109 protein-coding genes (2 of these 109 running past the window's edge) are annotated in these 114754 nt (G+C 58.5%); 69 read left to right on the top strand and 40 right to left on the bottom strand.

All coding sequences use genetic code 11. From position 1 onward, the window contains the following. The 4 genes from cysP to RMR21_RS12655 all read left to right on the top strand — a co-directional run. Positions 1–220 carry the 3' portion of a thiosulfate ABC transporter substrate-binding protein CysP gene (cysP, locus tag RMR21_RS12670; RefSeq protein ID WP_498668347.1) on the top strand. The gene continues 767 nt to the left of window position 1, outside the view, so only the last 220 of its 987 coding nucleotides appear in the window; its start codon lies off the left edge, out of view; its stop codon occupies positions 218–220. Positions 221–291: 71 nt separating this feature from the next. Continuing rightward, the gene (gene cysT, locus RMR21_RS12665; protein WP_498668346.1) at positions 292–1113 is read left to right on the top strand and encodes a sulfate ABC transporter permease subunit CysT; all 822 of its coding nucleotides are present in this window, start codon (positions 292–294) and stop codon (positions 1111–1113) included. A 2-nt stretch (positions 1114–1115) separates the two neighbouring features. After that, positions 1116–1997, top strand: coding sequence for a sulfate ABC transporter permease subunit CysW (gene cysW / locus RMR21_RS12660; protein WP_498668345.1), 882 nt, complete (start codon positions 1116–1118; stop codon positions 1995–1997). Beyond that, on the top strand, positions 1994–3025 hold the full coding sequence (locus RMR21_RS12655) for a sulfate/molybdate ABC transporter ATP-binding protein (protein WP_498668344.1): 1032 nt from the start codon (positions 1994–1996) through the stop codon (positions 3023–3025). Before cysW ends, RMR21_RS12655 begins: the two co-directional genes overlap by 4 nt. Positions 3026–3073: 48 nt before the next feature. On the opposite strand, the gene RMR21_RS12650 is transcribed toward RMR21_RS12655, so the two are convergent. Continuing rightward, a complete protein-coding gene (locus tag RMR21_RS12650) occupies positions 3074–4510 on the bottom strand; it encodes an NAD-dependent succinate-semialdehyde dehydrogenase (RefSeq protein WP_498668343.1) in 1437 nt (478 codons plus the stop codon). A 285-nt stretch (positions 4511–4795) separates the two neighbouring features. After that, complete coding sequence (locus RMR21_RS12645; RefSeq protein ID WP_498668342.1) at positions 4796–5983, bottom strand: acyl-CoA dehydrogenase; 1188 nt, start codon at positions 5981–5983, stop codon at positions 4796–4798. Positions 5984–6079: 96 nt separating this feature from the next. Between RMR21_RS12645 and RMR21_RS12640 the strand changes: the two genes are divergently transcribed. From RMR21_RS12640 to RMR21_RS12605, 8 genes are all read left to right on the top strand, one after another. Then, entirely contained in the window at positions 6080–6991 is a 912-nt protein-coding gene (locus RMR21_RS12640) for a LysR family transcriptional regulator (protein WP_498668341.1), read from the top strand. 118 nt (positions 6992–7109) lie between these two features. Further along, a complete protein-coding gene (locus tag RMR21_RS12635; RefSeq protein ID WP_498668340.1) occupies positions 7110–8168 on the top strand; it encodes a LacI family DNA-binding transcriptional regulator in 1059 nt (352 codons plus the stop codon). Continuing rightward, a complete protein-coding gene (locus RMR21_RS12630; RefSeq protein WP_498668339.1) occupies positions 8165–9187 on the top strand; it encodes an ABC transporter substrate-binding protein in 1023 nt (340 codons plus the stop codon). The genes RMR21_RS12635 and RMR21_RS12630 overlap by 4 nt, the downstream gene beginning before the upstream one ends. Positions 9188–9423: 236 nt before the next feature. Then, a complete protein-coding gene (locus tag RMR21_RS12625) occupies positions 9424–10251 on the top strand; it encodes an ABC transporter permease (RefSeq protein ID WP_498668338.1) in 828 nt (275 codons plus the stop codon). Further along, a complete protein-coding gene (locus RMR21_RS12620) occupies positions 10248–11027 on the top strand; it encodes an ABC transporter permease (protein WP_103657028.1) in 780 nt (259 codons plus the stop codon). Before RMR21_RS12625 ends, RMR21_RS12620 begins: the two co-directional genes overlap by 4 nt. Further along, a complete protein-coding gene (locus RMR21_RS12615) occupies positions 11020–12045 on the top strand; it encodes an ABC transporter ATP-binding protein (RefSeq protein ID WP_498668337.1) in 1026 nt (341 codons plus the stop codon). The genes RMR21_RS12620 and RMR21_RS12615 overlap by 8 nt, the downstream gene beginning before the upstream one ends. A 2-nt stretch (positions 12046–12047) precedes the next feature. Next, positions 12048–12974 (top strand): nucleoside hydrolase, encoded by a 927-nt coding sequence (locus RMR21_RS12610; protein WP_498668336.1) that lies wholly within the window; start codon positions 12048–12050, stop codon positions 12972–12974. Beyond that, positions 12971–14764, top strand: a complete 1794-nt coding sequence (locus tag RMR21_RS12605; RefSeq protein ID WP_498668335.1) for an adenine deaminase — start codon at positions 12971–12973, stop codon at positions 14762–14764. The genes RMR21_RS12610 and RMR21_RS12605 overlap by 4 nt, the downstream gene beginning before the upstream one ends. 6 nt (positions 14765–14770) lie before the next feature. Here RMR21_RS12605 and RMR21_RS12600 read toward each other — a convergent pair whose 3' ends face one another. Then, the gene (locus RMR21_RS12600) at positions 14771–15943 is read right to left on the bottom strand and encodes a M20 aminoacylase family protein (protein ID WP_498668334.1); all 1173 of its coding nucleotides are present in this window, start codon (positions 15941–15943) and stop codon (positions 14771–14773) included. A 115-nt stretch (positions 15944–16058) separates the two neighbouring features. Here RMR21_RS12600 and RMR21_RS12595 point away from each other — a divergent pair, with 115 nt between their 5' ends. From RMR21_RS12595 to RMR21_RS12500, 20 genes are all read left to right on the top strand, one after another. Then, a complete protein-coding gene (locus tag RMR21_RS12595) occupies positions 16059–16730 on the top strand; it encodes a phosphoribosyltransferase (protein ID WP_498668333.1) in 672 nt (223 codons plus the stop codon). A 180-nt stretch (positions 16731–16910) separates the two neighbouring features. Further along, positions 16911–17966, top strand: coding sequence for a dipeptidase (locus tag RMR21_RS12590; protein ID WP_498668332.1), 1056 nt, complete (start codon positions 16911–16913; stop codon positions 17964–17966). A 37-nt stretch (positions 17967–18003) separates the two neighbouring features. Next, positions 18004–19644 carry an ABC transporter substrate-binding protein gene (locus RMR21_RS12585; RefSeq protein ID WP_498668331.1) on the top strand — a complete coding sequence of 547 codons (1641 nt, stop codon included), beginning with the start codon at positions 18004–18006 and terminating at the stop codon, positions 19642–19644. A gap of 18 nt (positions 19645–19662) precedes the next feature. Beyond that, entirely contained in the window at positions 19663–20730 is a 1068-nt protein-coding gene (locus tag RMR21_RS12580; RefSeq protein ID WP_498668330.1) for an ABC transporter permease, read from the top strand. Further along, positions 20727–21659 carry an ABC transporter permease gene (locus tag RMR21_RS12575; protein WP_498668329.1) on the top strand — a complete coding sequence of 311 codons (933 nt, stop codon included), beginning with the start codon at positions 20727–20729 and terminating at the stop codon, positions 21657–21659. The genes RMR21_RS12580 and RMR21_RS12575 overlap by 4 nt, the downstream gene beginning before the upstream one ends. After that, positions 21656–22492 (top strand): ABC transporter ATP-binding protein, encoded by an 837-nt coding sequence (locus RMR21_RS12570; protein ID WP_498668328.1) that lies wholly within the window; start codon positions 21656–21658, stop codon positions 22490–22492. Before RMR21_RS12575 ends, RMR21_RS12570 begins: the two co-directional genes overlap by 4 nt. Next, on the top strand, positions 22489–23238 hold the full coding sequence (locus RMR21_RS12565) for an ABC transporter ATP-binding protein (RefSeq protein ID WP_498668327.1): 750 nt from the start codon (positions 22489–22491) through the stop codon (positions 23236–23238). The genes RMR21_RS12570 and RMR21_RS12565 overlap by 4 nt, the downstream gene beginning before the upstream one ends. Before the next feature lie 73 nt (positions 23239–23311). Then, the gene (locus RMR21_RS12560; RefSeq protein WP_498668326.1) at positions 23312–24211 is read left to right on the top strand and encodes a LysR family transcriptional regulator; all 900 of its coding nucleotides are present in this window, start codon (positions 23312–23314) and stop codon (positions 24209–24211) included. 84 nt (positions 24212–24295) lie between these two features. Beyond that, positions 24296–25834 carry an ABC transporter substrate-binding protein gene (locus RMR21_RS12555; RefSeq protein WP_498668325.1) on the top strand — a complete coding sequence of 513 codons (1539 nt, stop codon included), beginning with the start codon at positions 24296–24298 and terminating at the stop codon, positions 25832–25834. Between the two features lie 52 nt (positions 25835–25886). Further along, the gene (locus RMR21_RS12550) at positions 25887–26837 is read left to right on the top strand and encodes an ABC transporter permease (protein ID WP_498668324.1); all 951 of its coding nucleotides are present in this window, start codon (positions 25887–25889) and stop codon (positions 26835–26837) included. Continuing rightward, the gene (locus RMR21_RS12545) at positions 26834–27655 is read left to right on the top strand and encodes an ABC transporter permease (RefSeq protein ID WP_498668323.1); all 822 of its coding nucleotides are present in this window, start codon (positions 26834–26836) and stop codon (positions 27653–27655) included. The genes RMR21_RS12550 and RMR21_RS12545 overlap by 4 nt, the downstream gene beginning before the upstream one ends. Before the next feature lie 190 nt (positions 27656–27845). Beyond that, positions 27846–28427, top strand: a complete 582-nt coding sequence (locus tag RMR21_RS12540; protein ID WP_498670161.1) for an exopolysaccharide biosynthesis protein — start codon at positions 27846–27848, stop codon at positions 28425–28427. Between the two features lie 74 nt (positions 28428–28501). Next, complete coding sequence (locus tag RMR21_RS12535; RefSeq protein WP_498668322.1) at positions 28502–29455, top strand: sugar-binding transcriptional regulator; 954 nt, start codon at positions 28502–28504, stop codon at positions 29453–29455. Between the two features lie 143 nt (positions 29456–29598). Further along, positions 29599–30912 carry an ABC transporter substrate-binding protein gene (locus RMR21_RS12530; protein WP_174154017.1) on the top strand — a complete coding sequence of 438 codons (1314 nt, stop codon included), beginning with the start codon at positions 29599–29601 and terminating at the stop codon, positions 30910–30912. A 155-nt stretch (positions 30913–31067) separates the two neighbouring features. Then, positions 31068–31940, top strand: a complete 873-nt coding sequence (locus RMR21_RS12525; RefSeq protein ID WP_498668321.1) for a carbohydrate ABC transporter permease — start codon at positions 31068–31070, stop codon at positions 31938–31940. A gap of 11 nt (positions 31941–31951) precedes the next feature. Next, positions 31952–32776: a carbohydrate ABC transporter permease gene (locus RMR21_RS12520; RefSeq protein WP_174154015.1), complete on the top strand. Its 825-nt coding sequence runs from the start codon at positions 31952–31954 to the stop codon at positions 32774–32776. A 10-nt stretch (positions 32777–32786) separates the two neighbouring features. Beyond that, a complete protein-coding gene (locus RMR21_RS12515) occupies positions 32787–33785 on the top strand; it encodes an ABC transporter ATP-binding protein (RefSeq protein ID WP_498668320.1) in 999 nt (332 codons plus the stop codon). Positions 33786–33870: 85 nt separating this feature from the next. Next, positions 33871–35352 carry a mannitol dehydrogenase family protein gene (locus tag RMR21_RS12510; protein ID WP_498668319.1) on the top strand — a complete coding sequence of 494 codons (1482 nt, stop codon included), beginning with the start codon at positions 33871–33873 and terminating at the stop codon, positions 35350–35352. A gap of 16 nt (positions 35353–35368) precedes the next feature. Further along, entirely contained in the window at positions 35369–36052 is a 684-nt protein-coding gene (locus RMR21_RS12505) for an HAD family hydrolase (protein WP_498668318.1), read from the top strand. A 63-nt stretch (positions 36053–36115) separates the two neighbouring features. Beyond that, on the top strand, positions 36116–37690 hold the full coding sequence (locus tag RMR21_RS12500; protein WP_498668317.1) for an FGGY-family carbohydrate kinase: 1575 nt from the start codon (positions 36116–36118) through the stop codon (positions 37688–37690). Between the two features lie 61 nt (positions 37691–37751). On the opposite strand, the gene RMR21_RS12495 is transcribed toward RMR21_RS12500, so the two are convergent. Then, positions 37752–38573 (bottom strand): MurR/RpiR family transcriptional regulator, encoded by an 822-nt coding sequence (locus RMR21_RS12495; protein WP_498668316.1) that lies wholly within the window; start codon positions 38571–38573, stop codon positions 37752–37754. Positions 38574–38892: 319 nt separating this feature from the next. On the opposite strand from RMR21_RS12495, the gene RMR21_RS12490 reads away from it, so the two are divergent. Then, on the top strand, positions 38893–39618 hold the full coding sequence (locus RMR21_RS12490; protein ID WP_498668315.1) for a sulfate transporter family protein: 726 nt from the start codon (positions 38893–38895) through the stop codon (positions 39616–39618). Here RMR21_RS12490 and nth read toward each other — a convergent pair. After that, on the bottom strand, positions 39592–40362 hold the full coding sequence (nth, locus tag RMR21_RS12485) for an endonuclease III (protein ID WP_498668314.1): 771 nt from the start codon (positions 40360–40362) through the stop codon (positions 39592–39594). The two genes, RMR21_RS12490 and nth, sit on opposite strands and share 27 nt — an antisense overlap. A gap of 55 nt (positions 40363–40417) precedes the next feature. Between nth and RMR21_RS12480 the strand changes: the two genes are divergently transcribed. The 4 genes from RMR21_RS12480 to RMR21_RS12465 all read left to right on the top strand — a co-directional run bounded on the left by RMR21_RS12480 (position 40418) and on the right by RMR21_RS12465 (position 42448). Further along, the gene (locus RMR21_RS12480) at positions 40418–40900 is read left to right on the top strand and encodes a DUF2244 domain-containing protein (RefSeq protein WP_498668313.1); all 483 of its coding nucleotides are present in this window, start codon (positions 40418–40420) and stop codon (positions 40898–40900) included. A 71-nt stretch (positions 40901–40971) separates the two neighbouring features. Beyond that, positions 40972–41844, top strand: a complete 873-nt coding sequence (locus RMR21_RS12475) for a methylated-DNA--[protein]-cysteine S-methyltransferase (RefSeq protein ID WP_498668312.1) — start codon at positions 40972–40974, stop codon at positions 41842–41844. 67 nt (positions 41845–41911) lie between these two features. Beyond that, positions 41912–42148 carry a CopG family ribbon-helix-helix protein gene (locus RMR21_RS12470; protein WP_498668311.1) on the top strand — a complete coding sequence of 79 codons (237 nt, stop codon included), beginning with the start codon at positions 41912–41914 and terminating at the stop codon, positions 42146–42148. A 12-nt stretch (positions 42149–42160) separates the two neighbouring features. Continuing rightward, entirely contained in the window at positions 42161–42448 is a 288-nt protein-coding gene (locus RMR21_RS12465) for a type II toxin-antitoxin system RelE/ParE family toxin (RefSeq protein ID WP_498670160.1), read from the top strand. Positions 42449–42454: 6 nt separating this feature from the next. Here the strand turns inward: RMR21_RS12465 and RMR21_RS12460 are convergent, their stop codons facing one another. Beyond that, positions 42455–43450, bottom strand: a complete 996-nt coding sequence (locus RMR21_RS12460; RefSeq protein ID WP_498668310.1) for a sugar-binding transcriptional regulator — start codon at positions 43448–43450, stop codon at positions 42455–42457. A gap of 198 nt (positions 43451–43648) precedes the next feature. On the opposite strand from RMR21_RS12460, the gene tal reads away from it, so the two are divergent. After that, positions 43649–44605, top strand: coding sequence for a transaldolase (gene tal, locus RMR21_RS12455; RefSeq protein WP_498668309.1), 957 nt, complete (start codon positions 43649–43651; stop codon positions 44603–44605). Positions 44606–44706: 101 nt separating this feature from the next. Here the strand turns inward: tal and RMR21_RS12450 are convergent, their stop codons facing one another. Continuing rightward, a complete protein-coding gene (locus RMR21_RS12450) occupies positions 44707–45474 on the bottom strand; it encodes an IclR family transcriptional regulator (protein WP_498668308.1) in 768 nt (255 codons plus the stop codon). A 145-nt stretch (positions 45475–45619) separates the two neighbouring features. Here RMR21_RS12450 and RMR21_RS12445 point away from each other — a divergent pair, with 145 nt between their 5' ends. Further along, positions 45620–46351 carry an SDR family oxidoreductase gene (locus RMR21_RS12445; RefSeq protein ID WP_498670159.1) on the top strand — a complete coding sequence of 244 codons (732 nt, stop codon included), beginning with the start codon at positions 45620–45622 and terminating at the stop codon, positions 46349–46351. Between the two features lie 99 nt (positions 46352–46450). Here the strand turns inward: RMR21_RS12445 and RMR21_RS12440 are convergent, their stop codons facing one another. The 5 genes from RMR21_RS12440 to RMR21_RS12420 form a co-directional block, all read right to left on the bottom strand. After that, positions 46451–46624, bottom strand: a complete 174-nt coding sequence (locus RMR21_RS12440) for a DUF1328 domain-containing protein (protein ID WP_174154000.1) — start codon at positions 46622–46624, stop codon at positions 46451–46453. 128 nt (positions 46625–46752) lie between these two features. Beyond that, complete coding sequence (locus RMR21_RS12435; protein ID WP_498668307.1) at positions 46753–47604, bottom strand: metal ABC transporter permease; 852 nt, start codon at positions 47602–47604, stop codon at positions 46753–46755. Then, on the bottom strand, positions 47601–48461 hold the full coding sequence (locus RMR21_RS12430; RefSeq protein ID WP_498668306.1) for a metal ABC transporter permease: 861 nt from the start codon (positions 48459–48461) through the stop codon (positions 47601–47603). Before RMR21_RS12430 ends, RMR21_RS12435 begins: the two co-directional genes overlap by 4 nt. Beyond that, entirely contained in the window at positions 48454–49320 is an 867-nt protein-coding gene (locus tag RMR21_RS12425; RefSeq protein ID WP_498668305.1) for a manganese/iron ABC transporter ATP-binding protein, read from the bottom strand. The genes RMR21_RS12430 and RMR21_RS12425 overlap by 8 nt, the downstream gene beginning before the upstream one ends. 20 nt (positions 49321–49340) lie before the next feature. Next, complete coding sequence (locus tag RMR21_RS12420) at positions 49341–50231, bottom strand: metal ABC transporter substrate-binding protein (RefSeq protein ID WP_498668304.1); 891 nt, start codon at positions 50229–50231, stop codon at positions 49341–49343. A 343-nt stretch (positions 50232–50574) separates the two neighbouring features. Here RMR21_RS12420 and RMR21_RS12415 point away from each other — a divergent pair, with 343 nt between their 5' ends. After that, complete coding sequence (locus RMR21_RS12415; protein ID WP_498670158.1) at positions 50575–51480, top strand: hypothetical protein; 906 nt, start codon at positions 50575–50577, stop codon at positions 51478–51480. 199 nt (positions 51481–51679) lie between these two features. On the opposite strand, the gene lysS is transcribed toward RMR21_RS12415, so the two are convergent. The 4 genes from lysS to RMR21_RS12395 all read right to left on the bottom strand — a co-directional run bounded on the left by lysS (position 51680) and on the right by RMR21_RS12395 (position 56708). Continuing rightward, positions 51680–53179: a lysine--tRNA ligase gene (lysS, locus tag RMR21_RS12410; protein ID WP_498670157.1), complete on the bottom strand. Its 1500-nt coding sequence runs from the start codon at positions 53177–53179 to the stop codon at positions 51680–51682. 253 nt (positions 53180–53432) lie between these two features. Further along, positions 53433–54890 (bottom strand): glutamate--tRNA ligase, encoded by a 1458-nt coding sequence (gltX, locus tag RMR21_RS12405; RefSeq protein ID WP_498668303.1) that lies wholly within the window; start codon positions 54888–54890, stop codon positions 53433–53435. Between the two features lie 263 nt (positions 54891–55153). Next, positions 55154–55900 carry a TerC family protein gene (locus RMR21_RS12400; protein WP_498668302.1) on the bottom strand — a complete coding sequence of 249 codons (747 nt, stop codon included), beginning with the start codon at positions 55898–55900 and terminating at the stop codon, positions 55154–55156. 154 nt (positions 55901–56054) lie between these two features. Further along, positions 56055–56708, bottom strand: a complete 654-nt coding sequence (locus tag RMR21_RS12395; RefSeq protein WP_498670156.1) for a TetR/AcrR family transcriptional regulator — start codon at positions 56706–56708, stop codon at positions 56055–56057. A gap of 171 nt (positions 56709–56879) precedes the next feature. Here RMR21_RS12395 and RMR21_RS12390 point away from each other — a divergent pair, with 171 nt between their 5' ends. The 10 genes from RMR21_RS12390 (at position 56880) to RMR21_RS12345 (ending at position 70390) form a co-directional block, all read left to right on the top strand. Next, the gene (locus RMR21_RS12390) at positions 56880–58079 is read left to right on the top strand and encodes an HlyD family secretion protein (RefSeq protein WP_498668301.1); all 1200 of its coding nucleotides are present in this window, start codon (positions 56880–56882) and stop codon (positions 58077–58079) included. A gap of 21 nt (positions 58080–58100) precedes the next feature. Next, entirely contained in the window at positions 58101–59684 is a 1584-nt protein-coding gene (locus RMR21_RS12385; protein WP_498668300.1) for a DHA2 family efflux MFS transporter permease subunit, read from the top strand. Between the two features lie 360 nt (positions 59685–60044). After that, on the top strand, positions 60045–61070 hold the full coding sequence (locus tag RMR21_RS12380) for a LacI family DNA-binding transcriptional regulator (RefSeq protein ID WP_498668299.1): 1026 nt from the start codon (positions 60045–60047) through the stop codon (positions 61068–61070). Positions 61071–61095: 25 nt separating this feature from the next. Continuing rightward, complete coding sequence (gene xylB / locus RMR21_RS12375) at positions 61096–62550, top strand: xylulokinase (RefSeq protein ID WP_498668298.1); 1455 nt, start codon at positions 61096–61098, stop codon at positions 62548–62550. 65 nt (positions 62551–62615) lie between these two features. Beyond that, complete coding sequence (gene xylA, locus RMR21_RS12370) at positions 62616–63926, top strand: xylose isomerase (protein WP_498668297.1); 1311 nt, start codon at positions 62616–62618, stop codon at positions 63924–63926. Between the two features lie 627 nt (positions 63927–64553). After that, positions 64554–65186 (top strand): NAD(P)H-dependent oxidoreductase, encoded by a 633-nt coding sequence (locus RMR21_RS12365; RefSeq protein ID WP_498668296.1) that lies wholly within the window; start codon positions 64554–64556, stop codon positions 65184–65186. A 306-nt stretch (positions 65187–65492) separates the two neighbouring features. Beyond that, on the top strand, positions 65493–66533 hold the full coding sequence (locus RMR21_RS12360) for a methionine ABC transporter ATP-binding protein (protein WP_498670155.1): 1041 nt from the start codon (positions 65493–65495) through the stop codon (positions 66531–66533). After that, on the top strand, positions 66523–67191 hold the full coding sequence (locus RMR21_RS12355) for a methionine ABC transporter permease (RefSeq protein ID WP_498668295.1): 669 nt from the start codon (positions 66523–66525) through the stop codon (positions 67189–67191). Before RMR21_RS12360 ends, RMR21_RS12355 begins: the two co-directional genes overlap by 11 nt. A 28-nt stretch (positions 67192–67219) precedes the next feature. After that, positions 67220–67996 (top strand): MetQ/NlpA family ABC transporter substrate-binding protein, encoded by a 777-nt coding sequence (locus RMR21_RS12350; protein ID WP_498668294.1) that lies wholly within the window; start codon positions 67220–67222, stop codon positions 67994–67996. 201 nt (positions 67997–68197) lie between these two features. Further along, positions 68198–70390, top strand: a complete 2193-nt coding sequence (locus RMR21_RS12345) for a putative bifunctional diguanylate cyclase/phosphodiesterase (RefSeq protein ID WP_498668293.1) — start codon at positions 68198–68200, stop codon at positions 70388–70390. A gap of 216 nt (positions 70391–70606) precedes the next feature. Here the strand turns inward: RMR21_RS12345 and trhO are convergent, their stop codons facing one another. The 3 genes from trhO to RMR21_RS12330 all read right to left on the bottom strand — a co-directional run bounded on the left by trhO (position 70607) and on the right by RMR21_RS12330 (position 73033). Next, positions 70607–71551 (bottom strand): oxygen-dependent tRNA uridine(34) hydroxylase TrhO, encoded by a 945-nt coding sequence (gene trhO / locus RMR21_RS12340; RefSeq protein WP_498668292.1) that lies wholly within the window; start codon positions 71549–71551, stop codon positions 70607–70609. A 101-nt stretch (positions 71552–71652) separates the two neighbouring features. Continuing rightward, positions 71653–72561 (bottom strand): CHAD domain-containing protein, encoded by a 909-nt coding sequence (locus RMR21_RS12335; RefSeq protein WP_498668291.1) that lies wholly within the window; start codon positions 72559–72561, stop codon positions 71653–71655. Then, complete coding sequence (locus tag RMR21_RS12330) at positions 72545–73033, bottom strand: CYTH domain-containing protein (RefSeq protein WP_498668290.1); 489 nt, start codon at positions 73031–73033, stop codon at positions 72545–72547. The genes RMR21_RS12335 and RMR21_RS12330 overlap by 17 nt, the downstream gene beginning before the upstream one ends. Positions 73034–73184: 151 nt before the next feature. Here RMR21_RS12330 and RMR21_RS12325 point away from each other — a divergent pair, with 151 nt between their 5' ends. Together RMR21_RS12325 and RMR21_RS12320 are read left to right on the top strand one after the other, a co-directional pair. Next, positions 73185–73823 carry a 2-dehydro-3-deoxy-phosphogluconate aldolase gene (locus RMR21_RS12325; RefSeq protein WP_498668289.1) on the top strand — a complete coding sequence of 213 codons (639 nt, stop codon included), beginning with the start codon at positions 73185–73187 and terminating at the stop codon, positions 73821–73823. 99 nt (positions 73824–73922) lie between these two features. Then, a complete protein-coding gene (locus RMR21_RS12320) occupies positions 73923–74624 on the top strand; it encodes a tellurite resistance TerB family protein (RefSeq protein WP_498668288.1) in 702 nt (233 codons plus the stop codon). Positions 74625–74692: 68 nt separating this feature from the next. Here RMR21_RS12320 and RMR21_RS12315 read toward each other — a convergent pair whose 3' ends face one another. Both RMR21_RS12315 and odc2 read right to left on the bottom strand, forming a co-directional pair. Then, entirely contained in the window at positions 74693–75259 is a 567-nt protein-coding gene (locus RMR21_RS12315) for a GNAT family N-acetyltransferase (RefSeq protein ID WP_498668287.1), read from the bottom strand. A gap of 221 nt (positions 75260–75480) precedes the next feature. Next, on the bottom strand, positions 75481–76614 hold the full coding sequence (odc2, locus tag RMR21_RS12310) for an ornithine/lysine decarboxylase (RefSeq protein ID WP_174153977.1): 1134 nt from the start codon (positions 76612–76614) through the stop codon (positions 75481–75483). A gap of 542 nt (positions 76615–77156) precedes the next feature. On the opposite strand from odc2, the gene RMR21_RS12305 reads away from it, so the two are divergent. The 4 genes from RMR21_RS12305 (at position 77157) to RMR21_RS12290 (ending at position 80493) form a co-directional block, all read left to right on the top strand. Continuing rightward, positions 77157–78050 (top strand): LysR family transcriptional regulator, encoded by an 894-nt coding sequence (locus tag RMR21_RS12305; protein ID WP_498668286.1) that lies wholly within the window; start codon positions 77157–77159, stop codon positions 78048–78050. Positions 78051–78143: 93 nt separating this feature from the next. Beyond that, positions 78144–78791 (top strand): DUF1007 family protein, encoded by a 648-nt coding sequence (locus RMR21_RS12300; RefSeq protein WP_498668285.1) that lies wholly within the window; start codon positions 78144–78146, stop codon positions 78789–78791. Continuing rightward, entirely contained in the window at positions 78785–79888 is a 1104-nt protein-coding gene (locus RMR21_RS12295) for a nickel/cobalt transporter (RefSeq protein ID WP_498668284.1), read from the top strand. Before RMR21_RS12300 ends, RMR21_RS12295 begins: the two co-directional genes overlap by 7 nt. 89 nt (positions 79889–79977) lie before the next feature. Continuing rightward, positions 79978–80493 (top strand): hypothetical protein, encoded by a 516-nt coding sequence (locus RMR21_RS12290; RefSeq protein WP_498668283.1) that lies wholly within the window; start codon positions 79978–79980, stop codon positions 80491–80493. Positions 80494–81048: 555 nt separating this feature from the next. Here RMR21_RS12290 and RMR21_RS12285 read toward each other — a convergent pair. The 4 genes from RMR21_RS12285 to RMR21_RS12270 all read right to left on the bottom strand — a co-directional run bounded on the left by RMR21_RS12285 (position 81049) and on the right by RMR21_RS12270 (position 85342). After that, complete coding sequence (locus tag RMR21_RS12285; RefSeq protein WP_498668282.1) at positions 81049–81255, bottom strand: hypothetical protein; 207 nt, start codon at positions 81253–81255, stop codon at positions 81049–81051. Further along, positions 81252–81935, bottom strand: a complete 684-nt coding sequence (locus tag RMR21_RS12280; RefSeq protein WP_498668281.1) for a GNAT family N-acetyltransferase — start codon at positions 81933–81935, stop codon at positions 81252–81254. Before RMR21_RS12280 ends, RMR21_RS12285 begins: the two co-directional genes overlap by 4 nt. A 101-nt stretch (positions 81936–82036) precedes the next feature. Next, positions 82037–83845 (bottom strand): methyl-accepting chemotaxis protein, encoded by a 1809-nt coding sequence (locus RMR21_RS12275; RefSeq protein ID WP_498668280.1) that lies wholly within the window; start codon positions 83843–83845, stop codon positions 82037–82039. Between the two features lie 333 nt (positions 83846–84178). Further along, positions 84179–85342, bottom strand: coding sequence for a hypothetical protein (locus RMR21_RS12270; RefSeq protein WP_498668279.1), 1164 nt, complete (start codon positions 85340–85342; stop codon positions 84179–84181). Between the two features lie 250 nt (positions 85343–85592). On the opposite strand from RMR21_RS12270, the gene RMR21_RS12265 reads away from it, so the two are divergent. Beyond that, positions 85593–85886, top strand: a complete 294-nt coding sequence (locus RMR21_RS12265; RefSeq protein ID WP_498668278.1) for a hypothetical protein — start codon at positions 85593–85595, stop codon at positions 85884–85886. 125 nt (positions 85887–86011) lie between these two features. On the opposite strand, the gene RMR21_RS12260 is transcribed toward RMR21_RS12265, so the two are convergent. The 3 genes from RMR21_RS12260 to RMR21_RS12250 all read right to left on the bottom strand — a co-directional run bounded on the left by RMR21_RS12260 (position 86012) and on the right by RMR21_RS12250 (position 89207). Continuing rightward, positions 86012–87004 carry a WD40 repeat domain-containing protein gene (locus RMR21_RS12260; protein ID WP_498668277.1) on the bottom strand — a complete coding sequence of 331 codons (993 nt, stop codon included), beginning with the start codon at positions 87002–87004 and terminating at the stop codon, positions 86012–86014. 169 nt (positions 87005–87173) lie between these two features. After that, positions 87174–88304, bottom strand: a complete 1131-nt coding sequence (locus RMR21_RS12255) for a CobW family GTP-binding protein (protein ID WP_498668276.1) — start codon at positions 88302–88304, stop codon at positions 87174–87176. A 78-nt stretch (positions 88305–88382) separates the two neighbouring features. Beyond that, entirely contained in the window at positions 88383–89207 is an 825-nt protein-coding gene (locus tag RMR21_RS12250; RefSeq protein ID WP_498668275.1) for a creatininase family protein, read from the bottom strand. A 78-nt stretch (positions 89208–89285) separates the two neighbouring features. Here RMR21_RS12250 and RMR21_RS12245 point away from each other — a divergent pair, with 78 nt between their 5' ends. From RMR21_RS12245 to RMR21_RS12235, 3 genes are all read left to right on the top strand, one after another. Continuing rightward, positions 89286–89795, top strand: coding sequence for a MarR family winged helix-turn-helix transcriptional regulator (locus RMR21_RS12245; RefSeq protein ID WP_498668274.1), 510 nt, complete (start codon positions 89286–89288; stop codon positions 89793–89795). A 121-nt stretch (positions 89796–89916) separates the two neighbouring features. Next, positions 89917–90939 (top strand): LacI family DNA-binding transcriptional regulator, encoded by a 1023-nt coding sequence (locus tag RMR21_RS12240; protein WP_498668273.1) that lies wholly within the window; start codon positions 89917–89919, stop codon positions 90937–90939. Between the two features lie 69 nt (positions 90940–91008). Then, positions 91009–91971, top strand: coding sequence for a 2-hydroxyacid dehydrogenase (locus RMR21_RS12235; RefSeq protein ID WP_498668272.1), 963 nt, complete (start codon positions 91009–91011; stop codon positions 91969–91971). Positions 91972–92109: 138 nt separating this feature from the next. On the opposite strand, the gene RMR21_RS12230 is transcribed toward RMR21_RS12235, so the two are convergent. After that, entirely contained in the window at positions 92110–92925 is an 816-nt protein-coding gene (locus tag RMR21_RS12230; protein WP_498668271.1) for a gamma-glutamyl-gamma-aminobutyrate hydrolase family protein, read from the bottom strand. Between the two features lie 224 nt (positions 92926–93149). Between RMR21_RS12230 and RMR21_RS12225 the strand changes: the two genes are divergently transcribed. After that, positions 93150–94256, top strand: coding sequence for a TRAP transporter substrate-binding protein (locus RMR21_RS12225; protein WP_498668270.1), 1107 nt, complete (start codon positions 93150–93152; stop codon positions 94254–94256). 390 nt (positions 94257–94646) lie between these two features. Here RMR21_RS12225 and RMR21_RS12220 read toward each other — a convergent pair whose 3' ends face one another. Both RMR21_RS12220 and RMR21_RS12215 read right to left on the bottom strand, forming a co-directional pair. After that, entirely contained in the window at positions 94647–96428 is a 1782-nt protein-coding gene (locus RMR21_RS12220) for a TRAP transporter large permease (RefSeq protein WP_498668269.1), read from the bottom strand. Position 96429: 1 nt separating this feature from the next. After that, the gene (locus RMR21_RS12215; protein ID WP_498668268.1) at positions 96430–96990 is read right to left on the bottom strand and encodes a TRAP transporter small permease subunit; all 561 of its coding nucleotides are present in this window, start codon (positions 96988–96990) and stop codon (positions 96430–96432) included. Between the two features lie 465 nt (positions 96991–97455). Between RMR21_RS12215 and RMR21_RS12210 the strand changes: the two genes are divergently transcribed. From RMR21_RS12210 to RMR21_RS12200, 3 genes are all read left to right on the top strand, one after another. Continuing rightward, positions 97456–97680: an aa3-type cytochrome c oxidase subunit IV gene (locus RMR21_RS12210; RefSeq protein WP_498668267.1), complete on the top strand. Its 225-nt coding sequence runs from the start codon at positions 97456–97458 to the stop codon at positions 97678–97680. 196 nt (positions 97681–97876) lie between these two features. Further along, positions 97877–99730 carry an ABC transporter ATP-binding protein gene (locus RMR21_RS12205; protein WP_498668266.1) on the top strand — a complete coding sequence of 618 codons (1854 nt, stop codon included), beginning with the start codon at positions 97877–97879 and terminating at the stop codon, positions 99728–99730. Between the two features lie 13 nt (positions 99731–99743). Further along, positions 99744–100274 carry a hypothetical protein gene (locus tag RMR21_RS12200; RefSeq protein ID WP_498668265.1) on the top strand — a complete coding sequence of 177 codons (531 nt, stop codon included), beginning with the start codon at positions 99744–99746 and terminating at the stop codon, positions 100272–100274. 9 nt (positions 100275–100283) lie between these two features. Here the strand turns inward: RMR21_RS12200 and RMR21_RS12195 are convergent, their stop codons facing one another. The 5 genes from RMR21_RS12195 to rpsU form a co-directional block, all read right to left on the bottom strand. Beyond that, entirely contained in the window at positions 100284–100811 is a 528-nt protein-coding gene (locus RMR21_RS12195) for a GNAT family N-acetyltransferase (RefSeq protein ID WP_498668264.1), read from the bottom strand. Between the two features lie 18 nt (positions 100812–100829). Continuing rightward, complete coding sequence (locus RMR21_RS12190) at positions 100830–101885, bottom strand: D-alanyl-D-alanine carboxypeptidase family protein (RefSeq protein ID WP_498668263.1); 1056 nt, start codon at positions 101883–101885, stop codon at positions 100830–100832. Positions 101886–102071: 186 nt separating this feature from the next. Further along, positions 102072–102497 (bottom strand): plastocyanin/azurin family copper-binding protein, encoded by a 426-nt coding sequence (locus RMR21_RS12185; RefSeq protein WP_498668262.1) that lies wholly within the window; start codon positions 102495–102497, stop codon positions 102072–102074. A gap of 162 nt (positions 102498–102659) precedes the next feature. Continuing rightward, on the bottom strand, positions 102660–103484 hold the full coding sequence (locus RMR21_RS12180) for a tetratricopeptide repeat protein (protein ID WP_498668261.1): 825 nt from the start codon (positions 103482–103484) through the stop codon (positions 102660–102662). 179 nt (positions 103485–103663) lie between these two features. Next, on the bottom strand, positions 103664–103894 hold the full coding sequence (rpsU, locus tag RMR21_RS12175; protein ID WP_174153952.1) for a 30S ribosomal protein S21: 231 nt from the start codon (positions 103892–103894) through the stop codon (positions 103664–103666). A 494-nt stretch (positions 103895–104388) separates the two neighbouring features. Here rpsU and RMR21_RS12170 point away from each other — a divergent pair, with 494 nt between their 5' ends. From RMR21_RS12170 to RMR21_RS12150, 5 genes are read left to right on the top strand one after another with little or no spacing between them, the layout of a single operon-like run. Then, positions 104389–105642: a sarcosine oxidase subunit beta family protein gene (locus RMR21_RS12170; protein WP_498668260.1), complete on the top strand. Its 1254-nt coding sequence runs from the start codon at positions 104389–104391 to the stop codon at positions 105640–105642. Then, on the top strand, positions 105639–106046 hold the full coding sequence (locus RMR21_RS12165; RefSeq protein ID WP_498668259.1) for a hypothetical protein: 408 nt from the start codon (positions 105639–105641) through the stop codon (positions 106044–106046). The genes RMR21_RS12170 and RMR21_RS12165 overlap by 4 nt, the downstream gene beginning before the upstream one ends. 8 nt (positions 106047–106054) lie before the next feature. After that, on the top strand, positions 106055–106369 hold the full coding sequence (locus tag RMR21_RS12160) for a sarcosine oxidase subunit delta (protein WP_498668258.1): 315 nt from the start codon (positions 106055–106057) through the stop codon (positions 106367–106369). Next, positions 106366–109323, top strand: coding sequence for a sarcosine oxidase subunit alpha (locus RMR21_RS12155; RefSeq protein WP_498668257.1), 2958 nt, complete (start codon positions 106366–106368; stop codon positions 109321–109323). The genes RMR21_RS12160 and RMR21_RS12155 overlap by 4 nt, the downstream gene beginning before the upstream one ends. Then, the gene (locus tag RMR21_RS12150) at positions 109316–109864 is read left to right on the top strand and encodes a sarcosine oxidase subunit gamma (RefSeq protein ID WP_498668256.1); all 549 of its coding nucleotides are present in this window, start codon (positions 109316–109318) and stop codon (positions 109862–109864) included. Before RMR21_RS12155 ends, RMR21_RS12150 begins: the two co-directional genes overlap by 8 nt. Positions 109865–109921: 57 nt before the next feature. On the opposite strand, the gene RMR21_RS12145 is transcribed toward RMR21_RS12150, so the two are convergent. From RMR21_RS12145 to glgX, 4 genes are all read right to left on the bottom strand, one after another. Further along, positions 109922–110554, bottom strand: coding sequence for a LysE family translocator (locus RMR21_RS12145; protein WP_498668255.1), 633 nt, complete (start codon positions 110552–110554; stop codon positions 109922–109924). A gap of 275 nt (positions 110555–110829) precedes the next feature. After that, positions 110830–112200 carry an APC family permease gene (locus RMR21_RS12140; protein ID WP_498668254.1) on the bottom strand — a complete coding sequence of 457 codons (1371 nt, stop codon included), beginning with the start codon at positions 112198–112200 and terminating at the stop codon, positions 110830–110832. Between the two features lie 138 nt (positions 112201–112338). Then, positions 112339–112827, bottom strand: a complete 489-nt coding sequence (locus RMR21_RS12135) for a MaoC family dehydratase (RefSeq protein ID WP_498668253.1) — start codon at positions 112825–112827, stop codon at positions 112339–112341. A gap of 93 nt (positions 112828–112920) precedes the next feature. After that, on the bottom strand, positions 112921–114754 hold the 3' portion of the coding sequence (gene glgX / locus RMR21_RS12130) for a glycogen debranching protein GlgX (protein ID WP_498668252.1). It continues 122 nt past the right edge of the window; the window shows 1834 of its 1956 coding nt (coding positions 123–1956); its start codon lies beyond the right edge, outside the window; its stop codon occupies positions 112921–112923.

Here is a 114754-nt window from a genome sequence, read left to right as displayed (position 1 = left end):
AAAGACCTATCTCGATTTCCTCTACACAGAGGAAGGCCAGCGGATCGCTGCGCAGTTCGGTCACCGCGTGCACAACGAAAAGGTCGCGGGCGAATTCAAGGACCAGTTTCCACAGATACGGCTCGTCAATGTCAACGACGTCTTCGGCGGCTGGGACAAGATCCAGAAAGACCACTTCGCATCCGGTGCCGTGCTTGATACGCTTTACGGCAGCCGTTGATCGCTGATCTTGGGTTTCGTTCGACCCGGCGGGCCTCCTGCCGGGTCGCTTTGGCATGATAGGGGACGGGTTTGAGACGCAATGTTTTGCCGGGGCTGCGATTGTCGCTCGGCGTGACCCTGCTGTATGTCGGCATCATCGTCGTCCTGCCGCTGGCCGCACTGGTTTTCAAGGCGGCAAGTCTGGGGCCTGCCGAATATTGGGCCATCATCTCTTCACCGCGCGCCGTCGCAAGCTACCGTGTCACCGTGCTGTGCGCTCTTGCGGCCACGCTGTTCAATGTCGTCTTCGGCCTCGCGCTGGCATGGGTTTTAACGCGCTACCGCTTTCCAGGCTACCGTATCGTCGATGCGATCGTTGATCTGCCGTTTGCGCTGCCCACGGCTGTCGCGGGCATCGCGCTGACGGCACTGTTTGCTGGCAATGGCTGGTTCGGATCGATCCTTAGCCATGCCGGTATCAAGGTGGCCTACACGCCGCTCGGCATCATCATCGCCATGGCCTTTACCAGCCTTCCTTTCATCGTGCGCACGGTGCAGCCGGTGCTCGAAGATCTGGACCCGGCGCTGGAAGAGGCGGCGCAGTCTCTAGGTGGCTCGGATTTCGAGATTTTCCGAAAGGTCATTCTACCTCTGCTGACCCCCGCCATTCTGGCCGGTCTGTCACTATCGTTTGCGCGTAGCCTTGGCGAGTTCGGGGCGATCATCTTCATCGCTGGCAATCAGCCGTTTTCGACCGAGATCACGTCGCTGCTCGTCTTCATCCGGCTGGAGGAATATGATTATCAGGCCGCAGCCGCCATTGCCTCGGTGTTGCTGATCACAGCCTTCGTCATGCTCGCCGTCACCAATTATCTCCAGACCCGCGCCCTGCGCTATACGGTGAGGAGCTAGCAATGAATGCTCATTCCTCCGCTCGCAAGCCGCCACGCGTGGGCGATGCGCCGTGGGTGCGCCGCTCACTGATCGCTTTCGTTCTCGTGATCGGTGCCTTCCTCGTCGTCGCACCTCTGCTCATCATCGGCGTCGAAGCCTTTTCTCAGGGGTGGAAGACCTATACCGCGACGATCAATCACCCGGATACACGCCACGCCATCATGCTGACGGTGATCACGGCGTTGATTGCGGTGCCGGTCAATACCGCCTTCGGCATCGCCGCCGCATGGGCGATGACAAAATTCGATTTTAGGGGCCGTCGCTTTCTGCTGGTCCTCATCGAGATACCCTTCTCCATCTCGCCCATCGTGGCGGGCGTGGCCTATCTCTTCGTTTACGGCCTCCAAGGTCTGCTCGGTCCGTTCCTCGCCGCTTATGACATCAAGGTGCTGTTTGCCCTGCCGGGCATCGTCATCGCCTCCATGTTTGTCACCGCACCCTTCGTGGCGAGGGAGCTGATCCCGCTGATGCAGGCGCAGGGGAGGGATCTCGAGGAGGCAGCGACCTCGCTCGGCGCATCCGGCTGGCGCACCTTCTGGTCTGTTACCCTGCCCAACATCAAATGGGCGCTGCTCTACGGCGTCGTGCTGTGCAATGCGCGTGTCATGGGGGAATTCGGCGCGGTGTCGATCGTCTCAGGCAATATTCGCGGCCAGACCAACACGCTGCCTCTGCATATCGAACTTCTCTATCACGATTATCAGGCCGCTGGCGCCTTCGCCTCGGCATCAATCCTCGCGGCTCTCGCCGTCGTTACGATCATTGCCAAGGTCGCGCTGGAGAAGCGCGGGGCAGGGCGTGGCACCAAGAAAACCGCCGCTATGCCGGAGACAAGCGCATGAAAATCCGCCTCGAAAACGTGGTGAAGACCTTCGATAATTTTCGTGCGGTGCGCGATGTCTCGCTGGATATCGAAAGCGGGGAACTGCTGGCGCTCCTCGGCCCGTCGGGTTCGGGCAAGACGACGATCCTGCGCATGGTCGCCGGGCTCGAATATACAGATGGCGGCCAGATTTATTTCGGGGACGAGGACGCCACCAACATTCCGGTGCGCGACCGCGGCGTCGGTTTCGTGTTCCAGCATTACGCACTCTTCCCGCATATGACATTGCATGAAAACATCGCCTTCGGCATGAAGGTCTCCAGAGTCAAGCGCGACAAGGCCGCTATCGATGCGCGGGTAGACGACCTGCTGCGGCTGGTAAAGCTGGATGGTCTGGGCGAGCGGTTCCCGGCGCAAATCTCAGGAGGCCAGCGCCAGCGTGTGGCACTCGCCCGTGCGCTATCAGTCGATCCCAAGGTTTTGCTGCTAGACGAGCCCTTTGGCGCGTTGGACGCCAATGTGAGGCGCGATCTTCGCCGCTGGCTGCGCGAAATCCATAGGGAACTCGGTATCACGACCATCTTCGTGACGCATGATCAGGAAGAGGCGCTGGATCTGGCCGATCGCGTGGTCATCCTCAATCAGGGCGAGATCGTGCAGCAAGGCACGCCAAAAGACGTCTGCCGCCAGCCGAACTCGTCCTTCGTCATGCAGTTTTTGGGAGATGCCAACCGCATCTCCGGCACGGCCCGCGCGGGCAAGGTTTTCGTCGGTTCAGCCGAAGTACCCTTCGCCTATGGCAAGGCCGATGGCCCTGTTGATATCTATGCCCGCCCCAACGATCTGGAGTGGGAAGATCTGCATGACGGCATTCCGGCCCAGGTGACCCGCGTGCTGGACCGCGCAGGCGACCGCCGCGTCATCGCCTCGACCACGGAGGGCGATCTGCTGGAATTCGACGTCCCCCCTGAAACTGCCGTCGAAGCCGGTGACCACGGCCACATCGTCATTCGCCGCGCCAAGATTTTTCCGGCGGATTCGGCATAGAAAAACCCGGCGCTTTGGGCGCCGGGTTCAATGTGCAAACTATCAATATCAGTTCATCTGGCTGACGAAGCGTGTTTCCAGATAGGCGCCAACGGCCTCTGAGCCACCTTCCGTGCCGTAACCCGAATCCTTGATGCCGCCGAAAGGCACTTCCGGCAGGGCCAGACCATTGTGATTGATGGTCAGCATTCCAGCTTCGACCTGACGGCCAAGTTCGTGGGCCGTCTTGACCGAACCGGTGAAGGCAAAGGATGCGAGGCCGAAGGGCAGACGGTTGGCTTCCGAGATCGCGTCGTCGAAGGACTTGAACGTGTTGACGATGGCGACAGGGCCGAACGGCTCGTCGTTCATGATCTTGGCAGATGTCGGCACGTTGGCCAGCACTGTCGGCTCGAAGAAGTTGCCCTTGTTGCCGATGCGCTTGCCGCCGGTCTTCAGTTCTGCGCCGTGTGTGACGGCATCCTGAATGAGCGCTTCCATCGCCGGGATGCGGCGCTCGTTGGCAAGCGGTCCCATGGTGATGCCGTCTTCCAGGCCGTTGCCGACCTTGACGGCTTCAGCGGCTTTGACGAAGCCATCGAGGAACTGGCTGGCGACGCCTTCCTGCACGAGGAAGCGTGTCGGGGCGACGCAGACCTGACCGGCATTGCGGAACTTCGACATGGCCATGATTTCGACGGCCTTTTCGATGTTGGCATCATCAAAAATCATCACGGGTGCGTGGCCGCCCAGTTCCATCGTGGCGCGCTTCATGTGCTTGCCAGCGAGTGCTGCGAGATGCTTGCCGATGGGCGTGGAGCCCGTGAAGGAAATCTTGCGGATGACCGGATGCGGAATGAGGTACTCGGAGATTTCCGATGGTACGCCATAGACCAGGTTGACGACGCCAGCGGGAACGCCCGCATCCACGAAGGCGCGGATGAGTTCGGCAGGCGATGCCGGTGTTTCCTCAGGAGCCTTGACGATGATCGAACAACCGGCGGCCAGCGCTGCGGACAGCTTGCGCACGATCTGGTTGATCGGGAAGTTCCACGGCGTGAAGGCTGCAACGGGACCGACCGGAACCTTGATGGCGAGCTGCGAAACGCCGGTTGCGCGGGCAGGGATGACCTGACCGTAGGTGCGGCGGGCTTCTTCGGCAAACCAGTCGATGGTATCGGCAGCACCCATGACTTCCATGGCGGACTGAGCCAGCGGCTTGCCCTGTTCGCGGGTCATCAGCCAGGCAATCGTGTCCTTGCGCTCGCGCAGCAGGTCGGCGGCCTTGCGCATGATCTTGGAGCGTTCGTAGGCAGAGGTTTCGCGCCAGACCTTGAAGCCCTTGTCGGCAGCGTCGAGCGCCAGATCGAGATCGGCCTTTTCGGCGTGAGCGATGTTGCCGAGGATTTCATCTGTCGCAGGGTCGGAAACGGCAATGGTCTTGCCGGAAAGCGCATCGCGCCATTCGCCGTTGATGAGAAGCTTGATGTCGGGATAGCTGTGCATGTGAAATACCTTCGTAACTTGACCCACCGGCAACGTGCCGATGCTTGGCGTTGAACTGCGGTCTCGGAATTTACCGGCGCTGCATGACATGTCTTCCGTGGCGGGACAATCGAGGGCAGCGATACCGGATATGGCAGATGGATTTGCCAGAGACGATGAATGACATCTCTATATTAATTCGCCCGGCGGCGGTTTCAACCGGTCAGGGCGTTAAAAAGTATTATTTATTTCGCATCGCAACAAAACCGGCGGCATGTTGCCGCCGGATGCTCTGGTTGGTCCGTCTCAGAAAAACGCCTGTATGCCGGTCTGGGCGCGGCCCAATATCAGGGCATGCACATCATGCGTCCCCTCATAGGTGTTGACCGTTTCAAGGTTCTGGGCGTGGCGCATGACGTGGTATTCGATCTGAATGCCATTGCCGCCGTGCATATCACGAGCCTGGCGGGCTATATCCAGCGCCTTGCCGCAATTGTTGCGCTTGACGATGGAGATCATTTCCGGGGCCATCTTATGGTCGTCGAACAGACGGCCGACGCGGAGCGAGGCCTGAAGGCCGAGCGTGATTTCGGTCTGCATGTCGGCCAGCTTCTTCTGGTAAAGCTGCATGCCGGCCAGCGGCTTGCCGAACTGCTTGCGGTCCATGCCGTACTGGTGGGCGCGGAACCAGCAATCTTCGGCGGCACCCAGCACACCCCAGGAAATGCCGTAACGCGCACGGTTGAGGCAGCCGAACGGACCTTTGAGGCCGGAAACATTCGGAAGCAGCGCGTCTTCACCGACTTCGACGCCATCCATGACGATTTCGCCGGTGATCGATGCACGCAGAGACAGCTTGCCGCCGATCTTTGGTGCAGACAGTCCCTTCATGCCCTTTTCCAGCACGAAGCCACGGATCTGGTTGTCATGCGCTTCGGACTTTGCCCAGACGACGAAGACGTCGGCAATCGGCGAATTGGAAATCCACATCTTGGAGCCGCGCAGGCGATATCCGCCTGCAATCTTCTCGGCACGGGTCTTCATGCCGTTGGGGTCGGAACCCGCATCCGGCTCTGTCAGGCCAAAGCAGCCGATCAATTCGCCGGACACGAGGCCGGGCAAATATTTGTCCTTTTGCTCTTCCGAGCCATAGGCGAAGATCGGGTAGATGACGAGCGAAGACTGCACGCTCATCATGGAGCGATAGCCGCTGTCGATGCGCTCGACCTCGCGGGCAACAAGGCCGTAAGCGACATAGCTGGCTTCGGCGGCGCCATATTTCTCTGGGAGCGTGACGCCGAGAAGTCCTGTCTGACCCATCAGGCGGAACAGCTCAGGCTCTGAACTTTCAGAGAGGTAGGCTTCGTTGATGCGGGGCAGAAGCTCCGATTGGGCAAAGGCCGCTGCCGTATCACGGATCATCCGCTCGTCTTCGGTCAGTTGGTCCTCGAGAAGAAACGGGTCCTGCCAATTGAATGCTGTGCGTTCGCTCACGGTAAATCTCCAAAATTGCTGATGCGATTATTGGCCTTTGGCACCATCGCGGCAAGCCATGTTTACTCATTTTGCTATTACCGATAGGAATGCGCCATGACCTCGCTCAGCCGTAAACTTCTGCCTTCCACCAGCGCTCTCGCCGCCTTCGATTCCGTGGCGCGACTGGGCAGTTTTTCGCTGGCCGCAGATGAGTTGTCGCTGACGCAAGGGGCCATCAGCAGGCAGGTTCTGTCGTTGGAAGACCAGCTCGGTGTGCGGTTGTTCGAGCGTGGCGCGCGCGGCGTTTCGTTGACGGCTGAAGGCCAGACCTATGCCAAAGCGATCGGCACGGCACTGGGTGATATCCGCTCCGCATCCCTGCAGATTATGACCAAAACGCATGGCAACACGCTGAACCTTGCCATGCTGCCCACCTTCGGCACGCGGTGGCTTTTGCCGCGTATTCCCAAATTCGTGGCGGCACACCCGGAAATCACGCTCAATTTCGCCACCCGCATCGGCCAGTTCGATTTCGAGAAGGAAGGTCTGGATATGGCAATCCATATCGGTCAGCCGGATTGGCCAGCGGCGGAAAGCACGTTTTTGATGGACGAGATGGTGGCGCCCGTGTGCAGCCCGTCCTTTCTATCCGCACATCCGATTGCCAAGGCGCAGGATATCTCCACCCTGCCACTGCTGCATATGGCATCGCGCCCCGGCGCATGGGATCACTGGTTCCAGAGCCTTGGGCTCGGCGCGCAAAATGCGCCCGCCATGCGGTTTGAGCAGTTCTCCAGCGTGGCACAGGGCTGTATCGCCGGGTTGGGCGTCGCATTGATGCCGCTGTTTCTGATCGATATCGAACTCAAGGGCGGGCAACTCGTGACCGCCTTCGATCATCAGGTCAAAAGCCCCAGCTCCTATTACGCCGTTGCGCCGCTTTCACGCATCAATCACGCGCCCGTCGTGTTGTTCAAGCAGTGGCTGCTAGCGGAAGTCGAAGCGTTTCGTGCCTTGGTCTCCTAAGTAATCCCTTCTGTCTTCATGCTACTTAGGGCTTCCCTCTCAAAAAGCACGCGTTTGCGACTCGACAAATAGGTATTTTCGACTTACGTTGATTAAACGTTTAATCATGGGGATAATCATGACCTCGGGTCGTGCAGGCGCAAATCTGACGGCAATCGCGTCGGCACTGGGTGTGTCGACGGCGACCGTGTCCAATGCGCTCTCCGGCAAGGGGCGTGTCTCCACAGAGCTTTCCGAGAAAATCCGCCTCAAGGCCGACGAGTTGGGTTATGTGCCCAGCATCGCTGGTCGCGCGCTTCGCACCGGAAGAAGCGGTGTCGTCGGTCTCGTCCTGCCCGATATCGCCAACCCGCTTTTTCCGCAAATCGCTCAGGCTATCGAGAAGGCTGCCGACGACGCCGGTTACGGCGTGCTGATTGCCGACTCCCACGGGGATGTCGCCAAGCAGACGGAGGCGATCAATCGTCTTATCGAGCGCGGCGTCGAAGGCATGGTCGTCGTGCCACGACGCGGCACCCGCATCGGCAACGTCGATTGCCCCGTTGCTGTCATCGATTCGCCCTCCACACCCGGGAATACTGTCTCCGCTGATCATTGGGATGGTGGTTTTCAGATCGGTCGTCATCTGGCGGAACTCGGCCACCGCAACGTGGTCATCATCGGCAACAATCCAGATTCCAACGTTCAGAACGACCGCATCGGCGGTATCAAGTCCGGCCTCGGCAGCAGTGCGCAGACGGAAACCCTGTGGATCGCGTCTCTGGAAACGCGGAACGGTGCAGGGTGCCCGCTAGGCGTCGCCCAAAAGGTGATGCACGGCTTTACCGCCTTCGCGGCGGTGTCGGATCTTCATGCGTTGCGCGTTCTCACCGAATTGCAGCGTGATGGTATCAATGTGCCGGAACAGGCCAGCGTCACGGGCTTTGACGACCTCATATGGGCACCCGTCGTTACACCAGCTTTGACCACCATCCGCATGGATATGGCGAAAATTGCCGATTTGGCGATTACGGCGCTGGTGCGCAGCATCGATGCGGAAAACCGCCCGCTCTCGGGAGGCGTCGTCGCAGATATCTCGAAAGTCGCAATGGAGCTCATCGTCAGACGCTCTTGCGGTCCAAACAACAAGAAGCAGGCCGCCAACACAACCTCGACAGCAGGAGAACTCGCATCATGAAAAAGATCATTCTGGCATCCGGCACCGCCCTGATGCTGTCCATGGGTGCCGCGCAGGCGCAGGACAAGACTTTGACGATTTCGGTCTATGCCTTCGCGCAGGACGAATTCAAGGAACTGGTCTATACGCCGTTCGAAGCCAAGTGCGGCTGCAAGCTGGTGGTCGAAACCGGCAATAGCGTCGAGCGTCTGGCCAAGATGGAAGCCAACAAGACCAATCCGGTCATTGACCTCGCCATCGTTTCCATGGCCGATGCACTGTCCGCCACCCGCAAGGATTTGATCCAGAAGATCGACACGTCCAAGGTGCCGAATGTCGAGAAGCTCTATGATATCGCCAAGGACCCGAATGGCGATGGCATGAGCGTGGGCGTCAATTTCTACGCCACCTCCATCGTCTACCGCACCGACAAGATGAAGATCGACTCATGGGCCGATCTTTTGAAGGACGGCGTGGTCGACCACGTCGCCTTCCCGAATGTCACCACCAATCAAGGCCCGCCTGCGCTTTATATGCTGGGCAAGGCCATCGGCAAGGATACACCGGATCTGTCTGGAGCCATTGCGGCTGTCGGCGAGAAGAAGGACGAGATCGTCACCTTCTACGTCAAGTCGTCTCAGCTCGTGCAGCTGATGCAGCAGGAAGAAATCTGGGCGGCACCCATCGGCCGTTTCTCCTGGGCACCGTTCACCAAGCTGGACCTGCCGCTGGCATGGGCCACGCCAAAGGAAGGCCAGACGGGCGGCATGAACGTTTTGATCGTTCCCAAGAACGGCAAGAACGAAGACCTGGCGCTCCAGTTCATGGATTTCTGGCTCTCGACGGATGTACAGAAGGCGCTGGCCGAAAAGCTGGTCGATAGCCCGACCAACAAGGAGGTCAAGGTCTCTGACGAGGTCGCCAACAACATCACCTATGGCGAGGAAACGGCGAAGAGCCTGCAGCTCATTCCGTCCGCAACGACGCTGGATAACCGCGACAAGTGGCTGTCGGAGTGGAACGCGAAGGTTGGGCAGTAAGGAAGGTTGTTGGGTGTGGGGGCTACATGCTGACGCACGTCACCCCCCCTCTGTCCGCGGCAAGCCTTCCTCTTCCAGTGAGCGTCGTAGTTGGACTGTAACGTCTCGCCTAACCAATCTGCCCACCTGTGGGGGAGATGCCCGGCAGGGCAGAGGGGGGCTGGCACCCACCGACGCTCAATAACAAATCCTCCGCCAAGCAAAGGCGGAGACATTTCAACACCGGAGAAGACTCCATGTTTCAAAACCGGGCTGAAGCCTTGGCGCTTGCCTTGCCCGCCGCGATCTTTGCGGCGGCGGTGTTTCTTGTGCCGGTGTTTATTCTTCTGTCGGAAGGGTTTCGCACCTCAGGTGGCTGGACATTTCAGGCCTATGTGGATTTCTTTTTCGATCCTCTGAACCGGGCCGTTTTTCTGCGCACCCTGAAGCTTGGGGCCATCGTGACCCTTGTGTCCGCGATCATTGGGTACGCGGCAGCCTTTGCCATCGTCAGCCTGCCTTCCAACTCCAAGGGCCACATGATCAACCTCGTCATTCTGCCTCTGATGATCTCGCCCGTGGCCCGCACCTATGCGTGGATCGTCATTCTCGGGCGCACCGGCATGGTCAACGAGATGCTGAAACTTGTGGGGCTGACCGATGCGCCGATCCGCATCCTGTTTTCCGAAACGGCTGTCTTCATCGGCCTGCTGCAACTGTTCCTGCCGCTGATGATCATTTCCCTCATCAGCGCGCTGGAAAACATGCCGAAAGACGTGATTGCCGCCGCGCGCGTTCTCGGCGCCAACTGGTTTCAGGTTTTCTGGAAGGTCATTCTGCCGCTGACCAAGGAAGGTCTCGTCGTGGGTGGCACATTGGTCTTCACCGGCTCGCTGACGGCCTATATCACGCCCGCCATTCTGGGCGGTTCCAAGGTTCTGATGCTGGAAACGCTGCTCTATCAGCAGGTGACGGTGTCCAACAATTTCGTCGCAGCCAGCGTCATCGCCTTCATCCTGATCGTCATGAGCTTTGCCGCCAACATCCTGCTCAAGCGCATCGCCACGGCAAGGAACAAGACATGACCCGGCACCTCTTCATTCCCCTGACGTTGGCTCTCGTCATCGGCTTTCTGATCGGCCCGTTCCTCATCATCGTCGCGGCCTCGTTTTCGGCAGGCGATACGCTGGCCTTCCCGCCGCAGGGCTTTTCCCTGAAATGGATCGCCAAGGTCTTCACCGTCGAAAGTTTCCGCGAAAGCTTCGCCATGTCGATGTTTCTGGCCATCGGTGGCACATTCGCAGCGCTGATCCTCGGCGTTCCCGCTTCCTATGCCATGTCGCGCTACAAGCTGCCTTTTTCGGAAACCATCCGCACCATCGTCTCAGCTCCCATCATCGTTCCCGGCATCATCGTCGGCCTGGCGTTGCTGCGCTACTTCGTCGTGCCGTTCGGCATCGGCATCACGCTGGCGCTGTTTCTGGCGCATACAGCGCTGATCCTGCCCTATGCGGTGCGTGTGGTCTCAGCCAGCCTCACCAATCTGCGCTCCGATATCGAGGAGGCGGCCGTGCTGCTCGGCTCGTCCCGCATCGGCGCCTTCTTCCGCGTCGTGCTGCCGAATATTCGTGGCGGCATTCTCTCGGCCTTCATTCTCGGTTTCGTAACCAGCTTCAATCAGGTGCCCGTCTCGCTGTTCCTGTCGGGTCCCGGCGTGCGCACTTTGCCCATTGATATGCTGGGCTACATGGAAATCGTCTTCGACCCATCCGTTGCAGCGCTGTCGTCGCTGCTCGCCTTCCTGTCCATCGGCATCGTTTTCATGGCCGAACGTTTTCTGGGGTTCTCCCGCTATGTCTGACGCAAATTATCTGTCGCTCCAGAACCTGTCGCTGGCCTATGGCAATTCCGTTGCCGTGAAGGACCTCAATCTCGATATCCGCAAGGGCGAGTTGCTGGCGCTGCTCGGCCCCTCCGGCTGCGGCAAGACCACGACAATGCGCGCCATTGCCGGGCTGATGCCGGTGGCCGGTGGCCGGATCGATCTTGACGGTGTCGATATCACCCGCGTGTCCGCCAACAAGCGGGCGGTGGGCTTGGTGTTCCAGTCCTACGCGCTGTTTCCGCACCTGACGGTCTACGAGAATGTCGCCTTCGGTTTGAAGCTGAAGGGCATGAGGGGCTCGACCCTTGATGACAAGGTCGCGTCCGGCCTCAAATCCGTCGGTCTTTCGAGCTTTTCTTCGCGCAAACCGGCGGAACTCTCCGGCGGCCAGCAGCAGCGGGTGGCGCTTGCCCGTTCCATGGTGATGAACCCAAAGGTCCTGCTTCTGGACGAGCCGCTGTCCAACCTCGATGCGCGGCTGCGGCTTGAAATGCGCACAGAGCTTCAGCGCGTGCAGAAGGAAACCGGCGTCACCATGATTTTCGTCACCCATGACCAGATCGAGGCCTTGGCGCTGGCCGATCGTATCGTTGTGATGAAAAACGGCGCCATCGAGCAGATCGGCACGCCGGAGGACATTTATAACGCACCGGCATCGTCTTTCGTGGCTGATTTCGTCGGTTTTGAAAACATTTTCCGTCTGGAGGGTGGTTTGCTCAAGACTGATAACGGAAGCATCCCCCTTTCTGGCCCTGTTCCGAGTACGGCGGGACTGGCCTGGAGGCCGCGCATGATCACCCTCGGTTCAGGACCTTTCGAGGGAACCGTGCGCGGCACGTCTTTTGCGGGCAACACGCGCGAGTATCTGCTGGATACGCCGCTCGGGGCCATCAAGGCAGAGGTCGATGCCGCGCTGCCGGTGCAGGATATCGGCACGGCGCTCGCATTCGATCTGCCTGTCCAGAAAGCAGCAAGCCTGAAGGTGTTCCGTTGAGCATGGGTATCTGGATCGATTGCGATATGGGGTTCGATGACATCGCCGCCATCATGGTGGTCACGTCTCATGGGCTGCAGATCGACGGTGTGTCGCTGGTGTTCGGCAATGCCCCGCTTGCGCAGGTCAGCAAAAATGCCGCCGGTGCCGCCGCTGCCTTCGGTTGGCGCTTTCCCATTCACTCAGGTCGGGAACGACCTGTGCTCGGAAAGCTCGAAACCGCGCAAACCATCCTTGGGGACACCGGAATTCCCACCATTGGCGCAGGCTTGCCCGACGTGGCCGATCTGCCCCACAGCGATGCTTTCACGGCCCTGTGCAACTGGCTGGCCGACGGTCACGTCGACAAACGCGTTCTCTCGCTTGGTCCGCTCACCAACATCGCCGCCCTCTGTCTCGCAAGACCCGATCTTGCCGCCCGCATCACGCAACTCGTATGGATGGGTGGCGGCGTCACGGCTGGCAATCATACCGCCTCTGCCGAGTTCAACGCTTTTGCCGATCCCGAAGCGCTTTCCATCGTCATCGCCCACGGTCTTCCCTTGCAAATGGTCGATCTCGATCTCTGCCGCAAAGTGACGGCCGGGATGTCCGATATCGCGCCCATTCGCGCAGCGGGTGGCCGCAATGTCGATTTGATCGCCGATATGCTGGAAGGCTTCATCACCATCGCAACAAGCCGTGGGCGCGATGCGATGGCGCTGTACGATCCCTGTGCGGCGGTGGCTCTTGTCGCGCCGGATTGCATCGGCTGGAAAAATGCGCGTATCGATGTCGAGCTTCACGGCGCATTGACGCGTGGCCGAACCGTGGTCGAAGCGCGGGCTGCCCATGCGTCACGATTCAACGCGCAATACGCAGAGACGGTCGATGCTCCCAGTGCGAAATCCATCATTCTCGATGCCCTGCTTCAGGAGGCCAGCCGATGAGAGAGCAAGCCATTATCGTAGATCGTGACGGGATGATCGAGGATACGTTGCGCGCCCGTGCCGTGGCGGCAGCACGTGGCGATCAGCCTTTCGATCTATTGATCAGCGGCGGCATGCTTGTCGATATCGTGACGGGCGAGCTTCGCCCCGCCGATATCGGCATTGTCGGGCCGCTGATCGCCAGCGTTCATGAGGCGGGCACCCGAACCGATGCCGCAAAGGTTCTGGATGCGACGGGTGCCTATGTTTCGCCAGGGTTGATCGACACCCATATGCATGTGGAAAGCTCCATGGTGACACCGGCGGCCTATGCCGGTGCCGTCGTGCCGCGCGGCGTCACCACCATCGTCTGGGACCCGCATGAGTTCGGCAATGTTCACGGCATCGATGGCGTACGCTGGGCGGCGGAGGCTGCCAAGGGTCTGCCGCTGAGGGCTGTTCTCCTCGCCCCTTCGTCCGTGCCATCCGCACCGGGGCTGGAGCAGGCGGGTGCGGATTTCGATGCCTCTGCCATGGCAGAAATGCTGTTCTGGCCGGAAGTTTGCGGCGTTGCCGAGGTCATGAACATGCGTGGCGTTATCGATCGCGATCCGCGCATGAGCGCCATTCTTCAGGAAGGCCTGTTTTCCGACAAACTGATCTGCGGCCATGCGCGTGGGCTTTCGGGGGCCGATCTCAACGCCTTCATGGCGGCGGGCATCACCTCGGATCACGAGCTGACATCGGCTGCAGATCTGATCGTGAAGCTGCGGGCAGGGCTGACGATAGAGCTGCGCGGATCGCACGACCATCTCCTGCCGGAATTCGTTGAAGCCCTGAACGCGCTTGGCCATTTGCCGCAAACCGTCACATTGTGCACCGACGATGTTTTCCCGGATGACCTTCTTAAAAACGGCGGTCTCGATGATGTGGTTCGGCGGCTGGTGCGCTACGGCCTGAAACCGGAATGGGCCCTGCGCGCCGCCACGCTGAACGCGGCCATGCGTCTGCAACGCAACGATCTCGGTCTCATCGCCGCCGGTCGCCGTGCCGATATCGCCGTCTTCGAAGACTTGTCGCACTTCTCCGCACGCCATGTGCTGGCCAGCGGCACGCCCGTTGCAGAAGCTGGCAAGATGCTGGTCGAGTTGACGGAGATGGACGCCGCACCGCTCCAGAATTCGGTGAAGCTGTCGCCTCGTTCGCCGTCTGATTTCAAGGTCAAATCCGAGGGCAAAAGGGTCAAGCTCGCCATCATCGACAAGCCGCGTTTCACGCAGTGGGGCGAGGCGGAAGCTGCGGTGGAAAACGGTTTCGTCGTTCCGCCGGCGGGAACGACGATGATCTCGGTCACTCACCGCCATGGCAAGGCCGATCCCGTCACCAGAACCGGTTTTCTGACCGGTTGGGGCAAATGGGACGGGGCTTTCGCCACCACGGTTTCCCATGACGGCCACAATCTCACGGTCTTCGGTGGCAACGTGGATGATATGACGGTGGCCGCCAACGCCGTCATCAAGGCAGGCGGCGGCATGGCCGTTGCATCCGGCGGCAAGGTTATGGCGCTGTTGCCGCTACCACTCTCCGGCCTTGTCTCGTCCGCCCCCCTCAACGACATCGCCGCCGGTTTCGAAACCGTACGCGACGCGGTTGGCAAGGTCGTGGAATGGCAGCCACCCTATCTCGTCTTCAAAGCCTGCTTCGGCGCCACACTGGCCTGCAACACCGGCCCGCACCAGACGGATATGGGCATTGCCGACGTGCTGACGGGGAGGGTGATGGAAACGCCGGTGATCAAGGTTTTGGACTAAAGGCCGTCATTCAGCCGCCAGTTCCTGCTCCACCAGCGTCGTCCAGAACGCGACGCCAGACGCAATCGCATCGTCGTTGAAATCATAGGACGTGTTGTGGTGCAGCGCGCCATCCACGGCGGGGCCGTTGCCGAGCCAGACGTAGCAGCCCGGCACTTCGCCCGCAAAGAACGAGAAATCATCGCCAGCCGTCGAAGGCGGAAAGGCTGTCCGTGCTTTTTTACCAAAAATGCTCTGTGCGGCCTTCAACGCACGGCTGGTGGTTTCAGCATCATTGATCACGGGCGGAATGCGGCGGATGAAGTCGTACTTCGCCTCTATGCCGAACATGGCTGCGGTACCGTTGGCGAGCCTGCCGATTTCTTCTTCGAGCTGATCGCGAACATGCGCCGAATAGGCCCTCGCTGTGCCACCGATCTCGACGAGATCGGGAATGACGTTCAGCGCTTTCGGATCGCCCGCCTGTACCGAGCAGGCGCTGACGACGGCTGGTTGCAGCGGATCGACCACCCGTCCGACAATGCTTTGCAGCGCTGCCAGAAAGCTTCCCGCCGCCGTAATCGGGTCGCGGCCCAGATGCGGCTTTGCGCCGTGGGTGCCGATACCCTTGAACGTCACACGCCAGCTGTCGGAGGACGCCAGTTGCGGTCCTTCGACCACGGCCATCTCGTCTACATCCAGCCCCGGCATATTGTGCAATCCGTAGACCGCGTCGCAGGGAAAAAGATCGAACAGCCCGTCCTCCACCATCCGTTTTGCGCCTCCGCGTCCCTCTTCTGCGGGCTGAAAGATGAAGTGCACGGTGCCGGAGAAATCGCGGGTTTCGGCCAGATGGCGGGCGGCACCCAGAAGCATCACCGTGTGACCATCATGGCCACAGGCATGCATTTTTCCGGGCACGGTCGATTTATAGGGGCGGTCAGCGATCTCAGGCATGGCCAGCGCGTCCATATCGGCGCGCAGGCCAATGTGGCGCGTGCCATTGCCGACTTGCAGCGTGCCGACGACGCCGGTTTTGCCCAAACCGCGATGAACCGTTATACCCGCCTCTTCCAGGTGCTTGGCGACCAGCGCGCTCGTGCGCTCTTCCTCAAAGCCGAGCTCCGGGTGGGCGTGCAGGTCTCGCCGCAGAGCGGTCAGAAAGGGCAGGTCGTTTCCGAACCGGGCAAGCGGGGTCATGGGCGGCATATCCTTGCAACATCGAAACACTTATCTTTTCTAGTGCAGAAGCCCCTGAAAATTAATAGAAACCTGCTTGGAAAAACGAAATATTATTGCCGTGAAAGGAATGGTCATGAAGCCGCACGAATTCTGGCAGGAGATCCATGCGCCCGGCAGCTTCGACGTCACCGGTTCCCATTCCGGTTTTTTCCCGGTCACGCTCGATGATGGCAGGCAGTTGCGCCTGCCGATCCGTCCGCTGGCGGATGGGGAACATGCGCTTGCATCGCTCATCATCAATCAGGCGTCGTTTCCGGTTGTCGAAGCCTTGGCCGACGCTTTGGCGCAAAAGCTTGAAAACGTCGACATAGATGTCGTCGTTGGCCTTCCCACACTCGGCCTGACGCTTGCGGCTGAGGTGGCAAAACGCCTTGGCCACAGCCGTTACGTCCCGCTCGGAACGTCTCGCAAATTCTGGTATCTGGACGCGCTTTCCGTGCCCATGTCATCCATCACCACACAGCAACAGAAGCGGCTCTATATCGATCCACGCATGCTGCCGCTTCTGGACGGCAAGCGGGTTGCTTTGGTGGATGACGTGATTTCCAGTGGCACCTCTATTGTCGCGGGTCTTTCGCTTCTGGCCGCTTCCAGCATCGAGCCCGTCGTCATCGGCGCGGCCATGCTGCAATCCGACAGGTGGGTGGAAAAACTGGCGAATTTCGACAGCCGCTGGCCTGATAGGGTGCGGGGCGTTTTCCGAACGCAGATGCTGAAAAAGGCGGGTGACGGGTGGCATTTCTGACTGTTACCAATCGCCGGTAGGCGACGACTGTTCATTTTTTCATCCTGCATATTTTTTGACTTGCGAAGCCGTGAAGGATGGGCCTAGGATCATCACCAGCCGATTGACACGATATCAAGCTTCCCGCTAAGCCCATGGCTTTAAATATAAAAATACGAACCTACTTTTTGGAATTCCTGCATGCAACTTGTGTTCGACGGTCATAACGATGTGCTTTTGCGGTTATGGCGCAACGCCAAATCGGGGAGCGATCCCGTCGCGGAATTCGTGCAGGGCACCGTTGAGGGTCATATCGATGCGCCGCGCGCCAAGGCAGGCGGATTGGCCGGTGGTATCTGCGCCATCTATATCCCCTCCGGTGATCTGATCCTTCAGGAGCCGGATGCGTCAGGCCATTACATTACCCCGCTTGCAGGCCCGCTGGAACGCCAGCCATCGCTCGATATCGCGCTCGAGAAGGCTGCGATTGCGCTGCGGCTGGATCAGGCCGGTGGCTGGAAGCTCTGCCGCTCGACCGGCGAAATCCGCCAGGCCATGGATGACGGCGTCTTCGCCGCTGTGCTGCACATGGAAGGCTGCGAGGCCATTGCCGCCGATCTCGATGCGCTGGATGTGTTCTATGCCGCAGGTCTGCGGTCGCTCGGTCCGGTCTGGAGCCGCCACAATATTTTCGGCCACGGCGTGCCCTTTGCCTATCCCATGTCGCCCGATACCGCGCCGGGATTGACCGATGCCGGTTTCGAACTGGTGAAACGCTGCAATCAGCTCGGCATTCTCATCGATCTTGCGCATATCACAGAAAAGGGTTTCTGGGACGTGGCAAAGACCACCGACCAGCCTCTGATCGCCAGCCACTCCAATGCGCACGCGCTGACGCCGGTGGCGCGCAATCTCACCGACAAGCAGATGGACGCGATCAGGGAGAGTAACGGACTTGTTGGTCTCAACTACGCCGTGACCATGCTGCGCCCGGATGCGCGTGATGACGCCAACACCCCGCTTTCCGCCATGGTGCAGCATATCGATTATATGGTGAAGCGCATGGGCATCGATTGCGTGGCGCTCGGTTCCGACTTCGATGGTGCCACCATTCCAGCGGAAATCGGCGATGCCAAGGGCAACAATAATCTTGTTGCGGCGCTGAAATCTGCGGGCTACGCTGATCAAGACCTTGCTAAAATTTGCCGGGAAAACTGGCTGCGCGTTTTGGCTCAGGCATGGCACGCGCCAGCCTGAGACCGAGTATAAACCGAGATACAAACAGGGGAAGACGATGAACAAATCGCTCAACAAAGCCGCCCGCATCCTTGCCACAAGCGTGGCCCTGTCGATGCTTTCACTCGCTGCACCGCAAGCCTTTGCAGCAACGCCGGCCGACACGCTGGTCGAAGGTTTCGCTATCGATGACATCATCTCGCTCGATCCGGGCGAAGCCTTTGAAATCACGACTGCGGAAGTTACCGGCAACACCTATAGCAAGCTCGTCTCCATCGACATCGCCGACACCTCCAAAGTGAAGGGCGATCTGGCCGACAGCTGGACGACCTCCGAAGACGGCCTGACCTACACATTCAAGCTCAAGCAGGGCCTCAAATTCGCGTCCGGCAATCCGCTGACGGCAGACGATGTTGCCTTCTCTTTCGAGCGTGCCGTCAAGCTGGACAAATCTCCGGCGTTTCTTCTGACCCAGTTCGGTCTCAAGGGCGATAACGTCACGGAAAAGGCGAAGGCTACGGATGCTAACACCTTCGTTTTGACTGTCGACAAGGCCTATGCACCGAGCTTCGTTCTCAACGTTCTGACGGCAACCGTTGCTTCCGTCGTGGACAAGAAGCTGGTGATGGAAAAGGCAAAAGCGGTTACGCCAAGCGCCGATTACAAATATGACAGCGATTTCGGCAATGAGTTCCTGAAGACCGGTTATGCCGGTTCCGGCCCTTACAAAATCCTTGGCTGGAAGGCCAATGAAGCGGTCATTCTGGAAGCCAACCCGAATTATTATGCCGATAAGCCAAAGCTGAAGCGCGTCGTTTATCGCCATATGAAGGAAAGTTCGGGCCAGCGTCTGGCGCTGGAAAATGGCGATATCGATGTTGCCCGTAACCTTGAGCCCGGCGATATGGAAGCGGTGTCCAAGAAAGAAGGCTTCACCGTTATCTCGGCACCGAAGGGCACGGTCTATTATCTCGGCCTGAACCAGAAGAACGAAAACCTGAAGAAGCCCGAGGTCGTGGAAGCCTTCAAGTATCTGGTCGATTACGAGGGCATCGGTGCGACCATCATCAAGGGCATTGGTGAGGTGCACCAGACCTTCCTGCCCAAGGGTCAACTTGGTGCCTTGGATGAAAATCCCTACAAGCTCGATGTTGCCAAGGCCAAGGAATTGCTGGCAAAGGCAGGCCTGAAGGACGGGTTTACGGTAACCATGGATGTGCGCAATACGCAGCCAGTGACCGGCATTGCCGAGAATATCCAGCAGACCTTGGCGCAAGCCGGTATCAAGCTCAGCATCATTCCGGGTGATGGCAAGCAGACTCTGACGAAATATCGTGCCCGTCAGCACGACATCTATATCGGCGACTGGGGTTCTGACTATTTCGACCCGAACTCGAATGCCGAAACCTTCACCATCAATTACGACAATTCTGATGCAGGCAAGACCAAGACGCTGGCATGGCGCAATGCCTGGGACGTCCCTGAACTGACGAAGCAGACACAGGCAGCGCTTCTGGAAAAGGACAATGCCAAGCGCGCGGCCATGTATCAGGACCTTCAGAAAAAGGTTCTGGAAAGCGGCCCGTTCGTCGTGATTGAACAGAAGACGGAAATTGCCGGTTTCTCTAACAAGGTCAAAGGTCTGAAGCTCGGACCGAGCTTCGACACCAACTACGTCTTCCCGGTCTCCAAGGAATAGTCCGGCAGGATTGATACAGTGACCATCATTGAAACAGTACCAAGGCCAAGGCGCGGCAAAAGCCGCGCCAACAAGCGCCTGACCGCCATCATTGGCTTCCTCGTCACCGTCATCACCACATTTTTGGGGTTGCTGGCGGTTACTTTTTTTATTGGTCGCGTCATCCCCATCGATCCCGCTTTGGCGATCGTGGGTGACCGTGCGCCTGCCCATGTGGTGGAGCGTGTGCGCGAAGAGCTCGGCCTGAACCTGCCGCTTTGGCAGCAGTTTTTCCTTTACATCAAGCAGGCGCTATCGGGGGATTTCGGCACCTCGGTACTGACCACAAACCCGGTGATGACCGATATCATCCGCGTTTTCCCTGCTACCATCGAGCTTGCCACCATCGGTACGCTGATTGGCGCTGTCTTCGGCATTCCGCTGGGCGTTCTCGCCGCCGTCAAGCGCGGCAGCATCATCGACCAGATCGTCCGCATCATCGGTCTTGTCGGTTATTCCGTGCCAATCTTCTGGCTCGGCCTGCTGGCGCTTCTGGTGTTTTACGCCAGGCTGAACTGGGTTGCCTATCCCGGCCGCATGGATATCGTCTACGAATTCACCTTCACGCCAGTAACAGGCTTTTACCTGCTGGATGCCTTCTGGCAGGGACAGTGGGATGTGTTGTGGGACCTCTTCCGGCACATCATTTTGCCCGCCGGATTGCTGGGCTATTTCTCGCTCGCCTATATCAGCCGCATGACGCGTTCTTTCATGCTCAATGAGCTCGCCCAAGAGTATATCGTCGCGGCTCGCGCGAAGGGGCTGTCGGAAACCCGCATCATCTGGTTCCACGCCCTGCGCAACGCCGCCGTACCGCTGTTGACGGTCATCGTGCTGTCCTATGCCGGTTTGCTGGAAGGCTCCGTTTTGACGGAAACCATCTTCTCCTGGCCGGGGCTCGGCCTCTACATCACCAATTCCTTGCAGAATGCGGATATGAACGCCGTTCTCGGCGGCACCATCGTGATTGGCGCTGTGTTCATCAGCATCAATCTTCTGTCCGATCTGCTCTACCGGACGCTCGATCCAAGGACGCGCAGCCGATGACCACAGCCGTAGCACCGTTGAAACCCTACAGCCGCGAATGGCTGCTGTCCGACCGTCCCGCATCGCGCAGACAAGCCCGGCTCGGCCGCGCCTATGTCATCTGGCGGCGGTTTTCGGAAAACCGGTTGGCGCTGGCAGGGCTCGGCATCATTCTCGCACTGGTGCTGGTCGCGATCTTTGCCAATATGCTTGCCCCGCATTCCGCCGTGCAGGGAGATCTGCGCAATGCCCGCCTGCTGCCGCCCGGGAGTGCCGGGTATTGGCTCGGCACGGACGATCAGGGCCGCGACATTCTTTCCAGGCTCATCCACGGTTCGCGGCTGACGCTGTTCGTGGTCATGCTGGTGGCCATCATCGCTGCCCCTGTTGGTCTCATCGTCGGCACCGTCGCCGGTTATGCCGGTGGCTGGGTCGATGCTGTCCTGATGCGCATCACCGATATCTTTCTGGCGTTCCCGAAGCTTGTTCTGGCGCTGGCTCTGGTGGCAGCCTTGGGGCCGGGCATCGAGAATGCGGTGCTGGCCATTGCCGTCACCTCATGGCCGCCCTATGCCCGCATTGCCCGCGCCGAAACCATGACATTTCGCAACTCCGATTTCATCGCGGCTATCAAGCTCATGGGCGCGTCGCCGTGGCGCATCGTGCTCAAGCATGTCATGCCGCTCTGCATGTCCTCGCTCATCGTGCGTGTGACGCTGGATATGGCGGGTATTATTCTCACCGCCGCCGGTCTCGGCTTCCTCGGCCTCGGCGCTCAGCCGCCCTTGCCGGAATGGGGTGCCATGATCGCATCGGGTCGCCGCTTCATTCTCGATCAATGGTGGGTGGCGGCCATGCCTGGCATCGCCATTCTCATCGTCAGTCTGGGCTTCAACCTGCTGGGCGATGGTCTGCGCGATGCGCTGGACCCGAAGGAGGCAGGCCAATGACCGCTCCGCTTCTCACCGTCGAAAACCTGCGTGTCAGCTTCCCCACCCGCACCGGGCTGGTGGAAGCGGTGCGCGGCGTATCTTTCACGCTCGGCAAGGAGCGTCTCGGCATCGTCGGCGAATCCGGTTCCGGCAAATCCCAGACCGGTCGCGCCATCATGGGGCTGACGCCATCTGCCGCGAAAATCGAGGCGGATGCCTTGCGTTTCGGCGATATCGATCTGCTGAAAGCCTCGGCCAAGCAGCGCCGCAGCATTCGCGGCAAGCGCATCGGCATGATCCTGCAGGACCCGAAATATTCGCTGAACCCGGTCATGCCCATCGGCCGCCAGATTGTCGAGACGTTGCGGACGCATGAGCGCATCAGTTCATCGCAAGCCAAGCAGCGCACGCTCGACATGCTGGAGGCGGTGCAGATCCGCGAACCTGAACGTGTTTTCGGCCTTTATCCGCATGAAGTTTCCGGCGGTATGGGCCAGCGCGTGATGATCGCCATGATGCTGGTCTGCGGCCCCGAACTGCTGATTGCCGACGAACCGACCTCGGCGCTCGATGTTACGGTGCAGCTGGAAGTCCTCGACATTCTCGACAAGCTGGTGCGCGATCGCGGCATGGGCCTCATCTTCATCTCGCATGATCTGCGGCTGGTTTCCTCCTTCTGCGACCGCGTTCTTGTCATGTATGCGGGTCGCGTGGTGGAGGAGCTTCAGGCGGCCAATCTCGACAACGCGCAGCACCCTTACACGCGCGGGCTGCTCAACTGCCTGCCCAAGATCGGCGATAACAGGCATCCGCTGCCGGTTCTGGACCGTCAGGTGGAGTGGCGCCTATGACCTCAGTTCTTTCCGTTTCCGATCTGCTGGTCGATTTCGATGGTCACATCGCGCTTGATGGTGTCAGCATCGATGTTATCAAGGGCGAATCCTTCGGTCTCGTTGGCGAGTCCGGTTCGGGCAAATCCACGCTGCTGCGCGCCATTGCCGGTCTCAACCACTTCGATGAGGGCAGCCTCATGGTGGAAGGCCGGACCTACAAGAGCAAGTTCCGCGAAAAGAGTTTCTACCGTGATGTGCAGATGGTGTTTCAGGACCCTTATGGTTCGCTGCATCCGCGCCAGACGGTAGATGCGCTGCTGCTGGAGCCTCTGACCATTCACGGCATGGACGACAAGGAAGGCCGCATCACCCGAGCGCTGGATGAGGTGGGCTTGGGAACCGGTTTCCGTTTCCGCTATTCGCACCAGCTTTCCGGCGGTCAGCGCCAGCGTATCGCCATTGCGCGTGCGCTCATTCTGGAGCCGAAAATCCTGCTGCTGGATGAGCCGACATCGGCGCTCGATGCGTCGATTCAGGCCGAAATCCTCAACCTGCTGGAACAGGCTCGGCATGACCGAAACCTCACCTTCCTCATGGTCAGCCACGACCTCGGCGTCATCAGCCACATGTGCGACCGTCTGGCCGTCATGAAAAGCGGCAAGGTGGTGGAGATGCTGGATGTGGAGGCGCTGGAAAGCCGGAAGTTCCAGGCCGATTATACCCGGCAGTTGCTGGTGGCGAGTGAAGGGTTTGTCCGCGATTGAGATAGGGCGAGGACACTGTTACATACTCCCCTCATTCCTGTGACAGGCACAGGAATGAGGGGGCACCGTCACCATGAATCTACGCGCATTGATGTATTTCGATGAGCTTGTCCGCACCAGTTCCATGCGGGCTGCGGCGGAAAATCTCAATGTCGCGCCGACGGCCGTCAGTCGCCAGATCGACAATCTCGAGGAATATTTCGGTGCGCCGCTGGTGGAGAGATCCAGCCGTGGCGTGACCTTGACGGCAGCGGGGCAGCTTCTGGCAGAACGGGCCGGAAAGACCTTACGCGAGCTTGGGCATGTCCACCAGCTGATCGACGATCTCAAGGGATTGGAGCGCGGGCGTGCGACGATCTATTCCAATGGCGCCACCGTCGCCAGCCTGCTGGCACCGGCACTGTCGCAGTTCGCCCAAGCCTATCCGAAACTGCGTTTCGAGGTGCACATCACCTCGGCACGTCAGGCCATCGATGCGCTGGTTTCTTCACAGGCCGACATCGCCATCACGCTGTTTGCACCAAAAACAACGGAGGTGAAAATCCTTGCAAAGCGCGAGATCTGTTATGACGTCATTCTGCCCGCAGACCACCCATTGGCAGCCAGAACGTCGATTTCACTGAAAGAACTCGCCAACATGCCCTTGGCCCTGCCGGAAAAAACCTTTGCGGCAAGGCAGGCCTTTGATGCGCTGTTTACGCAAGCCGGCGTCGCGCTCGATCCGGTCTTCACCGCAAGCTCACTTGAACTGCTGAGAGAGCTGGTGCTGGACCACGCGGCCGTCACGCTTCTTCCGGCCCTTGCCGTTGCCCGCGACATCAAGTCCGGGCAGATGGTTGCCATACCCTTGAGCGGTTCGAAGGGTGTGCGCACACAGATCGAACTTTGCGTGGCACCGGAGCGTGATCTGTCCTTTGCCGCCGCTACGCTTTCCCGTTTCATCGAAACTTTCATGGGTAACCTGCCAAAATAGGCAGTTGATTTGCGCGCCTGATATCGTGTAGCGATTTCAGCAACGCGCTGGACACACAATGTTGGCGCCACTCGACTGGAGACGATGATGATGCGCAGCATGCTTTTGCAATCGGTAACCCTCACACGCCGTTTGGCGTTAGGCCTTGCCGTCGCGACTGCTCTTTCAGCCATGCTGCCCGCCACGGCGGCTTTTGCAGCAGCAAAAAACTCCATCACCATCGGAATGGGCACAGAGCCTGCAGGGCTAGACCCGACAGCCGGCGCTAACGTCTTCATTGGGCAGGTGACGTGGCAGAACATCTTCGAAGGTCTGGTCACGATCGACAAGGACGGCAAGATCCAGCCGCAGCTGGCGGACAGCTGGGAGATATCCGAAGACGGCAAGACCTATACGTTCAAACTGCGTGAGGGCGTGAAATTCCACGATGGCGAGGCTTTCGATGCCTCCGTCGCCAAGGCCTCGCTGGACCGTGCGCGGGGCGAAGCCTCCATCAATCCACAAAAGCGCTTCTTCTCGGCCATCGACAGCATCGAAACGCCAGACGCGACAACGCTCGTTCTCAAGCTGAAGCAGCCCTCCGGCAGCCTGCTCTATTGGCTCGGCTGGCCCGCCTCGGTCATGGTCGGCACCAAATCTGCCGACAGCAACAAGACCACGCCGATCGGCACCGGCCCGTTCAAGTTCGTCAACTGGTCCAAGGGTGAGAAGGTCGAGATGGCCCGCAACACGGATTACTGGAACACGTCCGTGAATGTTGGGCTCGACAAGGCAACCTTTCGCTTCATTCCCGATCCGCAGGCCCAGGCCGCCGCGCTGAAATCCGGCGACATCGATGCCTTCCCGGAATTCGGCGCACCGGAACTGATGGCCTCCTTCGAAGGGCATGCCCGGCTCGGCACCTTCATCGGCAACACCGAACTGAAGGTCGTGGCTGGCATGAACAATGCCGTCAAGCCCTTCAACGACAAGCGCGTGCGCCAAGCCCTGATGATGGCGGTGGATCGCGCGACGGTTATCGAAGGCGCATGGTCCGGCTTTGGCACGCCCATCGGCAGCCATTACACCCCCAATGATCGCGGTTACGTCGATACAACCGGCGTCCATCCCTACGATGCTGAAAAAGCCAAGGCGTTGCTGGCTGAGGCTGGTTATCCCAACGGTCTTTCCTTCACCATCAAGGCGCCGCAGATGCCCTATGCGCAACGGACCTCGCAGATCCTGCAAGCCATGTTTGCCGAAGTCGGTGTGACGATGACCATCGAGACCACGGAATTCCCGGCCAAATGGGTGTCGGATGTGCTCAAAGGCGCCAATTACGACATGACCATTGTCGCTCATGCGGAGCCGATGGATATCGATATATTCTCGCGTGACCCCTATTATTTCAATTACAAGAACCCGACCTTCAACGAGATCATCAAGAACGTCGAGCTGACAGCCGATCCGGTCGAGCAGGAGGATCTGTATCAGGACGCGCAGAAGATCTTGGCGCAGGATGTGCCAGCGCTATTCCTCTTCGTGATGCCGAAGCTCGGCGTTTGGGACAAGAAGATTCAGGGGCTATGGGAGAACGAGCCCATCCCGTCCAACGTGCTGACGGATGTGCATTGGGAAGAGTGATGGTGAGTTTGCAGCATAGCCACACCCACCGCCCTACAGACCGGGCCTCACCATGATCGCCCTCATCCTGAGACGCATCCTCGGCCTCCTGATCACCTTGCTCGCGGTCTCCTTCCTCATCTACACCGTCATGGGTCTGCTGCCAGGTGATCCCGCCGCGATCATGCTCGGCACATCGGCCAGCCCCGATACGCTGGTGGCGCTGCAAAAGCAGATGGGGCTCGATCAGCCGCTGGTGTTGCGCTACCTCTCCTGGTTGGCAGCCATGGCGCGTGGCGATCTGGGGCAATCCTATACGTACGGCGTACCGGTAGCGGGGTTGATCCTTGACAGGCTTGCGGTGACGTTGCCACTGGCGTGCATCGCCATCACCCTTTCCGTTCTCATTGCATTGCCACTCGGTGTCATGGCCGCGAGGCACAGGGGAGGGGTGATCGACCGTTTCTGCGGCCTGTTTTCCCATGCGGGCATTGCCGTTCCCGGCTTCTGGGTCGGGCTTTTGCTGATCCTGGTTTTTTCCACCACTCTTGGGTGGATGCCAGCGGGCGGCTTTCCCGGCTGGCAGGCAGGGTTCGCAACTGCATTGAAGGCGCTGGTGCTTCCAGCGGTCGCGCTGGCCTTTTCTCAGGCCGGCGTGCTGACGCGGGTCTGCCGCTCGGCCATGCTGGAGGTGATGAGCGAGGATTTCGTGCGCACCGTCAGGGCCAAGGGCATCGGTGAGACGGCTACGCTGTGGAAGCACGTCTTACCCAATGCGCTCATCCCCGTCATTACCATGGTCGGCCTGCAATTCACGTTCCTGATCGCTGGCACCGTTCTGGTGGAAAATGTCTTCAACCTGCCGGGTCTCGGGCGCCTCGCCTTTCAGGCGCTGACGCAGCGCGATATCGTCGTCATGCAATCGGTCGTGTTGTTCTTCTGCGCGCTGGTCATCACCATGAATTTCCTTGTCGATATGGCCTACCTGCTGATTGATCCCCGTTTGCGGGCGCGTGCCGCATGAGACGCTTCAAAGCCCGTAGTGGCACCCTTTTGTCTGGCGCCACAATCACCGGTGCTCTAGTCGCCATCGCGCTGCTATCCCTCGTCTGGACGCCGCAGGTGCCGACGAAAATGCAGATCGTCGCCAAGCTTCAGCCGCCGCTGGCCCATGGTCTGCTGGGAACGGATCAGTTCGGCCGCGATCTTCTCTCCATGCTGATGGTTGGGGCATGGAACTCGCTGTCCACCGCCGTCCTTGCTGTTGCCATCGGCGCCACTATCGGTACGCTGGTCGGTATTTTTGCGGCTGCCCAACGCGGTGTCGTTAAAGCCTTGCTGATGCGCCTCTGTGATATCATCTTTGCGCTGCCACCCATTCTCTCGGCCATGATGCTCGGTGCCTTCATCGGTTCCGGTCGCTTCACCGCCATCGTCGCCATCGCCACTTTCATGGTGCCGGTCTTTGCGCGCCTGACCTGTGCGGCGGCCCTGCAACTATGGGCGCGAGATTTCGTGCTGGCAGCGGAAAGCCTGGGGCGGGGCAGGGGCGGCATTACGATTACCCATATTCTGCCGAACCTGACCAACCTCATCATCGTGCAGGTCAGCATCCAGCTGGGGCTTGCGATCCTGACCGAGGCGGGACTGAGCTTCCTCGGTCTCGGCATGCCACCTCCCGCACCCACCTGGGGGCGGATGTTGTGGGACGCGCAGACCTATCTGTCGCTTGCGCCCTGGCTTGCCATCCTGCCTGGCCTTGCCATCGCGCTGGCGGTTCTCGGCTTCAATCTGTTGGGCGATGGCCTTCGCGATCTGCTCGACCCAAGGCTACGGCGCTAGTGGAAACAACGACAATCTCCGGTTCTTGTCGTATTGCTGCCGCCATTGTTCTGTTACAGCGGGACCACACTTCTGGAGTTGAAAACCTATGCTGCGCCTGTCGGATAATTCTGCTTTTTCCGGTTCGGTCGATGATGCCGATCCGGCATTGACGGAACCCGATGCGCCAAAAGTCGGCCTTGTCGATATTCTGCACGCGCTTGCCGGCGACGAAAGCAGGACCCGCATCGCTGTCGGCGATCTCCTGTCTGCCATGGGCGACCGTGCCTTCGGCGCGTTGATGCTGGTCTTTGCTCTCCCCAACATCGTGCCGACACCACCAGGCACATCTGCCATCACAGGCACACCTCTTGTGTTTCTGGCAGCGCAATTGTTTGCCGGTAAGAGCCCGTGGCTCCCGCGTGTCATCTCCGAACGGTCATTGGCACGGGAAGATTTTGCCCGCGTCGTCCAAAAGATCGTTCCGGTTTTGCTGCGGGTTCAAAAACTGCTCAAGCCACGCTTGGAGGGTCTGCTGTCACCGGTGTTCGAACGTGTCATCGGCCTCGTCTGCTTGCTCCTTGCCGTCATTTTGGCCTTGCCAATCCCGCTTGGCAACATTCTGCCAGCCATCGCGATCGGCTGTTTTTCCTTTGCTCTTCTGGAACGGGATGGTCTCTTCGCGCTCATCGGCGGTGTTCTCGGGGTGATCTCGGTGGCTGTCGTCAGTGGCGTGATTTACGGCATCGTCAAAGCCGCGCTTTATTTCGTGGTCGGACCATTGCTGGGGTGAGTGTGCCTTGCCGCGTTTGACATCGGCTCTAGAAAAATGTCAGCACAGTGGAAATGCGACGTGAGGGCAGGCATATGGCCAGACGATCCGAAACCGGTGGACGGCTAGACGACGCGGCGAGAGCCGGGTGGCTCTATTACGTTGCGGGCCGCACGCAAGACGAGATTGCCAGTGCCATGGGCATCTCCCGCCAATCGGCGCAACGGCTCGTTTCGCTGGCGGTCACCGAACGGCTCATCAAGGTGCGCCTCGACCACCCCATTGCCGCCTGCCTCGAAAAAAGTGAGGCTCTGCGAGAACGGTTTTCTCTGAAGTATGTGGAAGTGGTGCCGAGCGACCCGGTGGGTACGTCCTCCACCGTGGGCATTGCCGAGGCGGGGGCAGCTGAAATCGAACGCTGGCTGCGCAAGTCGGAACCCATCGTTCTCGCCATCGGCACGGGCCGAACCCTGAAGGCCGCAGTCGATCAATTGCCACCGATGGAATGTCCGCAACATCGCATCGTGTCGCTCACCGGCAATATCGGGCCGGATGGCTCTGCCGCCTACTACAACGTTATCTTCTCCATGGCCGATGCCATCAAGGCGCGGCATTTTCCCATGCCGCTGCCGGTTCTCTGTTCTTCGGCAGAAGAACGGGAATTGCTGCACGACCAGTCGATGGTGCGGTCCACATTGGCACTGGGTGCTGCCGCCAACGTCACCTTCGTGGGTGTCGGGCAATTGGCAGAGGATGCGCCGCTCTGCCTCGATGGCTTTCTTGAGGTTCAGGAGATGCGGGACCTCATCGCCAAAGGCGGTGCGGGCGAGATTTGCGGCTGGTCGTTCGACCGGGATGGTCGAATTCTTGAGACGCCGATCAATGACCGTGTCGCCTCTGTTCCCCTACCGCCACGCGAGACGAGCACGGTGATCGGTATTGCCCAGGGCAAGCAAAAATCGCCCGCCATCCTCGCTGCTCTCAGAGGTGGCCTTTTGAACGGCGTCATTACCGACGAGGTTTCGGCTGAGTATTTGCTCGCGAATTGAGCAGAAATATCACTTTAAAACCAGCATGTTAGATAATCCTTGTGCATCGCAGCGCAGGTAGGTGCTTGACTTTTGCCTCCCATAAGTGAGTATTTGCCCTAGAGCAAAGCGAATGCTCAATAACTTCTTCTGGGAGGAAGATCATGACTTTGAAGACACTTCTGCTGGGCGCGTGCTCGGCTCTCGCCTTTTCGGGCCTCGCTTCCGCAGAAACGCTGACAATCGCCACCGTCAATAACGGCGATATGATCCGCATGCAGGGACTGACATCCGAATTCACTGCTAAAAATCCTGATATCCAGGTCGAGTGGGTCACGCTGGAAGAAAACGTCCTGCGCGAACGCGTCACGACCGATATCGCCACCAATGGCGGCCAGTACGACATCATGACCATCGGCAACTACGAAGTTCCGATCTGGGCCAAGCAGGGCTGGCTTTTGCCGCTCGAAAAGCTCGGCGACAACTATGATGTCGCTGACATGCTGCCATCCATCAAGGGTGGCCTGACTGTCGATTCCAAGCTGTACGCTGCACCGTTCTATGGCGAATCCGCCATGATCATGTATCGCAAGGATCTGTTTGAAAAAGCAGGCCTGAAGATGCCGGAAAACCCGACCTGGGAATTCATCGGCGATGCAGCCCGCAAGATCACCGACCGCAAGGCCGACGTGAACGGCATGTGCCTTCGTGGCAAGGCTGGCTGGGGTGAGAACATGGCCTTCATCACAGCCCTCACCAACTCGTTCGGTGGTCGCTGGTTCGATGAAAACTGGAAGCCGCAGTTCGATCAGCCGGAATGGAAGAACGCCCTTCAGTTCTACGTTGACCTGATGAAGGATGCCGGTCCTGCCGGTGCCTCCTCCAACGGCTTCAACGAAAACCTGACGCTGTTCCAGCAGGGCAAATGCGGCATGTGGATCGACGCCACTGTGGCTGCCTCCTTCGTGTCCAACCCGAAAGATAGCAAGGTTGCCGATCAGGTCGGCTATGCGCTGTTCCCGACGCATGGTGAGATGAAGAACCACGGCAACTGGCTCTGGTCCTGGAACCTTGCCATTCCGAAGAGCTCGCAGAAGGCGGAAGCCGCGGAGAAGTTCATTGCCTGGGCAACCAGCAAGGAATACACGCAGCTCGTCGCGTCCAAGGATGGCTGGGCCAACGTTCCCCCAGGCACCCGCACATCGCTCTACAAGAATGCGGACTACGAAAAGGCCGCAGGCTTTGCAGCGCCGACGCTCGCTGCCATGAACGCTGCCGACATCACCAAGCCAACCGTCAAGCCGGTGCCTTACACAGGCGGCCAGTTCGTAGCGATCCCCGAGTTTCAGTCTCTGGGCACCACGGTCGGTCAGCTGTTCTCGGCGGTTGTCGCCGGTCAGTCCAGCGTTGACGATGCTCTCGCCAGCGCCCAGTCCACGGCCACGCGCGAAATGACGCGCTCGGGATATATCAAGTAATCCTCCCGAAGATCGCCGTCCGGTCTGAATGACCGGGCGGCGCTTTTGCCAGACAAGCGTTTTCAAAAAAGAAGTATTGTTACCCGATCAGAACAAGAAAATGCCAAGCGTTTCCGCGCATTTAAAGGCGCGGTTCGGAATTGGGAGGGAGCCGTATGGCGACGCAAAACACCAAAAATCTGGCACGGCTGATGATGGCGCCGTCGGTCATCCTGCTTCTAGTCTGGATGATTGTGCCACTGTCGATGACGCTGTGGTATTCGTTCCAGAACTACAATCTTCTGAACCCGGCCAATGTCAGTTTTGGCGGTCTGTTCAATTACCAGTATTTCTACACCGATCCGGCCTTCTTCCAGTCCATCTGGAACACGCTCGTCATCGTCGGCGGCGTGCTGATGATCACGGTTATCGGCGGCATCGGTATTGCGTTGTTGCTGGATCAGCCGATTTTCGGCCAGGGCATCGTGCGCATTCTCGTCATCTCGCCGTTTTTCGTCATGCCGCCGGTCGCAGCTCTCGTGTGGAAGAACATGATCATGCATCCCGGTTACGGGGTGTTGGCGGACCTCAGCCGCTTCTTCGGGTTTCAGCCGATCGACTGGTTCTCGCAGTTTCCGCTTCTGTCCATCGTCATCATCGTGGCGTGGCAGTGGTTGCCGTTCGCAACGCTCATTCTGCTCACAGCTCTTCAGTCGCTGGATGGCGAGCAGAAGGAAGCGGCAGAAATGGACGGCGCAAGCTTCTTCAGCCGCTTCATCTATCTGACGCTGCCGCATCTGGCCCGCGCCATCACGGTCGTCATTCTCATTCAGACGATCTTTCTGCTCGGCGTCTACGCGGAAATCCTCGTCACCACCAATGGTGGCCCGGGCTACGCCTCGACCAATCTCGCCTTCCTCATCTACCGCACGGCGCTGCTGGGCTATGATGTGGGGGGAGCATCCGCCGGTGGCATCATCGCCGTCATCCTTGCAAACGTCGTCGCCATCTTCCTGATGCGCGCCGTCGGCAAGAACCTCGATCGATAGGAGACAGGATCATGGCTCGCAAAGTCTCGACACGCTCCCGCATCGGCTTCACCATCGCTGCCTGGGTCATCGCGCTCCTGCTGTTCTTCCCGATCCTTTATGCCTTCCTCACGTCGCTGAAGACGGAGCCGGAAGCCATTGCGGGGTTCAGCCTCTGGCCCTCGGGCACGTTTGAAAACTATATCACCGTCAACACGCAACGGGATTACTTCAAGCCGTTCATGAACTCGGTGATCCTGTCGGTCGGCTCGACGATCTTCGCGCTCATCATCGCCATTCCGGCGGCCTGGGCCATGGCGTTCTCGCCGACCAAGCGGACCAAGGATATTCTGATGTGGATGCTGTCCACGAAGATGATGCCTGCGGTGGCCGTTCTGGTGCCGATCTACCTGATCTTCCGCAATGCCGGTCTGCTCGATACCCGCATCGGCCTCACCATCATGCTCACCTTCATCAATCTGCCGATCGTTGTGTGGATGCTCTACACATATTTTCGGGAAATTCCGGGTGAAATCCTCGAAGCGTCCCGCATGGACGGCGCGTCCTTGTGGAATGAGATCGTCTACGTGCTGACACCGATGGCGATCCCCGGCATTGCATCCACTCTGCTTCTCAACATCATTCTGGCGTGGAACGAATCCTTCTGGACCATCCGTCTCACGACAACCAATGCAGCACCGCTGACGGCCTTCATCGCTTCCTTCTCCAGCCCGCAAGGTCTGTTCTGGGCGAAGCTGTCTGCGGCGTCGATGATGGCGATTGCGCCGATCCTCGTGCTTGGCTGGTTCAGCCAGAAACAACTCGTTCGCGGCCTGACCTTCGGCGCAGTGAAATAAGGATAAGAAAATGGGCAGCATTTCCCTTAAAAACGTATCCAAGGTCTTCGGTGAAGCCAAGGTCATTCCGTCCATCAATCTTGATATCGAGAATGGCGAGTTCGTGGTCTTCGTCGGTCCGTCCGGTTGCGGCAAGTCCACACTCTTGCGCCTCATCGCAGGCCTTGAAGACGTCACCGGCGGCCAAATCATCATCGATGGCAAGGACGCGACCGAAAAGGCACCCGCCGAACGGGGCCTTGCCATGGTGTTCCAGTCCTATGCGCTTTATCCGCATATGAGCGTGCGCAACAATATCGGCTTTCCCCTGAAAATGGCGAAGCTCGACAAGGCCGTGATCGACAAGAAGGTCAACGACGCTGCAGGCGTGCTGAACCTCACCGATTATCTCGACCGTCGCCCCTCGCAACTGTCGGGCGGCCAGCGCCAGCGTGTCGCCATCGGTCGCGCCATCGTGCGTGAACCCTCGGCGTTTCTCTTCGATGAGCCCCTGTCGAACCTCGACGCCTCCTTGCGTGGCACGATGCGGCTGGAAATCTCCGAGCTGCACAACACGCTGAAAACGACGATGATCTACGTGACGCACGATCAGGTGGAAGCCATGACGATGGCCGACAAGATCGTCGTGCTCAATCGTGGCAATATCGAACAGGTCGGCTCGCCGATGGAGCTTTACAAGACACCCCGCAACCTCTTCGTCGCCGGTTTCATCGGCTCGCCCCGCATGAATTTCGTCAAGGGAGCCTACGCGCAGGCCAAAAGTGCAGACACGGTCGGCGTTCGCCCGGAACATCTGCTGCTGTCCAAGGATAGTGGTCTGTGGCAGGGCAAGGTTACGGTTGCCGAACATCTGGGCTCCGACACGTTCATTCACATCAATGTGGATGAGATCGGCATGATCACCGCCCGTGCCGGCGGCGAGTTCGCCTGCCAGCATGGCGATACCGTCTTCATCACACCGGATGACACCAAAATCCACAAGTTCGATAGCAAGGGTCTGGCCATCTGATTGGCAGACCGCACCGCCAAATGGCTGGCCCTCTTTACGGCCAGCATGGCTGCTGCTCCATGACAGGAATTTCGAGGATCGTCCCATGACATTCAAACTCTCGCTTGCAACGCTCGATCAGGCCAAGGCAACGGCGGCTGTTCCGTCCTACTCTCGTGCTGACCTCTCTGCCGGTATCGTGCATTTCGGCGTCGGCAATTTTCACCGCGCCCATCAGGCGATCTATCTGGACGATCTGTTCAACACCGGTGCCGACCATGATTGGGCGATCATTGGTGCGGGTGTTCTTCCATCAGACTCCGTCATGCGCGAAAAGCTCGCCGCCCAGGATTTCCTCACCACCGTTGTGGAGCAGGATAACAACCGCACCGGCGCGCGCGTCACCGGCCCGATGATCGACATCCTCAAGATCGGCGATGTGGCAGCCACCATCGAGACGCTGGCCGATCCGAAAATTCGCATCGTCTCGCTGACGATTACAGAAGGTGGCTATTTCATCGACGCCTCCGGCGCGTTCAATCCGCAGCATCCGGCCATTGCCGAAGACGGCAAAAATCCTGCTGCTCCCAAGACCGTGTTCGGCCTCATCGTCGCCGGTCTGAAGGCCCGCAAGGACAAGGGTATCCAGCCTTTCACCGTCATGTCCTGCGATAACATTCCGCACAATGGCAAGGTCACGAAGAACGCCGTCGTCGGTCTCGCGGCACTCTCCGATCCGGCTTTCGCCAACTGGATCAGCGACACGGTCTCCTTCCCCAATTCCATGGTGGACCGGATTACACCTGCGACCGGTGATCGCGAGCGCGACATTGTCCGCGATGATTTCGGCATCGACGACAACTGGCCGGTCTTCTGCGAAGAGTTCAAGCAGTGGGTGATGGAAGACAACTTCCCCGCTGGCCGTCCAGCGCTGGAGACGGTCGGCGTGCAGTTCGTTCCCGAAGTCGCACCCTATGAGCATATGAAAATCCGCATTCTGAATGGCGGCCATGCGGCGATTGCCTATCCGGCAGCCCTTCTCGACATTCACTTCGTGCATGAGGCGATGGAGCATCCGCTGATCCGCGCGTTTCTGGCGAAGCTTGAGAAGGAGGAGATCATCCCGATCATTCCGCCGGTGCCGGACACCAACCTCAACGACTATTTTGACCTGATCGAGCGGCGGTTCCTCAATCCCAAGATCGGTGACACGATCCCGCGTCTGGCGCAGGATGGTTCCAACCGTCAGCCGAAATTCATCCTGCCATCCACGGCAGATCGGCTTGAGAAGGGCGACGATATCGTCGGTCTTTCGCTGGTGTCTGCGCTGTGGTGCCGTTACTTCCATGGCACGACCGACAGCGGCAAGCAGATCGTCTTCAACGATGGCAGTGCCGAGCGCCTGCAGGCCGCCGCCATCAAGGCGAAGGACGATCCGATGGCGTTTCTCGCCCTTGACGATATTTTCGGCGAGGTCGCCAAATCCGAACTGTTCCAGAAACGCTTCGCCCATGCCTTGAAGACGTTGTGGGAGAAGGGTACGGCTGAAACGCTTGAACTTTATCTGCAAAACAAACTCGTCAGCTGACGAAAAGAGATGTGCCATGCAAACCGGGAACGCGCCTTTGCTGATCTTTGATTGCGACGGCGTTCTCGTGGATAGCGAGCCGGTTTCCATCGCTGTCCTCATCGACATGGTCGCCCATCAGGGCGTCCAGATCACAGAAGAGGAAGCCTATCAGCGCTTCCTCGGCCGCAGCGTTGCCAGCATGACGGCGACGCTTTGGGACGAATACGGCGTCGAGACCGACATCGACTTTCTCGAACATATGCGCGCCGAACTCTTCCAGCGCTTTCGTGATGAGCTGAAGGCCATCGATGGCATGGCCGAGACGCTGGATCGCCTGTCGGTTCCGCGCTGCGTCGCCTCCTCCAGCCAGCCGGAACGTATTCGCTATTCGCTGGGCCTGACCGGTCTTCTCGACAAATTCGAGCCGCATATCTTCAGCGCCACGATGGTCAAGAACGGTAAGCCCGCGCCCGATCTCTTCCTGCATGCTGCCAACGAGATGCAGATGGAGCCAAGCGACTGCATCGTCATCGAAGACAGTCCTGCCGGAATAGCTGCGGCGAAAGCGGCGGGAATGCGCGTCTTTGCGTTCACAGGCGGTTCACACGCCCGTTTCCCCGCATTTCGGGCGCATATTGCCAGTCTGGAACCCGATCTGGTGTTTGACGCCATGCCGGATTTGGTCCAACTTGTGGCTGACGAAACTGCGCGGATTTAACGCTGCCGGTGCTGTCCGCAGCTACGTGGTCTGGTCGCGATTGAGGGATGGGAATTTAGCCTGATGCGTCAATATCTTGTTGCTGTCGATGTCGGCACGGGCAGCGCTCGCGCTGGCGTTTTCGATGCCAAGGGCAGGCTGATTGCACGCGCAACCCATCCCATCATCATGCAAAGGCCGAGAGAAAACCACGCCGAGCATGATTCAGCCGATATCTGGAACGCCGTCTGTATCGCCGTGCGCCAGACCATCATGGATGCCGGCATTGCTGCGTCCTGCGTCGCGGCTATCGGTTTCGATGCCACCTGTTCGCTCGTCGTGCGCGGGCCACAGGGTGAACAGGTCACGGTGTCCACGTCTGGCGAAGACCGCTTCGATACCATTGTCTGGCTGGACCATAGGGGTATCGCCGAGGCTGATTTCCTGACCGCATCCGGCCATTCCGTGCTGGACTTTGCAGGCGGCTCGATGTCTCCGGAGATGGAGATGCCCAAGCTGATGTGGCTGAAAAAACATCTGCCGGAAAGCTGGGCGAAGGCCGGGTATTTTTTCGATCTGGCAGACTTTCTGACCTGGAAGGCGAGCGGCAGTGCGAAGCGCTCCAACTGTACCTTGACGGCCAAGTGGAATTTTCTGGCGCATGAGAGGCAGGGTTGGGCCCGTGATTATCTTGACCTTGCCGGTATCGGAGATCTGCTGGAACGCGGCAACCTACCGACAGAAACAGTCGCGCCCGGCCAGAGCGTCGGTAAGCTGTCAGCGCAGGCTGCTGAAGAGCTTGGCCTGGATACGGGCTGCGAAGTCGCCGCGGGCATGATCGATGCCTATGCGGGCGCGCTGGGTGCTCTCGGCGGCAGCCTGCAATCGGATGTCGGCAGCAATGTCGCGCTGATTGCCGGAACCTCCAGCTGCCTTGTGACGCTCACACCGAAGCGTATGCCCGGACACAGTCTCTGGGGGCCGTATTGGGAAGCGGTCTTGCCCGGCCACTGGCTGGTCGAGGGCGGGCAATCGGCGACCGGCGCGCTTTTGGACCACGTCGTGCGCATGCATGCCGCGGGTGGCGAGCCCACCTCGGCACTCCATGCCCGCATCGTTGAAAGGGTGCTGGATTTGCGTCGCATTGAAGGGGAGGGCTTTGCCGATCACTTGCACGTCCTGCCGGACTTCCACGGCAACCGTTCGCCGTTGGCAGATCCGCATGCGCGGGGCGTCATTAGCGGGCTGACGCTCGATACGTCCTTCGATAGCCTGTGCCGCCTCTACTGGCGAACAGCGGTTTCCATTGCGCTTGGCGCGCGGCATGTGCTGGATGCGATGGAAGGGTTCGGCTATGCGGTGGAAACGCTGCATGTCACCGGCGGCCATGTGCATAATCCGCTTCTGATGGAGCTCTACGCCGATGTGACGGGCAAGCGCATCGTCGTTCCCGCTACGGCAGATGCGGTGCTGCTCGGTACAGCCATGAATGCGGCGTCTGCGGGTGGCGTCCACAAGGGATTGGCGGCTGCCGGCGCGGCCATGTATTCCGGCGGGGAGGAGAGGCGGGGAAGCGGGCAGGCCACAGAGTGTTATGAGCGCGACTATCGTCGTTTTCTGGCCATGTACCGCCACCGCGAAGAACTGGAACGGATCTGACTGCCATTCGATGTTTCGTCACCCCGCACGGAATGCGGGGTGAGATTGTCGTTTGGGCTTTTTAGCCGTGCAAAACGCGCTGCATGTCACCGATACGACGGTAGCGGTCCTTGCGGCCCGTTTCTGTCTTCTGCGGCATGGAATGCAGCATGAATTCGGTGATTGCCACCAATTGCAGCATGCTATGTCCACCGTTCTGGCTGAGCGGGATAGTCAGGCAGATGTCGGCGCTGTCAGGGCCCCACTCGTAAAAGCGGGTGGTGATCAGCACGGTCTTGTAACCGGCCTTCGTTGCCATTTTCGCCAGACGCTGCAATCCGGCCAGATCGCCACCGCAATCCATCAGAATCAGCAGCGTACCGTCGGTAGGCTCGTCCATCAGGGCGATATAGGTAGCGCCATCACGTTGCAGGTAGTGAACATGCTCGCGACATTCCAACAGCTTGGTGTAGAAATACCGGCAAATTCCAAAGCTTTCCGCAGAGGAGGCGATGAACACCTGTCTGCTTTCGGCGATGTTGCTCAGTGCCGTCTTCCAGACCGGCTGCCCTGCCAAATCATAAACGGCCTGCACGGCCTGGATCTGTTGCAGCATGAGCGAAGACAACGGCGTTTGCGCCACGTCCTGCTTGGTTGCTGGTACCGGTTCCGCCACGCGTGGCTCTTCGCGCAGATGCTCGCGAATGTCACTCAGTTGACGGTAGCCGAGCGAGCGCAGAAACCGCCCGACAGTCATCGGACTGAGGTTGAGTTTTTCAGCCAGCGTAGCCGCTGTTTCAAACGGCAATTCTGCCAGGTGTTCGATGAGATACTTCGCAATCCGTCGTTCCGACGGCGTTCCGGTTTTCAGCGAACGGGTGAGATCAATCAGCAATTTTTCCAACGACGCCTCGTTTTTCTTGTCTTTAGCGGACGATGGTGATCTAGCGAGTTATCTCGCCGCCAATCGTGTCGACTAGGTTGTAAAAAAAGGCCTATCGTTACCCCACTGATCCCCACTTCCGTAAGAATATACGATTTTTTGCCTGTTTGTTTTTATAGTTTAGTAGTTGCTTTTCTTCAAGCGTAAAATAGTGGGTTGTGTTTTTTTCTTGTATTTAACGGGAAGCGTTTCTTGTGAAGGGTCGTAAAACGCCCTATTTGCCACGCACTGGCGGATGGTTATCCATCAACAAGAAATCCGCCTAAATGGAGGCAAAACAATGATTTTTAGCGCTGCGAGATATGCTTTCGGCAACCTTTTCGCCTCCGAAACCCGCTCCGTGCTCTGGAAGTCGCTCGGGCTGACGATTTTGGTGCTTGTGGGCCTCTGGTTTGCCATTCGGGGCGTGTTTATCTGGCTTGCAGTGCCGTGGATTGATTCGCTCGTGCCCAGCATGCCGGAATGGGCGGGCTGGATGAGCTTCATCTTTGCCATCCTCGCGGGCATCGGATTGGCACTGGTGCTGGCCCTTTTGATCTCTCCGGTCACGGCCATCATTGCCAGCCTGTTCCTGGACGATGTCGCCGAGGTCATCGAAAAGAAGGACTATCCGAACGACCCCCTGGGTACGGCCATGCCTCTGAGCGAGGCCATACCCTCATCACTCAAATTCTTTGGCGTCGTCGCCCTCGGCAACGGCATCGCGCTGATGCTTCTTCTCGTTCCCGGCATCAACCTCATCGCGTTTTTTCTGGTCAACGGCTATCTGTTGGGCCGGGAATTCTTCGAATTTGCCGCCATGCGGTTCCGCACGCCCGCCGACGCGCGCGCTTTCCGCGCCAAGCACGGAACAACGGTGTTCATGGCTGGTCTGGTGATCGCGGCTTTTCTCGCCATCCCCTTCCTCAACCTCCTGACACCGCTGTTTGCTGCATCTTTCATGGTCCATCTGCACAAATCGATCAGTCGGCGTGATCCGTCATTCGCCCCGAAACAGCTGCGGTAATTCCACCAGCGGTGCCGGAATCTCCCAGGTCTTTTCCGGGGATTTGCAGATATCGGCGATCACGCAGCGCTCGCATTCGGGCTTGCGCGCCTTGCAACAGTAACGCCCATGCAGGATCAACCAATGATGCGCGTGGAAGAGATACTCGTCTGGAATGATCTTTACGAGCCGCTCTTCCACCTCGTCGGGGGTCTTGCCCGGTGCCATGCGGAGCCGGTTGGCGATGCGGAACACATGAGTATCGACCGCCAATGTCGGCACGCCGAAGGCCATGGACATCACCACATTGGCAGTCTTGCGGCCCACGCCCGGCAGCATCACCAGCTCTTCACGAGTGCGCGGAACCTCACCGCCGAAAGTGTCGATCAGCATCTGGGATAGCGCAATGACGTTCTTGGCCTTGTTGCGGTAAAGGCCGATAGTCTTGATGTGGCCGATCAGGCGTTCTTCACCCAGCTCCAGCATCTTTTCCGGTGTGTCGGCCACCGCAAACAGGCCGCGCGTCGCCCGGTTCACGCCCACATCGGTTGCCTGCGCCGACAGGGCCACGGCCACCACGAGCGTAAACGGGTTGGAGTGTTCCAGTTCGCCCCTCGGCTCCGGCCGCTGGATGGAGAAACGACGGAACATCTCTTTGATCTCGTCTTGGGAGTAAGCCGTCTTGACGCGTGGCGGCTTGCGACGTGCGGTCGCATTTGACTTTTTCAACGTTTGGGCGCTGGATCGTTTCTTGGCAATTGTCATGGTCTAACTATAATCTGATGCCAGCTTTGGTGAAGCACTGGACGAGGACGACACGGTGGACAGCGTTAACGAGCAGCCGGTTTTCGCAGCGGAACTTGTTCCCTATCGCTCCCTCGGACGCAAGGGGTTTCGGGTTCTGCTGGCGCTCGCCGGTGCCGTCTGCCTTCTCTATGGCGTGTTCTTCATGGTCACCGGCGCCTGGCCTATCGGCCTTTTTCTTGGGGTCGATTTTCTGCTGCTCTACGTCGCTTTCCGCGTGAATTACCGGGCAGCGAAAGCCCGTGAAGAGGTGATCGTATCGCGCACCAGCCTTTCCATCCGAAAATTCTCACCAACAGGCCGCATGGTCGAGCATCGTTTTAACCCGTTCTGGGCGCGCTTTTTCGTCAAACGTCACAATGAGATCGGCATTCTCTCGATGCATGTTTCGGGCGAGGGACGAATGACGGATATCGGCTCCTTCCTCAACCCGGATGACCGCGAAAGCTTCGCGAAGGCCTTTCGTGGGGCTTTGGCCACTGTTCGGCTTCGAATTTAGGTGAGAGCGCAAGAAACGGGTGGAGATAGGGTGCGCATCGTGGTTGTCTCGACTTTGCAAGGAGACACGCCATGAATGCCAGCATCACCTTAAAGGAAGACGTCACCCCGGTCGGCTCAGATTACGAAACCGTTCGGCAGGTCATCGAAGTCCTGACGGTGGACTACCGCGATCAGCCGTCGCTTGAAACCATTGCCGCCAGGCTTTCGCAGTCACCCACGCAATTGCAGAAAACCTTTACCCGCTGGGCCGGTCTGTCGCCGAAAGCCTTTCTTCAGGCCGTCACGCTTGATCACGCCAAGCGTCTGCTGCGCGATGAAAGCCTGCCGCTTCTGGAAGCTTCCATCGAAGTCGGCATGTCTGGGCCGGGCCGTCTGCACGATCTCTTCGTGACGCATGAAGCCATGTCGCCTGGGGAGTGGAAAGCCAAGGGTTCGGGCCTCTCCATCCGCTACGGCTTCCACCCGTCGCCCTTCGGTCTGGCCTTGATCATGATCACCGACCGTGGCCTTGCGGGCTGTGCCTTTGCCGATGTGGGCGAAGAGACGGCCTGCTTCGAGGATATGGCACGCCGCTGGCCCAACGCTCACTACAGCGAAGACACTGCGGCAACTGCACCCTATGCTTGCAGAATTTTCGACGCCGATAAATGGAAGAGCGAACAACCCTTGCGCGTGGTCCTCCTCGGCACGGATTTCCAGGTCCGCGTCTGGCAAAGCCTCCTGAAAATCCCGCTCGGAAAGGCGGTAACCTATTCCGACGTCGCCCACGACATCGGCCAGCCGACAGCGTCGCGCGCAGTGGGTGCCGCCATCGGTGCTAACCCCATCTCCTTTGTCGTGCCCTGCCACCGCGCCGTCGGCAAAAGCGGTGCGCTCACCGGCTACCACTGGGGACTGACCCGCAAACGGGCGATGCTGGGCTGGGAAACGGGCAAGGTTTGATCCAGTTGTGGCACATGTGATATAAGATGTGAAACTCACATCTGCCGTGTGAAACCATGGAAAGCACATGAAAAGCACCATCCAACTTTCCGACGATATAGACCGCCGTCTCGATCTGATTGCGGCTAAGAGCAGTTTGACACGAAGCCAGATCATTGAGGAATCTCTTGGCCAAGGTCGATCGATCGCTTGGCAGGAGCAGTGGATCACTGGCGTGAAAGAGGGTTTGGACGACGCTGCAAAAGGCAATTTCGCCAGCGAGGAGGATATTGCCGAGGTTTTGAACCGTTACGATCAGGCTTGATCGGTCGTTCGCATAGTTTGGACAAGGCGATATCTGAGAGAACTCGCGACCATCGGCGACTATAGTGCCGAACAGAACCCTCGGGCGGCGGCCCGCATCGTCCGCCTGATTCACAAGACGACCAGAGATATTCTCTCATCCAACCCGTTCATCGGACGGAGAGGGGACATTGATGGGACGCGAGAACTCGTCATATCCGGCACGGCCTACATTGTTGCCTATGTCGTTTCGGGCGATGAAATCCAGGTTTTGTTCGTGCAACACGGCGCCCGCGAATGGCCCACTGCTCTTTCTGACTGATATTGGTTACGGGGCCGCTTCCCCCAACTCCAGCAACGCCCTCGCCGCCGCTTCATCGGTAATCAGCGTGTTGCAGCCGATGCGTTTGATGGTGGCGCGGATGGCGGTGGCGCGGTGGGCGCCGCCGGAGGCGAGGACTATGTGTTTGGCCTTCTTCAGCGTGTCGAGGCCTATGGCCATGGCGCGCTGGTTGATGGGGTGGTCGACCGAGCGCCCCTCCGCATCGATGAAATTGAACATGGTGTCGCAGACGCAGCCTGCCGCCACCAGCTCATCATGTGTTTCTCTGGAGATGAAGCCTTCCGACAGCGATGTGGAATGGGGGCCAATATCGCCGCAGCTGACGATGGCGAGGTCGAGATTTTCGGCAAGCTCGAACAGCGTGTTCAGCCCACATTTTTCGATCAGGGAACGGCGCGTTTCTTCTGAGTCCACCAGAAGCGGTGCGAGGAACATATAGCATTCCGCGCCCAGCGCGCTGGCCAGCCGCCATGTGTAATCCAGCGGGTTGGTCTGGTGCACGGCGACGATGCCGCCCAGCAACGACACCACCTTGCAGTTTTCCCGGCGCGGTGGGCGAAAGCTGGAAAGCGAGGCCGTCATGGTGCGGCCCCAGCCCACGCCGATCGTCGCATTGTCGGGAACCGCCTCCGACAGAAATTGACCCAGCGCCAGTCCGACAGCCTTGGCGATATCTTCCGCCTTCGATGATGCAGAGGGAATGATGATCGCTTCGTCCAGACCGTAGGCGGCTTCCAGCTTGATGGCGAGTTCGACGTAGTCATCGATGCCCTCGTTGATCCAGATCTGTACCTCGGATCGCTTCATCGCCTCGTCCAGAAGGCGGATGACGGTGGAGCGACTGATACCCAGCTTTTCCGCAACGTCCTTCTGCGTCATGCCCTGGTTATAATAGAGCCACGCCGCCCGCAGCCGCAGCGATGCCGCTTCGGAATAGGCTGTATGGGTGTCTCTTCGCAGTTTCGCCACTGTTTTCGCCATGCTTGGAGGGAGCGTCCACTATGGCAGGCGTGAAACTTATGTCAATTGCATTGCGCAAATGTCTTGACTTTGGGTTTGGCGCTGCGCGATACTTAACAATGAGAAAACAGCTTGGTTCCGACATCGCGCGCAAGCAGGCGAGGGCAGGAACGAAACCCGGCTGAAACGGTTTTCCAAAGATGACGAGGATCAATCAGCATGACATCCAAACTTGACCAACTTCGCAAAATCACGACGGTTGTCGCCGATACCGGCGATATAGAGGCCGTTGCCCGCCTGAAGCCGGTGGATTGCACCACCAATCCGTCGATCATTTTGAAGGCGCTCGGCACACCGATGTTTGCCGATACGGTAACGGAAGCCGTTTCCTGGGGAAAGAAACAGGGCGGCGATTCCGATGCCGTGGTTGGCGCGATTGCGGACCGGCTGGCGATTTCGGTCGGCGCAAAGCTTGTCGAGCTCGTACCCGGCCGCGTTTCGACCGAAGTCGATGCCGATCTCTCCTTCGATACCAAGGCGTCCATCGCCAAGGCGCATCAGATCATTGCCGGTTACAAGGACCGTGGCATCGAGCGAGACCGCATCCTGATCAAGCTGGCCTCCACATGGGAAGGCATCAAGGCTGCCGAAGTGCTTCAGGCCGAAGGCATCGATTGCAATCTGACGCTGCTGTTCTCGCAGGCTCAGGCCATTGCCTGTGCGGAAGCCAAAGCCTTCCTCATTTCGCCTTTCGTCGGTCGCATTCTCGACTGGTACAAGAAGTCCACGGGCGAAGACTACACGGCTGAAACAGATCCTGGCGTCGTATCCGTTCGCAAGATCTACAATTATTACAAGGCCAACGGCATTTCCACCGTCGTCATGGGCGCGTCCTTCCGCAATGTCGGCGAGATCGAAGCGCTGGCGGGTTGTGACCGTCTGACCATCAGCCCGGCGCTCCTGGAAGAGCTGGAAAAGGACACCGGCACGCTGGAGCGCAAGCTCTCCGCTGACGATGCCAAGGCCGAGCCCTTGCAGAGCCTTGACGAGAAGGCCTTCCGCTGGCACCTCAACGAAGATGCCATGGCAACGGAAAAGCTGTCGGAAGGTATCCGCCAGTTTGCCAAGGATCTCGAATCCCTGCGGGGCATCATCCGCAAGCAACTGGCAGCTTAAGCTTCCAGAATAATTCTGGAACCATAGCGATAGTCGCTCGTTATTAAAGTATAATACCTCCAGTCAAGAAAGCGCGATCGGTCCCCTGCCGGTCGCGTTTTTTATTGTCCGGCTGCCACTTGGGAAATCGTCCGGCCTGCTTGCCGAATAAGATCGACGCAGTCATCAACGTTTGGTACATCGCTGTTTAAGGGCGTGATGTAAGGGCAGGTGATGGCGGCCAACGCGGTGCCATCAAGCGTCAGCACGGGGGCGGATATGTTTCTGATACCCGCGGTCTGCAAACTGTTCATGCTCTCGACGCCGTTCGCCCGGATCTGTTCCAGACGCTCGATCAGGCCTTCGGGCACGGATGTTTCGTCGCCGCCGCGAAGTTGCTCGCCAATCATGATCTCCCGTTGCGCTTTTGTCTGGAAGGCCAGCAGAATATGGCCGGAGCCGGTGTTGAACAGGCTCATCTGCGCCCCGACGCGGATCGACAGGGCCCAATAGGTCGAGCTATCCTGTTGGGCAATGACAGCCGCGACACCGCGATCATAGACGGCCAGATGGCAAGCCTGTCCCGCCTTGTTGGAAAAGTCTCGCATCACGGGTGCCGCAAAAGAGACCAGCCTTCGCAAGGGGGCATGGAAATGCGCCAGACCGAAGAGTTTCAAGGTCAGGAAAAACCGGTCGCCATCCTGCCGCTCCACATAGCCCCGGCGGACGAGCCTGTCGAGCATGCGGTAGAACTCATTGGGACTTTTGCCGATGGCCTTGGCGATTTCCGCCTGCGTCAGACCGCCATCTGTCTGCGCCAGAAGCTCGATGATATCGAGGCCCTTGTCCAAGGCAGGCGCGCGGTATTTTTCACTGTCGTCCTCGATCATCCAACCTCTGCGGTTTCAGGTCGATGGCACACCGCGCCATCTCCTGGTCTGGTTCCCTTGACGTCATATGAATACGCTGTTTACTTATGAATTGTCGATCCATTTCGATTTTCAGGTGCGCCTTGGCGCCAAGAGGAGCAAGCGCATGGCGCAGGATTTCACCGGTCAGACAGTGGTTATCACCGCGGCAGGCCAGGGTATTGGCCGCGCCACGGCGGAACGGTTCATCGAACTTGGCGCGCGCGTCATTGCGACTGATATCAACGAGGCGGCACTCGCCACGCTGCCTGCGGCCGAAACGCGCGTCTTGAACGTGTTGGATGGCGATGCGGTGAGAGCGCTGGCGGCGGATATCGGTCGCGCCGACGTGCTGTTCAATTGCGCCGGTTTCGTTCACGCCGGCACCATTCTCGATTGCGAAGAAAAGGACTGGGATTTTTCCTTCGATCTCAACGCCAAGGCCATGTACCGCACCTGCCGCGCATTCCTTCCCACCATGCTGGAATACGGCAAGGGTGCCATCGTCAATATGTCGTCGGTTGCATCCAGCGTGAAGGGCGTGCCGAACCGGTTTGCCTACACGGCCTCGAAAGCCGCCGTGATCGGCCTGACCAAATCCATCGCGTCGGACTTCGTGACCAAAGGCATTCGCTGTAACGCCATCTGCCCCGGCACAGTGGACAGCCCCTCTTTGCATGACCGTCTACGCGCCACCGGCAATTACGAGCAGGCACTCGCTGATTTCATCGCTCGCCAACCCATGGGCCGCATCGCGACGCCGCAGGAGATTGCAGCACTGGTGACGTATCTGGCATCCGATGAGGCCGGATTTACCACGGGACAGATCCACGTGATCGACGGTGGGTGGACAGCCTGATGTCGAGACGCTAGCCGCGCCGCGGGAGAGGACTCAGCTTTTCACAACAAAAAAACGGCGGGCCTTTCGACCCGCCGTTTTTCGTCATACCCGGCACGATCAGAGGATCGCCTGACCAGCCATCAGTGCAAGCACCAGGAAGATCAGGAACACGACCACGGCGATGAAGAAAAGAATACGGGCGATGCCCGCTGTCGCCGCCGAAATTCCCGTAAAGCCGAAAACACCGGCAATCAGCGAAACTACGAAGAATATAAGAGCCCATTTCAACATGGTCGTACCTCTTTGCGTCAATTGATGCGGTCGAGCGCCTACGCTTCAACCTGCAGATATGACGCGAATCCCGGGTAGGAAGTTCCGAACATTCTGAAATAATCTTTTCAATTGCCCACAATTGTCTTTCAAACAGTGCTTTCCGCCCTGTTCACGGCCCGCGCCTTCCAGGTCGTTCGCACAAAGGCGAGGATGAAGAAACCGCTCATGATCAGAACGATGGTCGGTGCCGGTGCGCTGTCGATCAGGAAACTGGCCCAGATGCCAATGATCGAAGAGGTGACAGATACGGCGATGGCCGCGATCATCATGCTGGAAAACCGTCGTGTGAGCAGGAAGGCGATGGCACCGGGGGCCACCAGCATGGCGACGGAGAGAATGATGCCGATGGCCTGCAACGCGCCCACCACCGTTAGCGACAGCACCGCAAGCAAGCCATAATGCAGCAGGCGAACCGGCAGGCCGATGGCCTTGGCATGTTGGGCGTCAAAGGCGTGAACCAGCAGGTCCTTGCGCAGCAGCACCAGAAACAACGTCGCGGCCAAGGCAATCAATCCGGTTTCGACAATGTCGCTCACGGCAATGCCCAGCATGTCTCCGAACAGGATATGGTCCAGATGCACATCGCTCTGCACCTTGACGTAAAGAACCAAACCGAGCCCGAACATGCCGGAAAACACGATGCCAAGCACGGTGTCTTCCTTGATGCGACTGTTTTCCTTCAGAAAGCCGGTGCCCAGCGCGCAGATCATGCCCGCAACGAATGCGCCGATAGAGAAGGGAATCCCGACGATATAGGCGATCACCACACCGGGTAGCACGGCATGAGAAACGGCATCGCCCATCAGCGACCAGCCTTTCAGCACTAGGATACACGACAACATGGCCATCGGCACGGCAATCATCAGCGTGATGATGAAGGCGTATTGCATGAAAGGCAGTTGGAACGGCAGGATCGCCAGTTGCAGGTTTTCGCTCATGGCGCGGCCTTCAGAGCAGCCTTGGCCTTGGCACGTGAGGCGAGGTAGCCATGTTTGGGTGCAAACACGAAAGCCGTCAGGAAGATCGCGGTCTGCAGGACGACGATGATGCCGCCGGTGGCACCATCAAGGAAATAGCTGAGATAGGCGCCGAGGAAGCTGGTACCTGCTCCGATGCCGAAGCTCATCCCGATCAGGCGCTCGAACCGGTCCGTCAACAGATAGGCAGTGGCACCCGGCGTCACCACCATGGCAACCACTAGAAACGCGCCAACCGTCTGCAAGGCTGCTACCGTGGAAGCCGCCAGCAAGGTGAAGAAGATGATTTTCAGAAGATCGGGGTTAAGGCCCACGGTGCGGGCATGGTTTTCATCGAAAAACACCACCATGAAGTCGCGCCACTTCAACGATAGAACCAGAAGGCTGATGCCGCCGATCAGCGCCAGTTGAAGCGTGTCTTGCGGGGTGATCGCCAGGATATTGCCCAGTACGATGGTCTGGATATTGATCGATGTGGGCGACAGCGACACCATGAACAAGCCAAGCCCGAAGAAGGAGGTGAAGATCAGGCCGATGATCGCATCTTCCTTCAAGCGCGTCTTCTGGTTCAAAAACAGCATCGAGCCTGCCGCCAGCCCGCCGGAAATGAAGGCACCGAGAGAAAAGGGCAGGCCCAGCATATAGGCACCGGCCACACCCGGAACGATGGCGTGGGACAGGGCATCGCCGATCAGCGACCAGCCCTTCAGCATCAGATAGGACGACAGAAAGCCGCAAACGCCGCCTACCAGCGCGCTGACCCATATGGCGTTCAGCATGTAGGAATAGGTGAAGGGTTCGATCAGAGTATCAATCATGGCTCTTGGCTTTCGTGGTCGTCGTTGCCGAACCATCCTTGCTGTAGATCACGAAGGGCCGCTCGTCGTCTGTGATGACCTTGAGGTGGCGCGGATCGGCATCGTCATGCAGATCCGTGCCGCCGAGAATGAAGTGCCGCAGACTGCCACCGAAGGCCTTTTGCAGGTTCTCTTCGGTAAAGGTGTCTTCCGTCTTGCCCGACGCGATCACGGTTCCCTTCACGAAAACCGCGCGGTCGCAAAAATCAGGAACACTGCCAAGATTGTGGGTGGAGACCAGCATGATGCGGCCTTCGTCGCGCAGCGCTTTCAAAAGCGTGACGATCTGTTCTTCGGTGTTCACATCCACGCCGGTAAAGGGCTCATCCAGCAGAATGACCTGACCTTCCTGCGCCAGCGCCCGCGCCAGAAACACGCGCTTCTTCTGTCCGCCGGAGAGTTCGCCGATCTGGCGCTTGCGGTAATCGACCATATTGACGCGGGCGAGCGCCTCATCGACCATCTGATGGTCGCGCTTGGAGGGAATGCGCAGAAAATTCATGTGGCCGTAACGGCCCATCATCACCACGTCTTCCACCAGAACCGGAAAGCTCCAGTCCACCTCTTCCGCCTGCGGCACATAGGCGACGAGGTTCTTTTTCAGCGCATCGCGGGCAGGTACATCGAAGATCGAAACGGAGCCGGCCGCCAGCGGAACGAAGCCCATGATGGCCTTGAAAATGGTGGATTTTCCCGCGCCATTGACGCCGACAAGGGCGGTGATGGTGCCACGCGGAATAGAAAAGCTGGCGCTGCGCAGCGCAGTGTGGCCGTTGCGGTAGGTCACTGTCACATCATCGACAGCAAGTCCCGTTTCCATGGTCTTTCGCTTTCCCATCATCATTTGGAAAGGCCTTTCACAATCGTCTCGGTGGTCACGCGCAAGAGGTCGAGATAGGTCGGCACGGGACCATCGGCTTCGCTGAGCGAATCCACGTAGAGCACGCCGCCATAGGCAGCACCGGTTTCCTTGGCCACCTGCTTGGCCGGGTCGGGGGAGATGGTGCTTTCGCTGAAAATGACCTTGATCTTATGTTGGCGCATGGCATCGATCACACCGCGCACCTGCTGGGGCGTTCCCTGGCTGTCGGCATTGACGGGCCACAGGAACAGTTCCTTCATGCCGAAATCGCGGGCGAGGTAGGAAAAAGCGCCTTCGCTCGTCACCAGCCAGCGCTTGTCCTCCGGCAATGCGGCGATAGCATCGCGGATCGGCTGTATTTCGCGGCTGATCTTGTCGGAATAGGCCTTGGCATTGGCGGCATAGACGTCTGCATGATCAGGGTCGATCTGTGTCAAAGCCTTGCGGATGTTTTCGACGTATATCAACGCATTGTCGGGCGACATCCAGGCATGCGGGTTGGGCTTACCCTGATAGGCGCCGCCGCTGATCGACATCGGCGTCACGCCTTCGCTCACCGTCACATTGGGAACGTCGGCCAGATTCGCCAGAAACTTCTGGAACCACAGTTCCAGATTGAGCCCGTTCCACAAAACGAGATTGGCGTTGCGAGCTTTCAGAATATCGCGCGGTGTCGGCTGGTAATTGTGGATTTCCGCGCCGGGCTTGGTGATGCTGTCCACATCGGCTGCGTCACCCGCGACATTGCGCGCCATGTCGGCGATGATGGTGAAGGTGGTCACGACCTTGGGCTTCTCCTGCGCCGCCGCTGCAATTGGCAGCAAAAGCACCGCAGCACAGAGCACATATCGAAGCGATGACAATATCATAGGCCTATCGAACTCCTGATGCGATTAATTCGCAATATCAATCTGGCCACCAAAATTGGGTTTGTCAACGCTATTGCAAATCATTCGCAATAATTGATTTGTCACAGTGATGGTCACTTTTTTGACGGAGTCCAAAAATGGGTCAGTTTGATGCTCGGATTCGCTGTCGAATTAAGCCTTCTTCAACGAGAACACGTCAGAATTGATGCATGTATGGTGATAGGCGCAAGCCGCCGTGCCTCTATCGTTTTAGCAGTGACACTGCTTGTGCATTCTGCGGACGATCAGCTTTAACGGGGTAATGCATGTCGGGACGCTCGACGTGAAGGCAGTGTTCAAGAGAATACGGTTTTCTCGCAAGTTCGTATTGTTGAGCGGCATTGTCCTCCTTTTCGGGGGCGCGTCCGGCCTTGCCGCCGTTTTCGTCGGTAAAGACGCCCTGTTCGGTCCCTCCAATGCCTCGGTCAACGGTCTCGACTGCGAGATGGTGCAAACCGTCAACATCAAAAAAGCCGGTAGCCTGTGGGTTCGCAAGTTCATTCGCACCGATGGTGGCGATGGCACGGAGCGGGTCAAAACCGCCTTGCGTGTGGCCAAGGCCGTTTATGACAAGCAGAAGCCCGACCTCGTGCAGGTCTCCATCCTGGATCAGAATGGCCCGACCATGCGCTCGGATATGCGCGGGCGTGCCATCGCCGCGCAGGTTGTCTACATACCCGATGTCACCAAGCTGCCAGCCGATGCCGACGCCAAACCCTATTCCGCCTTCTATTACGATGGCCCCCCAAGCGGGGAGGGGGTATTCTATGGTTTGCGGATTGATCTACCTTTGGAAGATACACAGCATCTTGCTGCCGATCTCAAAGACTTTACCGATTGCATCGACCCCAATGCCCAGGCCGCTGCGGCCGATGGGCACGGCGCCGCACCGAAGGACCACGAAGCACCGGCGGAGGGTGAAGGGCACGGCGAGGCTGCACCCGCCGAGGGCCATGATGCGCCAGCACCGGAATCGGTGCATGAAGGCGCGCCAGTCGCTGCCGACGATCCCGCTCTTTTGACCTCCACGCCGGAGCCTGAAAGCGTCAGCATGTTCAGTCTTGCCTATCTGAAATCATTGATTTTCGGCAAAGGCCAGACGGAAGCCGTCGCAGCCGAGCCCGCCCACGGAGCAACGCCGGTCACCGAAGATCCCGCCGCGCATGGCGAGGCCGCACCTGCGGAAGAACCCGCGAAATCCGGCAATTGAGAACTGTCGTTTGGAGGGTGCAAACCTCTCCATCCGTCATCCTCGCCCTTGTGGCGAGGATCCAATCACGTCGCAACATATGAGACGTTGCAGATCCTCGGGACAAACCCGAGGATGACGGTGGAGTCTGTTTTGGCGCTCTGTTTTCAGCCTTCAGCGAATACAGGTGTCTCCGGCTTTCCGGTCCACTTAAGGAGACTCAATCCGCCTTCTGGCGACGGGCCGGAAACAGGATGACGTCGCGGATCGATGGCGCGTTGGTCAGCAGCATGACCAGACGGTCCACGCCGATGCCGAGGCCACCGGCTGGCGGCATGCCCTGGTCGATGGCGTCGAGGAACTCGTCGTCCAGCTGCTTGTCTTTTTCGCCGCGGGCATGCGCCTGTTCCAGCTGCTCCACCATGCGGCGGCGCTGTTCTTCCGGGTCGTTCAATTCGGAAAAGGCGTTGCCCACTTCCCAGGCGTTGCAATAGCTCTCGAAACGCTCGACCAAACGCGGCTCGCCCGGCACTTCCTTGGCAAAGGGCGAGATGTCCTTGGGGAAATGCGTGACGTGGCTTGGCTGGATCAGCGTCGCCTCGACCTTTTCTTCAAAGATGAAGGCCAGGCATTCGCCCCAGGTCCAGTCCTTCTCGACCTCGAAACCGGCAGCCTTGGCAGCAGCGCGGGCTTCTTCGTCGGTCTTGATCGCAAGGAAGTCGATGCCCGTTGCTTCCTTCACCGCATCCGGCATCGGCACACGCTTGAACGGACCCTTGAAGGAAATGGTCTTACCCTGGAAGTCCAGTTCGGTCGTGCCGTGAATGGCCAGCGCCAGCGTCTCGAACATACGCTCGACCAGACCCATGATGTCTTCGTAGTCGGCATAGGCCCAGTAGCATTCCAGCATGGTGAATTCCGGATTGTGCCGGGTGGAAACACCTTCGTTGCGGAAGTTGCGGTTGATTTCGAATACCTTGTCGGACAGGCCAGACACCAGCGTGCGCTTCAAAAACAGTTCCGGCGCAATGCGCAGATACATGTCCATCTTTAGCGTGTTGTGGAAGGTCTTGAACGGATCGGCCGTCGCGCCGCCATAGACGGTCTGCAACATCGGCGTCTCGACTTCGAGGAAGGCTTCGTCTTCCATGAAGCGGCGAATGCCGGAAATGATCTTCGAGCGCTGCTGGAAGCGCAGCTTCGATTCTTCGTTGGACAGAATGTCCAGATGGCGCTTGCGATAACGAATTTCGATATCGGAAATGCCGCTCCATTTCTCTGGCATTGGCAGCAGAGACTTGGTCAACATGGTGATCTCTTCGGCATTGATCGTCAGCTCGCCACGCTTGGTGCGGCGCACCTTGCCGGTCACGCCGATGATATCGCCGATATCGATCATCGGCAGAAGGTCGCGTGCCGCTTCCGGCGTGGTATCCTTGTGCGAGAAGATCTGCACCTTGCCGGAGGCGTCATGGATATCCATGAACATGCCGGAATTGCGCGAGGAATAAACGCGGCCAGCCACCGTCACCGTGTCGCCGGTCTCGACGTCAGGCTCGATGTCCGCATATTTTTCCGCAAGTTCGGCGTTCGTCAGCGTGCGGTGAAAATGGGCGGGATACACATCGCCGATCTTCTCACGCAGCATCCCCAGCTTCTGGCGGCGCACTTCGGTCACGTCGGAGGAGAGGACGGTTGTTTCGGTTGTCTTGTCGGTCATCGTCGGGGCCTTTTTCGGGCTGTGTTCGTTGCGGTTACCCCCCTCTGTCCTGCCGGACATCTCCCCCTCAAGGGGGGAGATCGGATGGAGCGCACTCATCGCTTTCCCGTTATCGTCCCATGACTGGCATGGAACGTGCGTTGGAGCGCGAGGCAGCGCCTCTTGCGAATCTCCCCACCTGAGGGGGAGATGCCCGGCAGGGCAGAGGGGGGTATCTCAGGTACCGACCTTCACGAATGAAGGCCCTTTATTCTCAACTTCCAGCGCCAACCATCGACGCCACCACAGCAATTGCTACCTTCAACCGCTGGCGCACCACGGAACGGCCGAGCAGCGCCATGCTATCAAACAGCGGTAGCGAACGCGACGAGCCGGACATGGCGACAAACAGCGGTGGCGTCACCACGCGCAGCTTTTTGCCGGTGCGTTCGGCTACCTCACGCAGTTCCGCCTCGATGGCTTCGAGCGTCCAGTCCGGCATTTTTTCCAGATCGGCGGCAACGGTCGTCAGGATTTCGTGGGTTTCTTCCGGCTTGGTTTTCAGGCCAGCGAAAGAGGCAGGCGTCAGGCCGACATCGCTCGACAGCAGGAAGCCTGCGAGGTTTGGCAATTCGCCAAGCTTGGAAATGCGGCTCTGCGAAAGTTTGAGGCCTTCGGTCAGCCGGGAATTTTCCATCGCCCATTCCAGCGTGCGGGCAATGAACTCGTCCTGGGTCAGCTTTTCGCGCAGCCAGCGGCCATTCAGCCAGTCCAGCTTCTGGATGTCGAAGATGGCACCGGCCTTGGACAGCGCTTCCGGGTCGAACTTCCGCGACAGCTCTTCCATGGTCAAAAGCTCTTCGCCTTCACCCAGTTGCACGAAGAACAAGCCGAGGAAGTTCATCAGCGCTTCCGGCAGATAGCCGAGGGCTGAATAATAGGAGATCGAGGTCGGGTTCTTGCGCTTGGAAAGCTTGGATTTGTCGGCATTGCGCATCAGCGAAAGATGCATGAACGTGGGCTGTTCCCAACCGAAATAACGGTAGAGCAGAATGTGCTTGGGCACAGATGCCAGCCACTCTTCGCCGCGCGCCACATGAGTAATCTTCATCAGATGGTCGTCGATGACATTGGCCATGTGGTAGGTCGGCATGCCATCGGCCTTCATCAGAACCTGCATGTCGACGCTGTCCCACGGAATGCTCACATCGCCGTAGACGCCATCGTTGAAATCGCAGGAACCTTCCGTCGGGATTTTCATCCGCACGACGGATGCTTCACCAGCTTCCATGCGCGAGGTGACTTCCTCGGCTTTCAGGTGAAGACACAGACCATCATATTTCGGCGGCTTGCCAGCGGCACGCTGTCCTTCGCGCATCTCCGTCAGGCGCTCAGCCGTGCAGAAACAGCGGAAGGCATGGCCCTTGGTCACCAGTTCTTCGGCATAGGGCTGGTACATATCCTTGCGGTCGGACTGGCGGTAGGGGCCGTATGGGCCGCCGACGTCAGGACCTTCGGACCATTTCAGGCCGGTCCATTTCAGCGCTTCCAGCACCTTGTCTTCATATTCGCGCGTGGAGCGCGTGGCATCGGTATCTTCGATGCGCAGAATGAATTCACCACCGTGTTTGAGGGCAAACAGGTAGTTGAAAAGCGCGATATAGGCAGTGCCGACATGCGGCTCGCCGGTTGGGGAAGGTGCAATACGGACGCGGACGCCGGAAGTGTTCATGAAATTCACTCGTCGTGATTGATAGTGACAGAAGGCAGAAGATGCCCGATATCACGAAAATTGACGTTGGATGCGGCGGAAAGTGATGAAAACAGGCGCAGACACGCCGCTTTCACACGGTTCCATTGGGCATGGCTTAGGCCATATTACGTCGCATGCGTCAAGAAAATTACCGACGTCGCCCGTCTGCTCGCATTTTGCACCGCAAGGAAAAAGGCCCGCTTTGACGCGGGCCTTCGGTCTCATCAGATCGACAATCGCACCTAATGCAATGTGCCCTTCTTCTTCCGGCGTGCATTGCGCGACACCATGTTGAGCACTTCCACCAGTCCCGAGAAGGCCATGGCGGCATAGACGTAGCCCTTGGGGACTTCGAAGCCCATGCCTTCGGCGATCAGCGTCGTGCCGATCATCAGAAGGAATGCCAGCGCCAGCATGACGACAGTCGGGTTCCTCTCGATGAATCTGGCCAGCGGGTTTGCGGCCAGCAGCATGACGGTGACGGCGAAGACGACGGCCACGACCATGATCGGAACATGCGGTGTCATGCCGACGGCGGTGATGATGCTGTCCAGCGAAAAGACGAGGTCAAGCAGCAGGATCTGGGCAATGGCGGAAGAGAAGCTGGCAACGGCGGTGCCGACCAAGTCTTCCTTGTGATCTTCCGGGTCCACATTGTGGTGGATTTCCTTGGTTGCCTTCCACACGAGGAAGAGGCCACCACCGATCAGGATCATGTCTTTCCAGGAGAAGCCTTGACCGAAGAGCTCGAAAACCGGTTCGGTCAGCTGGACGATCCAGGCAACGGTACCAAGCAGGCCCAGACGCATGATCAGCGCCAGGGCGATACCGATCTTTCTGGCCTTTTCACGCTGATGCTCGGGCAGCTTGTTGGTCAGGATGGAAATGAAAATCAGGTTGTCGATGCCAAGCACGACCTCCATGACGATAAGAGTGACGAGCGCCACCCATGCGGCGGGGTCTGACAATAGAGGGACAATGGAGTCCATCGGGCCTGTTTTCCTTTTCAGCTATCCAGGTTCGACAATTCGAAACACCGTAGTTTTATATTCGAATGCGCGAGAAACAAGCGTATGACAGATGTGTTACGCTCTATTTTCTCGATAATTCGCGCATTGCGAGAAACCCGGATGCTGAATGGGGCTAAATCGTCTTGGTTCCATAGGCCGCCATAAAAACCGCGATAGCGCTGCTGAGGACACGGTCCGCGTCCTGTGGTGGCGTATCGCCTGCCAATTCGCCAAACAACCGCATCTTGAAGAAGGTACCGGTGGCAAGCTCGATGAACTGGCGTGCGGCAAGGTCCACGTCGTCGATGACGAGCGTTCCCTGCTCGACATGGTGCTGAAGGAAGTCACGCAGAACGACGCGAACATTGTTCGGTGCTGCGACGAAAAAGCGCTGCGAGAGTTTGGGCATGCGATCGATCACGCCAAGCGCTGAGCGCATGGCAGGTATCATGTCCGTGCATGTCACTTTATGAATAAACGCGGCGCCGAATTGCCAGAGGCCGTCTTTAACCTCTTCCGTTCCGGCCAGAATATCGCGCATGGAAAGGGCAAATTCGGCGCGGTGACGGTCGATCAGGGCGGCAAAAAGCTCATCCTTGTTTTCAAAGTAAACATAGATTGTTCCTTTGGAAACAGCGGCTTCGCGGGTGATGTCATTCATGCTGGCGGCATCGAAACCCTTTTGCTTGAACACGCGCCAGGCACCATCGAGGATTTGCTCGCGCTTTGCCGGGTCTTCGCCCGCTGCAAACCGGCCCGCAGGAGATGCGGTGGAGATGTCCTCCATGGATGTTTCGTTGGTCACGCTGCGATCCGCCAATCGTTTTTAAATCTTACCTCATATATCGAACCAATCGGTTCGATATGACTTGATATGTGTCAGAAAAGAGATTAAGTCAATCGAACCGAACGGTTCAGTTCGACAATTCTTATCTCGTTTACAGTGAATGGTGTTACCATGTCGGCCCAGAAGAACGGTGCAGTCCGAGCAGTCAATTCGTCAGATGAAACCGAAGCTCGTGTCGAAGAGGCAAAGCCAGCTGACGCGCAGCCAGCCGCGGCACCTGCTCAGGCTGCCGCGCCTGAAAAGAAGAAGCGCAAATCTTTCGTTTTGCCGATCGTCGCCATTGCCATTCTGGCTGCCGGTGGTTGGTACGGTTATCAATACTGGACCGATGGCCGCTTCCTCATTTCCACGGATGATGCCTATGTACAGGGCGATATCGCCGTTATCGCACCGAAGGTCTCCGGCTATGTCGCCAAGGTCGAGGTCGTCGATAACCAGACGGTGAAGGCGGGCGACACGCTTGTGACGCTTGACGATGGCGATTATCGAAACGCCCTGGAACAGGCGGAAGCCCAGCTTCAGACACAGCAGCTCTCGCTCAACCGCATCGATGCGCAGATTGCAGGCGCTGAGGCGTCGTTGCAGCAGGCCATTGCCCAAAAGGGTTCTCTGGATGCCGCATTGCGGGGTGCCGACATCAACCTGAAACGCGCCAGCGAACTTCAGGCCAAGGACGTCGGCACGGCTGCATCGTCGGATAACGCGCAGATCGCCATGGAACAAGCCAAGGCCAATCTGGTCGCTGGTGAGGCAGGCGTCGTATCCGCTCAGGCGAATATCGATCTCCTCAGAGCCCAGCGCAAGGAAGCCGAAGGTTCGGTGAAGTCGCTGGAACTGTCCCGCGACAAGGCGGCGCGTGATCTGTCCTTCACCGTTCTTCGTGCGCCTTATGATGGTGTCATCGGCAACCTCTCGGTTCAGACGGGCGATCTTCTATCGGTCGGCAAGCGTCTGGCGTCTCTGGTCCCGATGGACGATCTCTATATCGACGCCAATTTCAAGGAAACGCAGCTCGCCGATATCGAGCCCGGCTCCAAGGTGCGCGTGCATGTGGATGCCTTTGGCAAACACGATATCGAAGCCACGGTGCAGTCGATTTCGCCGGCGTCCGGCTCGGTCTTCTCCATGCTTCCGCCGGAAAATGCCACGGGCAACTTTACCAAGGTCATCCAGCGCGTGCCGGTTCGCATCGTCTTTTCCAGGGAAGATCTGGCCAAGCACAAGCTGCGTGCCGGTTTGAGTGTGGTGGTCGATATCGATACCCGTACGGCACCCGATAATACCCGCACAGCAGACAATCAGTCGAAGTAATCTTCGATAAGGACCAAGATCATGGCGGCAACAGCCAGTATGGCAGGCGGCAGCGTCGCGGCGATCGATCCTCCGATGGATCGCCGACGCCTCATCGCGTTCTTCGCGATGGTGTTCGGCATGTTCATGTCGATCCTCGACATTCAGATCGTCTCGGCGTCTCTGGCTGAAATTCAGGCTGGTCTCGGTGCCGGTTCGGATGAAATCGCCTGGGTTCAGACCTCCTATCTGATTGCGGAGGTCATCATGATCCCGCTGTCGGGAACGCTTGCACGGATCTTGTCGACGCGGGTGCTGTTTGCCACCTGCGCCGCAGGCTTCACCATTTCCAGCGCCCTGTGTGCGACAGCCACGAACATCGACCAGATGATCGTCTACCGATGCATTCAGGGCTTCATAGGCGGCGGCATGATCCCCTCCGTATTTGCCGCCGCCTTTACCATTTTCCCGGCCTCGAAACGCTCGGTGGTGTCCCCCATCATCGGCCTTGTCGCAACGCTGGCACCCACCATCGGCCCAACGGTCGGCGGGTATCTGTCCAATGCCTTTTCCTGGCACTGGCTGTTCCTCGTCAACATAATCCCCGGCATCATCGTGACCCTGGTCACGTGGAATTTCATCGATTTTGATAAGCCGGAACTTTCCTTGTGGAAGCGGTTCGACTGGTGGGGACTGCTGTCGATGGGCGTCTTCCTCGGCTCGATGGAATATGTGCTGGAAGAGGGCAACAACAACGACTGGTTCAACGACACCCACATTGTCATCGGTGCACTCGCGATGGCAATCGGCGGGGTCGTGTTCTTCTGGCGTGCCTTCAACGTCGATTTTCCGGTCGTGGACCTCAAAGCCTTTGCCGACCGAAACTTCTCCATCGGCTCGCTGTTTTCCTTCGTCATGGGCATCGGGCTTTACGGCCTGACCTATATGTATCCGCTCTATCTGGGGCGGGTGCGCGGTTACGATGCGCTGATGATCGGCGAGACGATGTTCGTTTCCGGCATGGCCATGTTCTTCACAGCACCCGTGGCGGGCAAGCTCTCCACCAAGCTCGATCCGCGTGTCATGATGGCCATCGGCTTCATCAGCTTCGGTTCGGGAACATGGATCATGACCCATGTGACCGCAGACTGGGATTTCTACGAGTTGCTGATCCCGCAGATCCTGCGCGGCTTCGGACTGATGATGTGTATGGTGCCGATCAACAACATCGCGCTCGGCACGCTTCCGCCTGCGCGCATGAAGAACGCATCCGGCCTCTTCAACCTCACCCGTAACCTCGGCGGCGCGGTCGGTCTTGCCATCATCAACACCATGCTCAGCCAGCGCACCGACGATCACTATTTCCGCATCGCCGAACACGTGAACTACGGCAATCCGGCAGCCTTGGAATGGCTGAACAATGTCGGTGCCAACTACGATTCCTACGGTCTGGATGGCTCGTCCGTCGCCATCAAGAAACTCGTCGGCGTCGTCTCGCAACAGGCATGGCTGCAGGCATTCGCCGATGTCTTCCTGGCGCTGACGGTTCTCTTCAGTGGGCTGATTTTCCTCACCGTGCTGATCAAGAAACCCAAAGCTGCGCCGCCGCCCGGTGCCGGGCACTAATTCCACCGATCCACCGCAGCGCTGAAGGGTCGCCAGAAATGGCGGCCCTTTTCGTTAGGGGTGGATTTATCCAGCGTAGAGGGCTTGGCTCACCCCCCTCTGCCCTGCCGGGCATCTCCCCCACAAGGAGGGAGATCGGCAAGGCGCATGCACATCACCCAATCTGCAGCACTCAAGATGGGCCGGAGGTCAGCACGAGTCGATCTCCCCACCTGAGGGGGAGATGCCCGGCAGGGCAGAGGGGGTAAACCACACCCGCACCGCCAACTCTCATCCTCGCAATCCTTTTCTGAGGTACGTACGTCATTTTCTGATTTACGTACCTCAGAATCTCGGCTAAGGACTGCTCCGGGAGAAACCATGAAGCCGACTGTTCACGATATCGCATCCAAGGCAGGCGTCAGCCTGGCAACCGTTGACCGTGTTATCAACCTGCGTCCGGGGGTGCATGCGGTGACGCGTGCCAAGGTCGAAACGGCGATTTTGGAGCTGGGTTACGTCCGCGATATGGCGGCCGCCAATCTGGCAAAGGGTCGCAGCTACGCGCTGGTTTTCATTCTCCCCAACAACGACAATTCCTTCATGGCCGGTCTGCGTGCCGAGGTGAGGGCGGCTGCTTCCCGCTCCTATGTTGATCGGACATCGATCCGCATCATCGAGGTGCCACCCTTCGATGCGGCGGCCCTGAGCCAGGCGCTGGATGTGGCGCGGTTGGAAAAGCCATCCGGGGTCGCCTTTGTCGCCATCGATGCTGAAGATGTGGTGGAGGCCGTGGATCGGCTGACCGATAGCGGCATTGCCGCCGTCACGCTCGTTTCCGATCTTACCGGTTCGCGACGCGACCATTTCGCGGGCGTCGATAACGTCGCCGCCGGACGCACCGCTGCCAGCCTGATGGGCCGATTTCTGCCGGAAAAAGGCGGAGATGTCGCGGTTCTGGCAGGCTCCATGCTGGTCAAGGACCACCGCGAGCGGCTCGCCGGTTTCAAGGCGGTGATGGAAGAGGAATTTCCCGATCTGCGCCTTCTGCCGGTTCTGGAAGGTCGCGATGACCCTGAAACCGTCCAGCGACTGGTGGCGGAGTGTCTCAAGGCCAACCCGCAGCTTCTGGGACTTTACAGCCTGGGTGCGGGCAATCGCGGCCTCATCAAGGCGCTCAAATCATCGCGCCAGCCGTCGTCGCCCTGCGTTATCGCCCACGAGTTGACCGAAAATACCACCAACGCGCTGGCGGAAGGCGTGCTGGACGCGGTGCTCAACCAGAATGCCGGGCACGAGGTGCGCAGCGCTATCAGGGTGCTGAAAGCCCGCGCCGATGGCCTTGCCGTCATCGAAGCGCAGGAGCGCATTCGTATCGACATATTCTTGCGGGATAATCTCCCCTGACAACGACATAGGGAATGGAGGAAACATGTATCTCGGTCTCGATTTGGGAACATCCGGCGTCAAGGCGCTGCTGATCGATGGTGATCAAAAGATCATCGGTTCGGCCAATGGTTCGCTGGACGTTTCACGCCTCCACCATGGTTGGTCCGAGCAGAACCCGGCGGACTGGATCACCGCCACGGAAACAGCGATTGCCGGCCTGAAGGCGAAGCACCCTAAAGAGCTTTCGGCGGTCAAAGGCGTTGGCTTGTCGGGCCATATGCATGGGGCGACGCTGGTGGATGCGGCAGGCGATGTCCTGCGTCCCTGCATTCTATGGAACGACACCCGCTCTCACGCTGAAGCCGCCAAGCTCGACGCCGACCCGCGCTTCCGCAAGATCACCGGCAACATCGTCTTTCCCGGCTTCACTGCACCAAAGCTCGCCTGGGTTGCCAATAACGAACCGGAAATTTTCGCGAAAGTCGCCAAGGTTCTGCTGCCCAAGGATTATCTGCGGCTGTGGCTGACGGGCGAATACATCTCGGAAATGTCGGATTCCGCTGGCACCTCATGGCTTGATACCGGCGCACGCACATGGTCGCCGGAGTTGCTGGAGGCTACCGGCCTGACTGAAGACCATATGCCATCTCTTGTGGAAGGAACCGATGAAGCAGGCAAGCTGCGCACTGATCTTGCCTCCGCATGGGGCATTTCTGCCAAGGTCGTGGTTGCGGGTGGAGCAGGGGACAATGCCGCGTCCGCCTGCGGCATGGGCACGGTCTCGGAAGGCCACGCCTTCGTTTCGCTCGGGACTTCAGGCGTGCTGTTTGCCGCCAACGCATCCTATCTTCCGAAGCCCGAAAGCGCCGTTCACGCCTTCTGCCACGCCTTGCCCAACACCTGGCATCAAATGGGCGTCATCCTGTCGGCCACGGATGCGCTGAACTGGTATTCCGGTATCGCTGCCAAATCCGCAGGCGATCTTTCAACGGAACTGGGCGACCAGCTGAAGGCACCCACAGGCGTCACCTTCGCGCCCTATCTTTCGGGCGAACGCACGCCACACAATGACGCCGCCATTCGCGGCTCCTTCATTGGTCTATCCCACGAAAGCGACCGCAAGGCGCTGACGCAGGCTGTCATGGAAGGCGTGACCTTCGCCATCAGAGACAATCTCGAAGCGCTGAAATCCGCAGGCACCTCGATTTCCCGAGTCACCGCCATCGGCGGTGGCTCGCGCTCGCGCTACTGGCTGGCCTCGATTGCCACATCGCTCGGCGTCCCCGTGGATATTCCGGCGGAGGGCGATTTTGGTGCAGCCTTTGGCGCTGCGCGTCTCGGCTTGATTGCTGCGACCGGGGCTGACCCGGTTGCCGTGTGTTCTCAGCCGGAAACGCAGGAGACGATCGAGCCGGTGGCGGCGCTGGGCGATGCCTATGAGGAGGCTTATGGGCGTTATCGGGGGCTTTATCCGGCGATCAAGCCACTTTCACATTGAGGTTTGGTGGGGGTGAGCGCCCCCGGCGACATCAAAGACATGAATACCATCCTAGGGAGAGAACCATGACCACAGGCTTTTTCGGCGACATCCAGAAAATCAAATATGAAGGTCCAGACAGCACCAACCCGCTGGCCTTCCGGCATTACAACCCCGATGAAATCGTTGGTGGCAAGCGCATGGAAGACCATTTGCGCTTCGCGGTGGCCTACTGGCACACCTTCACATGGCCGGGCGGCGATCCCTTCGGCGGCCAGACATTCGAGCGTCCGTGGTTTGAAGACACGATGCAGGCGGCCAAGCTGAAGGCCGATGTCGCGTTCGAATTTTTCTCGCTGCTCGGCTCGCCGTTTTATTGCTTCCACGATGCAGACGTGCGCCCCGAAGGCAAGACATTCGCGGAGAACACGAAGAACCTGAACGAGATCGTCGATTATTTCGGTCAGAAGCAGGCAGACACAGGCGTCAAGCTTCTCTGGGGCACGGCGAACCTCTTTTCCAACCGCCGCTTCATGTCCGGTGCCGCCACCAACCCTGACCCGGATGTGTTCGCCTATTCAGCCGCGACCGTCAAAACCTGCATGGATGCCACCAAGACCCTCGGCGGCGCGAACTACGTGCTGTGGGGCGGTCGCGAAGGCTACGAGACATTGCTCAACACGGATGTGAAGCGTGAGCTGGACCAGCTTGGCCGCTTCCTCAATCTGGTGGTCGAGTACAAATACAAGATCGGTTTCGAAGGCACGATCCTGATCGAGCCGAAGCCGCAGGAGCCGACAAAGCATCAGTACGACTACGACGTTGCCACCGTCTACGCCTTCCTGCAAAAGCATGGTCTGGACAAGGAAGTGAAGGTCAATATCGAACAGGGCCACGCCATTCTGGCCGGTCACTCCTTCGAGCATGAGCTGGCCATGGCCAATGCCTTCGGCATTTTCGGCTCTATCGACATGAACCGCAACGACTACCAGTCCGGCTGGGATACCGACCAGTTCCCCAACAATGTGCCGGAAATGGCGCTGGCCTATTACCACGTGCTGGCAGGCGGCGGTTTCAAGAATGGCGGCACCAACTTCGACAGCAAGCTGCGCCGTCAATCGCTCGACCCGGCAGATCTGCTGATCGGCCATATCGGCGGCATGGATTGCTGCGCCCGTGGCCTCAAGGCTGCGGCCAAGATGGTCGAGGACAAGGCCCTGTCGCAGCCACTGGCAGATCGCTATGCCAAGTGGGATTCGGCAGACGCGCAGAAGCTACTGCGTGGTGAAGTGAAACTGGATGAAATCGCGGCGATGGTCGAGCGCGATAACATCAATCCTGAACCGAAGTCCGGTCGTCAGGAATATCTTGAGAACGTGGTCAACCGTTACGTCTAAGGCTGTCGGCTGCCCCAGTGGTAGGCGCATCCGTCCCTCCACCGACGTCATCCTCGGGCCTGTCCCGAGGATCCAACCACGTTGCCAAAACCGGGACGTGGATAGACCCTCGGGACAAGCCCGAGGGTAACGGCAGTGGGCGTGTTGACACTGCCTATAACGCGGCAAAAAATAATTCTTATTTTTTTCTCCACACGCTCTCAACCCACCGCATAATCCCCGTGCTTTCGAAACAATGGGGCGCAACGCGCGGCGCCCTTGCGGTTCGAAGGCCGGTGCTGACAAGCGGCAGCTCTAAAAAAGAGGGCCGTTTCCGTGGACCCACCTCTTGCCACTGGCCAGGCAAGGGACCGGGCGTTCCGATAGGTATCGTGAAAGTCGCGTTGTTACAGGGTCCGGCAAATGCCACGACCTCTACCATACCTGCCAATGCAACACGCATTTGCCGGACATTCATTATCCCTCCGGTTCGCTTTTTTCATAAGGCGAACCGGAGAGGATTTTGCATGGTTACTTCTGTGTGCCGTCTTGTGTGCGGCGCAACATGACCTATCTGTGTGGGGTTTTACGGAGAGCCCGGTTGGGCGCATGCGCGCCACGTCGTGAGGTCCCCCCAAGGAGATTGCTATGCTGATCGAAAAATTGAACTGGCGTTACGCCACCAAGAAGATGGACCCTGCCAAGTCCGTATCGCAGGACAAGGTAGGCCGCATCATCGAGGCTGCGCGATTGGCGCCGACATCGAGCGGTTTGCAGCCTTTCGAAATCATTGTTGTCACCAACCCGGAAACGCGTGCCAAGATCCAGGAAATTTCCTGGAACCAGGCGCAGGTGACCGAAGGCTCCCACCTGTTGGTGTTCGCGGCTTGGGACAATTACACCGCGGACCGGATCAACCATATGTTCGATCTGACCAATGACGAGCGCGGTTTCAAGAACGAAGGCTGGGAAAACTATCGTCAGTCTCTGCTGTCGTCCTATCCACAGCGTGATGCCGAAGTGAACTTCCAGCACGCGGCGCGTCAGGCCTATATCGCTTTCGCCATGGCCGTTGCGCAGGCTGCATTCGAGGGCGTGGATTCCACGCCGATGGAAGGTTTCGATCCCGACAAGCTGGACGAAATCCTCGGCCTTCGTGAGAAGGGCCTGCGTTCGGCGGTCATTCTGCCTCTCGGCTATCGTCAGGAAGAGGGCGACTGGCTCGTCAATCTGAAGAAGGTACGCCGTCCGCTGGACGAGTTCGTCACGACGATCAAGTGATCAGCTGATGGTGAAATAAGGTCGATTTTTCCAGCAGTCGCTCATAATTGAAAAATCATGCCTATAAAATTGTATCGCAGACAGGCATGTTTGCGATACACGCAGCCGATCCCGGCTTGTCCAAGGAAAGTCCATCGTAATGCTCAGGAATGTCTTGCCTGGTCGAATGTGCCTCACGGCAGCATGAAAAGCGGCTTTCCCTGCCGCCGGGTTTCGACATAACAGATTTCGTTCGAAGAGCATTTTATGACACCTCACACTTCAGCGGCCGGTTCCGCGCCATCTGGTCCGGCGAACAGCGATCCGATGGTCGCGTTCGAGGCGGTGACCAAGACCTTTGGTGATCCCCGCAGACAGACATCCTTCACGGCCCTCGCCGGTGTCGATTACATCGTGCCCAGAGGTTCGATTTCCGGCATCATCGGCCGTTCCGGTGCGGGCAAGTCCACCCTCATCCGCCTGGTCAACGGTCTGGAGCGTCCAAGTTCCGGCACGGTTGCCGTTGATGGTGTGGATGTCGGAGCGCTTGATGAAGCGGGCCTTCGCACCCTTCGCCGCTCCGTCGGCATGATCTTCCAGCACTTCAATCTTCTGTCTTCCCGCACGGCTTACGACAACGTCGCCCTGCCGCTGGAAATCGCCGGTGTGTCGCGGGCCGAGATCAAACAGAAGGTCGGACCGCTGCTCGATTTGGTCGGGCTCGGCGATAAGGCCAAGCGCTACCCGGCAGAGCTATCCGGCGGTCAGAAGCAGCGCGTCGGCATTGCCCGTGCGCTGGCGACCGAGCCGAAGCTTCTCCTGTCTGATGAAGCGACATCTGCGCTCGACCCGGAGACGACGCAATCCATTCTCGAACTGCTCAAAAAGATCAATGCCGAGCTGAACCTTACCGTCCTTCTCATCACCCATGAGATGGAGGTGGTGAAAACCATCGCTAGCCAGGTTGCGGTCATCGACAAGGGTCTGATCGTGGAAGCGGGCAGCACCTTCGACATCTTCACCAATCCGCGCCACGAGACGACCCGCAGCCTGTTGTCTTCCGCTGTCGGCGTGAAGCTGCCCCATTGGGTCACGTCTGGTCTGAAGCTGGATGCTGCTCCGGGTGATCGCGTTCTGGTGCGTCTCGTCTTCTTCGGCGATACGGCCTTTCAGCCGCTGACGGCGCGGCTGGTCGCCGAAATCGGTCCCGATGTGAACATCCTTGCCGGCACCATCGAGGAGATTTCCGGCCAGCCTTACGGTTCGCTGGTGGTGTCCTATCCGGCGACGCCTGATGTCACGGACCGTGCCCAACGGTTTTATGCCGAAACTGGCCTTACCACGGAGGTGCTCGGTTATGTCGCCTGATATGCTGTTTACCGTTCTCTGGAAGGGGTTGATCCAGACACTGCACATGGTGGCGGTGTCAGGCCTCGTCGGCTCTTTGCTCGGCCTGCCCATCGGCATCTTTCTGGCCACCAGCGGCAAGGGAGAGCTGTTCGAAGCACCCATGATCAACCGCATCATCGGGCTCGTCGTCAATGCCGCCCGCTCCACGCCTTTCATCATTCTGGTGGTGGCCATCATTCCGTTCACGCGCCTTGTGGCGGGAACCTCCATCGGCACGTCTGCCGCCATCGTGCCGCTGACGGTCGCCACCGTGCCGTTTGTAGCGCGTCTGGTGGAAGCGGCTATCCGTGAGGTGGACAAGGGCCTCATCGAGGCGGCGCGCGCCATGGGCGCGACTCCGCTTCAGATCGTCACCAAGGTGCTGCTGGCGGAAGCCAGACCCGGTATCACGCTGGCGCTAACGCTGACGCTCGTCAGTCTCATCGGCTATTCGGCCATGGTCGGCGCTGTCGGCGGCGGTGGTCTGGGTGACCTTGGCATTCGCTATGGCTACCAGCGGTTCATGCCGGATGTGATGCTGGTCGTCGTCGTCGTTCTCATCGTGCTTGTCCAGATCGTGCAAAGCGCCGGTGACGCGCTGGCGCGCAGCTTCGACAAGCGCAATCGCAAAAACTAAAACACGTCTAGGTAAAGGAGACATCTACATGAAAAAACTCATCATCGCCGCTTCGCTCGCGGCCCTGTTTGCGGGTAGCGCGCTGGCCGAAACCATCAAGATCGGTGTCACACCAGCGGAACACGCGCAGATCATGGAACAGGTCAAGAAGGTTGCGGCCACCAAAGGTCTCGATATCGAAATCCTTGAATTCTCAGACTATGTCGTGCCGAACCAGGCATTGGCCGATGGCGAGCTTCAGGCCAATTCCTTCCAGCACCAGCCCTATCTCGACAACCAGGTCGCAGATCGCAAGTTCGATCTCGTCAGCGTCGGCACCACCATCACGACACCGATGGGCGTCTATTCCAAGAAGGTGAAGAGCCTTGACGAGCTGAAAGACGGCGCGACCATCGGTATTCCGAACGATCCGACAAATGGCGGCCGCGCCATTCTGGTTCTAGCTTCCAAGGGTCTGATCAAGGTCAATCCGGACGTGGGTCTCAAGGTCACGCCTGCCGATATCACCGAAAACCCGAAGAACATCCAGATTGTTGAACTCGACGCTGCCCAGTTGCCGCGTTCGCTTGACGATACCGACGCGTCGGTCATCAACACCAATTACGCGACAGCCGCTGGTCTCAATCCCAAGAAGGATTCCATCGCCATCGAAAGCGAGAAATCCCCTTACGCCAACGTCATCGCCGTCCGTTCGCAGGACAAGGATGCACCGTGGGTCAAGACGCTGGTGGAATCCTACCAGAGCCCTGAAGTGAAGAGCTTCATCGTCGAGAAATACAACGGAACGGTCATTCCGTCCTGGTAATCGGCTCTTTCAAAGACCTTTTTTACGACCTCCTCCATGCTTGTGGGGGAGGTTTTTTACGTCTGGTTATCCCTAACAACAAACGTTCCGATGTTTGCCATCGGCATGGTGCGATTGGGAGCAGCGTCCGGCGGTATTTTAATACCTTTTGAAGACTTGATGCGGAATATGCAGCCTTCAGGGGAAAAAAGATGCTGCCAGATGTCGCGTAAGCATGCCAGAACACTGTCGATCGGCCGGAGCACCGCCGTGGCTGGTGTTTTGTCTGCGCTTGCCATTGTCGTCGTCATCGTCACCGTCCTCATTCTGTCCGCTCTGGGCGATGTCGCCAAGAACACCAATGCGCTGGATGAACAGCGTTCGCTGGAAACGACATCCGGTGCCCTTTCCACCTTCCTCAACCAGCTGACCGCAACCCTCAACGACTACGCGGCCTGGGACGACGCTGCACGGTTTGCCTATGCTCCCGATGGTCTGGAATGGCTCATCAGCAATTACGGTGACATGACCGTCAACAGCGAGCTTTTCGACACGGCTGTCCTTATCGACGTCAACGATCAGGTCTTGATGTCCTACCGCAAGGGAATGCCGACGGAGTGGTCTCTTTCAGACTATTTCGGAGACGGCCTGACAGGCATGATCGAGAAGGCACGCTCTGTTCCACTGGGGCAGGAACCTGAAGTCGCGGGCTTCTTGCGCACGAAGGACGGTATCGCCGCCGTGGGTATTGCCTTGGTGCGCAACAAATCCGGCCTGCTTGACGTGCCTGAAGCCGCGCGGCGATATCTGATTTTCGCGCGTCATTTGACGGCGGAAACGGTCGAGAAGCTTGCGCATACCTACGTCATCAACGGGCTGTCCCTGCAGCCCGCCCATACGCAACCGGATTATTTCGTCAGCATCGTGGATCCGGGTGGGCAGGTTCTGGGCAATCTGACCTGGAAGTCGCAAATGCCGGGTGACATCAGTATGCGCGAAGTAAAACCGCGCATACTGGCGGCCAACGCCATTACTCTCCTGTTCTTCCTGGCGCTGATTGCCATTGGCAGTGCGGCGCTGAAAAAGCTGAAAAGCGACGAGCAGTCTGCCCGTCTCGAACTGTTGAGCGATCGGCTGACCGGTCTCTACAACCGGACCGGATTGTTCCAAGGCCTTCGGAGGCACCTGCTGCAATCGGCTCAAGACAACACCTATGTCAATCTCGTCTATCTCGATCTGGATGGTTTCAAGGAGGTCAACGATTCCTTCGGCCACGGTGCCGGAGACTTGCTGATCAAGGGTGTTGCGGCGGCCCTGAAGGTGCTCGTGGCAGACGGGACATTGCTGGCGCGGCTGGGCGGAGACGAATTCGCCGTCGTCCTGCAAGGCCCGGATGCCCGCATAGAGGGCCGAAAGCTTTGCGATGACATTCTGACGCTGTTTTCAGAACCGTTTATGATCGGCGAGCGGGTTGCCGCCATTGGGTGCAGCATCGGCACAGCCGTTGCAAAGAATGGCGATATCGACGGCGAGGAGCTGCTGCGCCGTGCCGATATGGCGATGTATGAGGCCAAGGAAAACGGCCGAGGTCGCTATATGGCCTACGAGCCGCATATGGATACGCGCCGTGAGGAAAAGAACCAGCTCGAGGCCGATCTGAAATACGCTATCGAGCAGGACGAGATCAAGGTCGTGTTCCAGCCCGTGATCAACACACTCACCCGCCGCATTACCGGTGTCGAGGCGCTGGCCCGGTGGAACCGCGCGGGTTACGGCCCGGTGTCGCCGGATGTTTTCATTGCTGCTGCGGAAAGCAGTGGGCTCATCGACCAGCTTGGGCTCGCCGTGCTGCGCAAGGCTTGTCATGAGGCAGTCGCGTGGCCGGACGTGAAGCTTGCGGTCAACGTGTCGCCTGTCCAGTTCAGAAACCCACTCTTTGCCGCCCAGGTTCTGGCTATTCTAAACGAAAACAGCATCGCGCCCACGCGGGTCATGCTGGAAATGACGGAAGGTTATTTCATTCACCAGCCGGAGCGGGCAGGGACTGCCATCGAAAAGCTCAAACAGATCGGCGTCAGCATCGCCCTGGATGACTTCGGCTCCGGCTTTGCCAGCATCGGCTATCTGCGCCGCTTCGGCTTCAACCGCATGAAGATCGACAAATCGCTGGTGGTGGCACTGGACGAGGGTGGTCGCTCGCTGGAAATGCTGACAGCCACCGTCGCGCTCGCCCGTTCGCTCGGCATCCCTGTGACCGCAGAGGGCATCGAAACGGAAGACCAGGCGGCCATCCTGCAACTGTGCGGCTGCGATGAATTGCAGGGCTATCTGTTCTCGCGGCCTGTGCCGGCGGAACAGATATTGCCGCTGCTGGACGCCCAGGATGCGCCTGTGGAGCAGCGGAAGGTTTCGTGAGGCCCGGTGCCTTTATCTCTCCCCTTGTGGGAGAGAAAGCAATTTCAACATCTTAAGCTTGCTTAAGTGTTAGAAATCGCAAGTGAGGGGTTTGCCGCACCCTCAGCGGACTCCTCACCTGAAAAATCTATGACTTAGCTTTCAGCCAAGATCATGATTTTTCTTCCTCTCCCACAAGGGGAGAGGTAGCCAGTGCGATCCCCTCCGACCAAACAATCACCGGCCGATATGCTTCTCGCCGCGCATCTTCGCCAGATCGATCTGTTTCTGGCGGTTGCGGAAGCGCTGGCGGTCTTCTTCGGTGCGGTCGTCGTAGCAGCTGGGGCAGGAGACGCCTTCCTCGAACTTTGGCGACAGGCGAACTTCCGGGGTGATCGGGTTGCGGCAGGCGTGGCAGAGTTGGTGGTCGCCTTCAGCCAGGCCGTGAACCACGGACACGCGCTCGTCGAAGACGAAGCAGGCGCCTTCCCAAAGGCTGTCTTCTTCCGGCACCTCTTCCAGATACTTCAGAATGCCGCCCTTGAGATGGTAGACCTCGTCAAAGCCCTGATCCTTCATGAAGGCGGTGGCCTTTTCGCAGCGGATGCCGCCGGTGCAGTACATGGCGATCTTCGGCTTGTCGTGCAGGCCGGGATTGTTCTTCACCCAATCGGGGAACTCGCGAAACGTCTTGGTCTGCGGATCGACCGCGCCCTTGAACAGGCCGATAGCGGTCTCGTAATCGTTGCGCGTATCGATGAGGATCGTATCGGGATCGGAAATCAATGCGTTCCAGTCCTTCGGATCGACATAGGTGCCGACGATCTGGTTCGGATCGATATCCGGCACGCCCATGGTGACGATTTCCTGCTTCAGCTTCACCTTCATGCGCACGAAGGGCATCTTGGAAGCGCGGCTTTCCTTGTGCTCCAGCGCGGCGAATTCCGGCTGGGCGCGCAGAAAGGCCAGGACGTTTCCGACACCCGCATCGGTGCCTGCAATCGTGCCGTTGATGCCTTCCGCAGCTATAAGCAGCGTGCCTTTGACGCCGTTTTGCTGGCACAGCGTAAACAGCGGCACGCGCATGCTTTCAAACCGTGCAAAGCGGGCGAAATGATACAGCGCAGCCACGAGATAATCACCGGCGGCTTCCGGGCGGGGTAGGGTAGAGGTGTCGGTCATGGCGGCTGAAATACAGCCAGATGGGCTTTTGCGCAATCATATTTCGCGTGTCTGCCTTATGGCCACGACGATTTGAATTCGGCAAAACCACGCGATATCGGTCAGGTCGCCGCGTGTTCCCACAAGAGTCCGACGATGCGGCTTTCGGTCTTGGCGGATTCGGCGAACACATGGTCGGCCAGATCGAGGCACTCCTGTCGCAGCGCCTGCTGGCGGTGGATTATGGCCTCCCGCAGCAGCGCGAGCGTATCGCCCCCTGCAAAGCGCTCCGGCTCGTGATTTGCAAGCGCTGCCAGCACGGACAGGTCGTGCTCGTGGCCGAGCAGATCGACCAGACGTTTGGTATCGATCTTCTTGGCGCGCATGGCCGAAGGCCACAGCCTGCGCATCAGCGCCAGATGCATCCAGTAGACCTGGCCGCTCTTGCGCAGGTCATGGAAATCCTCGTCATGGGCTTGGTCGTGACACTGGCTGACGGCATTCAGCGCTTTCTTCCGCTGCTTTTGCCATGTCTGCCTGATGCGCTTTGCCGCCGTCTTCTTGCCCGAGGGCAGGGACAGTTGCAGCAAGGCGTGCTTGCCCTTTTCGCATTCGGTCAGCGCCGCTTCAATGCGTGCGGGGAGATCGCCGTTATCGCTGGTCATCGCATCGCGCCGCTCGGCCAGCGCATCATGGGCAGAGGCAAGCGCCTGGGTTTCGGCTTCCGAGCGGCTGAATTGCTGGAGGTGATGGATGGTTTCCACCAGTGCCGCGGCCTCACGGGCCTGCGACAACGAGCGGGCTATATCACGAAAGCGAATGTTTTCGGCCTTGCGGAATTTCGGGTCTTCATCTGCCACGAAGCGATAGAGGGCGCGAAGGCGCTTGAACTTCTTGCGGGCATCATGCACGGCGGCATGCGGGCCATCGGGCTGATGCGACAGTGCCGACATGGCGTCATCGATCAGTTCCACGCCTGCCCGCTGCAGTTCGTCAGTGAAGGGTTTTTTCGGATCAATCCGGAATGACATGGCATAGCTCGGTGCTGAGATCATCCGTCGCCAGATGCTGGTTGGAATAACGGTGGTCGCCGGTGACCTCCTCACCGATCCATGCGGGCAGCGCAGGCTGGTCTGTCTCGGCGCTCAACTCCACCTCGGCCACGACAAGACCTCTGTAGAGACCATCGAACACGTCCACCTCCCACACGAAGCCCTCGTGCTCGACGGTGTAGCGGATTTTTTCGATGATAAAGCCGGGAGCGGAGTTCAACAGTTCCTCGGCGTCTGCGACGGGAATGTCGTATTCGTATTCATCGCGCACCAGACTATTGGTGCCGACCTTGATCGTCAGCGTAGCGGCATCGTCGCCCTTGATCCGCACACGAACGGAGCGATCGTCCAGAGACACGATATAGCCTTGACGAAACCGGGTCCGCGTGACGATTTCTTCGCGCCAGCTCTCATCTGCCACCAGAAACTTGCGTTCGATTTCTTTTGCCATTCAACGCCCTGCCTGATTTTCGGGCACCCTAGCGCAAGCCACTGTCATGAAAAAGCAATGAAACTGAAATATTTCGTTTTGCCTCGACAGGTCAGGCTTTGCGCGGTAATTGATTGCGCAATTCAATCGATTCAATAGAGGAGACACCGTCGTGGCCCAGGATTATGAAAAGCTGCTTTCCATCCTGAAACTCCAGCCGGTCGTACCTGTTCTCATCGTCGAAGACGCCGCTTCGGCCGTGCCGCTTGCGCGCGCGCTGGTTGCCGGTGGCCTGAAAGCCATCGAAATCACCATGCGCACTCCAGCCGCACTGGATGCGATCCGCGCGGTGGCCGATGAGGTCGAAGGTGCTCATGTGGGTGCCGGTACCATTCTCAACGGCAAGGATTTCGACGCCGCCGTCAAGGCAGGCTCAACCTTCATCGTCAGCCCCGGCGTCAACAAGAGCGTCATGGAAGCGGCCAAGGGTTCCAAGGTGCCGCTTCTGCCGGGCGCCGCGACCGCCAGCGAAGTCATGCATCTGCGTGACAAGGGCTACAAGGTTCTGAAATTCTTCCCCGCCGAACAGGCCGGTGGTGCGCCTTACCTGAAGGCACTGTCCTCTCCGCTCGCGGACGTCATGTTCTGTCCCACAGGCAGCGTATCGTTGAAGAACGCCAAGGACTATCTGGCTCTGCCGAACGTCGTCTGCGTCGGCGGTTCCTGGGTTGCGCCCAAGGACCTCATCGCTGCCGGTGACTGGGACGGCATCACCAAACTTGCGGCTGAGGCCTTCGCTCTTCGCGGCTGACGCGGGCGTGTTCACGACGGCGTGAACCTGCCTGCCATTTGTATTCTCCGCCGCACTTCCTATCTCCTGTGTTGATCGTGAACAAAACAGGAGATTTGAATGTTCGACGCGAAAAAGCTTCTAGACCAGTTTTTGGGCTCCAACGTACCGGGCCTGTCGGGAAGCGTGCGGGACAGGGCAGGGCAGGCCACCCAGATCGCGAAGAACAATCCGATGAAGGCCGGTGCCATCGCCGCCGCCATCTTCGGCACCAAGACCGGGCGCAAGCTGGCGGGCAACGCCGCAGCCGTGGGCGGCATCGCCGCCATCGCAGGTCTGGGCTATCTCGCCTACAAGAATTATCAGTCCGGCCAAAAGCCGCAGGCCGTGCAGCAACCACAGCCGACGCAGGAGCTTTTGCCGCCACCGGTCGATTCGCCCTTTCATCCGCAGTCTCCGACGCTTTCCAACAATTTTGCGCTGACGCTGGTGCAGGCCATGATTGCCGCCGCCAAGGCTGACGGCCATATCGACGCTGCCGAGCGCGCGCGAATCATGGAAAAATTGCAGGTTTCGGAACTCGACCGCGAGGCGGAAGCCTTCATCGAAAAGGAGCTGGCCGACCCATTGGATATCGACGCGCTCGTATCGGCGGCGCAGACCGAAGAGCAGAAGGTCGAGATCTATACGGCCTCGCGCCTGACCATCGAACCCGACAGCCGTGCCGAGCGCGGCTATCTCGACCTTCTGGCGGGTCGCCTTGGTCTGCCGGATGCGCTGGTGGAGCATATCGAGGCGACGGTTTCTGCCGCCAAGGTCTGATCATGCGGGAGGGCTCGGCCTATGCCGCAAGCCCTCTCTGCCTGTTATTTGCTCCGCCTCGACCCTTCTCAGGAAAGCTTGCGACCGCTGGCAACCAGCATGCCGGCGGCGCCGTCCAGCCATCCCTTTTTCAGTTCCAGCGCCAGAAAGCGCGAACGCTCGAACGGTCCGGGCATGACGAGATGCTGGGTCTGGCTCGCGAAGAAGCCGAAGCGCTCGTAGTAGGGCGCGTCGCCCACCAGCAGGATCGCGCCGTGCTCGCGCCTTGCAGCCTCGGTGATGGCCGCACGCATCAAAGCCGAGCCAATGCCCTTGCCCTCATGGGCGCAATCGACAGCCAGCGGTCCGAGCAGAAGCGCAGAGACTGGACGTCCCTCGCGGGTGACGCCTGCTTCGACGTTCCATAGGCGGACAGTGCCGATCACGTGGCCATCGGCATCGCGCGCGACCAGTGCCAGGCCCTGCGCCGGTACGCGACCGGCGCGCAGCTTCTCGGACGATTTGCGACGACGACCGGCGCCCATGACGCGGTCCAGCAGGTTCTCGCGGGCAACCGTATCGCCGGGATTTTCCGCATCGATATGAAATGTCTGTGGTGTGAAGAAAGCACGTACAGAATTGAGAACAGCGGCCATCCCGGCCTCCCGTTACCAAGCCGCCCACGAAAGCGGCACCCTAAAATAAATGTGAAACCGTTCCGGCCCGTCAGACCACGCCTTATCCTCGGCTGGACAGAGGTGCGGCAAACTTTCCTTGCGCCTGAACGCGGGCATGGTTTGCGCCTGAGCGTGGATGGCCAAGCCGGAACGGGAGGATCCTAAAGATTGACGCCTGCCCCCAGACAGGCGTCGCTCACTCAGATCACATAGGACTTCAGCGGCTCGAAGCCATTGAACGCGACCGCGGAGTAGGTGGTCGTGTAGGCGCCTGTACCTTCGATCAGAACATCGTCGCCGATGGTCAGAGACACCGGCAGCGGGTACATGTTCTTCTCGTACAGCACATCGGCGCTGTCGCAGGTTGGGCCGGCCAGAACGCAGAGTTCCATCGCGTCTTCGTCCCGCTCGGTGCGGATCGGATAGCGAATGGCTTCGTCCATGGTTTCGGCCAGACCGCCGAACTTGCCGATGTCGAGGAACACCCAGCGGTGGTTGTCGTTGTCGGACTTGCGCGAGACGAGAACGACTTCCGCCTTGATGACGCCGGCATTGCCGACCATGCCGCGACCAGGCTCGATGATGGTGCGCGGAATCTGATTGCCGAAGTGCTTGCGCAGCGCCGTGTCGATGGCATGGCCGTATTCTTCGGCAGCAGGCACGTCACGCAGGTACTTCGTCGGGAAGCCGCCGCCCATGTTGACCATCTGCAGGTGGATGCCCTGCTTGGACAGCGACGCGAAGACGCGCTTTGCATCTCCAAGAGCCGCATCCCATGCGTCGAGGTTCATCATCTGCGAACCGACGTGGAAGGACACACCGTAGGACTCCAGACCCAGCTGATGGGCATAGACCAGAACGTCGACAGCCATCTGCGGTACGCAGCCGAACTTGCGCGACAGCGGCCATTCGGCGCCTTCGCCATCGGTCAGAACGCGGCAAAATACGCGGGCGCCAGGGGCTGCACGGGCCACCTTTTCCACTTCTTCATGGCTGTCCACGGCGAAGAGATCGATGCCCAGTGCAAAGGCGCGCGCAACGTCGCGTTCCTTCTTGATGGTGTTGCCGTAGGAGATACGGTCGGAGGTCGCACCTGCGTCGAGCGCCATCTGGATTTCAGCCACGGAGGCGCAATCGAAGTTGGAGCCCATATCGGCGAGCAGCTTGAGAATCTCAGGAGCCGGGTTTGCCTTGACGGCATAATAGATCGCACTGTTTGGCAGAGCATGCCGGAACGCATGGAAATTATCGCGCACAACCTCAAGGTCGACCACGAGGCATGGGCCTTCGGGGCGGCGTGTCTTGATGAAGTCAATGATGCGTGCAGTCGTCATCGTTGTATTCCCTCGAATGTTCCGGCTCTGGATAAAATCCAGAGGACAAAGGGCGCTCAAGATATGCAGTATGATCCGCCGGTGGAGACGCGGAATCAATCGCATACGCTCAAGGCGCAAATGTGAACAACGCCCTGCCAAGAGCATTATTCGGCTTTGTCTGCCATGGGATTGGCGGGAATCATCCCCAACCGCACTTACGGCAATGATGGTGTGCCTCTTTAGTACCCCGGCTGATGGAAAGCCGGCAGAGAACCAGAAAGGCCCGCACCGTCGTTGCTTCATATGTCCTCGCATTTCCCGGTTGGCCGGAATAGCGACTGGAGGGGTTAATTCCAGGTACCTTACCAAACTCCTCACCACATCGAGGGTCCGGCGGACACACATGGGCACGTGCGACTTTGGGCAACCGGGAGATAGGAATATTCGCAGTCATAATCAAGGGAAATTTTCATCATGATGCGGATTTTTTCGGCAAATCATTTTATTCTTGAACGCTAACGGTCGATCGTTCAATTATATGGAACAAACTGGAGTCTTCGATGGACACTCTCACCCGTATCAGGGCCTTTATCGATGTTGTCGAAGCGGAAGGATTTTCCGCTGCCGCCCGCAAGACCGGGCGTTCCAAGGCGCTGTTGTCCAAATATGTACGCGAGCTGGAAGACGATCTCGGTGCGCTGCTTTTGAACCGCACCACGCGACAGTTTTCGATGACCGAAGCGGGACATACCTATTATCGCACCGCAGCCGACATCCTGAAGGAAATCGATAATCTCGCCGACCTCGTGCGCGAAAACAATGCAGACCTGAAGGGCAAGCTGCGGCTTTCAGTGCCTCGTACCTTTATCGATGCCGATATTGGCCAGAGCCTGATCGATTTTGCCAAGGAAAACCCGGAGCTTTCGCTGGAGATCGTCGCCGAAGATCGATTTGTCGACCTGATCGAGGAAAACTTCGATATGGCGATCCGCATCACCAAGCTGGAAGATTCCGGCATGATTGCCAAGAAGCTCGCCGATTTTCGGGTCTATGCCGTGGCCACCCCCGCTTTTGTCGAGCAGTACGGTCCGCTGAATTCGCCACAGGATCTCGGCAAGGTGCCCTGCATCGTGGATACGAACTCCCGCTTCCACAATCACATTCGTTATTTCGAGCCTGGCGGTGGCACGAATTCGGTGGCGATTACCGGTCCCATCGAAGTCAACAGCCCGCAGGCGACGCTTCGTGCGGCCCGATCGGGCCTCGGACTGGCGATCGTGCCCGATTTCATCGCCAAGCCCTACATACTCTCGGGCGAACTTGTGACCCTGTTCGATGATTACATTTCACGCGATCGTGGCATCTACGCGGTCTATCCGCATCGTCGTTATCTCCCCGCCAAGGTGCGTAGTTTCGTAGACTATCTGACCGGCTGGTTCAAAAAGAACACGTGAGCCTTTGCATGGTCCTGACCGAGGGGTCGAAATTCGGTCCCAATTTGCGCTAGAGTCGGTCAACAGATTCTTTCATCGGACAGACGGACATTCATGAAAAACGCGATTTTGCCACTGGCTGCATGCCTGGCCGCCTGTCTTGCCCCGGTTGCGGCCATGGCCCACCCGCATGTGTTTGCCGAAGCACGGCTCGAAGTCATCGAGGGAGCTGACGGCAACGTGCAGGAAGTGCGCAACATCTGGCGTTTCGACGAAATGTTTTCGGCCAGCGTCGTGCTCGACTACGACAAGAACAGCGATGCCAAGCTCGACAAGGAAGAGTTGGCGGAAATCGGCAAGACGGTCGTCGAATCTCTGGCCGAGTTTTCTTACTACACCTTCCTGTCCGTCAACGGAAAGAGCGTCGATGTCGACAAGCCCGAAGCCATTCACGTCGATTACAAGGACAATCAAATCCTGATGTTCTTTTCCGTCAGGCCGAAGACCCCCATGCCAGCCAAGGGAAAACTCTCTTTCGGGGCCTGGGACCCGACCATGTACACGGCCATCGATTTCGCCAAGGACAGCGATATCGTGGTCAAGGGCACGCATCTGGCGGCGTGCAAGCACACGGTGGTGCGCCCCAACCCCGATGAAATCATTGCCCAGAACCAGAACAATCTGACGGATGCCTTCTTCAACGATCCCACGGGCACGGATATGACCAAACTCTTTGCGACCCGGCTGGAGTTGACATGCTGAGGAAGTCTTCCAGCCTCGTGATCGCATGCGGGCTGCTAGCGGCTGCTATTACCGTGGCGCATGCCCAATCTCCGTTGGGGATCGGGTCCGCCGAACCGTCTATCTCGGTGGGTGGGCCGCTTGGTCCGTTCTTTCAGTGGATCAACGTACACCAGCAAAGCTTCTACCGGGCGCTGACGGGTGCCTTGAAGGCGATGCGGGAAGACCCGTGGGCACTGACGTCGCTGATCGGGCTTTCCTTTGCCTATGGCGTCTTCCACGCGGCAGGCCCCGGCCACGGCAAGGCGGTCATCTCGTCCTATATGATCGCCAATGAAATCCAGCTCAAGCGCGGCATCCTCATTTCCTTCATCTCGGCACTGCTGCAAGGTGCCGTCGCCATCGCGCTGGTCGGTGCCGCCTATCTGGTCTTGCGCGGCACCTCCATCACCATGACCAAGGCCACCCAGGCCATGGAAATTGCCAGCTTCGCCATGGTCGCGCTGTTCGGGGCCTGGCTGTTGTTTCGTAAGCTGCGCAGCTTCGTGAGAGCTCGCGAGCCCGCTTCGGTGGTGGCCGTGCAACAGCCCGGCCCATCCCCCGTGATGGCACTCAACACCAGCCGCTTTTCGTCGGTCGAGGAGAAAACAGCACCGGTCAGAACCGGCATGGGCACAGGTCTGCGGTTTCAGGGTCAACCGGTCTTTGCCGATCACGCCCCAAGCGGCAATGGCGAGGTTTGCACCACCTGCGGCAACGCCCATGCGCCGGACCCATCGCTTTTGCAATCGCGCGACTTCAGCTTGCAGGAGGCGTGGTCGGCCATTATCGCCGTCGGCTTACGCCCCTGTTCCGGCGCCATCATCGTCATGAGCTTTTCGGTGCTGAACGGCCTGCTGCTGGGCGGCATTCTTTCCGTGCTCGCCATGTCGCTGGGTACTGCCATCACCGTCACAGCTCTGGCAAGCCTTGCCGTCAAAGCCAAGGATATCGCCGTGCGGTATGCCGGTTCCGGTAGCACCAGAGCGATGAGACTCGCCAACGGCATCGAGATTGCAGGGGCACTCGTCGTGATGCTGATGGGCCTGGCTTTGTTGGGCGCTTCACTTCAGGCGTAGGTCGCGATTTCCCGCTACCATTATTGCCCGCTAAGCTCTAGGTTGTGCTTGAGTGAAGAGGCGAGGTCGCTGTGGTTAGCAAGGGGTCGGTGAAACAATATGCTTTCAAGTTCGGCGCGATTGCCAGCACCGCGCTCGGCATTGTCTTGGGTCTCGCCGTTTTCGGTAAAAGTCTTCCCTTGTCGGACTATGCAGAATTTTGGCTTTTGATGACGGTATGCTTGTGGACGGCCTTCGCTCTGGGCCTGATTAGCGATCATCTCCTATCCAGATTGATCAACGCACCCATCTTTGCCAAATTCGGTTCCGCTATCAAAAAAGTACGCTTGTCTCTCCAGCGCCGTTTGAAACGAGACCGCACCGACGAGGAATATCGACGGATCGAGAACGGGCTATTTGTGCCAACAGCGCTGATTGTTTTAGTCGCGATGCTTTTTCTCGTAGGGGAATGGACCGTGCAAGCTTTTATTGTCTTGCTGTTTCTCTGGTTAGCCAAAAGTGTCTTCACTACCTTCAACGCAAGCACAAGATACGGCGTTGGATCGTTGATTGGCTGGACGTTCTCCGGTTTCTGCCTGGCTCTGTTATTCGGATTTTTTTCTTGATGGTCGTGCGTGCAGAGGGAAAACCATCTCTGGTAAATCGTCTTTTAACAAAACGAAATGCTGCCAAGTTCGGCGCAATCGCAACCGAAGCGCTGGGCTTTGTTATTGGGTACCGTATATTCGATGGTGATGTTCAGTCGGGTTTCACCTATGGCAAACGTTGGCTGATCGCCACGGCATGTATCGGTGTTGCCTTTCTCGTCGGCATGGTCATCGAATATTACATCCGCAAATTTTATCTGGCACCCGCTTCATCTGGAGTCAGCAACGACGCTTCGAGTTCAGACCAGCCTCTTGAGCCTCGTTTCAGTGTGACCCGTAGCCGTGTTGTGAGAGGGGCCGTGCTGGCCCTCATCATGGCGGTCTTCGCCTTTGTTTCTATATTTGGCTCTGCGGCCCTCGTTTTGCTTGTCGTTCCATTTGCGCTCTTGAGTGCAGCAGATATATACATCTCCCTGAATGCAGCGGATCAACACGTCAGTTGTCAGCGCGTTTATTTGGGGCATTATCTACGGTCTGTTTACCGGATACGCGCTTCCGATATGGTCGCTTTAGTTAGCGATTGCGCCTTTGATAGCGCGCCCGCAGCCAGAAGATCAGGAAGAATGCCAGCACGGCCACGGTGTCGAAGACGGCGGCGACCCAGACTGAGTAGCGTTCTGCCAGCCAGAGCGTGATGGTCGGCATGAGGTAGAACAGCATGCCGAAGCCCAGAACGATGGCGATGGCGGCGATGGCGGCCGATATGCTTTTGCTGTTCATGCGGACAGGCCTGCGCGAATGTCTTCGAGCTTGTGTTTCTGGAGGCCTTCGGGGCCGAAGTTTTCTGGCGCGAGCCATGTTTCGAAGGCTTGTCGCAGCACTGGCCATTCGCCGTCGATCATCGAGAACCATGCCGTATCGCGATTGGCACCCTTGGATATCATGTGCTGGCGAAAGACGCCTTCGAACAGGAAGCCGTAGCGTTTGGCGGTGGCTTTGGACGCTTCGTTTTCGTTGTGGCACTTCCATTCGTAACGACGGTATCCGAGGTCATCAAACACGTGGCGTGCCATGAGGTAATGCGCTTCGGTTGCAAGGGCGGTGCGCTTCATCGCCGCGCCATGGGCGACCGAGCCGACTTCGACCACGCCGTTCTTGGGGTCGGGGCGCATATAGCTTGCCATCCCCACGACATCGTCTGTGGCGTTCTCGATGAAGACCAGGGTAACCCAACCGAACGCGGTCTGCGCGCCTTCGATCCAGTCGCCGAAGGCTTGCGAGTTCAAAAAGCCGTCCTGCGGAAAATATTTCAACAGGTCGTTTATGCCAAGACCACCCAGCGCGTTCCAGAGCTTGTCGAGGTGCTGTGCCCGCTCAAACGGCGCGGCCGTCACGAGACGACCGTCGAGCGTGACTGGTTGCGGGGCCGGACATCCCTTGAACTGGCTGAGATCGCGCATTCTTTTCCTCATAAAATGACGAAAAAGACTTACGGTAGGCGGGTGGTAAAGACAACAGGGGATTGGGTTCGGGGCATCCCCTGTTGTCTGCGAAAATGGCATCAGGCGGCGCGGCGCGTGGTGTTGGCGGGCTGTAGCCTGAACTGGCCGACCATGGCCGACAGCGAGGTGGTGGCTTCGGCAATCGTCTGGCTGACCGCGTTGGTTTCTTCCACCATGGCCGCATTCTGCTGGGTCATCTGGTCGAGCGAGTTGACGCTGCTTGAGATTTCCTGAAGGCCGGTGGACTGCTCGCGGGCGGCGGTTGCGACACTGTCGATGTTGGTGTCGATGCGTGAGACGAAATCCTCGATATCGGTCAGCGCATTGCCGGTGGACTGAACAAGTCTGACGCCGCTTTCCACCTGCACGCCGGATTTGCCGATGAGATCGCGGATTTCCTTGGATGCCTTGGCGGAACGTTGCGCCAGTTCACGCACTTCCTGTGCGACCACCGCAAAGCCCTTGCCGGCTTCACCGGCGCGCGCAGCCTCGACACCGGCATTCAGCGCCAGAAGATTGGTCTGGAAGGCGATTTCGTCGATGACGCTGATGATGGACTTGATTTCGCCCGAGGCGCTTTCGATGCGCTGCATGGCCGAGATTGCCTCGTTGACGACGCTCGAGGACTGGGTGGCGGACACACGTGCCTGCTTGACCAGATCGCGTGTCTCGTTGACGCGTGCCGTCGATGTCTTGACGGTGGAAGCCACCTCTTCCAGCGCGGCGGCTGTCTCTTCCAGAGCCGCGGCCTGCTGTTCGGTGCGACGTGCCAGATCGCTGGCGGCGCCATTCATCTGGTGGCCCTGGCCGCGCAGGTGATCGGCTTCGGCCAGGATTTGTCCAAGCGTGGACTGAAGATTGAGGACCGAGGCGTTGAAATCCTGACGCAGGGTTTCGAATTTGGCGTCGAAGCGGCGATCAAGCGTCTTGCTCAGATCGCAATTGGACAGGTTGTTCAGGCCGCTTCCCAGTTCCTCGATGGCAAAGCGAAGAGCATCTGCTTCCGCCAGACGTTCCTTTTCACGGTTTTCACGCTCTTCGTTGGTTGCCAGGCGCGATTGCTCGGCTTCGCTTTCAAGCTGGCGTTTGGCCAGACCCGCATCCCGAAAGATCGCCAAAGCGCGCGCCATGGCGCCGATTTCGTCGTGACGCTTGAGGTGTGGCGGCGCTTCGTCGAGGTGACCTTGGGCCATGTGGGTCATGGTCTGGGTGATCTGGGTGATCGGCGTGATGGCCCGACGACGAAGGAAGATGGTGGTTGCAATGGACAGGATGATGAGCAAGCCGCCCAGGATGTAATTGGTGTCTTGCAGGAAGGTGGTTTGTGCGGCAGCCTCGGTTTCCTTCGCCTTGCCATAGACCGTACCCATGTCCACCAACTGGTTGACCGCATCCTCATGCGTATGGAACGCCGTGCTGAGGTCGTTGAATGAGGTGGTGATCCTCGCTGCGTCTGCTGATGCAAGCGCTGGAAGGGTATCTGTTTCCAGAAGGGTCCAGAAGGCGTCGCCCTTGATGAGCACATCGTTTTGCAGCTTCTGCTTCAGCGTGTCTGGTAGCGTTGTCGTCTTCCAGTATTCACGCCGTTCCTGATACTGACCTTTCAGCACCTTGATCCGCTCGACATTCTTTGCCAACCGGTCCTGGTGGAGCGCGGCCTCGTTTGTCAGGGCATAGGTCTCGATCAGGTAGAGCGGCGGCGGCAGGATGTCTGCGATCAGATCCTTGCTATCGACGATTTCCTGATAGATTGGACCGTTGACCTTCAGCTTGTCCAGCGCATATCCGCCGGTCAGAAGGGTGAGGATGACGCCGGTGGCCAGAGCGACGCCGGTTGCGGTGACGAGTGCGGAAATTGACAATTTCATTGCGAAAGTTCCAGAGACGGAGCGCGTGGCTTGGGGAATAGGAATGTATCATCTGCCGAAAACCGGCGGCATTGAATGATTTCGAGCCAAGCTGCCATACGGCCGCCTATCTTGCTCCAGATCACTGGTATGTATGTTGGCATAACGAGGCGGCTGTCGAACAGTTCACAACAAGCTTTGCGGGGTCATATTTCACCACCAGCTATTTATTTTCCATTAAGAGATCGAAAGATCTAAATCATTGTTTTAATGTAGTTTTTTCTAAATTATGCTTTCCTTTTAAATTTGAGTTAAAATGACCTGTCGCCTTTCAACTTTGTGTGACCTTTCGCGTCAGAAACTGCCGCTGAACCGCGACGACACGGCACTGCCGCGATAGGCGGCATCGCCATCGTCTTCGTCGTGCAGCAGGCGGGAAAATTCGAGTTCGAGCTTGCGGTCCTTGCCGGTATCGAGCGCCAGCGTTGCGACGAGGCGTCTTTCGCTGCTTTCGTAATCGTAGAAAATCCAGTCCTTCTGCGATCTTTCCAAGGAGACGTCGACGCCCAGCGTGCTGGTGAGCTTGGTTTTCATGACGGCCTTCCAGCGGCGTTGAAACTCGCCCAGGGGATCATCCAGATCGTAGAGCGCGTAATCCTGCGAAAAGCCCGCACCGAAGGCCAGCCGATCATTGACCGCCCATTCGGCTTCTGCGCGCAGATAGGGCCTGACACGCTTGACCTGGTCGCTGATGTCGTCGCCCGAAATCGTGGTGACGCCTGCTTCCATGAGAATGGCGAGTTTGTCTCCGAATTTGCGGCCATAGGCCAGCGAACCGCGCAGGTTGGTCGCAGGGAAACGCTCATAGGTCTTTTGCTGATCGCCGGGTATGATGCTGGTATTGTAGGCAAGCGTCAGGCCGACTTCGCCTCCCGCCAGCGCTCGCACATGGTCGGCTTTCAGGCCCAGCAGCGCCTCGTTGGCTTCCAGCCTTGCAGGCAGGAAATAGGCCGGACGAAAGCGTGCCTTGCCTTTCATGAGGCTCGTATAACTGGCCGTGACGGTATTCTTGCCGCCAAGCGCCGTGAGCGTGGCCGCTGTCGAGAGATCGAGCTTGTGATCGAGGCGGCGAAATCCGATCACCTCATCGGACAGTTTGAAAAAGATGTCGCCCGCATCGCTGCGCGTGCCACGCATCTGCGCGCTCCATTCCAGCCTGTCGGAGATTGTGTGCGACAGGGAAAGGGAGACGGAGCTGTTGTGCTCATCGGCGAAACCATAGCGCGGGACGCGGACCTCCTGATGAAGGACGGAATAGCCGAATGTCGTGCCTTCACGCTTGGTCTCGCCTTCGACACCGATGCTGCTGCGCAGGCTGAGAACCGCGATCTTGTTGATGTCGCTGAAATAGTTGGTGTCGTAGCTCGTTTCTGCTTGATAGGTGACGCGCTGTTCGGCGCCGACGCTTTGTGCGACGGCACTCCATGCAAGCAGCGCGACCACGATGCGGGAAACCATCAACATCTCCAATATCTAATTGAATGATATCTTATAGATAGATGGTTAATAACATATACTGATCTGCGGCGGCACGAACGGCGAGGCGGAAACCAGTTCGATATCAGCACTTCCGCAGCGTTTTATTCAATTTACGAATATTAGGCTTAACGGTTTATTATAACATTAGCATTTACTTGCATTAGATAATCCTAATTGTACTGTTCAACCACGCCAAACGGCGTTGTTTCACAGATCAGAGGAGAGAGAAATGCTGACGAAAATCGCATGTGCTACGATTGTTCTTACCGTTGCTTCCATGGCTCCTGCCTATGCCGGCGGATTGCTGGGTGGCCTTCTTTCCGGCAACAGCAACAAGGGCGGGCTAGTGACAGTAGCGCCCAGCGTCGATCTCGGGGTGGGCAACATCCTGTCCGGCAACGGCATTTTGAACGGCAACAAGACAGGTTTGCTGAACGGCGTTCTGAACGGCAACACTACATCGGTCGATGGTATCGGCAACGACAACGACCGTGGTTACAACAAGAAGAAGCGTCGCCACTAGGGCAACCTCTTCTGCGCCTGATCCCCAATGCATGGCGCAGAAACGGGCAATTATCTGCTGACCCTGTTGCGGAAGGGGAGCTGAAAAGCTCCCCTTTTTTCGTGCATACATCTATGTCGATGGGATCAGGCCGTGATGTCGATGATGCCGCAGTCGCCGGCTTCGGATGCAAATGCCAGCAGGTTGCCGTTGTTGCTCCAGTCCATCGAGGTGATGGCACCCTTGCCTGGGCGGCGCAGCAGCGCTTCCTTCTGGTCGGCGATGCGAACACCGAGGATCATGCCGTCGGCAAAACCAATGGCCAGCACTTCGTCCAGCGGATGGAACGCGACGTGTGTGACCATGATGTTGGCGCGTGTGCCAAGCTCCAGCGGGGCCTTGCCCATCGGGCCATCTTTTCCGGCGAAGGGCCAGACGATGGCTGCCGGTGCGCCCGAGGAGGCCAGCCACTTGCCCTTGTGCGACCAGGAAATGGATTTCACCTTGGCGGGATAGCCGGTCATGCGCATGTGGCGCGTTTCCATGCCGCCCTTGGTCGCCTCCATCTTCCAGCCGTGCAGGGCGTTTTCCTGCATGGTGGTGACAAGGAATTTGCCATCTGCCGAGAAGGTGACGCCGGTGTGGGCACCCTTCCAGTCGAGATCGATCGGGTCGCCAGCGCTTGCCACCCAGTGGAGCGTGACCCCGTTGTAGCGGGCAGCGGCAATGCGCAGCCCCTTTGGCGCGAAAGCAATGGCCTCGACGGTGCGCTCTTCCTTGAATTCCTTGACCGTACCGTCGCCCAGACGCACGAAGCTCGATTTCCCGACACCATAGGCGATGGCGTTCTGAGGGCCGCCTGCAACGACGCTGATCCATTTGCGCGGCACATGGGCAAGCTCAGTGACGGAGCCGTCGTGGCCGATGCGAAGCACCTTGCCATCTTCGCCGCCGGTCAAAAGGGTGGCGCTGTGGGGATCGCGGATGCAGGTGAGCAGGCCCTGATGCGCTTCGACAACCTTTTCGCCACCATCCAGCCGATGAATGCTGCCGGAGGCGGTGGCAAAAAGTGGTACTTCGCCCAGAAAATGCGTCGCGACGACGTGGCCTTCAAGGTCAAGAGGAGCAACGGTGGGCATGGGTATCGGGTCTTTCCGTGGTTTGTTTTATGGGGTTGCGGGAGGTTCCGCAGACCGTGCGCTCGTATCCGTCGTCATGCTCGGGCGTGTCCCGAGCATCTCAAGACTCCCGACGGTGGCGAGGTGGTCAGATCCCCGGGACAAGCCCGAGGATGATGAAACCTTTATATCAGGCCGCAGCGACGCATGCGTTGAAGCTGTTTTCCAGCTTCTCGCGGTCCAGATCGCGACCGATGAAAACGAGGCGGCTTTCGCGCTTCTCGCCGTCTTTCCATGCCCGTTGATGATCGCCTTCGATGATCATGTGCACGCCCTGAACGACGTAACGTTCGGCATCGTCCTTGAAGGCGATGATGCCTTTCAGGCGCAGGATTTTCGGTCCATCGGTCTGCGTGACCTTCTGAATCCATGGGAAGAAGCGGTCGGCATTCATTTCGCCGCCGCGCAACGACACGGACTGTACCGTGACGTCGTGGATCGGCGAGGGGGCGTGTTGGTGCCCATGGTCATGGTGCGCGTGATCGTGGTCGTGATCATGCCCGTGGCTGTGGTCATGGTCGTGATGATGGTGGTCATGCCCGTGATCATGACTGTGGTCGTGGCCGCAATCGGGGCCGCAGACATGGTCGTCATGTTCCTGTTCCAGGAAGTGCGGATCGTTTTCCAGCGCACGTTCCAGGTTGAACGCTCCCTGGTTTAGCACATGAGCGAGGTCGACGCCGGAGCGGGTGGTCTTGTGAATGCGGGCAGACGGGTTGATGGCACGCACGACATCTTCGATGACGGCCAATTCCTGTGGCGTCACGAGATCCGTCTTGTTGATGACCACGACATCGGCAAAGGCGATCTGGTCTTCGGCTTCGCGGCTGTCCTTCAGGCGCAACGGCAGGTGCTTGGCATCCACCAGCGCGATGACGGCGTCGAGCTCTGTCTTGGCGCGCACATCGTCGTCCATGAAGAAGGTCTGTGCCACGGGGACGGGATCGGCAAGGCCGGTGGTTTCGACGATGATGCCATCGAAGCGGCCCGGACGGCGCATCAGGCCTTCTACCACGCGGATGAGATCGCCGCGCACGGTGCAGCAGACGCAGCCATTGTTCATCTCGTAGATTTCCTCGTCCGATTCGACGATGAGATCGTTATCGATGCCGATTTCGCCGAATTCATTGACGATGACGGCGTATTTCTTGCCATGAGTTTCCGACAGGATGCGATTGAGAAGCGTGGTTTTGCCCGCGCCCAGATAGCCCGTCAACACGGTAACAGGGATCGGCTTGATGGTTGGTGCTGCTTCGGTCATGAGAAACCTCTGAAGAGAATGGGCCGCGATGCGGCTTTGAATGTGTTGCCGTTCATATAGGCGCGTGGCGGAATGAGTTCAAAGAGAATCTGCCGAAGATTTTTGATCCGAGCTTTCAAGCAAATTCATGTCGAAGGCGCAGACGTCTTCTAAAAGCTCGAGCAGGCCTGCGACCGCATGGGCGATGATCTCCTCACCCTTTTCAGCCGTTGCGGCGGCTGCATTGCCTGCCACGCCCTGCGGGTTCAGGTCCGCCATGCGCCAGCCGAAGGCATGCGGGCCATAGGCGCGCAGGTGTGTGAAGCGCCGGACAAATTGCGACTGGTTCGACGGAAAATTTTCCGCTTTCTCCATCCGCACCAGCTCCGGGTGCAAGGCCAGCATGACGGAGGTTTCGATGTCGCCACCATGGATATCGATGGCTTTTTCCTCCGGTGAGACAACGCCCTGCGGCATGCCGAAACGGGTCCAGCTGGTAGCAACCGCGAGCATGCCGAACCGCACCCGCGCTTCGGTGGCAACGATGGTCATCAGCGGAGAATTACCGCCATGGGCGTTCAGCATCACGAATTTGCGGATACCTTTATCGCGCTGCGCTTCAGCGATCTTAAGCCAGCGCTGGACGGCTTCATCGAAGGCAAGCGTCTTGGTGCCGGTGACGTCCATATGTTCGATGGAGTATCCGACAGGTTCGGTGGGCAGGAAATGGATGGGGGAGGACGAAGCAAGCGCCTGTTTCAATCGCTCCACCAGCCCTTGCGCGATCAGCGTATCCGTTTCGAACGGCAGGTGAGGTCCGTGCTGTTCGTGCGCCCCTAAAGGCAGGACGCTGACGATCTCGTTTTGCGCTGAGGGCGCACTTGTTACGTTATTGTCGTGAATATGCGTATATGTGTCTGACATCTGGCGATCTGCGCGTGCATTCGTTAAGTGTTACCAAGAACATATCGTCGTCCGGGGCTTCAGGAAAGGCATTTGCTGATGAGCAAGGATAAGCTGGCCAAAAAGAACAAGTCCGAGAAGAAAGCCAAGTCTGGCAAAAAGAAGGACGTGTCTTTCAACCCGGAAGAGCTGGCCCAGTCCATCACGCAGGCCGCGCGCTCCATGCGCACGGCACTCAGCCACAACCTCTCCGCCAGCGGTCTTTATGCAGGACAGGACGGGGTGATCCTTGCGCTGGCGCAGGAAGGAAGCATGACGCCGGGGCAGATTGCCCAGAAGCTCGGCGTCAAGGCGCCGACCATGACGCGCACGATCGGCCGGATGGAAGCGCAAGGGTTTGTCGAGCGCAGCGCAGACGACGGTGATGGGCGGCTGACCATGGTGAAGCTGACGGAGGCAGGTCTGAAGAGCGTCGAGCACATCAACACGTCTCTGGCCGACTGCAACGCCCGCGCCGTGGATGGATTGTCCGCCAAGGAGGTTAAAACGGTGGTCAAGCTGCTGCGGACCATCGACGCGAACCTGCAATCATTTGAATCAATCGATTAAATTTTTGAATTTCGATCTACGATCGCCTTTAACCCCTTAAAATTGTTGCGCGCTTTGTTTAAATTGTTTAGTCACAATTTGAAGGCTGCGGAGGCGGCTTGCGTGACTGTGGGAGGGACCTGTGGCGCAAAAAATCAAACTATCGACCATTGCCGAAAGCCTTGGGCTTTCCACCGCGACCATATCGCTGGCATTGCGCGACAGTCCGCTGGTGGCGGTCGACACGCGCGAGAAAATCAAGATACAGGCCCGCGCACTGGGTTATATCTACAACCGCCGCGCCGCCAGCCTGCGCACCTCACGATCCGGCATTATCGGCGTGGTGTTCCACGATGTGATGAACCCGTTCTACGGCGAAATCCTCAAAGCCATCGAAAGCGAGCTGGATCGTAGTCGCCAGACCTTCATCCTGTCCAACCACTACGATTCCGTGGAAAAGCAACGCACCTTCATTGAGACGCTGCTGCAGCTGGGCAGTGACGGTATCATCATGTCACCTGCCATCGGCACGCCGCTGGAAGACATGACACTGGCCGAGGAAAACGGCATGCCCGCCATTCTGGTGGCGCGCTCCATGGATGGGGTGGATATGCCGACCTTCCGGGGCGATGACAGCTATGGGATTTCGCTTGCCACCAACCACCTGATCAGCCTTGGCCACCGCACCATTGCGATGGTGGGCGGTACCGACCAGACATCGACCGGTCGTGATCGCTATCAGGGCTACGTCAATGCGTTACGCAAGGCTGGCATCGAGGTGGACCCGAACCTGCGCATTCCCGGCGCACGCTCCAAGCAGGGAGGGTTCGAGGCTGCAGTGAACTTTCTGTCGCTGCCACAAAAGCCGACCGCGGCCGTATGCTGGAACGACCTTGTCGCCATCGGCCTGATGAACGGCGTTTCCCGTGCCGGCTTCGTGCCGGGCAAGGATATTTCTGTGACCGGCTATGACGACCTGGAAGAGGCGGCGATTGCGACACCGGCGCTGACGACCGTTTCCAACGGTCAGGCGGAAGTGGGACGGTTGGCTGCGCGTGCGCTGCTGGACAGGCTGGCGGGCAGCCACGAGCCGGATGGTATCCACCTCATCAAGCCGGAAATGCGCATTCGTCAGTCCACCAGTCCCTGCGTTCCGCGCAAGTAGCTTTTTGGGTTCCGCTTTGTAACCCTATCGGTTAGCTTGGCCTCATGCATCGCAGGAGGATACAAAAGCATGTCAGACAGCAAAGCCGTGGTTCTCGTTCCGGGAAAAATCCATCCTCGTGTTCTCGAGCGTTTCGAAGGCAAGGTGGAGGTCATCAAGGCACCGGCGGGACCAGAGCCGACACTCTCTGCTGTGGATGCGCAGCGCGTGACGGCTGTTGCCGTCACCGGCGGCTTTAATGCCAAATGGATGGACGCGCTGCCCAATCTGAAGGTGATCGCCAATTTCGGCGTCGGCTATGATGGGGTGGACGTGAAGCACGCCGCTTCTCGCGGCATCGTGGTTACCAACACGCCCGACGTTTTGAACGACGAGGTGGCCGATACCACGATTGCCCTGCTGATCAGCACGGTCCGGCGCCTTTATCAGGCTGAGAAACATCTTCGCGATGGAAAATGGGTGGCCGAAGGGCCGTTCGCGCTTTCACCGTTTTCGCTGCGCGGCCGCAAGGTCGGCCTGTTCGGCATGGGTCGCATCGGCCAGGAAATCGCCAAGCGGCTGGAGCCGTTCAAGCTTGAGATCGGCTATTACACGCGCAGCAAGCGCGATGAGTTGTCCTACACCTATTACGGTTCGCTGAAGGAGATGGCCGAGGCTGTCGATATCCTCATCTGCATCGTGCCAGGCACGCCGGCAACGCACAAGGCCATCAATGCCGACATCCTGGCCGCACTCGGCTCGAATGGGGTGTTCATCAATGTCGGTCGTGGCTCCAGCGTGGACGAAGACGCGCTGCTGGCGGCGCTTCAGGACGGCACGCTGGGGGCTGCTGGTCTCGACGTGTTCTACGAAGAACCGAAGGTCCCGGAGGGCTTCCTGTCTCTGCCGAATGTGACGTTGCTGCCGCATGTGGCATCGGCGTCCGTGCCGACGCGCAATGCCATGGCCGATCTGGTGGCGGACAATGTGCTGGGGTGGGTGACCAACGGCAAGGTGGTGACGCCGGTGCCGGAAACGCCTGTTGAGGTGTGAAGGTTCGATCGTCTCTTCTCCTGTGGGAGAGGAAGACAATCGCGATCTTGGCTTTCGCTAAGTCATGGATTTTTCAGGCGAGAGGTGCGTGGAGGATACTGCACCTCCTAGCTTGCGATGTCTAACACGTAAGCAAGCTTAAGATGTTGAAAATGCTTTCTCTCCCACACGGGGAGAGATAAACGTCGAAAACTTGGATTCAATTTTGCTTGCCTGATAGTCCCTAACGGCCCGTCCGAACGCCTCGAACAAAGCCCGGGATGGCGCATCGGTCTGCGCCCAGTATTCCGGGTGCCATTGTACGCCGACAGCGAAGCCTTTCGCGTCGATGACGGATACGGCTTCGATGGTGCCGTCTTCAGCCGTTGCTTCCACCCGAAGTGATGGTGCCGTTTGCGCTATAGCCTGGCGGTGGAGGGAGTTGATCTGGACTTCGCCTGCCATCCCCAGATGCTGGGCGATGCAGGAGCCTTCGCGGATGAAGACCGGTTGGCGGATGGCGAAGGCCTTGTCACGGTCGACATCTTCGGGTTTGCGGTGATCCCAGTTGCCGGGTTGTTCCTGAATTTCGCTGGCGAGCGTGCCGCCCAGTGCCACGTTCAGTTCCTGAATGCCACGGCAGATGGCGAGCATCGGAATGCTGCGCTCGATCGCGCGGCGGATCAGCGGCAGGGTGGTCGCATCGCGCCCGTGATCGAAGGGGCCGTCGCTCTCCTTGGCTTCTGCGCCATAAAGCGAGGGGTGCACATTGGTCGCGGAGCCGGAAACGAGCAGGCCATCGACGCGGTCCAGAATAGCATCGATATCATTGCCTTGCTCGAAGGCCGGGATGATGAAGGACATGACACCGGCCACTTTGAGGGCGGCAGACAGATACTGCGTCTGGGCCGCGTGCCATTCCGCACCAGCAAGAAATCTGATATCTGCGGGGATGGCGATGATGGGTCTGGACATGATGGCTCCGAGGTCAATGTCATGTAGTGTGAGGCCCTACGGGGGGATTCGTCAAGCTTTGCGCTCCCTGTTTTCGCTCATCTCTTTATTCTAAAGTATTAGGTAGAGCTTATTCTTGATCGATATGCTTGTCAGCATCTCAGACCCGTGCTTTGCTTGCGACATGCCTGATAGCGGAGGGGAATTCGGCTGGAGGCTCAAGATTCGTATCTGGGAGGATATTTATGGATCGTCGTTCATTCATCAAAAAAGGTGCTGTTTCGGGTGCCGGAGCAGCCGCTGCGACCGTTCTTGCAGCACCGGCCCTTGCACAGCAGAATACCAAGATTACCTGGCGTTTGACCTCTTCGTTTCCGAAATCGCTGGATACGATTTTTGGCGGCGCACAGGATGTTGCCAATCATGTCTCGGCAGCCACCGACGGCAATTTCAACATTCAGGTGTTTGCCGCAGGCGAAATCGTGCCCGGCCTTCAGGCCGCAGATGCCGTGACTTCCGGCACAGTCGAAATGTGCCACACATGCTCCTATTATTATGTCGGCAAGGATCCGACCTTTGCGATCGGCACCGCCATTCCGTTCGGTCTCAACGCCCGTCTGACGAATTCCTGGTTCTATGAGGGCAATGGCAACACGCTGCTCAACGAATTTTATGCCAAGCACAATCTCTACGGCCTGATTTCAGGCAATACCGGCGTGCAGATGGGAGGCTGGTTCCGCAAGGAGATCAACACCGTCGAGGATTTCAAGGGCGTGAAGATGCGCATTGCGGGCCTGGCCGGCAAGGTGGTCGAAAAGCTTGGCGTCGTGCCACAGCAGATTGCGGGCGGTGACATCTATCCGGCGCTCGAAAAGGGCACGATCGATGCCGCAGAGTGGGTCGGACCTTACGACGACCACAAGCTGGGCTTCCAGAAAGTGGCGAAATACTACTATTATCCTGCGTTCTGGGAGGGTGGTCCGGTCATCCATTCCTTCGTCAATCTGGACAAATGGAACAGCCTGCCGAAGCACTATCAGGCCGTTTTGGAGGACGCCTGCTCCTTTGCCAACACCAACATGATGGCGAAATACGACGCCAAGAACCCGACTGCGATCAAGCAGATCGTCGCCGAAGGCGCTGTGCTGCGGCCTTTCAGTCAGGATATTCTCGATGCCTGCTACAAGGCGGCGCTGGAGGTCTATGCCGAGATTTCAGCCGTCAATCCTGATTTCAAGAAGGTCTATGAAGATCAGGTCGCCTTCAAGCGCGAAGGATATCTCTGGATGCAGCTGGCCGAATATACGTTCGACACCTTCATGATGATCCAGCAGCGCAACGGCAAGCTCTGAACGTCGTTATTGATTGGGCAAAAATGGCAAACCCGGATCGAAAGGTCCGGGTTTTATTTTGCGCCGAATGGTTGTCGGTACTCGACAAATACAGCCTCAACCCTATGATCGCGATGGTTGAGCGCTAAAGCAGCACACTCCGGGGCCAGACGGAGTATCGGCGGAGACGGGCCCCGCCGACCTTGGCAACGGCCTTGCTGTTCAACTGTGGAGGTGATGCGATGCGAAAGCCGCTGAGCATTACGTTTATAGTGAGAAAAAGCCGGACAGGCTGGTCTGTGACTGTCCGGCTCAATTTCAAACTATAGGTAAACCGGAAGGTAGAGTTCGCGCTCTGCCTTCCACTTCACCAATATAATCTGTTTTCACACACGTAACAAGTGTTCTGCCTTACGGGCCGATCTTTGGTGGCTCGTTGAGATTGGGCGCGGCTGGAGCAGGCTGGGTTGGCTGTGGTCCCCCGAAGTTCAGTGGTGGCAAGCCAAGGCCGTTCTGCAACTGTGTTCCATTGCCGCCACCGAGTGGTGGCAGTGAAAGCCCACCACCGGTGCCGAAACCGTCAGGTATGTCCAGTTTGATCGTGGTCGGATCCGCTGTCGGATTGTCGGTCTTGTAGTGCATAACCAGTCCGGGGAAGAAGATCACCACCATGATCATAATGAACTGGATGACGATATAGGGGAAAACACCCTTGTATATTTCCATCGTCCTGACACCCGGCATGGTCCTTTTGGTGACCTTATCGACCCAAGGCGATTTGGGAGCGATCGAGCGCAGGAAAAACAGCGAGAACCCGAACGGTGGTGTCAGGAACGATGTCTGGAGGTTTATGCCGAGAATGATGCCGAACCAGACGAGATCGATTCCGAGCTTTTCTGCGACAGGTGCCAGCAGCGGCACCATGATGAAGGCGATCTCGAAGAAATCGAGAAAGCATCCCAGAATGAAAATGATGATGGTGACGGCGATCAGAAAACCATATTCGCCGCCAGGCAGTGCCAGAAGCAGTTCCTCGATCCAGACATTGCCGTTGATGCCGTAGAATGTCAGGCCAAAGACGCGTGCGCCGATTAGGATCATCATGACGAAAGCGGAGAGTTTCGTCGTCGCATCCAGGGCGTTTTTGATGATGCCAATCGAGAGTCGTCTTTTGGCCAAGGCAAGCAACAGCGCACCGGTCGCGCCCATGGCGCCGCCTTCTGTCGGCGTTGCGATGCCGAGGAAAATGGTGCCGAGGACCAGAAAAATCAGCGCCAGTGGCGGTACAAGGACGATGACGACCTGTTCTGCCAGTCTCGAGATGATGTTCAGCTTGTAAACGCTGTTGGCCAGGGCCACGCCATAGACGACAAAAACAGCAAAGGCGAGCGATGCCACCAGTTGCCATTCGGGGCTGGAAATTCCCGCAAACAGCACATGCATTCCCAGAAAATACAGGGCGCAGGCAGCGGCGATCATGACGATCAGCGATGTTACGCCGTTTCCGAGTGTGCGCGCTTCGATGGGAAGAGCGGGAACCATGGCGGGACGGAACATCGAAACGGCGAAGATATACAGGCAATAGGACGCGATGATCAGCAGTGCTGGATAAAGGGCGCCGACATACATATCGCCCACCGAACGACCGAGCTGGTCTGCCATCACGATCAGGACCAGAGATGGCGGCACGATCTGCGCCAGCGTGCCGGAGGCGGCAATCGTGCCGGCAACCAGAGGCCGATTGTAGCCATAGCGCATCATGATCGGCAGCGAAATCAGGCCCATTGCCATGACGGACGCGGCAACCACACCTGTCGTTGCACCCAGCAGCGCGCCGACCAGAATAACGGCATAGGCCAGACCGCCACGGATAGGTCCGAAAAGCTGCCCGATCGTGTCGAGCAGGTCTTCCGCCATGCGCGATCGTTCCAGAATGATGCCCATGAATGTGAAGAACGGGATCGACAGCAGGGTATCATTGTACATGATGCCGTAAATGCGTTCCGGATGGGATTGCAGCAGGGGCCAGAACAATCTGATTTCAGGTGAAATCCACGAGAGTTCCACACCGATGGCGAAGTAGATCAATCCACCGGCGGCAAGGGTAAAAGCAACGGGGTAACCGAGCAGCAGCATCAGCATGACGCTGCTGAACATAACCAGTGGCAGGTTGTGAGCGATGAAATCGATCATGTCAGTTCCCCACTGTTTCTGGTTTGCCGCTGCTATCCTCTATCTCTCGCGGGTCCTGGATCCGCCCGGTCAGCACCGCATATCGCTTGATGATCTCCGAGAATGCCTGGAGGAGGAGAAGTCCGAAGCCCAGCAGCACGACAAGTTTGGCCGGCCAGATGGGCAGACCGCCTGCGTTGGATGAGACCTCTGCTGAAAGAAAAGACGACCAGAACCAGGGCCAGGCCAGATAGGTCATCAAGGCTGCAAATGGGACGAGGAACAGGATGTGCAAAACCAGATCGACAAGGTCGCGCGTGCGTTTCGACCAGTTTGCCGAGAGAACGTCGATGCGAACATGCTCGTTTTTCAGCAATGTATAGGCTGCCGCCATCATGAAAACGGTACCATAGAGATACCATTGGATTTCAAGCCAGGCGTTGGACGACACATTGAAAGCCTTGCGAACCACGGCATTTGTGGCGCTGATCAGAATTGCGGCCAACAGCAACCATGAAACAGATTTACCGATGGCTTCCGTAACTTTGTCTACGGTTGCGCTGAGCACGAGTAAAAATTTCATTTCCCCTCCTCCTTATGCTTGCGGCTCGTCGTTCAATCGACGTTTCGCCGTCCACCCTCTTATTTTGCATCTTCATGAAGTGGCTTGATCAGAGCCCTGTTCTCTTAGAGCGCATTTTGCCAAATGAAACACGTCGCATCACATCCACCCTGCTGAATACCGTTTTGGCGGTACATCACTTATTAGCATGTTGCACTGCTTTTGCCTGGGACACCATGGCGCGGCAGAGTTTTACAGCATACCAGTCATTGTCTATTGGTCTAACAATCCGATTTTGCGTGTTTATCTTGCTTATAAGGGTTTCCTATATCTTCCAACCTTATGGGGGCGGGTGGATTGCGTGTTTTGCAAACTTCATGTTACGTCTGCCGATGGAGTTGGTTCGATGTTCCCGGCACGTTCGTGAGGCCGCCCATGCGGCGGGTCACAAGGGGCTGAGCATCGTATGATTGAAGGGGAAATGGCATGAGCGAACATCACACCGGTCCACTCGAAGTCGGCGCGCCGATGAACTATTCCGAGCACGAGAAGACCTATAATGGCTTTTTGACTGCCTCGAAATACGGCACGATGATGGTGTGCGTTCTCATGCTCGCCATGGCCGTGGGCTTCTTCACGACTGGCGGCTTTTTCGGCGGACTGCTTGTGTTCGTTATCCTGACAGCGGCTGGTTTCGTCCTGCTCAGCTAATCGTTTTCGACCTTGTTGATCGGGATCGTGAAAGGCCTTTGCCTTTCACCCCTTTGTCGTGCGCGTGTGATCTCTGCAAGTTTCAATTATTTCGCACAATCTCAGATAAAATTTTGTCTGGGGAAGCAATCCATGGTTAAATCCTGGCGATTCTCGATGATGTCGCCTTTCCTTTTCAGTTTTTCTGTTGGGTACCATGGCTTTTTCAGACTTCGTCTATCGCCCGTTCGAAGGGTTGATCCGTCCGCTTGATATTCCCTACACGCCGCTGCCTTCGCAGGGGCCGTTCCATCTGCTGATGCATTTCGTGCGGATGTTTCGTTGGCCGTTGATTATGGTCACTGTTGTCATCGTTTGTTCAGAGCTCATCAACCTCGCCACAGTGTGGGGGCTTGCGGTCATCGTTGACGGGGTGAATGCGCAGGGCGCTGCAGCCTTTCTTCAAGATCGCTGGCCGCTTTTGGCAGTGCTTGGCGTGCTAATTTTCCCAGTGCTGCCGACCCTGATTTTCTGTGCAAACACGCTGTCGTCACAAGTTGTGGCGGTTTGTCTGCCGGTCGCCATCCAATGGCAGGGGCATAAGGCGGTCGAGAGGCAGGATCTGTCGTTCTTTCAAGACCTCTTTGCCGGTCAGGTCGCGTCGCGTCTGTCTCAGGTCGCATCTGCTGTACAGCAGCAGGGGGCGGTCGCCTTTCGGGCCATCCCCTATTATCTGGTCCAGTTCACCGGCACGATCATTCTGTTAAGCGCCATTGCCTGGCCACTCGCCATTCCGGCGTTCGTCTGGATGATTGCGGTCACGACGATGTCTACCCTGGTCGCACCGCGCTTTGCCAAGCTTTCCGCGACATCAGCACGCCGGCGCAGTTTGCTGGTCGGAACAATGGCCGATCTGTACAGCAACATACAGATGGTCAAGCAGTTCGCCGCCGAAGACAGTGAGGCGGGCGCTCTGCGGCGCACGTTCGCAGATGCGGTTAACGCGCAGCACATGGAGCGCCGCGTTTATCTAAGCGTGGACACCGCTGTCGTGACCCTGAACGTTGTGTTGCTCATATCCATGATGGCCGTCGGCTTCAGGGGCATGATAAGCAGCTTTGTTACGACGGGCGAGTTTTTTGCTGCCGTCTATCTGGCGCAACGCCTTGCGGCCAATGGCCGTGCCTTTGTGGAAATGGGCCAGCAAATTTTCCAGGCGATTGGTACCATTCGCGATGCCATGCCGGTGATGACAACGCCGCCGACCATCGTGGATGCGCTGCAGGCCAAAGACCTGGTTGTCAAGCGCGGAGACATCAGCTTCGAGGCCATTTCCTTTGCCTATCGCACGGAGAAAAAGGTGATCGAGACGCTGACGCTGCGGGTTGCTGCTGGAGAAAAAGTCGGTCTGGTCGGCATGTCCGGGGCTGGCAAGACGACGCTGGTGAACCTGCTGTTGCGGTTTTACGACGTGAATGCTGGTGACATTCTGATCGATGGCCAGAGCATTCGGTCCGTCACGCAGGCAAGCCTTCGTGAGAATGTCGGCGTCATCTCGCAGGATGTGTCGCTGCTGCACCGCTCGGTTGGCGACAATATTCGTTATGGCAAACCGGATGCCTCGTTCGAGGCGATCGATGCGGCTGCACGGGCGGCGCAGGCGGATGGCTTTATCGCCGATTTGACCGATAGCGAAGGGCGCAGCGGTTATGACGCCTTTGTGGGCGACCGGGGCGTCAAGCTTTCGGGCGGCCAGCGCCAGCGCGTGGCCATTGCGCGCGTGCTTTTGAAGGACGCGCCGATCCTCATTCTGGACGAAGCGACGTCTGCGCTCGACAGCGAATCGGAAGCCGCCATTCAGGAGAAGCTCGATGTGCTGATGGCAGGCAAAACAGTGATCGCCATCGCTCATCGCTTGTCGACCATCTCGCGGATGGACCGGATCATCGTGCTCGACAAGGGGCAGATCGTGGAGGAGGGCACGCCGGCGGCTCTTCTCGAACAAGGCGGACTTTACGCCCAGCTGTGGCGCAGACAGACCGGCGGATACTTAGCCGATAAAGATGAATGAGGGAGATCTGCGGATGAAGGCGTTGATATTTTCACTGCTCGTGCTGGTCCTCGCCGGTCCTGCCACGGCGCGAGACCTGAGCGAAGCGGAGCGTGCGTCACTGCACAGCCAGATCGAGCAGTTCGATGTGGCCTTCAAGGCCAATGATTTCACAACCATCACCGGCACCGTTCCTCCAAAGGTGTTTCAGGCCATTGCTGATAAATCGGGTGTCACGGTGGAGCAATTGCGCAGCGCCCTGACGACGCAGATGCAGATGCTGATGATGTCGGTGAAGTTCATCGATTTCAACATGGATGAGAAGACTATCGTCGTTGAACAAACAGCGAGCGGGGAACCCTATGTGCTGATACCCACCCGTACACTGATGGAGCGGGACGGGAAAAAGATCGAGGCACTGTCTCACACGCTCGGGCTGATCGATGGCGGACAATGGTATCTTCTGCGGGTGGATGATGGCACGCAGATCGACATCTTGCGGGACGTCTATCCGGATTTTGCCAAGGCAGAGCTTCCTGTGGGGTCCATGAAGGAAGTCGAGTGAGGTCTGCGGTCAATCTTCGTCAAGAATGAGAGCCATAGTCACTGTATCGAGAAAGCAGCCGTCGATGAGCACACTGCGCCGCTGAACGCCTTCCCTGACAAATCCGACCTTTTCATAGAGGCTGATGGCAGATGTGTTATCTGCGTGCACCGCCAATTCTATGCGGATAAATCTCGCGTCCCGTGCCTGGCTCAAAGCTGCTGCAACAAGTCTCGCCCCAAGCCCACGCCCTCGAAAGCCAGGGATGATTCCCATTGCTAGAGTTCCGCGATGTGCATGCGTGGGGAAGACGTGGCGTGAGATGTCGCACCAACCGACGACACGATTTTCCACTGTGGCGACCACGTGAGGGTTGCCGCGGTCGATCATGTCAAGAACGAATTTGCGGGTTTCCGGCAGTGGAAACGCCTCCAGAAGCGTCAGATATTTTCTCTCTTTCGCCACGATGTCGAGCGCTTGGTGAAAGCTCTCGATATGATCGGCAGTCGTCGCGGTCACGTCGATCTTGGATGCTGTAGTCGGCTCGGTTTCGTGCATCGGTAACTTCACATCATCCTATGGCTGCATGGGCCGTGGTGTTGGAAGGGGAACGTCGTTTGCGGTTTCGCTTTGCCATGTGGTGATGGCGCGGACCTGTCCGGGGATCTGGTCGGTCAGGAAGGATTCGTGACCCGGCAGGCCCATCGGATAAAGCGCTTCGCGTTCGGCTTCGTAGGGGATACTCTTGTCCGTACACAGGCGGATGCGCATGTCCTGCGGCGCGACTTCCGGGCGGTTCTGGATTGTGTCTACCGGGCCGGACGGGGTCAATTGACCGTTAAAGGCCTGTGTCAGGAATTGCGCGGCGCGTTCGTCGCGTTCGCGTTCCGTCGTCGCCCCCATCATCACCACCATGATGCGCTTTCCATTGCGGGTGGCAAGGCCGACATAGTTTCGGCCCGAAGCACAGAGGAAGCCGGTCTTCATGCCGACGGTGCCGTTGAACCGCGTCAGCAAAGCATTGTTGGATTTGACCTCCTTGCCGTCGATGATGACGGCCGAGCCTTGAAAGAAGCGCGCATATTCGGGAAACGTCTTGTCGATTTCCATACCGAGGATCGCAAGGTCGCGAGCTGTCGAATAATTGGTCTTGTTGAACAGGCCGTTGGGGCTGGCAAAATGCGTTCCCGTCATGCCAAGGCGTGTGGCCTGCTCATTCATGCGTTGAACGAATGTGGCTTCATCCGGGGCCACGGCTTCGGCCAGTGCCACGGCCACATCGTTTGCGGAGGCGGTGAGGGCGGCAAACAGGGCGTCTTCGAGCGTCATGGTCCGCCCATAGGTCAGACCCGATTCCAGAAAGGCCTGTTTCGTCGCGTTGCGCGTCATCATGACCGGCGTGGTCAGCGTCACCTGCGCGGATCGCAGGGCTTCAAAGACGACGAGTGCGGTCATGAGCTTGGTGGTGGAGGCCGGATACCAGGGCACGCCGGCATCTTCCTGATACAGCACCTGGCGTGTTGCCGTATCTGCGACCAGCACAGGTGTGGCGCTGGCCACGCTGCTTGCCAACAGGGACGCCGCAAACGCCAGATGGGCCCAAAGCCGTCCGGCCAATATAGTCTTCGTCATGTACCATTCTCCACGGAATGGTATTCTCATGGCATGAGTGGCCTTGCCGGTACAAGGGTTCGATCACGCTCATGGCCGACAAGGTGAACAGATGGTCGCGAGAAGGCGGGATCACCACCGCTCCGGCACAGCGGGTCCGCTCTGCCCTTATGGAGCAGAAACGGACCGCATGTCTGGTCACGATGCTTATTTCGTGACGGTGAGGGTGGCGTGCATTCCGGCCTGGTAGTGACCCTTGATGTTGCACAACAGCACATAGGAGCCGGGGGAAAGCTTGGCTTTCAACTCGCCGTTTGCGCCCGGTTTCAGATCGGAAACCTCGCCCATGCTTTTCAGCTTCCTTTCATCGATGCGGTTCTTGCTGGCAACGACTTCAAGCTTTTGGTCGGGCGATTTCAGTTTTACCAACACCATTTCATGTTCTTCCGACATGGCGTCATTGTGAACCAGAAATGTCGTCTCGCCAGCCGTGATGGTCGATTTGTCCAGCGTCAACGTCATCGGTCCACCACCTTCGCCGCCTTCGGTAACCTTGACGGTGGTCGCGGCAAAGCTTTGCGATGCCATCATGAGAACGGCGGCGACGGCGAGTGTGGAGCGGGTGTGTTTCATGTTTATGATCTCTCCTCGTGGATGCACGCATGAGTAAGGATCTATGCTGACACGAAGCTGAATGAGATGAGGTCGGTTGCCTGTTAAAAAACGCTCTAGTGATGGTCAAAATGAAAAAGCCGGACTGGGTCCGGCCTTTCTGTCAGACGGCAGCGATGCCTTTCACGAAGCGCGGGCGCCGCGTGTGCGGGCAAGGCCATCCACGGCTGGCTTGTATTTCGGGTCCAGACGAGCGGCGTGACCGTAGGACTTGGCGGCCTTGTCTTTTTCGCCGCGGCGCTCATAGACCAGCGCCTGGTTCGCCCAGGATTCGGCCAGATTTCCGTCGAGCGCAATCGCGTGGTTGAAGTCGGCGAAGGCGTTTTCGTCGTCATTCAGGGCGACGTACGAGATGCCGCGACCATTATACGGCTCCGGCGAGTTCGGTGATAACGAGATGGCTTTCGAGAAGTCTTCGATGGCCTGATTGTGCTGGTTGCGCAGCTGATAGATCAGGCCGCGATTGTGCCATGCGCGACCATCTGTCGTATCCAGATTGATGGCGGCGGAGAAGTCGTTGAAGGCTTCGTTGACGCGGCCCGTCTGGCGATAGAGATTGCCTCGACCGATCAGCGCTACGTCATAGCTCGGGTTGATCTGAAGGGCGCTGTTGTAATCCTGAAGCGCCTGCTGCTGCTGGCCGCTGTTGCGGTAGACGAGCGCGCGGTTGGCATAGGCCTGATAAAAGCGCGGATTGAGCTGCAATGCGCGCTCGAAATCGGCGGTTGCGCGCTTGGAATCACCGGCGCGACCGTAGGCAGAACCACGGACGTTATAGCCTTCGGGATCCTGCGGATTGGCGTTGATGACCGACGTCAGCGAGGTGATGTTTTCCGTCGAGCCCTGTGCGCGATCAAGTTGGAAGACATCATTCGTTTGCGTGGTGGTGGCGCAGCCCGACAAAGCCGCCAACACGCCACAGACGATCAGGGAAGAACGAAACCGCATTTTGTCTCTCTGGGATACACCGCTTGAAAACGGATTTCTGGAATCACGGGTATCAACAGCGTTCATGCGATTTGGGTTCCCTCTAGCAAGCCCGTTGCGTGGCCATAAACTCAAAGAGCGGCGGCGAAAAAAATCGCCCCCGCCCCATAAGCATTCAAAAACGTCTAAAAGACGACCTATCAGCGGGCCGGAGCGCGCGGACCAGCAATCAGACCTTCGCGCTGCATGCGCTTGCGTGCCAGCTTGCGAACGCGGCGAACGGCCTCAGCCTTTTCGCGAGCGCGCTTCTGGGAAGGCTTCTCGTAAAAATCACGCATCTTCATTTCGCGGAAAATGCCTTCGCGCTGCATCTTCTTCTTAAGAGCGCGAAGCGCCTGATCAACGTTGTTGTCGCGGACTAGTACCTGCACGTGAATCCCGTTCCTTTGGTTGGTTATTTTGCCGTGTGAATAGTGGCATTCGCAAGCAAACAAAAAATCGTTCGGTTGGCCGTTTGGCCGCGCGATTGGTGACGTGCAATATCAGATCATTTTTGCGAAGTCCAGCCGTTAACGCAAATGCACCACGGGAAACGCATGTTTTTGGGCCTTTAATCCACCTACTGTGGCATCCACCCTTGGTTGGTTGTGAGATTACCAGCGTTTTCAAGAGGGATCCACCTTGATCAACGGTCATCTGAGTCCGTCACAGATGGGTCGACATCTGCCGCAGCGCTGACGTGTCGTAACACGATCTCCGTGTCACGCGCATCAAGGCGTTCCGGCCACCTTTCCGCAAGGCTTTTCGGCAATGTCGATACTGTCTGTCGCGGCGTCGCAAAATGGACATGACTGTGCTTATTGATTTGTCATGTTCTGACTTACGCCGGGCGCTATGATCCGGCCATCTGAGGAGTGGTTCGCCCATGCGCAAATATTCGGTTTTCGCCGTCGCTCGCGAGGCTTTGCGCGGGCACAAGGGCTGGGATGCGCAGTGGGCTTCACCCGAACCACGCAAGGAATACGATGTCATCATCATCGGCGGTGGCGGTCATGGGCTGGGTGCTGCCTACTATCTTGCGAAAGAACACGGCATTACCAATATTGCGGTGCTGGAAAAGGGCTGGATCGGCGGCGGCAACAGCGGACGCAACACCACCATCATCCGCTCCAACTATCTCTATGAAGAGAGCATGGATATTTATGAGCATTCCCTGAAACTGTGGGAAGGCTTGAGCCAGGACCTCAATTACAACGTCATGTATTCGGCGCGTGGCGTGATGATGCTGTCGCACAATGTGCACGACCAGCAGTCGTTCAAGCGCCACATCAATGCCAACCGTCTTTACGGCATCGACAATGAATGGCTGACGCCGGAGCAGGCGAAAGCTTATTGTCCGCCGCTCGATATTTCCGCCAATGCGCGCTACGCCATCAATGGCGCGGCTTTGCAGCGCCGGGGCGGCACGGCGCGCCATGATGCGGTAAATTGGGGTTATGCGCGTGCAGCATCCGATCGCGGTGTTCACGTTATTCAGAACTGCGAGGTTACCGCCATCCGGCGCGGGCCGGATGGCGCGGTGACGGGTGTGGAAACCAATCGCGGCTTTATCGGCGCCAAGAAAATCGGCGTTTCGGCAGCGGGACATTCTTCCGTGGTCATGAAGATGGCGGATGTGCGGGTGCCGCTGGCCTCTAACCCGTTGCAGGCGCTGGTATCGGAGCCGCTGAAGCCGATTTTCCCTTGCGTGGTCATGTCCAACACGGTGCATGCCTATATTTCGCAATCCGACAAGGGCGAGCTGGTGATCGGTGCGGGAACCGACCAGTATAATTCCTATTCGCAGACCGGCGGGTTGCAGATTATCACCCATACGCTGGACGCCATTTGCGAACTGTTTCCGATCTTCCGCCGGGTCAAGATGATGCGCCAATGGGGCGGTATTACCGACAACACGCCGGACAGATCCGCCATTCAGAGCGTGACGCCGGTGCCGAACCTGTTCTTGAATTGTGGCTGGGGCACAGGCGGGTTCAAGGCGACACCTGGTTCGGCGCATCTTTTTGCGCATCTGATCGCGCGTGGGGAGCCGCACAAGCTGGCAGAAGGCCTCAATCTGGACCGGTTCCGCACGGGACGGCTGATCGATGAGGCGGCGGCAGCGGCGGTGGCGCATTGAAAAGGGCGGTCGCGCTTCTTGCTGCTGTTTTTGCGGCGTGCGCGGCGAGAGCCGACGGCTTTATGCCGCAGGCCAAGGACGTGCGTTTGCAGACGATCCGCAAAGCGCAGGGCGAGACGAATTGGCCTTTCGTGGCGGATGAGGGCTTTCTGTCCTGCGTGCCGGGCGGGGGAGAGCGTCTGGTCTATTTCGTGCCCAAGGGTGCACCCGGCGAGAACGTGTTCGCGATCAATCTGAATACCAATGTCATGGCGATGGCGTTGATCAATATCGGGCGCGGGGATGCATTCCGGCCCTACGCCAATTTTGAAGACCTGATAGGCAGGCTATCTCCCTATATCACCATGGGAAAGCGCCTGTGTGACCAACCCGCCGGAACTGTCGTTCCGGAAAGCTCTCTTTGAGGCAAAACATGCTGCTGATCCGTTGTCCCTATTGTGAAGAAGAGCGTTCCGAACTGGAGTTCCGCTGGGCGGGGGAGGCGCATATTGCGCGGCCCGAAAACATCGCTGCCATTTCCGATGAGGAATTTGCCGAATATTTCTTCATGCGCGACAATGACAAGGGCATGGTGTTCGAGCGCTGGCGGCATATTCATGGTTGCGGGCGGTTCTTCAATGCCGCGCGCCATTCTGTGACCGACACGATCCACCTGACCTACAAGGCGGGGGAGCCGAAGCCGGATGAGGCCACCGTTCTGGCCGGACATGAAGGAGCAGTCCGATGAGCGGCGCTTATCGCATCAAGGGCGCTGGTCGCATGACGCCTGCGCGCACCGCGCGCTTTACCTTTGACGGCAAGATCCACACGGCTTTGCAGGGCGATACGGTGGCATCCGCACTTTTGGCCGATGGCGTGCATCTGATCGGTCGTTCGTTCAAATATCACCGTCCGCGCGGCTTTCTCTCCGCAGGTCCCGAAGAGCCGAATGCGCTGATCGATGTTTCCCGAGACAGCAGCCGCAAGCAGCCCAACGTGCGGGCAACGGTTCAGGAGGTCTTCGATGGTGCCATCGTTTCCTCGCAGAACCGCTTTCCGTCGCTGTCCTTCGACGTTGGCGCTATCAATGATTTCCTGTCGCCCCTGTTCGTGGCGGGGTTCTACTACAAGACCTTCATGTGGCCGAAGGCTGCGTGGGACAAGCTCTATGAGCCGATTATCCGCCGTGCGGCGGGGTTGGGCAACGCGCCCAAGGAAGGCGACAACGATCACTATGCCAGCCGTTATGCCCATTGCGACGTGCTGGTCGCAGGCGGCGGCGTGGCCGGGCTGACGGCGGCGCTGGCTGCGGCGAAGACGGGTGCCAAGGTTATTCTGGCGGATGAGAACCCGGAGGTGGGTGGTGCACTTCGCTTCGACACCGGCACGACCATCGATGGTCTCAACGGCTATGACTGGGCGCAGAGCACTTTGGCCGAGCTGAAAGCCATGCCGAATGTGCAGGTACTGACACGCACGACCGTGTTCGGCTACTACAATCATAATTTCATAGCGCTGGCCGAGCGTGTGACCGACCATCTGGCGACACCGGGACATGCGCCACGCGAGCGGCTGTGGCAGGTGCGGGCGAAGAAAGTGGTGCTGGCCACCGGTGCCATCGAGCGGCACATGGTGTTTGCCAATAATGACCGACCCGGCATTATGCTGGCCTCTGCGGCGCGGACCTATCTCAACCAGTATGGCGTGACCGTTGGCCACAATGTCGGTGTCTATACCGCTCATGACAGTGCCTATGAAACCGCATTCGACCTGAAGCGGGCGGGGGTGGCAATTGCGGCTATCGTGGATTGCCGCACCAACCCGGACTCGGCGCTTCTGGACGAGGCGCGGGCGCTGGGCATCGAGGTGCTGGCGGGCCATAGCGTTTACGATACGTCGGGGCGTCTGCGCGTTTCCTCCATCACTGTCGGTCGCACTGGCGGGTCTTCCAAGCGCAAGATCAAGGTGGATGCGCTGGTGGTTTCTGCCGGCTGGACGCCTTCGGTGCATCTCTTCTCGCAATCTCGCGGCAAGCTGACATATGACACGGAAAACCAGCGTTTTCTGCCGGATGTGCATGTGCAGGAGTGCGTTTCCATCGGTGCCTGCAATGGTACCGATGATCTGACCGCCCTGATTGCCGAGGCCGCATCTGCGGGTGGTGGAACGGCGGATTTTTCCGCCAGCAACGCGCATACATGGACTGGCGGCATGATCGGTGCTGCCGAAGGGGCGGGCGAAGGCGACAACGTCAAGGCCTTTATCGATTTCCAGCATGATGTTTGCGCCAAGGATATTCGCCTTGCGGTGCGCGAAGGCATGCACTCCATCGAGCACATTAAGCGCTTCACCACCAACGGTATGGCGTCGGATCAGGGCAAGATGTCCAACATGCATGGTCTGGCCATCGCCTCCGAAGCGCTGGGGCGTGATTTGCCCAAGGTGGGGCTGACGACATTCCGTGCGCCTTATACCCCGGTTACCTTCGGCACGCTGGTCGGCCATTCACGCGGAAAACTGTTCGACCCGGCTCGCAAGACACCGATGCATGCACTGGAAGAGACGGCCGGTGCCGCCTTCGAGGATGTGGGCAACTGGAAACGCGCATGGTTCTATCCCCGTGCCGGTGAAGACATGCACCAGGCCGTGAACCGCGAATGCAAGACGGTGCGCGAAACGGTGGGCGTGTTTGATGCGTCGACGCTGGGCAAGATCGAGGTCGTTGGGCCTGATGCGGCGAAGTTCCTGAACCTTCTTTATACCAACGCCTGGGACACGCTGAAACCCGGCCGCTGCCGTTATGGCATCATGACCCGCGAAGACGGTTTCGTCTATGATGACGGCGTGGTGGGACGTCTGGCCGAGGACCGTTTCCATGTGACGACGACGACCGGCGGTGCACCGCGCGTGTTGCAGCACATGGAAGATTATCTCCAGACCGAATTCCCTGATCTCAATGTCTGGCTGACATCTGCCACCGAACAGTGGGCCGTCATTGCCGTGCAGGGGCCTAGGGCGCGGGAGGTGATTGCGCCGCTGGTCGAGGGCATCGACCTTTCGCCTGAGGCTTTCCCGCATATGGCGATTGCCGAGGGTACGATTTGTGGCGTGCCGACACGGCTGTTCCGCGTTTCTTTCACGGGCGAACTCGGTTTCGAAATCAACGTACCCGCCGATTTCGGCCCTGCCGTCTGGAAGGAAATTTCCGAGCGGGCGCAGGCTATCGGCGGGTGCGTCTATGGCACCGAGACCATGCATATTCTGCGCGCCGAAAAGGGCTATATCATCGTCGGGCAGGATACCGATGGCACGGTGACGCCTGACGATGCGGGGCTTGGCTGGGCGGTCTCCAAGAAGAAGACCGATTTCGTCGGTATTCGCGGGCTTCAGCGCCCGGATTTGATGCGTGAAGGCCGCAAGCAACTGGTAGGCCTCTTGCCGAAAAATCCGCATGACGTGCCGGAAGAGGGCGGGCAGATCGTGGCCGATCCGAACCAGCCCAAACCGATGACCATGCTGGGCCATGTGACATCATCCTACTGGTCGGAAAATCTCGGCCGTTCCATCGCCTTCGGGCTAGTGGCCGGTGGCCGGGCGCGGATGGGCGAAACGCTGTATATTCCGCTCGCCGACAAGACGATTGCGGTGGAGGTGACGGACATGGTGTTCTTCGACAAGGAAGGAGGCCGTATCAATGGCTGATATCGCAATGGCAAACCGTACATTGGTTCTGGACGGCGCACGCGCCGGGTCCGCAACCGTCTCCATCAAGATGGCTGCACCCGCTTATCGGCTGTCGTTGCGAGCCAAGGCGGATGCGGTGACCGAGCTTTCGCAAGCGCTGGATATCAGCCTGCCGCAGGTTCCGAAAACGTCCACCACATCAGCCTTGCGGGCCGCACTTTGGCTGGGGCCGGATGAATGGCTGGTGATCGATCAGGGCGAAAGCAACCTGATGGACGCCTGCGCCACTGTCTCCGCCGCCCATTCCGCAACCGACGTCTCCCACCGCAACACGGCCATCACCGTTTCCGGGGATGGCGCGGAAGCCACGCTGAATACGGGCTGCCCGCAGGATTTGTCTCTGGCCGCGTTTCCGGTTGGCGCCTGCACGCGCACACTTTTCGGCAAGGCCGAAGTCGTGTTGTTGCGCGTGACGGACGATACGTTCCGGGTGGAATGCTGGCGCTCGTTTGCGGACTATGTGTTCGGGTTGCTGGATGAGGGCGCGCGGGACGCTTGAGGCCGCTTGATCTTAGGACAGGTCAGGCAGGAATTATGCACTGCCTGACGCACCTTCTCAGTTTCTGGCGCCAAGCGCCAAACGGCATGCCAAACCGGCAAACATGGTTGCCAGCAGATATTGCGGCAGTTTGGGAAAGCGGCTGGCTGCGGACAGACGGCGACGGATGCCGGTTCCCAACAGAATGACGGCACCATTCACCAGAAAACCGATGCCGTTCAGAATGCTGGCGAGCAGCACCATCTGGATGAGCATCGAGCTGCCATTCGGATCGATAAATTGCGGAAAAAGCGCCAGCACGAACAGTGCCATTTTCGGATTGAGGATGTTGGTGGCAAGACCCTCGCTGAAAATCCGTTTGACGGATAGTTTTCTGAGACCCGCCGATGGCGCAAAGGTTGAGCTTCGTGTGCGAAGGGTCTTGTACGCCAGGTAGAGCAGATAGGCGCAGCCTGCCCAACGTACGATCTCATAGGCCATGGGAACCCTCAGAATAAGCTGGGACAGGCCGAGCGCGGCGGCGATTGCATGGCAATATGTTCCGGCGGCTATTCCCGCATAGGTGAGAAAACCGGCGGATCGACCCTGGCTGACACTACGAGAGGCAATGAGAAGCATATCAGGGCCGGGCGTCGCAGTCAGAACGAGCGCTGCGGCGGAAAAAAGCATGAGAGTGGAAAAGTCCGGCATATGATTTCCTTTTGAAATGGGAGCCGGAATTCCGATGTAGCACCGTTGCGGCGGATTGCAACCGTGCTTGTTTACACTGCGATCTTTTGTGTCTGGTAGAATGTAGTTGACGTTTCCCTCTTTCGTCATTCCGGCCCTGAGCCGGAATCCATCAGATGCGCGTCTGCGTGTCGGAAGAGTTTTCCGACCTGACGGACGTCACGTCGCTGGACCCCGCACTCCAGTGCGGAGGGTGACGGAGTGGATGGGCCGGGCCGGGATGAAGAAAGGGCGTGTTACGCCGCCTTCTCCTGCATCCGCATATACCCGACCGTCGCCAGCCACAGCACAACCCCGATCAGGAGCAAGACACCGGCAATCGAGTACTGCACCATGTCGCGCCCCGTCCATGGGCCAACCAAGAAGAAGCAGCTGGCGGCACCGATGATGGGCAGGATGGTGGGGGTGCGGAAGTGTTTGTGGGCGACCTTGTCCTTGCGCAGCACCAGAACCGCGATGTTGACGATGGTGAAGACGCCGAGCAGCAGCAGCGCCGTGGTGCCGCCAAGCGCTGGGACGCCGCCCGCGAAGGCGATCAGGCCGATGGCGATGATCGAGGTGAAGACGATGGCGATATAGGGTGTCTGACGGCCCTTGTGGACTTTGCCCAGCGCTGCGGGCAACACGCCTTCGCGGCTCATTCCGTAGATCAGGCGGCTGGCCATCATCATGTTGATGAGCGCAGAATTGGCGACCGCAAACATGGTGATGATGCCGAAAATACCGATGGGGAAGTTGGGCGCGCCTGCCGCGACGACCTTCAGGAGCGGCGTCTCGCCCTCACCAAGATCGGACGCGGAGACGAGCGTGATGGCCGAGATCGCCACCAGAATGTAGATGATGCCGGTGATGACGAGGCCGCCCAACAGCACCTTCGGGAAGATGCGCGAGGGTTGCTTGCACTCTTCGGCCATATTGACCGAGTCCTCAAAGCCGACCATGGCGAAGAAAGCGAGCGTCGTGGCCGCAACCACCGACCAGATAACGCCGTGATCTCCCGCAGGCTCGAACGTCCAGACGCGCGACACATCGCCCTGTCCGTTGCCGATGGCCCAGAAGCCGATGCCGATGATGATGAGAAGGCCGGTCAATTCAACGATGGTGAGGACGACATTCATCTTCACGCTCTCGCCCACGCCACGGAAATTGATGAGCGCGATGGCGGCGATGAAGGCGATGGCAACGCCGGTGACGCCGAATGCACCGAAATCAAAGCCCGTCACCGTCGTGAAGTTGGCGGCGAAGGCGCGCGAGGCGGTGGAGGCGGAGGTGACGCCCGACGACATGACGGTGAAGGCGACGAGGAAGGTGATGAAATGCACGCCGAACGCCTTATGCGTGTAAAGTGCGGCACCTGCGGCCTTCGGATATTTCGTCACCAGTTCCAGATAGGAGCATGCGGTCAACAGCGCGACGCCAAAGGCGATCATGAACGGCAGCCAGACGACGCCACCCACTTCTGCGGCAACCTGACCCGTTAGTGCATAAATACCGGTGCCGAGAATATCCCCGACTATGAACAGCAGAAGAAGCCCCGGGCCTATGACGCGCTTGAGTTCCGTTTGCGGCTCAGCGGAGTCGTCGGGTTGCGTCACATTTTGCGCCATTGAATTGTCCCCCATGCAATGTGTTGCATTGAACGCGGAAAGGGGGACTAGGTTCCCGTTTTGGGCGAGAGAACTTTGTGCGCAATGCCTGACCGCTGGCTGCTTGCAACGGCGAAAGACATCAAGATGCAGTGCGCGTTACCCGTCCTCCGGCCTGTCTTCCGGGTTGAACTGGCTGATCGTTGTCCACCGCGCCGTGAGTGCTGGTTTCTTTTCGTCTTCGATTTCCACCGTCACGTCATAGGTGTTCATCAGCATCGCTCCGCCGCGGAAGCGGGCTTCGGCGAGGGTGAAGTGGCCACGGATGCGGGCGCCGCTTTTGACGGGGGCGACGAAGTGGAGTTTGTCGAAGCCGTAATTGATGCCCATGGTCTGTTCGCGGATTTTGGGCAGGGCGCTATAATTCATGGCCGAAAGCAGCGAAAGCGTCAGGAAGCCGTGGGCGATGGTGCCGCCGAAGAGGCTTTCGGCGGCGGCGCGTTCCGGGTCCGTGTGGATGAACTGGTCGTCGAGCGTCGCCTTGGCGAAGGCGTCGATCATCGGCTGATCGACGGTGATCCAGTCCGATACACCAACTTCGGAGCCGACCAGGTCTTTAACGTCAGCCAGAGAAATTTCCTTGGGCATGGTTCCTCGCGAAGACATGGCATTTAATCACTGTGACGTGCCGAACTTTACAGTGGCGGGCCCAAAGAACAATGGCCTTTTGCAATGCAGCATTCAAGGCTTCAGATAGAACACCACCGAACGGGCTGGCAGATGGGCGGGATTGCCGAAATCCGTGCCGATGGCTTGCCAACCCTCTCCGGGAAGCGAAAACGGAACGACGGCGTGGGTGCGGTTGAACAGAATGGCCAGCCGGGCCGGTTCATCGGTCACGGTGTCATGGGTTTTGACGATAACGGCAAGCGGAGTACCTTCCGGCTTTTCCCAGTCCGTCGCGGTCATCGGCTCTCCAGACGGCGACAGCCAGCAGATGTCATCGGTGTGGGGCGAGAAGAAATCCATCTCGCTGAAAGCACTGAAGCGCTTTCGCAGATTGGACAGGAACGCCGTGTGCTCGATCAGTTCTGGCGAAAGTGCTTCCCAATCGACCCATGTGATCGCGTTATCCTGACAATAGGCATTGTTGTTGCCCTGCTGGCTGCGTCCACCTTCGTCACCGGCCGTCAGCATGATCGTGCCGCGTGTGGCAAACAGCGTTGAAAGCATGGATTTGACGTCGTTGATGCGGACCGCATGGATGGCCTCGTCATCCGTCTGGCCTTCGACGCCATTGTTCCACGAGTGGTTTTCATCGTGGCCATCGCGGTTGTCTTCGCCGTTGGCCTCGTTGTGTTTGTGGGTATGGGACACAAGATCGAACAGTGTGAAACCATCATGGGCGGCAAGGAAATTGACGCTGCGGGTTTCGGTTCTGTCGTGGCGGGAAAAGACGGGCGAGGAGCCAGCCAGCGCATCGGCGAGCGCGCCGGTGGTCGAGGCGTCGCCGCGCCAGTACCGGCGCAGATCATCGCGAGCGCGATCGTTCCATTCGAGGAAGTTTTCCGGGAAATTGCCGAGCTGGTAACCGCCGGGGCCTATGTCCCAGGGTTCTGCAATCATCACGCGGTCGTGCAACAACGAGTCGGTATGAAGGGCGGCAAGCGTTTCGCTCGCCGTATCGAAGCCATCAGCAGTTCGCCCAAGAATGGGCGCAAGATCGAATCGGAAGCCGTCGATGCCAGCATGCGCCACGAAGTGCCTGAGCGTATCGACGATCAGTTGGCGGACTTGCGGGTGATTGCAGGCAACGGTGTTGCCGGTGCCGGTATCGTTGACCAGTGTGCCGGGATCATCAGGCAGATGGCGGTAATAGGTGAGGTTATCCAGACCGCGCAACGAGAGCGTCGAGCCGAAGCGGTCACTCTCGCCGGTGTGGTTGAAGACGAGATCGAGGATGACGCCGATGCCATTGTCGTGCAGGGCCGCTACCGTCTCGCGCAGTTCCTTGATGCCACCGGGGCACAGGCGCGGGTCGAGCGCCATGAAGCCGACGGGATTGTAGCCCCAGCCATTTGTCAGGCCAAGCGGTGGCAAATGACGCTCATCGATCCAGGCTGTGATCGGCATCAGCTCGATGGCATCGACGCCGATGTTTTTGAGATGAGCGATGATGGCAGGATGGGCGAGAGCGGCGACCGTTCCCTTGATCGCTTCAGGCACATCCGGGTGCAGCATGGTGAAGGGTTTGACGGCGACTTCGTAGATGAGGCCGCCCGGCGAAAACAAGGGTGGCTGGCGCTTGACCGGCTGGTCCTGCAAAACGACGGCCTTCGGCATGATGGTTGCCGTGTCTGTGCCAAAGGTCAACAGGGCTGGGTCATGGGTGAAAGGTCGGTCGATCTGCTTGGCATAGGGATCGAGCAGGAGTTTCGACGGGTCGAACCACAGGCCGTGGTCGGGTGCGTAGATGCCATCTGCACGAAAACCGTAGCGTGTGCCGGAGGGTGCGTCCGTGGTGATGCTGTGGATGTCGTTTTCCCCGCGCTGCATGGGGATGCGGGCGGTCTGG

Source organism: Agrobacterium sp. rho-8.1 (assembly GCF_033957725.1).
In the GTDB taxonomy this organism is placed as follows: Bacteria; Pseudomonadota; Alphaproteobacteria; order Rhizobiales; family Rhizobiaceae; genus Agrobacterium.
This window is presented reverse-complemented; position numbering and strand designations above follow the sequence as displayed.

Bases quoted from the DNA above. Each gene is read 5' to 3' on its own strand.
- RMR21_RS12445 (WP_498670159.1), top strand. From the start codon at position 45,620: ATGGCGCAGGATTTCACCGGTCAGACAGTGGTTATCACCGCGGCAGGC.
- RMR21_RS12535 (WP_498668322.1), top strand. From the start codon at position 28,502: ATGGCCAGACGATCCGAAACCGGTGGACGGCTAGACGACGCGGCGAGA.
- RMR21_RS12145 (WP_498668255.1), bottom strand. From the start codon at position 110,554: ATGCCGGACTTTTCCACTCTCATGCTTTTTTCCGCCGCAGCGCTCGTT.
- RMR21_RS12650 (WP_498668343.1), bottom strand. From the start codon at position 4,510: ATGCACAGCTATCCCGACATCAAGCTTCTCATCAACGGCGAATGGCGC.
- RMR21_RS12505 (WP_498668318.1), top strand. From the start codon at position 35,369: ATGCAAACCGGGAACGCGCCTTTGCTGATCTTTGATTGCGACGGCGTT.
- RMR21_RS12280 (WP_498668281.1), bottom strand. From the start codon at position 81,935: ATGCGCGATCTCAGCCAGTTCAAGGGATGTCCGGCCCCGCAACCAGTC.
- RMR21_RS12440 (WP_174154000.1), bottom strand. From the start codon at position 46,624: ATGTTGAAATGGGCTCTTATATTCTTCGTAGTTTCGCTGATTGCCGGT.
- RMR21_RS12510 (WP_498668319.1), top strand. From the start codon at position 33,871: ATGACATTCAAACTCTCGCTTGCAACGCTCGATCAGGCCAAGGCAACG.
- RMR21_RS12215 (WP_498668268.1), bottom strand. From the start codon at position 96,990: ATGAAATTTTTACTCGTGCTCAGCGCAACCGTAGACAAAGTTACGGAA.
- xylB (WP_498668298.1), top strand. From the start codon at position 61,096: ATGTATCTCGGTCTCGATTTGGGAACATCCGGCGTCAAGGCGCTGCTG.
- RMR21_RS12620 (WP_103657028.1), top strand. From the start codon at position 10,248: ATGACCCGGCACCTCTTCATTCCCCTGACGTTGGCTCTCGTCATCGGC.
- RMR21_RS12600 (WP_498668334.1), bottom strand. From the start codon at position 15,943: ATGACCCCGCTTGCCCGGTTCGGAAACGACCTGCCCTTTCTGACCGCT.
- RMR21_RS12530 (WP_174154017.1), top strand. From the start codon at position 29,599: ATGACTTTGAAGACACTTCTGCTGGGCGCGTGCTCGGCTCTCGCCTTT.
- RMR21_RS12380 (WP_498668299.1), top strand. From the start codon at position 60,045: ATGAAGCCGACTGTTCACGATATCGCATCCAAGGCAGGCGTCAGCCTG.
- RMR21_RS12590 (WP_498668332.1), top strand. From the start codon at position 16,911: ATGCAACTTGTGTTCGACGGTCATAACGATGTGCTTTTGCGGTTATGG.
- RMR21_RS12335 (WP_498668291.1), bottom strand. From the start codon at position 72,561: ATGTCATTCCGGATTGATCCGAAAAAACCCTTCACTGACGAACTGCAG.
- RMR21_RS12345 (WP_498668293.1), top strand. From the start codon at position 68,198: ATGTCGCGTAAGCATGCCAGAACACTGTCGATCGGCCGGAGCACCGCC.
- RMR21_RS12490 (WP_498668315.1), top strand. From the start codon at position 38,893: ATGATTTTTAGCGCTGCGAGATATGCTTTCGGCAACCTTTTCGCCTCC.
- RMR21_RS12425 (WP_498668305.1), bottom strand. From the start codon at position 49,320: ATGGAAACGGGACTTGCTGTCGATGATGTGACAGTGACCTACCGCAAC.
- cysW (WP_498668345.1), top strand. From the start codon at position 1,116: ATGAATGCTCATTCCTCCGCTCGCAAGCCGCCACGCGTGGGCGATGCG.
- RMR21_RS12180 (WP_498668261.1), bottom strand. From the start codon at position 103,484: ATGCGGTTTCGTTCTTCCCTGATCGTCTGTGGCGTGTTGGCGGCTTTG.
- RMR21_RS12225 (WP_498668270.1), top strand. From the start codon at position 93,150: ATGGATCGTCGTTCATTCATCAAAAAAGGTGCTGTTTCGGGTGCCGGA.
- RMR21_RS12400 (WP_498668302.1), bottom strand. From the start codon at position 55,900: ATGGACTCCATTGTCCCTCTATTGTCAGACCCCGCCGCATGGGTGGCG.
- RMR21_RS12320 (WP_498668288.1), top strand. From the start codon at position 73,923: ATGTTCGACGCGAAAAAGCTTCTAGACCAGTTTTTGGGCTCCAACGTA.
- RMR21_RS12140 (WP_498668254.1), bottom strand. From the start codon at position 112,200: ATGGCGCAAAATGTGACGCAACCCGACGACTCCGCTGAGCCGCAAACG.
- RMR21_RS12205 (WP_498668266.1), top strand. From the start codon at position 97,877: ATGGCTTTTTCAGACTTCGTCTATCGCCCGTTCGAAGGGTTGATCCGT.
- RMR21_RS12150 (WP_498668256.1), top strand. From the start codon at position 109,316: ATGGCTGATATCGCAATGGCAAACCGTACATTGGTTCTGGACGGCGCA.
- RMR21_RS12190 (WP_498668263.1), bottom strand. From the start codon at position 101,885: ATGACGAAGACTATATTGGCCGGACGGCTTTGGGCCCATCTGGCGTTT.
- RMR21_RS12515 (WP_498668320.1), top strand. From the start codon at position 32,787: ATGGGCAGCATTTCCCTTAAAAACGTATCCAAGGTCTTCGGTGAAGCC.
- lysS (WP_498670157.1), bottom strand. From the start codon at position 53,179: ATGACCGACAAGACAACCGAAACAACCGTCCTCTCCTCCGACGTGACC.
- RMR21_RS12570 (WP_498668328.1), top strand. From the start codon at position 21,656: ATGACCGCTCCGCTTCTCACCGTCGAAAACCTGCGTGTCAGCTTCCCC.
- RMR21_RS12230 (WP_498668271.1), bottom strand. From the start codon at position 92,925: ATGTCCAGACCCATCATCGCCATCCCCGCAGATATCAGATTTCTTGCT.
- RMR21_RS12350 (WP_498668294.1), top strand. From the start codon at position 67,220: ATGAAAAAACTCATCATCGCCGCTTCGCTCGCGGCCCTGTTTGCGGGT.
- RMR21_RS12305 (WP_498668286.1), top strand. From the start codon at position 77,157: ATGGACACTCTCACCCGTATCAGGGCCTTTATCGATGTTGTCGAAGCG.
- RMR21_RS12555 (WP_498668325.1), top strand. From the start codon at position 24,296: ATGATGATGCGCAGCATGCTTTTGCAATCGGTAACCCTCACACGCCGT.
- gltX (WP_498668303.1), bottom strand. From the start codon at position 54,890: ATGAACACTTCCGGCGTCCGCGTCCGTATTGCACCTTCCCCAACCGGC.
- RMR21_RS12330 (WP_498668290.1), bottom strand. From the start codon at position 73,033: ATGGCAAAAGAAATCGAACGCAAGTTTCTGGTGGCAGATGAGAGCTGG.
- RMR21_RS12615 (WP_498668337.1), top strand. From the start codon at position 11,020: ATGTCTGACGCAAATTATCTGTCGCTCCAGAACCTGTCGCTGGCCTAT.
- RMR21_RS12610 (WP_498668336.1), top strand. From the start codon at position 12,048: ATGGGTATCTGGATCGATTGCGATATGGGGTTCGATGACATCGCCGCC.
- RMR21_RS12560 (WP_498668326.1), top strand. From the start codon at position 23,312: ATGAATCTACGCGCATTGATGTATTTCGATGAGCTTGTCCGCACCAGT.
- RMR21_RS12385 (WP_498668300.1), top strand. From the start codon at position 58,101: ATGGCGGCAACAGCCAGTATGGCAGGCGGCAGCGTCGCGGCGATCGAT.
- RMR21_RS12250 (WP_498668275.1), bottom strand. From the start codon at position 89,207: ATGTCAGACACATATACGCATATTCACGACAATAACGTAACAAGTGCG.
- RMR21_RS12315 (WP_498668287.1), bottom strand. From the start codon at position 75,259: ATGGCCGCTGTTCTCAATTCTGTACGTGCTTTCTTCACACCACAGACA.
- RMR21_RS12255 (WP_498668276.1), bottom strand. From the start codon at position 88,304: ATGACCGAAGCAGCACCAACCATCAAGCCGATCCCTGTTACCGTGTTG.
- RMR21_RS12460 (WP_498668310.1), bottom strand. From the start codon at position 43,450: ATGGCGAAAACAGTGGCGAAACTGCGAAGAGACACCCATACAGCCTAT.
- RMR21_RS12435 (WP_498668307.1), bottom strand. From the start codon at position 47,604: ATGAGCGAAAACCTGCAACTGGCGATCCTGCCGTTCCAACTGCCTTTC.
- RMR21_RS12430 (WP_498668306.1), bottom strand. From the start codon at position 48,461: ATGATTGATACTCTGATCGAACCCTTCACCTATTCCTACATGCTGAAC.
- odc2 (WP_174153977.1), bottom strand. From the start codon at position 76,614: ATGACGACTGCACGCATCATTGACTTCATCAAGACACGCCGCCCCGAA.
- RMR21_RS12605 (WP_498668335.1), top strand. From the start codon at position 12,971: ATGAGAGAGCAAGCCATTATCGTAGATCGTGACGGGATGATCGAGGAT.
- RMR21_RS12395 (WP_498670156.1), bottom strand. From the start codon at position 56,708: ATGGAGGACATCTCCACCGCATCTCCTGCGGGCCGGTTTGCAGCGGGC.
- RMR21_RS12265 (WP_498668278.1), top strand. From the start codon at position 85,593: ATGCTGACGAAAATCGCATGTGCTACGATTGTTCTTACCGTTGCTTCC.
- trhO (WP_498668292.1), bottom strand. From the start codon at position 71,551: ATGACCGACACCTCTACCCTACCCCGCCCGGAAGCCGCCGGTGATTAT.
- RMR21_RS12365 (WP_498668296.1), top strand. From the start codon at position 64,554: ATGCTGATCGAAAAATTGAACTGGCGTTACGCCACCAAGAAGATGGAC.
- tal (WP_498668309.1), top strand. From the start codon at position 43,649: ATGACATCCAAACTTGACCAACTTCGCAAAATCACGACGGTTGTCGCC.
- RMR21_RS12220 (WP_498668269.1), bottom strand. From the start codon at position 96,428: ATGATCGATTTCATCGCTCACAACCTGCCACTGGTTATGTTCAGCAGC.
- RMR21_RS12295 (WP_498668284.1), top strand. From the start codon at position 78,785: ATGCTGAGGAAGTCTTCCAGCCTCGTGATCGCATGCGGGCTGCTAGCG.
- RMR21_RS12565 (WP_498668327.1), top strand. From the start codon at position 22,489: ATGACCTCAGTTCTTTCCGTTTCCGATCTGCTGGTCGATTTCGATGGT.
- RMR21_RS12595 (WP_498668333.1), top strand. From the start codon at position 16,059: ATGAAGCCGCACGAATTCTGGCAGGAGATCCATGCGCCCGGCAGCTTC.
- RMR21_RS12260 (WP_498668277.1), bottom strand. From the start codon at position 87,004: ATGCCCACCGTTGCTCCTCTTGACCTTGAAGGCCACGTCGTCGCGACG.
- RMR21_RS12520 (WP_174154015.1), top strand. From the start codon at position 31,952: ATGGCTCGCAAAGTCTCGACACGCTCCCGCATCGGCTTCACCATCGCT.
- RMR21_RS12625 (WP_498668338.1), top strand. From the start codon at position 9,424: ATGTTTCAAAACCGGGCTGAAGCCTTGGCGCTTGCCTTGCCCGCCGCG.
- RMR21_RS12285 (WP_498668282.1), bottom strand. From the start codon at position 81,255: ATGAACAGCAAAAGCATATCGGCCGCCATCGCCGCCATCGCCATCGTT.
- RMR21_RS12210 (WP_498668267.1), top strand. From the start codon at position 97,456: ATGAGCGAACATCACACCGGTCCACTCGAAGTCGGCGCGCCGATGAAC.
- nth (WP_498668314.1), bottom strand. From the start codon at position 40,362: ATGACAATTGCCAAGAAACGATCCAGCGCCCAAACGTTGAAAAAGTCA.
- RMR21_RS12275 (WP_498668280.1), bottom strand. From the start codon at position 83,845: ATGAAATTGTCAATTTCCGCACTCGTCACCGCAACCGGCGTCGCTCTG.
- RMR21_RS12585 (WP_498668331.1), top strand. From the start codon at position 18,004: ATGAACAAATCGCTCAACAAAGCCGCCCGCATCCTTGCCACAAGCGTG.
- RMR21_RS12195 (WP_498668264.1), bottom strand. From the start codon at position 100,811: ATGCACGAAACCGAGCCGACTACAGCATCCAAGATCGACGTGACCGCG.
- RMR21_RS12300 (WP_498668285.1), top strand. From the start codon at position 78,144: ATGAAAAACGCGATTTTGCCACTGGCTGCATGCCTGGCCGCCTGTCTT.
- RMR21_RS12545 (WP_498668323.1), top strand. From the start codon at position 26,834: ATGAGACGCTTCAAAGCCCGTAGTGGCACCCTTTTGTCTGGCGCCACA.
- RMR21_RS12655 (WP_498668344.1), top strand. From the start codon at position 1,994: ATGAAAATCCGCCTCGAAAACGTGGTGAAGACCTTCGATAATTTTCGT.
- RMR21_RS12200 (WP_498668265.1), top strand. From the start codon at position 99,744: ATGAAGGCGTTGATATTTTCACTGCTCGTGCTGGTCCTCGCCGGTCCT.
- RMR21_RS12170 (WP_498668260.1), top strand. From the start codon at position 104,389: ATGCGCAAATATTCGGTTTTCGCCGTCGCTCGCGAGGCTTTGCGCGGG.
- RMR21_RS12550 (WP_498668324.1), top strand. From the start codon at position 25,887: ATGATCGCCCTCATCCTGAGACGCATCCTCGGCCTCCTGATCACCTTG.
- RMR21_RS12235 (WP_498668272.1), top strand. From the start codon at position 91,009: ATGTCAGACAGCAAAGCCGTGGTTCTCGTTCCGGGAAAAATCCATCCT.
- RMR21_RS12185 (WP_498668262.1), bottom strand. From the start codon at position 102,497: ATGAAACACACCCGCTCCACACTCGCCGTCGCCGCCGTTCTCATGATG.
- RMR21_RS12420 (WP_498668304.1), bottom strand. From the start codon at position 50,231: ATGATATTGTCATCGCTTCGATATGTGCTCTGTGCTGCGGTGCTTTTG.
- RMR21_RS12635 (WP_498668340.1), top strand. From the start codon at position 7,110: ATGACCTCGGGTCGTGCAGGCGCAAATCTGACGGCAATCGCGTCGGCA.
- RMR21_RS12475 (WP_498668312.1), top strand. From the start codon at position 40,972: ATGAATGCCAGCATCACCTTAAAGGAAGACGTCACCCCGGTCGGCTCA.
- RMR21_RS12155 (WP_498668257.1), top strand. From the start codon at position 106,366: ATGAGCGGCGCTTATCGCATCAAGGGCGCTGGTCGCATGACGCCTGCG.
- RMR21_RS12135 (WP_498668253.1), bottom strand. From the start codon at position 112,827: ATGCCCAAGGAAATTTCTCTGGCTGACGTTAAAGACCTGGTCGGCTCC.
- RMR21_RS12390 (WP_498668301.1), top strand. From the start codon at position 56,880: ATGTCGGCCCAGAAGAACGGTGCAGTCCGAGCAGTCAATTCGTCAGAT.
- RMR21_RS12270 (WP_498668279.1), bottom strand. From the start codon at position 85,342: ATGGTTTCCCGCATCGTGGTCGCGCTGCTTGCATGGAGTGCCGTCGCA.
- RMR21_RS12450 (WP_498668308.1), bottom strand. From the start codon at position 45,474: ATGATCGAGGACGACAGTGAAAAATACCGCGCGCCTGCCTTGGACAAG.
- RMR21_RS12470 (WP_498668311.1), top strand. From the start codon at position 41,912: ATGAAAAGCACCATCCAACTTTCCGACGATATAGACCGCCGTCTCGAT.
- RMR21_RS12355 (WP_498668295.1), top strand. From the start codon at position 66,523: ATGTCGCCTGATATGCTGTTTACCGTTCTCTGGAAGGGGTTGATCCAG.
- RMR21_RS12160 (WP_498668258.1), top strand. From the start codon at position 106,055: ATGCTGCTGATCCGTTGTCCCTATTGTGAAGAAGAGCGTTCCGAACTG.
- RMR21_RS12575 (WP_498668329.1), top strand. From the start codon at position 20,727: ATGACCACAGCCGTAGCACCGTTGAAACCCTACAGCCGCGAATGGCTG.
- RMR21_RS12360 (WP_498670155.1), top strand. From the start codon at position 65,493: ATGGTCGCGTTCGAGGCGGTGACCAAGACCTTTGGTGATCCCCGCAGA.
- RMR21_RS12525 (WP_498668321.1), top strand. From the start codon at position 31,068: ATGGCGACGCAAAACACCAAAAATCTGGCACGGCTGATGATGGCGCCG.
- RMR21_RS12245 (WP_498668274.1), top strand. From the start codon at position 89,286: ATGAGCAAGGATAAGCTGGCCAAAAAGAACAAGTCCGAGAAGAAAGCC.
- xylA (WP_498668297.1), top strand. From the start codon at position 62,616: ATGACCACAGGCTTTTTCGGCGACATCCAGAAAATCAAATATGAAGGT.
- RMR21_RS12500 (WP_498668317.1), top strand. From the start codon at position 36,116: ATGCGTCAATATCTTGTTGCTGTCGATGTCGGCACGGGCAGCGCTCGC.
- RMR21_RS12640 (WP_498668341.1), top strand. From the start codon at position 6,080: ATGACCTCGCTCAGCCGTAAACTTCTGCCTTCCACCAGCGCTCTCGCC.
- RMR21_RS12630 (WP_498668339.1), top strand. From the start codon at position 8,165: ATGAAAAAGATCATTCTGGCATCCGGCACCGCCCTGATGCTGTCCATG.